Raw genomic sequence first — 112,152 nt, forward strand, 5'->3', positions numbered from 1 at the left:
GATCCACGTCGTCGGCCCGAACCGCACCCGGGGCGAGACCGACCGGGGCCTCCTGACCTCCTGCTACCGGCGTGCCCTGGAGGTCGCCGACGAGCTCGGCGCGCGCTCGGTCGCCTTTCCCGTCATCAGTGCCGGCGCCTACGGCTGGCCGCTGGACGACGCGATCGATGCAGCCGTCGAGACGCTCCGCGGCACCCTGACCGAGGTGCGGACGGCCCGGCTCGTGGCCTTCGGCCCGACCACCTACGAACGGGTGGTCGCGCGCCTCGCCCGGTGACCCGGCGGCGACCGTGGCGCACGACACGGACCTTCACTGCTATTTCACCTGCGATCGCACGGTGTTTGGTCCTATCGTCTGCTCGGAGGTGTGCATGTCAGACGAAGCCGTGCGCCCCAGCTCCGGGGTGCTCGACGTGATGGTCCATGTGGTCGGCATGGCCGTCTACCTGGTCGGGCTGTGGCTCTACATCCAGGTCTTCGGCCTGCCGAAGCAGGCGATCGAGGTCGTCATCTGCATCTGGCTCGGCACGGTCGCCTGGGACGTCCGGCGCCCGGTCCGCGAGCACCTGCTCTTCCTCAAGGACTGGTGGCCGCCGTTCGTGGTCTTCCTCGCCTACCTCTACAGCCGCGGACTCTCCGACGACCTCGGCGTCTTCAGCGTCCACGTCACCGAGCCGATCAAGTTCGACAAGTGGCTCTTCGGGGGCACCCTCCCCACCGAGTGGCTGCAGCACCACCTCTGCGGCAACCCGTGCGAGCGGTCGATGGCGCCGCGGTGGTACGACGTCGTGCTCACCACGGTCTACTACTCGCACTTCTTCGCCGCACTGGCCGTGGCGGCCTTCCTGTGGAAGCGCAACCGGCCGCAGTGGGTGCGCTACATGCGGCGCTACCTCACGGTCATCTCGCTCGCGGTGGTCTGCTTCGTCGTCTACCCGATGGCCCCGCCGTGGATGGCCTCGCGCGACGGCTACATCGGGGAGGTCCACCGGATCACCGGGCGCGGCTGGTTCGACCTCGGCTCGTCCCACGGGAGCGGGGGCACGACCCAGCAGCACGTCTCCGCGGTCGGCAACCAGGTGGCGGCGATGCCCTCGCTGCACGCGGGGCTCGCCATCCTCGTGGCCCTCTGGGGGATCACCCAGCTGCGGAGCCGCTGGCGCTGGGCGCTGCTGCTCTACCCGGCGGCGATGATGCTCATGCTCGTCTACTACGCCGAGCACTACGTGCTCGACGAGATCGCCGGCGCCGCGCTCGTGGCGGGCACGATGGTCGGCTGGTCCGCGTGGGAACGCCGGAGGGCGGCCGCCGCTGCCGCCGAGCCGGGGGCCCCCGACGCCGAGCCCGAGCTCGACGCGGCCGGAGCCGGTTAGACCCGGTTCAGCTGTTCTCGACGACGTGGTCGATGCACCGGGTGAGCGCCTCGACGTCGGCCGGGTCGATCGCGGGGTACATCGCGATCCGCAGCTGGTTGCGGCCGAGCTTGCGGTAGGGCTCGGTGTCGACGATGCCGTTGGCGCGCAGCGTCTTGGCGATCGCGGCGGCGTCGATCGCGTCGTCGAAGTCGATCGTCCCGATCACCAGGGAACGGTGGGCCGGGTCGGTGACGTAGGGAGTCGTGTACGACGTCCGCTCTGCCCAGCCGTAGAGGTGGTTGCTCGACTCGGTGGTGCGCTCGACCATGCCCTTGATGCCGCCGAGGCTGTTCATCCAGTCCAGCTGCTCGGCCATCAGGAAGAGGGTGGCGACCGACGGGGTGTTGTAGGTCTGGTCGAGCCGGCTGTTGTCGATGGCGGTCTTGAGGTCGAAGAACGCCGGGACGTGCCGGTCGCTCGCCGCGATCCGCTCGGCGCGCTCGATCGCGGCCGGCGACATGATCGCGATCCAGAGGCCGCCGTCGGAGGCGAAGCACTTCTGCGGGGCGAAGTAGTAGGTGTCGACCTGGTCGAGGTCCACCGGCAGGCCGCCGGCGCCCGACGTGGCGTCGATCAGCACCAGGGAGCCCTCGTCGGCGCCCTCGGGCCGCACGATCGGGGCCATGACGGCGGTCGACGTCTCGTTGTGGGCCCAGCCGTAGACGTCGACGCCGGCCTCGGCGACCGCGGCGGGGAGGCTGCCCGGGTCGGACTTGATCACCGACGGCGCGTCGAGCCAGGGCGCGTCCGCGGCCGCCTTGGCGAACTTGCTCGAGAACTCCCCGAAGGAGAGGTGCTGGCTCTTCCTCTCGATGAGCCCGAAGGTCGCGATGTCCCAGAACGCGGTCGCGCCGCCGTTGCCCAGGACGACCTCGTACCCCTCCGGGAGCCCGAAGAGCTCGGCGAGGCCCTCGCGCACCCGGCCGACCGTCCTCTTCACCGGCGCCTGCCGGTGGGAGGTGCCCATGAGCGCGTCGCCGGTCGCGGCGAGCGCGTCGAGGTGGCTGGTCTGGATCTTCGACGGGCCGGCGCCGAAGCGGCCGTCGGCCGGCTTGAGCTCGGCGGGGATCTGCACCAGGGACTGCGGGGCGTCGGTCATGCGGCAACCTTCTCAAAGCGGTGGGTGTGCTGACGACGCTGTCAGGCTGCTCCCAGTAGTCTGACAGCCCGCTCGGGCCGGTGCCGAACCGGTCCAGATGTGCTCTCGGGAGGGCAACCGTGGCAGAGACCCCTGGCCTCGCCCAGCAGCGTGGCGTCCGGCTGGCCCTGCAGATCGTCGGCCCCGTCGTCATGGTCGTGGGCATCGCGATCTTCGTCCAGGGTGTCCGCGCGGTGTTCGGTGCGCGGGACGACTTCGACGGACCGGCCGGCGCCGACATCGCTCGTTTCCTCGGCGGGTTCCTCGCGTTCGGCATCGGTCTCGGCATCACCCGCGCCGGCTTCCTCGGCGCGACGTCGCGCTACGTCGCGGGCGAGGTCTCGCCCGTGATCCGTGACGCCTACGCGCAGATCGCCGAGAAGAAGGCGCGCTCGGGCCCCTTCTGCAGCAAGTGTGGTGTGCAGCAGGACGCCGAGGCCCGGTTCTGCGACGCCTGCGGGAGTCCGATTGGCTGACCGGCCCGGCGTCGAGCTGCGCGCCGTCGGCTACGGGCACCCCGACGCGACGGCGCTGATCGCCCGCGTGCAGGAGGAGTACGTCGAGCGCTACGGCTCGCCCGACGAGACCCCGGTGGATCCGGCGATGTTCGTCCCGCCGGGCGGCCTCTTCCTCGTGGCCTACCTCGACGGGGTCCCGGTGGGCACCGGCGCCTGGCGGCGCTCCCCGGTCCTCGCGCTCGGTGGCTCCCGCAGTGTCGAGATCAAGCGCATGTACGTCGCTCGGGAGGCTCGCGGCCGCGGCCTGGCCCGGCGCATCCTCGCCGAGCTCGAGTCGACCGCCGTCGCCGCGGGCTACGACCTGGTCGTCCTGGAGACCGGGCTGCGGCAGCCCGAGGCGATCAGCCTCTACGAGTCGTCCGGCTACGTGCCGGTGCCCGTCTTCGGCCACTACCGCGACAGCCCGCTCAACCGATGCTTCGGCAAGCGGATCTGAGGCGCCCCGGGTTTGCTCCCGTCAGGTTCGGTTACCGCTCCTGATCGAGAGGGAGGACATCATGGACACCTGGATCTGGATCGTCATCGTCGTCGTGGTGCTGCTGGTCGTCGCTGCGATCGTGGCGATGGGCATGAAGAAGAGGCACGAGGCGGGCCGCGAGAAGGCCGCCACGATCCGCACCGAGGTCGCGCAGCAGGCGCCGGAGCTCCGCAAGCGGGAGGCCGAGACGCAGGGCGCCGAGGCCGAGGCCGCGCGGATGCGTGCGGAGGCCGAGCAGCTCGAGCTCGCGGCCCAGGAGGAACGGGCTCGTCTCCAGGAGGAGCAGAGCGAGCTCGACGACCGGCTGCGGAAGGCGGACCGGCTCGACCCGGACTCCACGTCGCGTTCGACCGAGGGCTGACGGGCCGGAGGCCGGGCGGGCTGGGTCCCGCTAGGCCGGCTGCTCGGCGCCGATGACCACCGGACGCCCGGCGCGGTAGCCGGCCGCGACCTGGAGCGCCCCGATCGCCACGAGCAGCGCGCACGGGAGGCTCCAGCCGCCCGTCGCGTGGTGCAGCATGCCGACGACGAACGGCCCGCCGGCCGCGATGAGGTAGCCGACGCTCTGGCCCATGGTCGAGAGCGCGGCGGTGTCGGCCGCCGTACGCGTGCGCAGGGCGAAGCAGAGCAGGACGACCGGGAAGACCGCGCCGCCGGCGCCGAGCAGGGCCGCCCAGACCCAGGCGCCGCCCTCCGGGGCCAGCCACAGGCCCGCCCAGCCGGCGGCCGTGAGTGCCGTCAGGCCCGCGATGAGGTGGCCCTGGTGGCGGACCCGGCCCGCGATGCTCGGGGCGAGGAAGAAGAACGGCACGCCGATCACGATGCTGACGGCGAGCAGCACGCCTGCCGCCTCGTGGCTGAAGCCGGCGTCGGCGTAGATGCTCGGCAGCCAGCTCATCATCACATAGGCGAAGGTCGACTGCGTGCCGAAGAGCAGCGTGACGGCCCAGGCGGTGGGGTTGCGCCACAGCGACGCGCCCTTCACCGTCGCGCGGCGGACGGCGCGTCCGCGGGCGAAGGGAGCCCAGGTGAGCAGCGCGGCCACGGCCACGATCGCCCAGAGGCCCAGGCCCAGGCGCCAGCTGCCGGTCGCGTCGGCCAGCGGCACGGTCAGCGCGGCGCCGGCGGCCGAGCCGAGCGACAGCACCGCGGTGTAGGCGCCGGTCAGCGCGCCGACCCGCCCGGGGAAGTGCTCCTTGACGATCGCCGGGATCAGCACGTTGGCCAGCGCGATGCCCGCGCAGGCGACGAACGTGCCGGCCAGCAGGGCAGGGGTGCCGTCGAGGACGCGCAGCACCAGCCCGGCGGTGAGGATCACAAGGGACAGGGCCAGTCCGCGATCGACCCCGATCCGCCGGGTGACGGCCATCGAGGTCGCGCCGACGAGCGCGAAGCAGAGGACCGGCAGGGACGTGAGCAGCCCCTGGGTGGTCGGCGAGACGCCGAGGTCGCCCAGCCGGTCGAGCAGGGCGCCGAGGCTGGTGACGGCGATCCGCAGGTTGAGGGCCACGAGCAGGACGGCGACGACCAGGCCGGCGCCCGCACGTCGTCGCGACTGCGAGGATGGTGCGGTCGCGTCCGGCGCGGGCGTGTCGACGATCGTGGCCATGTGTCGTAGTATGGCAGACATCGGATGATTGGATGAAAATGCCGTTAGCACCCGCTGCCCCCGCCTCGCTCGTCGACCAGGCGATCGACGGCATGCGCGACCTGCTCGCCAGCGGTGAGTGGACGGTGGGCACCCGCATCCCGCCCGAGCCGGAGCTCGCGGCCGCCCTGGGCGTCAGCCGCAACACCGTCCGCGAGGCAGTGAAGGCACTCGCGCACGTCGGCGTGCTCGAGGTCCGCCGCGGCGACGGCACCTATGTCGCCGCCACCACCGAGGTCCAGGCGCTCATGCGCCGCCAGTGCGAGCGCGTCGACATCGCGCACCTGCTGGAGGTGCGCCACGCGATCGAGGTGCAGGCGGCCGCGCTGGCCGCCCGGCGTCGTACGGACGCGGACCTGGCGGTCCTCGACGCGACCATCGCGCGTCGCCGTGCGGCCGTCGACTCGGGGGACGCGGCGGCCTTCGTCGACGCCGACGTGGAGTTCCACGTCGCGGTGGTCGCGGCCGCCCACAACCCGCTGCTGGCCGAGCTCTACGACGGCCTCGTGGAGACCCTGCGCGCCAGCATCGACGGCCCCGGCGACGCCGACGACCTCGCGCGCGAGCACGACGCCGTGCTCGCCGCGATCCGGGCGGGCGACGCCGCCCGGGCCGCCGAGGCCGGCGCCGTGCTCCTCGACCACGTGCCCCGCTGACGACTCAGCCGACGTCGCGCCGCCGTACGACGACCACGCTCACCGCCGCGGCCACCACGATGTAGCAGGCGACCGTGATCGCCCCGCGGGTGCCGGACACGGTGTCGAGGACGCCCGGGGTGGGGTCCTCGCCGCCGACACCGACGATCGAGCCGATCAGCGACCCGGCCGCGGTCCCGGGGAGCACCGTCGTCAGCGCGTCGATCCACGACAGCAGCTGGCCGACGCCGCGCAGCAGGTTCTCGATCACCAGCGCCCACACCAGGCCGAGCCCGACCGACAGCGCAGGCCCGCGGGCGACGGTGCCCAGCGCGTAGCCGACGACCGCCCACATCTCGAGCACGAGGAAGCCGGCCCCGAGCGCCTCCAGCACCGCCGACAGCGAAGGCAGGACCACGTCCTGCGACTCCGTGACCGCGATCAGCAGGGAGATGCCGAGGTCGAGGGCGAGGGTGACGGCGAGGATGCCGACGACGTACGCCGTCAGCGCGACCAGCGATCCCAGGACCGTCGCGGACCGGTCGACCCCCTGGGAGAAGACGGTCTTCCAGGTGCCCCAGCCATAGCCGTTGCCGGCCACGATGGCGCCGAGCACCATCATCAGCGCGCCGCCGAACATCGGCATGCCCTGCACCAGCACGTCGGGCACGCTCGCGGGCAGCATCTCGGCCAGCAGCGTCGCCTTGGTGGCGCCCTCGTTGGAGAAGGAGCTGTCGCCGCTGCGGTAGGACAGGTAGTTGAAGAGGTAGCCGAACATCAGGCTCAGGGCGAGCCAGCTGCCGACGGTGATCCAGACGGCCGGCCACTTGCGCAGCCGCAGCAGCTCCGCGCGGGTCGCCCGGGTCGTCGCGGTGGAGGCAGGGACGGTGGTCGTGCTCATGAGACGTGCTCCTCGTGGTGGGTGGAGGTCATCTCGAAGAAGACCTCCTCGAGCGTCCGCTCGACGGTGGTGAGCTCGTGGATGTCGATGCCGGCCGCGACGAGCTCGCGCGCCAGGTGCGGCGCCGCGTCGGCAGGCAGGTCCAGGGCGAGGCCGGTGGCGGTCCGTCGTACGGCGTCGTCGCCGGCCAGGCGCATCGCGACCGCGAGCGCCTCCGGCTCCGGCGTGGCCCGGACCCGCAGTGACGTGCCACCGCGCAGCTCGGCCACGGTGGACTCGCGGAGCAGCCGCCCGTCGTGGATGACGCCCACCCGGTCGCAGATCTCCTGCACCTCGGCGAGCAGGTGGCTCGAGAGCAGCACGGTCTGGCCGCCACGGGCGAGGTCCACGACCAGCTCGCGCATGTCGGCCATGCCGGCCGGGTCGAGGCCGTTGGTCGGCTCGTCGAGGACGATCAGCTCGGGGTCACCCATCAACGCCGCCGCGACGCCGAGCCGCTGCTTCATGCCGAGCGAGTAGCCCTTGTAGCGGTCGTCCGCCCGGTTGCTGAGGTCGACGCGCTCGAGCGCGCGGGCGACCTCGGTCCCGGCGAGGCCGCGGGCCCGCGCGAGCACGCGGAGGTTGTCGCGCCCGGACAGGTACGGGTGGAAGCCGGGACCCTCGATGAGGGCGCCGACCCGGTCGGTGGCGACCGTCGCGGTGCCGGACGAGGGCCGGACGAGGCCGAGCAGCATCCGCAGGGTGGTGGTCTTGCCCGCGCCGTTGGGGCCGAGGAAGCCGTACACCTCACCGCGCCGCACGGTCATGCTCACGTGGTCGACGGCGGTGCGGTCGCCGTACCTCTTGGTCAACGCGTCGGTGGTGACGACGAGGCTGTGGTTGTCGGTCATGGCTCCACCGTGCTCGCACCGCGGCCCGAGCGCGTCCGCCGTCACGCGGCTGCGGCATACGCGGTCCTGCGTACGCCGCCACCGCCCGTCGTTGTACGCCGAGGGCCGGTGCGACCCCTAGGTTCGGGGCATGGACGTCCGTCGCGCCGCGCGCCGCTGGTGGCTGGTGCCGTTGACCTTCGTGGTCACCGGCGGCTCGATCGCGGTCAACGCCGGCCATCCGCTGCCGATGGTGCTCGGCGCGCTGTCCGCCCTGGTCCTCTTCTGGCTGTGGCGGACGCCGGAGCTGGTGGTGCTCAACGGCCTGCTGGTGGGTGGCTACTTCCTCGCCGGCGGCGACAACGGACCGGTGTTCCTCACGATCCCGGTCGCCACCCTGATCGCCGCGCTGACCGCGGACGTACGGCGCTGGCTGCCCTTCACGGTCGTCGGCGCGGTCGCGGTCTGGGCCGGCCTGCTGGTGCGCGGGGTGCGCGACGACGTGGTCGACATCAGCTCCTGGCAGTCCCTCGGCATCGGTGCGCTCGTCGCCGCGGCGGCCGCGATCGGCACCGAGGTGCGCACCCGGCGCCGCGCGACGCGGGACCGTCGCGACCGCGCCGTCGCCGACGAGAAGCTGCGGATGGCGCAGGAGCTGCACGACGGCGTCGGCCACGGTCTCGCCGTCATCGCCATGCAGGCCGGCGTCGCGCTGCACGTGCTCGACCAGGACCCGGTCAAGGCCCGGGCCAGCCTCGAGGCGATCCGCGACACCAGCCGCGCCTCCCTCGACGCCCTGCGCTCGGAGCTGGCCGCGATCTCCGGCACCGCCCCCCGCCGCCCGGCCGCCGGGCTCGCCGACCTGCCGGCGCTCCTCGACCGGGTCCGGGCCGCGGGCCTGCGCGTGGACGCCACTCCCGACGTCGCTTCCCCGACCCCCGAGGTCGCAGCCGGCGTCGGCGAGGTCGCGTACCTCGTCGTCCAGGAGGCACTGACCAACGTGCTCCGCCACGCGCACGCCACCCGGGCGAGCGTCACCTGCGAGCAGCGCGCGGACCGGTGGGTGGTCACCGTCCGCGACGACGGCCGCGGCAGTGCGGTGCAGGATGAGGGCATGGGCATCAGCGGCATGCGCGCCCGGGTCGCGCGGGTCGGGGGCACGCTGCGCGTCGGGCCGTACGACGGCGGCGGGTTCGAGGTCGTCGCGGAGCTGCCGTCGTGACGATCCGGGTGGCCCTGGTCGACGACCAGCCTCTGGTGCGGATGGGGCTGGCGACCCTGATCGGCGCCGAGCCCGATCTCGAGCTGGTCGGTGAGGCGGGCGATGGCCGTGAGGCGCTGGGGATGCTGCGTCGGGTCCGTCCCGACGTGGTGCTCTGCGACATCCGGATGCCGGTGCGCGACGGCCTCGAGCTGCTGACCGACGTGACCGCCGACCCCGGGCTCGCTGCGGTCCGGATGGTGATGCTGACGACCTTCGAGCTCGACGACTACGTCTTCGAGGCCCTGCGCAACGGCGCCAGCGGCTTCCTGCTCAAGGACGCCGAGCCCGCCGCCCTGCTCGACGCGATCCGGGTCGTCGCGGACGGTGGCTCGTTGCTCGCCCCGTCGGTGACCCGCACCGTGATCGAGCACTTCGGCGCGCGGCCGGCCACCCGTCCACACCCGCGCCTCGGCGACCTCACCGACCGCGAGCGGGAGATCCTCGGGTGGGTCGCCACCGGGCGGTCCAACGCCGAGATCGCCGCCGAGCTCGTCGTCAGCCCCGACACCGTGCGGACCCACGTGAGCCGGGCCATGGTCAAGCTCGGCGCCCGGGATCGTGCCCAGCTCGTCGTGTGGGCGATCGAGTCGGGTGTGGGGAGGTCGTGAGCGGGGTGGTTCGCCCTACGAGATCCAGCCCGGGTCCCAGCCCTCGACCTCGTCGGCCTGCCGGGCGGCGGGGCCGGTGTAGATCGCGGACGGGCGGATCAGGCGACCGGTGGTCTTCTGCTCGAGGATGTGCGCGGACCAGCCGCCCGTGCGCGCGCAGGTGAACATCGAGGTGAACATGTGCGCCGGCACCTCGGCGAAGTCGAGCACGATCGCGGCCCAGAACTCCACGTTGGTCTCGAGCACGCGGTCGGGGCGCCGCTCGCGCAGCTCGGCGAGGGCGGCCTTCTCGAGCGCCTCGGCGACCTCGTAGCGCGGGGCGCCGAGCTCGCGGGCCGTGCGGCGCAGCACCCGGGCACGGGGGTCCTCGGCGCGGTAGACGCGGTGGCCGAAGCCCATCAGCCGCTCACCGGAGTCGAGCAGGCCCTTGACGTAGGCCTGTGCGTCGCCGGACTTCTCGACGTCCTCGATCATGCCGAGCACGCGGGAGGGCGCGCCACCGTGCAGCGGGCCGCTCATCGCGCCGATCGCACCCGAGAGCGCGGCCGCGACGTCGGCACCGGTCGAGGTGATCACCCGGGCGGTGAAGGTCGAGGCGTTCATGCCGTGCTCGGCCGCGGAGGACCAGTAGGCGTCGATCGCGTGCGCGTGCTTGGGGTCGGCCTCGCCGCGCCAGCGGATGAGGAACTTCTCGGCGAGCGTCTTGCCCTCGTCGACGAGACGCTGCGGGACGACGGGCTCGTGGAGGTCGCGGGCCGACTGGCCGGCGTACGCCAGCACCATCACGGCCGCCCGGGCGAGGTCCTCGCGGACCTTCTCGGGCGTGGAGTCGTAGGTGTAGCGGATGCCGAAGGCCGGCGCGAGCATCGCGATCGCGGCCTGCAGGTCGACGCGCACGTCGCCGGTGTGCACCGGGAGCGAGAACGGCTCGGCCGGCGGCAGGCCGGGGGTGTAGGAGCCGTCGATGAGCAGGCCCCACACGTTCTCGAAGGGCACGCGGCCCACCAAGTCCTCGATGTCGACACCGCGGTAGCGGAGCGCAGAGCCTTCCTTGTCGGGCTCGGCGATCTGCGTCTCGAACGCGACGACGCCTTCCAGTCCGTGGTGTACCTCAGGCATCCGCAGTCTCCTTCGACTAGAGAGAATCACCGGCATTCTGCCCCACCCACTACCGTCGGCCTATGCCTGGTGGTGAGGAGCCCGATCTGGCCGCGCTGCGGAGGGAGTACGGCGAAGCGGGGCTGACCGAGTCCGACGCCGACCCCGACCCGTTCGTGATGTTCCGGCGGTGGTTCGCCGACGCGCAGGACGCCCACCTCCACGAGCCCAACGCGATGGTCGTCGCCACCGTGTCGCCCGACGGCCAGCCGGCTGCCCGGATGGTGCTGCTCAAGGGGCTCAGCGACGAGGGCTTCGCCTTCTACACCAACACCGCCTCGCGCAAGGGGCACGACCTCGCCCACCAGCCGCGCTGCGCGCTGCTCTTCCCCTGGCACCCGCTCGAGCGCCAGGTGCGGGTCGAGGGCGTGGCGGTGCGGCTGAGCGAGGCCGAGGTCGCGGCGTACTTCTCCGCCCGCCCGCGCGGCAGCCAGCTCGGCGCGCACGCCTCGCCGCAGTCGCAGGTCGTCGACGGTCGCGACGAGCTCGACCGGCGCTACGCGGCCGCGTCGCAGGAGTACGGCGGCCCGGCCGGTGGTCCGATCCCGGTACCCGAGCACTGGGGCGGCTACCGCGTGCGCCCGGAGGCGTTCGAGTTCTGGCAGGGCAGGCCGGGTCGGATGCACGACCGGCTGCGCTACCGGCGTGCGGGCACGGGGTGGCAGATCGAGCGTCTCGCTCCCTGACCTCAGATCCGTGGGGAGTGGCGCGCCGGCTTGAAGGCTCCCTCGCACAGGTAGCGCAGCGGCGCCGTGGCGACGACGCCGGCGGGGCTCACCACCGCGCGCACGTTGCCGACGATCCGGCGACGTCCGGTGAGGTCGAGGTCGAACGACGTGCGGACCACCCGTTCGCCCGACTCCGCCATCAGCGACTGGGTCTGGGCGAGAGTGCCGTCGGGCAGCCGCCACCGCACCTGCAGCGGACCCTCGCCGCCGTCGGTGAGGATCGTGGCCGCCAGGTGGAGCGCGGCGCGGGGGCAGGTGACCTGGGGCGGCGTGATCGACAGGGCGACCCGCTGCACCTGGACCGGCGGCGCCGCGTCCCCCGCGGTCGGCGCCGGGGTGAAGAGCATCCAGGCGCCGGCGCCGCCGCCGCCGACGACGGTGAGCAGGCCGAGCACGATGGTGATCGCCGACACGATCCGACGCCACAGCGGCCGCTGGGGGTGGACGCGCTCGGTGGTGGCCGACAGGCCCGGTGCGCCCTCCGGCGGCGGGGGCGCGCTCTCGACCGGCGGGGGTGCGCTCTCGACGGGCGGCGGGGGTGCGGCCTCGACGGGCGGCGGGGGTGCGGCCTCGACGGGCGGGAGGGCCCTCTCGACAGGGCGTAGCTGGTTGGAGGGCCACTGGTCGGCCGGGATGTCCTCGAGCGCACCGACCAGCTCGAGCGGCAGCGGACGCTGGGCGGGCGCGGCGGTCAGCGCGTGCGCGAGCACCCCCGCGGCCGCCGGCGGGAGCTCCCCCAGCGTCGCGACCATGGCCGCGACGTCGGTCGGATCGAGCGGGTGGATGGCGGTGAGCAGCTCGAAGGCGAGCACGGCGAACCCGTGGGAGTCGGCCCGCGCCGCCGTCGTCCGGTCGGTGCCGCGCGCCGCGGGGGAGCTGTCGCACCGGGCGAGGGCGGCGCGCCCGTCGGGCAGGACCAACACCCCGGACGGGCGGAGGTCGCCGTGGACCAGACCGCACTCGTGCATCGCGTGGAGGGTGGCGGCCACGTCGCGGAGCGCGTGCAGCGCCGCCGCGGCGGGGAGGGGAGAGACGCCGACGAGGTCGTCCAGGGTGACGTCGGGCAGCAGCTCGGTCAGCAGCGTGGCCGTCGGGGCACGCGGATCGAGCTCGTAGGCGGGGGCGAGGCCGGGCTGGACCGCGGGTTCGAGGATCCGAGCCTCGAGCCGGCGCCGCCGCAGCGTGTTGCGACCGTAGGTCGCGATCTCGAGGACTGTCACGGGCGTGCCTTCTCCAACGGCCCTCCCGTGGGAAAACGGTAGGTCCTGTCCGCCCGTGACGGCACCCGTTTCGAGGTTTCTTTTCGGTCTCAGACCTGCGAATCATCCGATCGGATAACCCCGGCACAGCCCGCGTCGTTGCGCCTGCGGACCCTCGTGCTCAGGAGGCACCATGACCGCAGGTCGCAACGTCCGGATGCTCGGGGCGGTGACGTCGGCGGTGGCCCTCATCGCTGCGTTCCTCCACGCCTCGCCCGAGGCCCGGGCCGACGACACGGCGCCGGTCGTGGTGCAGCAGGACTTCACGACCTCCGACGGGGTCGCGCTGCGCACCACGCTCACCAGCCCCGGACCGGTGGCCGCCCGTCCGACGGTCGTGGAGTTCTCGCCGTACGGCAACAACAGCCAGACCTTCTCCTTCGATGCCGACTACAACTACCTGCTCGTGCAGATCCGCGGCACCGGCTCGAGCCGCGGCCAGTTCGACGCGCTCGGTCCGCGCACCCAGCAGGACGTCGTCGAGGTGCTCGACTGGGCGTGCACGCAGCCGTTCAGCGACGGTCGGCTCGCGCTGGCGGGCTTCTCCGCGAGCGCGATCATGCTGTTCAACAGCTGGCACCTGCACCTGCCGTGCGTGAAGGCCGCGGTCACGCGCTCGGGCACCCACGAGCTCTACCGCGACCTGCTGGTGCCCGGCGGGATCCAGAACCTGGTGCCCGGCGCCGGCGTGCTCGGCCTCATCGGCGCACCGATCGTGCTGCAGGGCGGCGACCGGGTGACGGACCCGAAGGCGGCGTACGACGCCTTCGCCGGCATGTTCACCGCCGGCGTCAACGCCGGGCTCGCCCACCCGAGCCTCGACCAGTGGTGGCGCGACCGCGGCTGGCGCGGCGACGCCAACGACATCCCGGTCCTGCTCCTCGACGGGTTCTTCGACGTGGAGTCGCGCGGGGCGTTCGAGGCCTACCAGGCGCTGAAGGGCGACGGCGCCCACCTGCTCCTGGCCGGTGGCCACGACGGCACACCCGCCGGCACCGACGGCGGTGCCGCCGAGGCGCAGGCGTGGCTCGACCACTACGTGCTCGGCACCGCGAACGGCGTTGAGTCCCACCCGCGGGTGCAGCTGCTGATGTCGCAGGGCGACCGGCTGCGCTACCTCCAGGGCGACTTCGTGCGGCGCGACGGCGCCGACTGGCCGCTGCCCGGCACCTCCTGGGTGCCGCTCCACCTCGGCGCGAGGACGCTGTCGCTCACCAAGCCGCTGCTGGCCCGCACGCAGAGCTACGCCACCGTGCCGTCGATCCCGACGATGACCGACGTCCCCAACGCCGCGATCGTCGGCGCCGCCGGCCTCGACATGATCACCGGCGCGCTGCCGCTCCTCACCCAGACCCTGCTCGCCGACCTCACCGGCCTGACGTACACGACCCGGGCCCTGTCCTCCTCGGTCGACCTGGCCGGCCCGGTCACCCTCGAGCTGCCGCTGAAGACCTCCACCCCCAACAGCGGCATCTGGGCCGTGCTCTCCGACGTCGCTCCCGACGGGTCCTCGCACCCGTTGACCGTGGGCCGGCTGTCGACGTCGTACCCCGGCCTCGTCCCCGGCCGGTCACTCGTCCAGGGCGGCGACGTGGTGCAGCCGTACGGCGACTACTCGACCAAGCAGGCCGCCAAGCCCGGCCAGTGGCGGACCTACCAGGTCGAGCTGTGGCCGGTCGGCAACCGGTTCCAGGCCGGCCACAGGATCCGGCTCTCCCTGGTCGGCTCCTCGCTCGCGTCCCTGCCGTCCGGGCAGCCCGCCGTCCACACCGTGCGGGTCGGTGGCCCGAACGGCGCCCGCATCCTCGTGCCCGTCCTCCCCGGCGGCGACCTCGCCGCGGCGCTCGGCGGCTGAATTCGGGATAGTCCCCCACGAAGGGCACCCGAGATGAGTGAATTCAGGTGCCCTCCGTGGGGGACTATCGCGCGTCAGCGGGGGCGGCGCAGGCGGTACATGCCGCCGGTCACCCGGTAGCCGAGCTCGGCGTTGACGCGGCGGATGCCGGCGTTGGCCTCCTCGTTCATGGTGTGGCAGACGGTCGCCCCGGCGTCGGCGGCGAGCCGGTGCGCGTACTGCTTGAGGGCGACGGCGATGCCGCGCCCTCGGAAGGCGCGGCCCACGCCGGTGTAGGCGATGCCGAGGATGCCGTCCTCGACCTCGCCGACGATGATCGCCGCGGGAGCGCCGTCGACCCGGGCGAGCGCGGCGATCTCGACGTCGACCTTGGCCGCGATCCTGCGGTAGTCCTCCAGGCCGCTGACGAAGCCCTCGGCGGCCTCGGGATTGGTCTGGCTGTCGCGCAGCATCGCCTCGACCGCCTCCTCGTCGGCGAACTCCAGTGAGGAGACGTCCTCCAGCGTCACGCCGTCGGGCACCACGGGCTCCGGGAGGTCGGTCAGCTCGAGCTCGGACTCGATCCCGTGCTGGTTCACCCGGAACCCCCACCCACGAGCGATCTCGAGCGAGGTGGTCTCGGCGTCGTCGACGGCCGTGCCGAGGGTCTCGATCCCGTCGGGGAGGGTCTCCAGCAACGTCCTGTAGAGCGCGCCTCCGACCCCGGTGCCCTCGTGGGCCGCCGCGACGGTGAGGTTGATCAACGCGATGCCCGGAGGGAACCACGACCACCGTGCGATGTTGGCCCAGCCGAGCAGCGTGTCGCCGTCGTACGCCGCGTGGAACGTGCAGACCTCCATCGCGTCGCGGTGGACGAACGGCCACTCCGCCTGCTTGCGCACCAAGCGCGGGAGGCGGTCCATCCGCAACCGCACCAACGGCTCGTACGACGACAGGTCGGGCTCCCGGATCTCGACTCTCATGGCTTGATCGTCGGGCGCTCTGTGGTCGCTGTTCAACCGGTTAACCGCTCGCGGGAGCGCCGGCGCTCAGCGCTCGCGCCGGATCCGGTAGTCGCCCGTGACGATCTGGTAGCCGAGCTTGGCGTTGACGTGGCGGATGCCGGCGTTGGCAGCCTCGTTGGTCGTGTAGCTCCGGGTCGCACCGGCCGCGGCGGCGCGCAGGTGGGCGTCCTGCTTGAGCAGGAGGGCCAGGCCTCGCCCGCGGTGGGCCCGGCCCACGCCGGTGTAGTGGATGAGGAGGATCCCGTCCTTGATCTCGCCGGTGATGATGGCCGCGGGTGCCCCGGCGACCCGGGCGAGGACGGCGAACGGCCGGCCGACCTCGGAGAGCTCCGTGCGCACGTCGGCCAGCCGCGAGACGATGCCGTCCTGCACGGCCTCCGGGTTGGTCTGGCTGTCGACGAGCATGGCGTCGACCGCGTCCTCGTCGGCGAAGTCCAGCGGTGCGACGTCCTCGATCGTGACGTCCGGCGGTAGGTCGGGCTCGGGAAGATCCACGAGCGGCAGCTCGGAGACGATGCCGTGCTGCTCGACGCGGTAGCCCCAGTGCTTGGCCACCGCCAGCGACCTCTCCTCGAGGTCGTCGACCCGGGAGGCCAGCACGCGCGCGGCGTCGGGGAGGGTGGCGGTCAGCTCCGCGCGGAGCGCGGTGCCGACACCCCGGCCCTCGTGCGCGGCCGCGACGATCAGGTGGAGGATCGCCCAGTCGGGCGGGAAGAAGATCGGCCGAGCGGTGAAGCCCCAGGCCGCGAGCTCGTCACCGACGAGCACGGTGCGGAAGTGGCGGTACTCCCACATCTGCGACGCCTCGAAGAGCCAGGCCGACGCTGCCCGCTCGGTGCGCGGCAGGCGCGTGACCTCGAGGTCGAGAAGGGCGGAGTACGTCGCAGGGTCGGGCGTCGTGATCTGCACGTGCGCATCGTGCCTCAACCCGGCGCGCACGTCTCTGCTTCGCGTCAGGAGGGCGGCGCGGCGAAATCGTTTGTGAGTGAGCGCTCACTCACTTACGCTGGTCGGATGCAGGACCAGCAGCGAAGGGGGCGGGCGGCGCCCCTGTCGCCCGAGGAGCGGCGCGACGCCCTCATCGTGGCGACGGTGCCGCTGCTGCACGAGCACGGCCGCGCCGTCACCACCCGGCTGATCGCCGAGGCGGCCGGTGTCGCGGAGGGCACGATCTTCCGGGTCTTCTCCTCCAAGGACGAGCTCGTCGACGCCGCCGTCCTCAAGGCCTTCGAGCCGGGCCGGATGCTCGCCGACCTGCGCCGGATCCCGCTCGACCAGCCGCTGCGCGACCGGGCGGTCGCGCTGACCCGGCTCATGCAGAAGCGGTTCGCAGGTGTCTTCGTGCTGATGCGCAAGCTCGGCATGCCGGGGCCTCCCGAGCCGCCGCCCGATGACGCCGAGCGGGCCCGGCTCATCGAGGAGACCCAGCACGCGATGGAGGACCTCTTTGCCCCCGACCGGGCCGACCTGCGGATGCCGGTCGCCGACGTCGTACGCCTGCTGCGGCTCCTCACCTTCTCCGGCACCCACCCCAAGTTCACCGGCGGCGACACCCTCACCGCCGAGCAGATCGTCGACACCGTGCTCTACGGCGCGGTGACGCGGAAGGAATCCTGATGCTGCTGCGCCTCCTGCGGGAGTACCTGTCGCCGTACCGCGGGTGGCTGGGCGCGCTCGTCGTGCTCCAGTTCACCTCGACCGCCGCGATGCTCTACCTGCCCCACCTCAACGCCGACATCATCGACAAGGGCGTCGCGACCGGTGACACCCACTACATCGTGAAGATCGGCGGCGTCATGCTCGCCGTGGCGCTGGTGCAGGCCGCCTGCTCGATGACCTCCGCCTGGTTCGGCAGCCAGGCCGCGATGGCGCTGGGTCGCGACCTGCGGGCAGCGGTCTTCGGACGGGTCGGGAGCTTCTCCAGCCGCGAGGTGTCGACGTACGGCGCCCCCTCGCTCATCACCCGCGCCACCAACGACGTCCAGCAGGTCCAGATGCTCGCGATGATGACCTGCCTGATGGCCGTCACGATCCCGATCATGATGGTCGGCGGCGTCGTGATGGCGATGCGGGAGGACTTCGGGCTCTCCTGGCTGGTCGTGGCCGTGGTGCCGGTGCTCTTCGTCTGCATCGGCATCGTGGTCTCGCAGATGATCCCGGCGTTCCGGCAGGTCCAGGTGCGGCTCGACGACGTCAACCGGGTGCTGCGCGAGCAGATCACCGGCATCCGGGTGGTGCGCGCGTTCGTGCGCGAACCGCAGGAGACCGCGCGGTTCGCGCGGTCCAACGACGACCTCACCGCGATGTCGGTGCGGGCCGGTCGCTGGATGGCGACCCTCTTCCCGCTCGTGATGGCGGTGTCCAACATCGCGAGCGTCGGCGTGATCTGGTTCGGCGGGCACCGCGTCGACAACGGGCAGATGGAGGTCGGTGCGCTCACCGCGTTCCTGTCCTACCTGATGCAGATCCTGATGTCGGTGATGATGGGCACGTTCATGCTGATGATGGTGCCGCGCGCGTCCGTGAGCGCCGACCGCATCGCCGAGGTGCTCGACACCCGCTCCTCGATCGTGCCGCCCGCGGCGCCGGTCACCGACGTCGAGCTGGCCGGCCACCTCGACCTCGAGGACGTCGGCTTCACCTACCCCGGCGCCGAGTCGCCCGTGCTCGACGGGATCTCGCTGTCCGTGCGCGCCGGGCGGACGGTCGCTGTGATCGGGTCGACCGGCGCCGGGAAGACCACGCTGGTCAACCTGGTGCCGCGGCTCCTGGACGCCACGGCGGGCCGGGTGCTCGTCGACGGGGTCGACGTGCGCGACCTCGAGCCCGAGCTGCTGTGGTCGCGCATCGGGCTGGTGCCCCAGCGCGGCTTCCTCTTCAGCGGCACCGTCGCCTCCAACCTGCGCTACGGCGATCCCGACGCGACCGACGAGGACCTGTGGCGCGCGCTCGAGATCGCCCAGGGAGCGGATTTCGTCCGTGAGATGCCCGAGCAGCTCGACGCGCCGATCACCCAGGGCGGCACCAACGTGTCGGGCGGGCAGCGCCAGCGCCTGGCCATCGCCCGGGCGTTGGTACGACGACCGGAGATCTACCTCTTCGACGATGCGTTCTCCGCACTCGACGTGGCGACGGACGCGCGGCTGCGCACGGCGCTGCAGGCCGAGCTGATCGCGACGGGCGAGGCCGCGGTCGTCATCGTCGCCCAGCGCATCGCCACCATCCGCGACGCCGACGAGATCATCGTGCTCGAGGACGGGCGCGTGGTCGGGCGGGGCACCCACGACGAGCTCGTGGCCGGCAACCCGACCTACCAGGAGATCGCGGCCAGCCAGGGCATCATCGAAGGAGCAGCGGCATGAGTGAGGCGAACGCTGGTCGAGGAGGTCGCTCCGGCGACCGTCACGAGACCCGCAAGCCGGCCACCATGAAGCAGACCGAGCGCGTCGTGCAGGGTCCGGGCTTCGGTCGCGGGCCGATGGGCGGCGGCATGGTCGGCCAGAAGGCGCACGACTTCCGCGCCTCCGGGCTGAGGCTGCTCGGGCTGCTGCGTCCCGCGCGGGTCCAGGCGGTCGCCGTACTCCTCCTCGCCGCGGGGAGCGTCGCGTCCGTCGTCGTCGGGCCCTACCTCCTCGGCAAGGCCACCGACCTGGTGTTCAACGGGTTCGTGAGCGACCGGTTGCCGGCCGGCATGACCAAGGCGCAGGCGGTGGCCGCGGCCGAGGCGAGCGGCGACCACCAGAAGGCGGACTTCCTACGTGGCCTGGACCTGACACCCGGTCAGGGCGTCGACTTCGGCGCCGTGGGCCACGTGCTGCTCATCGTGCTCGCGATCTACGTGCTCGGGCAGTTCCTCGGCTGGCTGCAGGGCTGGCTCGTCAACGACGTCGTGCAGGGCACCGTGCAGCGGATGCGCTCGGACGTGGAGGACAAGATCCACCGCCTGCCGCTGTCGTACTTCGACCAACAGCCGCGCGGCGAGCTCCTCAGCCGGGTCACCAACGACATCGACAACATTGCGCAGAACCTCCAGCAGACGATGAGCCAGCTGCTCACGTCGCTCCTCATGGTGGTCGGCGTGCTCGGGATGATGTTCTGGGTCTCGCCGCTGCTCGCGGCGATCGCCCTGGTTTCGGTGCCCCTGGCGATGGTCGCGACCGCGCAGATCATGAAGCGCTCGCAGTCCCAGTTCATCAACCAGTGGCGCCAGACGGGTCGCCTCAACGGGCAGATCGAGGAGGCCATCTCCGGGCACGCCCTGGTGACGGTCTTCGGCCGCCGCCGGGCGGTGGAGGCGGAGTTCTCCGAGGCGAACGAGGGCCTCTACCAGTCCTCCTACCGCGCGCAGTTCGTGAGCGGCCTGGTGATGCCGGTGATGATGCTGATCGGCAACCTCAACTACGTCGTCATCGCGGTCGTCGGTGGCCTGCGCGTGGCCAACGGATCGCTGTCGCTCGGCGAGGTGCAGGCCTTCATCCAGTACTCCCGGATGTACACCCAGCCGATCACCCAGATCGCGTCGATGGCCAACCTGCTCCAGTCGGGCGTGGCCTCGGCCGAGCGGGTCTTCGAGCTGCTCGATGCCGAGGAGGAGGTCGGGTCGGTGCTCGCCGCTGGTCGAGGAGGTCGCCCTGGCGACCGTCACGAGACCGAGGCCGCGCAGACGCGCGGCGAGGTCGCGTTCGAGCACGTGTCCTTCTCCTACGACCCCGAGGAGCCGCTGATCGAGGACCTCTCGCTGGTCGCGCGGCCGGGGGAGACGGTCGCGATCGTCGGACCGACGGGTGCGGGGAAGACCACGCTGGTCAACCTCATCATGCGGTTCTACGAGCTCGGCGGCGGTCGGATCACCCTCGACGGCGTCGACATCACCGAGATGCCCCGGGCCGACCTCCGCGCGAGGATCGGGATGGTGCTGCAGGACACCTGGCTGTTCGAGGGCACGATCCGCGACAACATCGCCTACGGGCGGCCGGACGCGACCGACGAGGAGATCAAGGAGGCGGCCCGGGCGACGTACGTCGACCGGTTCGTCCACTCGTTGCCGGAGGGCTACGAGACCCGCGTCGACGACGAGGGGTCCAACCTCTCGGCGGGGGAGCGGCAGCTCATCACGATCGCGCGGGCCTTCCTCGCGCGACCGGCGCTGCTGATCCTCGACGAGGCGACCTCCTCGGTCGACACCCGCACCGAGCTGCTGCTGCAGCACGCGATGGCCGCGCTGCGGACCGACCGCACGTCGTTCGTCATCGCGCACCGGCTCTCCACGATCCGCGACGCGGACCTGATCCTGGTGATGGAGCACGGCCGGATCGTCGAGCAGGGCTCGCACGCCGAGCTGCTCGAGCGGGGTGGTCCGTTCGCCCGGCTGCACGCTGCGCAGTTCGCTGCGGCGGCGGTGTGAAAACCACTTTGCTTTCGGCCGCGGGCGACCTACCTTTTCCGTACACGAGAAAGGAGGTGATCCGAGGAATGAGTTCCTATAGGACGCGTGAGGTGGTTGCCGGTTAGGCAACCCCAGCGAACCGGGGTGGGATCACCCCGTTCTCTGAGGCCGGGCTGCCGGCCAATCCAACGCAGCCACCCGACCCGCAGGCGAACCGGGCACGTCCCCCGGGCGGTCCTTCCGGACCACGCCTGCGGGTCGCTCCTTTTTTCACGCCCCCTCGACCGAGGTCGCGAGGTCGAAGGTCGGGGCGCTGCGCGCGCGCTGGATGTAACTCAGAGTTAGGTCCGCTCCCGCGGCGTACCGTCCGCTTCCTCGGTGCTGTGACCGGTCCTGGCGCCGAGGGAGCGGATCGAACGCCGTGGGAGCGCACCGGACACTGAGTTACAGCCGGCCGCCGCGAGGCGCCGCCCGCTGTGGCGCGCCCCGCCCGAGCCGGGCCCGGGCGGGCAGTAACTCAGTGTTCGATCCGCTCCCGCGGCGTACCGCTCGCTCCCTCGGTGCTGTGACCGGTCCTAACGCCGAGGGAGTGGATCGAACGCCGTGGGAGCGCATCGGACACTGAGTTACACCTGGCCGCCACCAGCACCCCACCCGCCCCGACAAGTTGACATCTGCAACCATCGCCGAATAAGGTTGACGACATCAACCAAACGTACGACGAGTGAAGATCGAGGCGCCCCACCGATGTCGCAGTCAGCCACCGCTGAGCAGACCGGCCAGATGTCCCACCGCGAGGTGATGGAGGCCCTGACCGGGCTCCTCCTCGCGATGTTCGTCGCGATGTTGTCGAGCACGGTCGTGAGCAACGCCCTGCCCGCCATCGTCAACGACCTCCACGGCAACCAGACCGGCTATACCTGGGTCGTCGTCGCGACCCTCCTGACCATGACGGCGACCACCCCGATCTGGGGCAAGCTCGCCGACCTGATGAGCAAGAAGCTGCTCGTGCAGAGCGCGCTCGTCATCTACTCCGCCGGCTCGTTGATCGCGGCGTTCGCCCCCAGCATGGGCGTGCTCATCGGTGCCCGCGCGGTGCAGGGCCTCGGCGTGGGCGGCCTGACCGCACTGGTCCAGGTCGTCATCGCCTCGATGGTCTCCCCGCGCGAACGCGGTCGCTACAGCGGCTACATCGGTGCGGTCTTCGCGACCGCCACGGTGAGCGGCCCGCTGCTCGGCGGCCTGATCGTCGACAGCCCGCTCGGCTGGCGCGGATGCTTCTTCGTCGGGTTGCCGATCGCGGCGCTCGCCTTCGTCGTGCTCCAGAAGACACTGCACCTGCCCACGATCAAGCGCGAGGTCTCCATCGACTACGTCGGCGCGACCCTCATCATGGCCGGCGTCAGCCTCATCCTCGTCTGGGTGTCCCTGGCCGGCACCGACTTCGACTGGATCTCGGGCATCTCCGCCCTCATGGTCGGTGGCGGTGTGCTGCTCATCGCCGCCGCGCTGTACGTCGAGGCGCGGGTCGCCAAGGAGCCGGTCATCCCGCTCCACCTGTTCAAGGACCGCACGATCGCCCTCGCCACGCTCGCGTCGGTGATGGTCGGTGTCGCCATGTTCGGCGCGACGGTCTACCTGAGCCAGTACTTCCAGCTCGCCCGCGGCATGAGCCCGACCGAGGCCGGCCTGATGTCGATCGCCATGGTCGGCGGCCTCCTGGTGTCGAGCACGTTGACCGGTCGCATCATCACCAACACCGGCTACTGGAAGAGGTTCCTGGTCGGGGGGATGCTCTTGGTGATCGTCGGGATGACGCTGCTCTCCACCATCGACGCCGAGACGCCGCTGCCCGTCGTGGGGGGCTTCATGCTCCTCGTCGGCCTCGGCCTGGGCGCGACCATGCAGAACCTCGTGCTGGCCGTCCAGAACACCGCCGACCCGCGCGACCTCGGCGCGGCCAGCTCGGTCGTGGCGTTCTTCCGCTCGATGGGCGGCTCGATCGGCGTCAGCGCGCTCGGCGCGGTGCTCGCCCACCAGGTGAGCGGCAGCGTGAAGGGCGGCATCGCCCAGCTGATCGCCGGCGGCAGGCTCACCCCGGGACAGATCTCGGAGCTGAAGCACTCCACGGGCGACATCCCCGACCTCGACGCCCTGCCCGGCCCGGTGCGGTCGGTCTACGAGGCCGCGATGGGCGACGCGACCGGACACCTGTTCATGATCGCCGTCCCGTTCGTCGTCGCCGCCTTCGTCTGCGTGCTCTTCATCAAGGAGACGCCGTTGCGCACCAACACCGGCCCGGCCGAGGCGGCCGCCCCGGAGGCGACCGGAGAGCTCGAGGTCGAGGAGGCGAAGGCCCGATGAACGCCACCGTCGACGGCGAGCGCACCGACACCCTGCGCCAGCTCGAGCAGGAGGTCGGGATCCTGGTGCGCCGCGTGCGCCGCATCATCGGGGTCCGCGCCCGCGCGGTGCACCCCGACCTGCAGGGCGTTTCCTACCTGATGCTCGGCTACCTCGCCCAGCACGGTCCGCTGCGGGCGTCCGCGCTCTGCACGGTCTTCGACATGGACAAGGGTGCGGTCAGCCGGCAGGTGCAGCACCTGCTCGACCTGCACCTGGTCGACCGCACCCCCGACCCGGCCGACGGCCGCGCCACGTTGATCTCGGTGAGCGAGGAGGGGGTACGCCGACTCGCCGATGTCGCCGACCACCGCCGTCGGCTGCTCGCGGAGCGCCTGGGCGACTGGAGCGCCGGCGACCTCGACCAGCTCGGCATCCTGCTCAGCCGCTACAACGCGGCTCTGGCCGACGACTGACGGCTAACGCAGCCACACGGCGGTGTCGGGCGGCAGCACGTCGTCGACCGGCGCACTGCTGATGACCACCTCGCCGGCGGGCAGGGCCACCGGCTGCCGGCCGGCGTTGAGCAGCACGGTGAGGTCTGCCCGGCGTACGACCAGGAGGTCGCCGTCGGCCTTCGCGACGCACGTCTCGTCGGCGCCCAGCACCGCCGCGCGCCGGGCGGCGAGCGCGCGCCGGTAGAACGCCAGGGTCGAGCCGTCGTCGGTCTCCTGCGCCTCGACCGTGAGGCCGGCCCAGTCGACCGGCTGCGGGATCCAGGGTTGTCCGGCCTGCGGCCCGAAGCCGTACGGCGGCGCCTCGCCCGACCACGGGAGCGGCACCCGGCAGCCGTCCCGTCCCGGCTCGCCGGTGCGGAACCACGACGGGTCCTGGCGCGCCTCCGGCGGCACGTCGACCTGCTCCAGGCCCAGCTCCTCGCCCTGGTAGAGGTAGGCCGATCCCGGCAGCGCGAGCATCACGAGCGTCGCGGCGCGGGCCCGGGCGAGCCCGATGGGTCCGCCGCCGTACCTCGTCGGGTGCCGTACGACGTCGTGGTTGCTCAGCACCCAGGTCGGTGGCGACGCGTGCGCGCTCGCGAGCGCGGCGATGGAGCTGTTGACCACCTCGGCGAAGCCGCGCGCTGACCACGGTGTCGTGAGCCACGCGAAGTTGAACGCCTGGTGCAGCTCGTCGGCGCGGACGAACTCGGCCATCGACGCCGGCGTCTGCGTCCAGGCCTCGGCGACGGCCATCCGGTCTCCGCGCTCGTCGGCGTACTCGTCGAGCACGCGCCGCCAGCGCCGGTAGACCTCGTGGGTCTCCGGCTGCTCCCACATCGGCTCGTCCCGCACGACGCGCTCGACCATCGACCGGGGCGGCCCGTCCGGGTCGTCGGCCGGGATGACGTTGGGCGGCGGGGGAGGGGCGTCCGTCGAGCGCTCCTGGTCGCGCAGGCTCGCCTCCTTGTAGAGGCCGTGGGCGACGTCGATCCGGAACCCGTCGGCGCCCCGGTCGAGCCAGAACCGCAGCACGCCCTCGAACATGTCGCCCACCTCGGGGTTGCGCCAGTCGAGGTCGGGCTGGGTGGTGTCGAAAAGGTGGAGGTACCACTGGCCGTCGGGGACGCGCGTCCAGGCGGGGCCGCCGAAGACGGAGTGCCAGTTGTTCGGCGGCTCGTCGCCGCCGGGGCCGCGGCCGTCGCGGAACAGGTAGCGCGCCCGCTCGGGCGAACCCGGCGGGGAGGCCAGCGCCGCGCGGAACCACACGTGCTCGTCGGAGGTGTGGTTGGGCACCAGGTCGACGATCACCCGCAGCCCGAGCTCGTGCGCGCGGGCGAGCAGCGCGTCGGCGTCGGCGAGCGTGCCGAAGAGCGGGTCGACATCGCGGTAGTCGGCGACGTCGTACCCGTGGTCGTGCTGCGGCGAGGTGTAGAACGGCGTGATCCAGAGGGCGTCGACGCCCAGCTCGCGCAGGTAGGGCAGCCGGGAGGTGATGCCCGGCAGGTCGCCGACGCCGTCGCCGTCGCTGTCGGCGAAGCTGCGCACGTAGACCTGGTAGACGACCGCCTCCCGCCACCAGTGCGGCCCGGCGAGGTCGGCCGTCACGAGAAGTCGTCCGGGTTGATGGTGATCCACACCTGCTCGGCGGTCGCGAGCAGCTCGCCGTCGGCGGTGTAGAGGGAGGAGGCCGTCCGTGCCTTGCGGCCCTCGACACCGAGGAGGGTGCCGACGCTGACGTGCGGTTGCCCGCTCAGCGGCAGCCGGAGGACCTGCGCGGTCATGGTGCCGAGCACCATCGGGCGCTCCTCGACGCCCGCCGCCCAGCCGCTGGTGCAGTCCAGGGCGGCCCAGGTGATGGGCACGGTGACGTCGTACGGCGTCCACACGGTCGCGACCCGCAACGGATCGTCGGCGAGCCGGCCCGGGAAGACGTGCAGCCCGTCGCCCTCGGCGCGCTCCGGGCCGCAGGCGAAGCAGGTCGGGAACGGATGGCCGCGGAAGCCCGCGTAGCGGGTCTGCGCGTCGGTGGCGACCTCGACGGTGGTGGCCTCGACGGGCGTCGGCGTGGCGCTGTCGACGCGGGCCTCGGCGACCGTGCGGCCGTCGTCGGTGGCGACGATGCCGGCCTCCCCCTCGGCGATCGGCAGTGGTCGGTCGAGCGGCGGCGGCAGCCGCAGGGCGACGGTCACCGGGGTGTCGGCGCGGGCGGAGAGTCGCTCGGCGAGGGCCCCGGCGGTCCAGCCGCCGTTGCCCGACCGCGGCGGGCCGTGGAAGCGCTGCGGCACGATCAGAGGCTCTGTCGTCGGCTGGGCGTTCGGCTGCATGCCCCGAGCCTGCCAAACGGCCGCGGGGGCACGCACGGTGGGCGGAGCGACGCGAGCGGGCGCGATGGGTGAGAATGGCGGGGTGAGTGACCTGATCGACACCACGGAGATGTACCTCCGCACCATCTACGAGCTCGTGGAGGAGGGCATCGTCCCGCTCCGCGCGCGGATCGCGGAGCGCCTGCACCAGAGCGGGCCGACCGTGTCGCAGACGGTCGCGCGCATGGAGCGCGACGGGCTCCTCACCGTCGAGGGCGACCGCCACCTCGAGCTCACCGAGGACGGCGAGCGCCTCGCCACCCGCGTGATGCGCAAGCACCGGCTGGCCGAGCGCCTGCTGACCGACGTGATCGGCCTCGACTGGGAGCTCGTCCACGAGGAGGCGTGCCGCTGGGAGCACGTCATCTCCGAGACCGTCGAGCGCCGCCTGCTCGAGCTGCTCGACCACCCGACCGAGTCGCCCTACGGCAACCCGATCCCGGGGCTCGCCGAGCTCGGCGAGGAGCACCACGGCCAGGAGTTCATGACCGATGTCGAGCCGCTCTCCAAGGCCGCCGTCGAGGAGCCCGGCCGGGCCCTGGTGCGCCGCATCTCCGAGGAGATGCAGAAGGACGAGGCGCTGATGAGCGCCATGCGCCGCGTCGGCGCTCTGCCCGACAAGACGATCACCATCCAGGCCACCGCCGACGGCGTGCTCGTCGGGTCCGGCGGGGAGACGGCCGAGATCTTCCCCGAGGCCGCCGACCACATCTTCGTCAAGCGCCTGTAGGCGCGGGGGAGACGGACCTCGTCCGCAGCCCGGCCAGCGCCGGCAGCCAGTCCGACGTCCCGGCGTCGACCTTGTACGACGCCAGGTCGTCGCCGCGGGTGGACCCGCGGTTCACGATGACCACGGGCACGCCGAGCTTGGCTGCCCGCTTCACGAAGCGCAGGCCGCTCATCACGGTGAGGCTCGAGCCGGCGACGAGCAGCACGCCGTCGGTGGCGGCGAGCCGGTCGACGGCGGCGTAGCAGCGCTCGACGCGCGCCGCGGGGACGTTCTCCCCGAAGAACACCACGTCTGGCTTGAGGGCTCCGCCGCACGCGCACGCCGGCACCACGAAGCCGGCCGTGTCGTCGAGGTCGACGTCGCCGTCGGGGCGGTCGGCGACGGCCGCGTGCCGCTCCACCCAGCCCGGGTTGAGTTCGGCCAGCCGCTGCTGGAGGGCCGAGCGGGCCGTCGTACTCCTGCAGGAGAGGCAGACCACGTCGGCGATGCGGCCGTGGAGCGCGACCAGGTCGGGGGTGCCGACGGCCTCGTGGAGGCCGTCGACGTTCTGGGTGATGACCAGGTCGGCGCCGAGGGTCGCGACCGCCGCGTGGCCGGCGTTGGGCTCGGCGCGCCGCATCCGTGACCAGCCGAGGTGCGAGCGGGCCCAGTAGCGCTGCTGGGCCTGCGGACCGGACACGAACTCCTGGTAGGTCATCGGCATCCGTGCCGGCGCCCCGGGGCCGCGATAGTCGGGGATGCCCGAGTCGGTGGACAGTCCCGCTCCCGTCAGCACGACCAGCGGGCGCTCCGCGCAGAGGGCCAGCGCCGCGGTGGTCGCGGTGGTGGTGGGCGCGGAGGTCACGGCTGCAAGAGTACGGCGGCCCGTGCAACCCGCGACCGGGTCCGATCCGTTGAAGAGTCATGAGGGTCGTGACGTGAGCAGCCGGGACCGGGACCGCGAGTTCGCCGACTTCGTGCGCGCCCAGCGCAGCGGGCTCGTGGCGACCGCCCGCCTGCTCGCCGGAGGGGACCCGCACCTGGCGGAGGACCTCGTCCAGACCGCCCTGGTGCGCGTCTACCTCGCCTGGCGGCGGGCCCGCTCGGGCAACCCGGTGGCCTACGCCCGCCGCACCCTGGTCAACTGCGCCACCGACCACCACCGCCGGGCGTTCACCCGCCGCGAGCACACCGCGGACACGATGCCCGACCGTGCGGTCCACGACGACGACTCCGGCGGCACCGACCCGGCGCTCCTCGCCGCCCTCGCCACCCTGCCGCCACGGATGCGGGCGGCCGTGGTGCTCCGCCACGTGCACGACCTCTCGGTCGACGACACCGCCGACGCGCTCGGCTGCACGGCCGGCACCGTCAAGAGCCAGACCTCGCGCGGCCTCGAGAAGCTGCGCGCCGCCCTCGTCGTACCCACCCTCGAAGGAGAATCCCGATGAACGACCTGATCGACCGCCTCGCCCGTCTCGACACCACCGCGACCGACCCGGCCGACCACGAGGTCGCCGCCGACCTCTCCCGCGGACACGCCGCGCTCGGCCGGCGGCGCCGCACCCGCGCCGCCGTCGCGGGCGCCGGCCTCACCCTCGGTGTCGGCGCCGTGTTCGGAGTGGTGGCGGTCGTCGGTCACGACGACGCCGTACCGCCCGCGGCCGCGCCGCGGCACGCCGACCGCTCCCACGGGGCCGGCCTGCAGCTGGTCGACTACGCCGGCGCGCAGCCAGTGGGCTTCGAGCTCGCGAAGGTGCCGCAGGGCTACGTCGTGCAGGGCTCGGACAGCTTCGTGCTGACGCTGGCGAAGCCCGGCGACGACAGCCACTACCTCGCCTTCGACCACAAGGTGGTCGTGATGCTGCAGTCCAAGGACGCCGCGCAGAAGCTCGGCAGCGGCACCGACGTCACGGTCGGCGGCGAGCCGGGTGTGATCGAGGGCAGCGCGGGGGAGACCCGCAACCTGCGCTACTTCGACGGGCCCAACCTCGTCGACATCCAGGTCTGGCAGGACATCGACCTCACCGACGACCAGCTGGTCGAGCTCGCCGAGGCCATCACGGTGACCCACGACGTCGAGGCGGGCGTGGGCTGAGCCCCCGCGATCAGCCGTAGCGGAGGCGCGCCTTCTCGCGCGCCTTCGCTGCCTCGACCTCGCGGTCCTTGGGCGGCGCGGTCGTGACGAGGTCCTCCAGCAGGTGCTGGGTGATGTGCGCGATCTCGGCGACCGCGCGGTCGAAAGCCGCCTGGTTGGCCTGCGACGGCTTCGTCGCACCGCTGACCTTGCGCACGTACTGCAGCGCGGCGGCCGTCACCTCGTCGGTCGTGGCCGGCGGCTCGAAGTTGTGGAGGACCCGGATGTTGCGGCACATGCTCCGAGCGTACGACGGCGCGCCGACGGCTACGACCTGTCGTGCAGGTCGAAGAACTCCACGTCCTCGCCGGTGACCAGCACGACCCGCCCGTCGGGCAGGGGCACGGCGCGCACCTGGTCGACGTCGTCGCCGTACTCCACCTGCACCATCCGGTTGTGCAGCCGGCCGTCCTCGATGTGCACGACCGACAGGTAGCCGACGCGCGTGCGGCGGTAGTCCTGGATCACGGTGAGGAACGTGCGGGCGGAGTTGATGAACGTGAACGACCGGGGGTCCGTGCCGGCGAGCGGGTCGGTGCCGTTGGCGTAGTGCAGCACGTCCATCCGGTGCACCCGCTCGAGGTGCGCGACGTTGAAGAGGCCGGCTTGGGCGCCCCAGCCGTGGCCGGTGGGTCCCTGTCCGATGCCGACGAGCCGCTTGGGCCCGAGCGGGTGGAGGTAGGAGGAGAAGCCGGGGATCTTCAGCTTCGCGATGAGGCGCGGTCGCTTCACGTCGGTGAGGTCGACGGCGAGCAGCGGGTCGACCTGGCGGTAGGTCACCAGCACCGCGAGTCCGTCGGACCAGCGCACCGACGTGAGGTCCTCGTGGCGGCCGAGCCCGTCGAGGCGCCCGACCTCGACGAGGTCCTGGCCGTCCTGCTCGAGCGTCACCACCGAGTTGAAGTCGCCGGTCTCCGACGTCGGCGTCACCGCGACGCGCAGCACGTCGTCGGCCTCGTCCATCGCCCATCGGTCGTCGATCGCGCCCTCGACCTCGCCCGAGGCGACGTGCGTCGCCCGGGTGCCGTCGAGCGCGAAGTCGAACAGGTAGGTGCTGCCGCCGCGCACGCTCGGCACGCTGCGGGTGTAGGGGCACTCCTCCCAGCAGCCGATGCCGTCGCCCCACGCGGGCGTGGCCGCGAGGTAGAGGTGGTCGGTCGACTCGTAGGCGATGTCGGTCGCCCCGGCCAGGCCGATCGCGTCCACGGAGGTCGCGTCGCCGGCGTCGAAGCCGACGATGCTGACGGTGTCGAGGGTGAGCTCGTCGTCCGGGACCGCCACGTCGGTGCAGTCGAGCAGCTGGTCCGGGTCGCCGCCGTCGGCCGCGATGGTGGGCAGCCAGTCCTCGATGGTCGACCGCTTGATCCTCTGCCGGTTGCGGTCGAGCGCCTCCCGGCGGTTGAGGCCGCGGTGCGGGTGCGCGAAGCCGAGGTCCGGCAGCCCGCTCGACAGCACCAGGCGTACGTCGGCGCCGTGCTGCCGTGCGGAGAGCAACCGCGCGTCGTAGGCCACGTCGTCGACGACCTCCGGCCGGCGCGGGTCGGTGAGCGACACCGTGAGGACCCGGGTGCCGACCCTGGCGCTCTCGCCGTAGGTCGAGGAGGTCCGGGGCGCCTCGTCGTCGGTGCCCACAGCGACGACCGTGTCGCCGGTGAGCATGATCTCGGTGCCCTCGATGCCGTCGAGGCGCAGGGACGAGAGCCGCTCGGTGTGCGGCCCGGTCACGTCGTAGACGACCAGCTCGTCGTCGCGGACCCGGGCGAGGAGCGAGCCGTCGGTCTTGACGACGTCGGGCTCGTCGACCCCGATCTCCTGGACGTTGGTGCCGGTGTCGCTGTCCTGCTGGCGCACCGTGTGCGGCGCGTCGTCGTCGGTCGACCGTGCGTTGTAGCTCAGCGCCCCGGTGTCCGCCCAGGGAGCGCTCGCCTGCGGGACGTAGCCGTCGTCGGCCAGACCGTTCAGGTTCCCGTGCAGCTCGGTGGTCATCGACTTGGCGCTGACCAGTAGGTCGCGCCCGTAGTAGCCGCGGTAGGGGTCCTCCCAACCCCACGCCGTGACGCGCCCCAGACCGCGGTCGACGTAGGCCTCGAGCAGCTCGTCGCAGGACTCCGCGGGCTCGAGATCGGCCTGGAACGCGACGTTGGTGGACTCGGCGAACGGCGCACTGTCCGCCGAGTCGTCGCTGCCGCCCCCGCCGCTGCCGCCGTTGACCAGCGCCCCGGCGATGAACGCACCGACGACGCCGGTGACGACGCCGGCGGTGAGCAGCGGCCGCACGAGGAAGCGCCGCCGTCGACCGGAGCCGCTCGCCGCGCCGGCGGCCTTGCGACCCGCCCGCAGGATGTCGTGGGTGGGGGCCTTGCCGACGGGCAGGTCGTCCCAGAGCTCTTCGAGGTCGGTCATCGCGAAGCGCCTCCGCTCAGGTCGAGTAGGTGGTCGTTCGCAGCCAGCTGGGCCAGCGAGCGCGACAGCCGGCTCTTGACCGTGCCGGCGGGGATGCCGAGCACATCGGCCGTCTGCCGCTCGGTCAGCTGCACGAAGTAGCGCAGCACGACGACGTCGCGGTTGGGCTTGGTCAGGCACGACAGGGCGCGGTGGACGGCATCGGCCACGGCGACGGAGTCGGTGCTGTCGGCGGCGGCGAGGAAGCGGCCGTCGTCCTCGAGCGCGCCGGTGGCGGCGCGGTCCTTCCACCACCTGCTCCGCCGGGTGTCCCGCAGGCAGTTGAGGAGCATGCGGTAGACGTAGGCGTCGCGGTTGTCGGCGTTGCTGACCTTGTCCCAGCCGGTGTAGCACCGCACGAGCGTGGTCTGGGCGAGGTCCTCGGCCTCGTGGGGCAGGGCGCCGAGGAACACCGCTGCGCGCACGAGCGTGCGCCACGCCTGCTCGACGTACTCCGCGTACGCCGCCTCGCTCTCTCGGTTCACGAGCTCACTTCCTGCTGGGCTGCTGACCGTACGACGGAACGACGACCCAGGGAGGTTCCATCGTTCTCGGGACGTTCGCTGCGCGACCTCCTCGACCGGCGCTCGTCGCTGGTGGGAGGATCGTCGGCATGGCTGCGACCCCCGCCTCCCGGACCTACGACGTCGTCCTCCTGGGAGCCACCGGCTTCACCGGAGGGCTGACCGCCGACTACCTCGCCGAGCACGCGCCCGACGGGGTGCGCTGGGCGATCGCCGGTCGCAGCAAGGAGAAGCTCGAGAAGGTCCGCGACCGGCTCGGCGCCGGCGGGGAGGGCGTCGACCTGGTGGTCGTCGACTCCACCGACGAGGCCGCGCTGCGCGACATGGCCGCGCAGACCAAGGTGGTCGCGACCACGGTCGGCCCCTACCTGGAGCACGGCGGTCCGCTGGTCGCCGCCTGCGCGCAGGAGGGCACCGACTACGTCGACCTGACGGGCGAGCCGGAGTTCGTGGACCGCATGTACGTCGAGCACCAGGCGACCGCCGAGAGGTCGGGCGCCCGGCTCGTGCACGCGTGCGGGTTCGACTCGATCCCGCACGACCTCGGTGCCTACTTCACCGTGCAGGAGCTGGCGGGTGCCGTCGGCGGGGAGATCACCGCGCCGGTGACCCTGCGTGGCGTGGTGCGCTCCAACGGCACGTTCTCCGGCGGCACCTTCCACTCCGCGCTCAACGCCTTCGCCCGCGCCAAGCAGATGCGCGAGGCGATGCAGGCGCGCAAGCGGGTCGAGCCCCGCCCCAAGGACCGCAGGTCCCGGGCCGTCGCGGGCAAGCCCGGTCGCGACAAGACGCTGGGCTACTGGCTCCTCCCGCTGCCGACCATCGACCCGTTCGTGGTGGCCCGGAGCGGCGCCGCGCTGGCGTCGTACGGCCCGGACTTTCGCTACTCCCACTTCGCCGGCACCAAGACCCTGCGCTATGCGGCGGGCGGCATGGCGGGCGCCGGCGGGATCGCGGTCGCCTCCCAGGTGCCTCCCCTGCGCAACGCGCTGAAGAAGCGGGTGCCCCAGGGCTCCGGCCCGTCCGAGGGGCGCCGGAGCAAGTCGTGGTTCAGCGTGGAGTTCGTCGGGGAGAGCGACGGGACGACCGTGCGCACGAAGGTCTCCGGCGGCGACCCGGGCTACACCGAGACGGCCAAGATGCTCGCCGAGTCGGCCCTGTGCCTCGCCCTCGACGACAACCCGACCACCTCGGGCCAGGTGACGACCGCCCAAGCCATGGGCGACGCGTTGCTGACGCGGCTGCGGGCCGCGGGCCTCTCGTTCGATCGCGTCTCCTAGGACGACGTCCCGGCGCCCGGCCCGCCGCGGCCGGCGCCACGCCCGGACAGTGGTCAATCTGCGGGTGGGGCGGCGCCGCAACCCTTACGGTTCGACTACCCGTGATCGCGTAGGAAAGGTTCAAGAGGTGGCGGAACCGCTCCCCGCGGGGCCGGGCCGGTACAGCCGGCCGGTCCGCGCTGCAGCCATCACCGCGCTGGTGGGCGTGGTGCTCACCGTGCTCGGCACGTGGGCGGCACACCGGGCTGACGAGGCGACCGAGGACCGGCTCCTCGAGACCCAGTCGAAGCAGGCGGCCGCCGTGCTCTCGACGGCGATCCTCGTGATCCAGCAACCGCTGACGACCGCGCTCCAGGTGCAGGCTGCCTCCGGGCGCGACGGTGCCCCGACCGTGTTCCGCCACGAGTTCGCCGCCAACGTCGGCAAGGACGGCCCCTTCGTGGCGGCCTCGCTGTGGCGCCGGGAGGGGCAGACCTACACCCGGCTCGCCGCGGTGGGCGGCACCCCGGGGATCGACCCGCGGGGGCCCGAGATCCAGCAGCTGCTCGGACGGGCGATGCGGGCGAAGACGTCGGTGGTGGAGCTGGTCGACATGGGCGACCAGAGCCGGATCGCCTACGCCATGGCCGACCCGGCCACCGGGCTCGTGGTGAAGGTGGAGCGCGCGATCCCGGCTGATCGCCGGGCACCGGTCGACCGCGACTCGGCCTTCTCCGAGCTCGACTACGCCATCTACGTCGGTGACGATGTGGACGAGGGTGAGCTGACGACGACCGATGTCGATCCGGCCAGCCTCCCCCTCGACGGGCGCACCCACACCGAGAAGGTCCCCTTCGGCGACACCTACCTCATCCTGGTGGCCCGCCCGGTCGACCACCTCGGCAGCCCGCTCAGCCAGCAGCTGCCGCTGATCCTGCTGCTCGGTGGGCTTCTTCTCACCGCGGCCGTCGCCCTGGTGGCGCGCCAGGTCGTGTCCTCGCGGATCCGGGACGAGACCGACGCGGCCACCATCAGTCAGCTCTACGAGACCAACAACGCGCTCTACGAGGCCCAGGGCGAGGTCTTCGTCCGCATGCAGCGCGCCCTGCTGCCCCAGGTCATCCCCGCGATCTCGCAGGTCGAGGTCGCATCCGAGTACGTCGCCGGCACCGAGGGCGTCGAGATCGGCGGCGACTTCTACGTCATCGTCCCGGTCGGGGAGGACCGCTTCGGCTTCGTCGTCGGCGACGTGTCGGGCCACGGCGTCGACGCGGTCGCCGAGATGGCGCGCGCCCGCTACACGCTGCGCGCCTACCTCCAGGACGGCGACGGTCCCGACGAGGCCCTCGCGAAGTGCTCGCGCCAGTTCGACATCGCGGTCGACGACCACATCGTCACCGCGGTCGTCGGTGTCGGGACGTGGGCCACGGGCGAGGTGGTCCTGGCCAACGCCGGGCACCCGCTGCCCCTCGTGCTCTCCGACGGGAGCGGGGAGTACGTCCAGATGCCGATCGGTCCTCCGCTCGGCGTCGGCCCGTCGTCGTACGACGTCGTGACGATCGACCTGCCCGTCGGTGCGACGATCCTGGGCTTCACCGACGGCCTGGTCGAGCGCCGGGGCGAGGACATCGACGTCGGGATGGAGCGCCTCCGCGAGGAGGCCGGCCGCCACGCCCACGAGGACCTGTCCGAGCTGCTCGCCTCGTTGCTCGAGCGGCTGCGCGGCGACGACGCGGCCGACGACATCGCCCTCCTGGCGCTGCGGCGCACCGCGCCGGGCGTCTGACCGGCGTCAGCGGCCGATCGGCTTGTGGACCAACCCGTCGTCGATCATCTGCTGGAACTGGTCGGCGATCGTGTCCGACGGCTTGCGGTAGGTCAGACCGAGCTCGTCGATCGAGCGCGAGTTGTCGAACTCGAGCTTGTAGCCGACGTTCTTCTCGACGAACTCACGCGAGTAGCCGGCGGCCGGCGCCACCAGCTTGAAGACCGACTTGGGCACCTTGGCGACCGGGAACGGGTAGCTGTGACCGAACCGCTTGCGCAGGATCCGCCCCATCTTCAGCATGCTCATGCTGCTGGCGTTGGTGATGTAGCGCCCGTGGGCGGTCGCGGTGAAGCCGGCCAGCACGTGGGCGCGCGCGACGTCGCGCACGTCGACCAGACCGAACCGCAGGTCGGGCGCGCCCCCGGCGAGGCTGCCGTTGACGAACGTCCTCATCGTCGTCATCGAGCCCGACTTGCTGGCCGTCGTGAGCGCGGGCCCGAGGACGAGGCCGGGGTGGATCGTCACCATGTCCCAGCGGTCCTGCGCCGCGCAGATCTCCCAGGCGGCCTTCTCGGCGACGGTCTTGGAATAGGGGTAGGGCTGGTGGTCGACGCTGCTGGTGGTGTTCCAGTCGTCCTCGGTGAACGGACCGCGGCCCACCATGTCGACGTTGTCGCCGTGGATCGCGACCACACTGCTCGTGAGGACCACCCGCTTGACCGACTCCGTCGCGTCGACGCTGCCGAGCACGTTGCGGGTGCCCTCGAGCGCGGGTGTCACGAGCTGCGCCATCGGGTCGCGGACCTTGCCGAGCAGGAAGGGCGACGCGGTGTGGATGACCAGCTCGCAGCCGTCCATCGCCTCGGCGAACGAGCCGTCGTCGAGGAGGTCGGCGGCGTGCAGCGTCAACCGGCCCTCGTGCTCGGCCGCCAGGGCGTGGAGGTGCTCCAGCCCGCTCGACTTGTCGGGGTTGCGCACCGTGCCGCGGACGGTGTGGCCGTCCTCGAGCAGGTAGCGGACGATCCAGCTCGCGACATATCCGGTCGCGCCGGTGACCAGCACAGGCTTGGTCGGGTCGATCTCGGTCACTGCGCAGCTTCCTCTCGGCGGCCCCTCCCCGCGGCGTCAATGTAGCGCCTCGTAGTCGGACGGGAGGTGGGGGACCGGCGGGGCCGGTGTGACTCAGGAGGTGCCCGATCGGCGCGTTCCGCCCGGATGCTCCCGTCCGAATACGGTCCGGACGCGATCAGCTGTCGAGTCGGGTCAGCGGCTCGGCCGCCAGTCGGGGTGGCCCCGGTAGACCCCGCGCTGCTGAGGGATCACGTTCTTGTTGTGCGTGCCGTCCTTCCGCACGATCTGCAGGCTGTCGGACCGGCCGCTGGCGAAGACGATGCGCCTGCCGTCGGGTGACCACGCGGGGTCGGGCTTCGCGCAGTGCTTCTGCACGTCCACCGAGCCCGCGCTGCCGTCGAGGCGGAACGACTTCACCCAGCTGGCGCAGTAGCCGCGTGGCTCCTCGCCCCAGTAGAGGAGCTGGTTGCCGTTGGGCGACCAGTCGGAGATCGCCCAGTTGCTCGCATACCTGGGCAGCCGGGTCAGCTCTGTGCCGTCGAGCCGCACCGTGAAGACCGAGCTGAAGAAGTAGCCGTAGCCGTAGTCGTCGTCGTAGCGCGACAACATGATGGCCAGGTGCTCACCGTCGGGGGACAGCACCGGGCTGCCCGCACCGTCCCACTCGCTGTAGTCGTCGTAGGGCGGTTCCAGGGGTCCCGGCACCAGCGGGAGGTCGATCGGAAGCTGCTCCTCCGTGCCGGTGCCTGTGCTGTGCAGCAGGAAGGCGGGGTCCTCGCCGTGCCCGCCCGGCCACCGCACCACGAGGACCCGGCCGCCGGTGGGCATCCAGCCGACGAGCTCGCCGTCCGTCAGCACCCGCTTGTGGGAGCCGTCGGAGTTCATCAGCCACACGCTGCCCGGACGCTCGAAGGCGATGCGGCTGCCGGAGGGGGACCACATCGCGTTGGACGCGTCGTGAGAGGTGGTCAGCCGCTTGTCGCCGGTGCCGTCGGGCCTGACCGAGAAGATGTCCGTGCCCTGCTTGCCGTCCACGGGCCACGACTTGGTGTAGGCGATCCTGCCGTTGGTGACCACGGCCCGCGAGGCGGAGGTGGCCACGGTGCCGGTCGCGGAGCCGGCTGCTGGACCGGCCACGCTGGCGGAGAGCGCTCCGGCCGCGACGGCCATCACACAGAGGGTCGAGATCGTTCGCGTCTTCATGGTGACTCCCTGGGCCTCGGACGGTCGCGGCTGTCTCAGGGAGAGTGCATCAAAGATCGGTGGACGGCATCGGCCGAACGACGGATCCTGTCCGTGCGGTGCCCCCGGCCAGAGTCGAACTGGCGACCTTTCGCTTAGGAGGCGGCTGCTCTATCCACTGAGCTACGGGGGCGCGACGTGCGGAGCTGCCGGAGGCATCCCGCACGAGCGGTACGAAGCCTAGCGATCGGGGGCGCAGGCACAGAAGCCGACGCATCCTCGTGGCCCGGTCGGCGTCCATCGCCGACCGCCCCTCAGCGCGTGACGATCGAGGTGAAGGCTGCCGCGAGCGAAGCGGCGACCCCTGCCGGCTCACCCAGGTAGCCGTTGACCATCCCGCCGTCGCGGACGAGCATCAGCTGCCGCGCGGCCGAGTCCACGTCGTCGCAGCCGGCCTCGGCGGCGATGTCGGCGAGCTCGCTCAGCATCCACTGTCGGTGTGCATCGACGACACGTCGCACAGGGTCCGCGGGATCCGGGAACTCGGCGGCGGCGTTGATGAACGCGCACCCTCGGAACCCTGGGCTGCAGCTCGCAGCGCCGATGTCGGTGGCGAGCCTCTGCAGCGATCCCATCGGATCTCCCTCCCGGTGGACGCTCTCGACCCAGGCGCGTTCACCGGCTGCCTGGTGCTCGAGGTAGGCCACGACCAGGTCGCTCTTGGTGCGGAAGTGCCGGTAGAAGGTCACCTTCGTGATGCCGACCCGCTCGATGACGCGGTCGGCGCTCGTGGCCCGGATGCCGTCGGCGTAGAACAGCTCGTTGGCCACCGCGACGATGCGCGCTCGCGTCGCGGCGCCCGAACGGGCGCCTGCCACGGCAGCGCTCCTCGTGTTCATCCCGTCCTCCATCACGGCTCCGGCCAGTTGCGTCGATCGCGGGGGACAGTCTATCGTCTCGATGTAGACGTACTAGTAACTCTACATGGGCTGCGGACGATCGCGCCCACCATTTCCGCCACCAGCCAGAGGAGAACCCATGTCCACGATCGAGTCCGCGTCACCCCGTGAGGTCGCTCCGCGGCCCTACCGCGCATCCCTGCGGCGGCTCTACCTCGCCCGGTCCGCCTTCGCGGTCGTGTGGGCCGCGTTGCTGCTGGCCCACGGCCCGACGACCGGACCGTGGCTGACGGTCCTGCTGGTCGGGTACCCGCTGTTCGACGCGGGCGCGGTGCTCTGGCAGATCCGTGCCCGGGCCGACGCCCACGGTCGGCCGATGGCCCAAGGGATCAACGTGGTGGTGAGCGCCGTCGTCGCGATCGCTCTCGGCGTGGCATCGGCCGGGTCGATCGGGGCGGTCCTCGGTATGTGGGGGGCGTGGGCGATCGGTGCCGGGATCCCTCAGCTCGTCGTCGCGGTCCGCGACCGCGGGCTCGGCGGCCAGGTGCCTCAGATGCTCAGCGGGGGCATCTCGGTCCTCGCGGGAGCATCGTTCCTCGGCCAAGGCCTGACAGGCGCCGACAGCGTCGCGGGCATCGGCGGGTACGCGCTGGTCGGCGCCCTCTTCTTCCTGCTCTCGGCCCTCCGGCTCGGCTCGGTCCTGCGGCGCACGGATGCTGACGGAGACCGTGGTGTGCGCGCCGCGGCGGACACGCCGGATTCGTGATCGAAGGGTTCGCCGTTCACAATGGAGGGAACGACCGGTAGGGGTTCCGGCTTGGGCGGCCCTCCTACCGTGATAGGCGCCCCGCAGCGCCGACCGTGCCGCGACAGCCCAGCCAGGTGAGACCTTGACGAACACCCCTGCCGACGACGACACCTCTGCAGGTGACCCCGCCGGCCGACGCAAGGCGCAGGCGAGGCGCGTCACCGCGTCGGTGACGAACCGCAAGGTCGCGGGCAAGCGCCGGATGCGCAAGCGGCACACGGTCGCGAAGGTGATCGCGGCGGCGCTCGCGCTCCTTGCGATCGGCACCGCCTCCGCGGTCGTGGTGATCTACAACCACTGGAACTCCAACCTCAACCACGTCGACCTCACCGCTCAGCTCGGCGACGACCGGCCGACCAAGGAGGACGCGGAGGGGCCCCAGGAGCCGCTCAACATCCTGGTCATGGGGTCCGACACCCGCGACTGCGACGGCTGCAACATCGACGGGCTCACGGGTGACGGCCAGCGGTCGGACACCACGATCCTGCTCCACCTCTCCGCGGACCGGAAGTACGCCTACGGCGTCAGCATCCCGCGCGACACCCTCGTCGACCGTCCGGTCTGCTACAACGAGGACGGCAGCGAGATCCCCGCCGCCTCGCAGGTGATGTGGAACGACGCCTTCTCCGTCGGTGGCGCCGCCTGCACCATCCGCCAGTTCGAGCACATCTCCCACGTGCGCGTCGACAACTACGTCGTCATCGACTTCCAGGGCTTCAAGGACATGGTCAACGCCCTCGACGGCGTCGAGGTGTGCATCCCCGAGGACATCGACGACACCGAGCACGGCATCACGCTCAAGGCCGGCACCCGTGAGATCAAGGGCGACGAGGCACTGAGCTACGTCCGGGTCCGCCACGTCGGCGACGGCACCGACCCCAACCGGATCCGCCGGCAGCAGGCCTTCATGGCCGCCATGATCAACAAGGCGATCTCGGGGGGCATGCTCGTGCGGCCCGACCGCCTCGTGAAGTTCCTCAACGCGGTCACCGGCTCGATCCAGACCGACTACGACAACATCGCGCAGCTCGCCGACCTCGGCCGGGGCTTTGCCGGCATCGGGCTCGACAACATCAAGTTCGTGACGACGCCCTGGGTCTACTCCACGACCCAGGAGGGCCGGGTCGAGTGGACCGACCGCGTCACCGAGCTGTGGAAGCTGCTCCGCGACGACCAGCCGTTGACGAAGGAGTTCAGCGAGCAGTCGATCAGCGCGGCCGACGACCCGGACGGGACGACGAGCCCGCCGGCCGAGGGCCAGACCGGCTCCACGGACGGCCCGAAGAAGAACAAGGACGACCAGGGCCTCTCCGACGAGCAGCGCCAGAACGCGGGTCTGTGCACGTGAGTGACGAGCAGGACGCCGTACGACGCCCGCGCCGGGAGACCGAGTGGGAGCGCCGCCGGCGGCTCGCGGAGGTCTTCGGGGACGGCCTCCCCGACGTCACGAGCGACGAGCGCGACCCGGGTGAGCGCTCCGAGGAGGGCGAGTCGGCCAGCGAGCGCTGGCTGAAATCACAGGTGCCGCCCCACCACGGCGGGTGAGACGGCACTCTGCGTCGTTGCGATCGTCGGCGCGACCGCCTGCGGATCAGGCCTCGCGGCTGGTCAGCGCGTTGCGGATGTCGGTGAGCAGCTCGATCTCGGTCGGGCCGCCGGCCTCGACGGGGAAGAACTTGTCCTTGGCCTTGGTGTAGGGCAGGACCACCAGGAAGTAGACGACCGCGCCCAGGATCACGAAGGCGATGACGGCGTTCATGAACGCGCCGAACGAGTTCTTGTCGTTGCTGAAGACGTCGCTGACACCGTCCGGCAGCTGAGCCGTGAGCCAGGCGACGAAGGTCGACACGACCGCAGCGAAGGACGCGGCCATGATGAAGGCGACGGCGACCTCGACGAGGTTGCCGCGCAGGAGGAAGTTCTTGAACCCGGACATCTGTGTTTCTCCTCTTTCCGAGACTATTTCCCTACACCCCCGGCAGGGACCGCTCACGAAACTAGCGGTTGGGCCACGCGAAAGTCACGAAGGCGGTCACCGCTGCGGCGGTGACCTCGGCCACCGCGGTCTCCGAGATCCCCAGCACCACCAGGCGTCCGCTGAGCGCGTCGGCGCCGTCGGCCGGAGGCGGCACGGCGAGCACGATCGCGCCGGCCGCGATGGTCGAGGTGGTGCTGTGCTCGGGGTCGGTCGCCATCAGGTCGATCACGTCGCCGGCGGTCAGGAGCGCGGCCTGGGCGGCGTCCGAGAGCCGCACCGGTACGGCGACGCGCCCATCCGCGGCGTCCGCCAGTCCCGGCCCGACGACCCGGACGTCGGTGACGGGTTCGCCCGCGCGCAGCGGTGAGGCGAGGACGGCCCCGGCGACGCCGTTCTCCTCCGTCACCGCCCCGCCCGGGAGGGCGTCGGGAGGGACGTCGGCGACGGCGAGGTCGCCGGTCCCGAGCACCTGACCCGCGGGCAGGTCGCGGGCGGCGACGACGAGCTCGACCGTGGGTGCCGCCGGCGGCGCCGTCGCCCGCAGCCCGGCCGCGACCGCCCCGGCGACGCACAGGACGGCGAGCAGGCGGCGGCGTCGGAGCACCGCTCGCCGGACCGTGGTCAGCCGGTCGCGGAGGTGGTCACGAGGGGAGCGCGGTGCGGGAGAGTCCATGGGCCGACGCTAGGCGCGCGGGCACCGCGGCCGCGCCCCTCGCGCGGCCTGTCCACAGACGGCTCAGGCGGAGGCGGGAGCCGGGGTGCTCGAGCCCGACGACGTCGACGAGCCCGACGACCCCGAGGAAGAGGTGGAGCCCGTGGAGGACGACGAGGAGGAGCTCGACTCGGACGACCCGGAGGTCGTCGTGCCGGCGCTGGTGGAGCTCTCGCTCGAGGAGCTCTTGCCGCGGCTGTCGGTGCGGTAGAAGCCCGAGCCCTTGAAGACGACGCCGACGGCGTTGAAGAGCTTGCGCAGCCGGCCCGAGCACTCGGGGCAGACGGTCAGCGCGTCGTCGGAGAAGCTCTGGAACTGCTCGAAGGCGTGGTCGCACTCGGTGCAGGCGTACTGGTAGGTCGGCATCGGCACTCCGCGTGGGTTAGCACTCTCGTGTTTCGACTGCCAATGATAGGCGACGCGACCAGGAGTCGGCACAATGACGACACCATGACCGCTGCCACTCGCCGCTTCGCCAGCTGGCCGGCCCCCTTCCGGTGGACCACCTACGTCGCCGCCGGGCTCGTCCTGCTCCTGGTGCTCCTGACGATCGTCTCGGTCGTCGTCGTACGCCGCTCGTGGCCGCAGCTGGACGGCGAGATCGAGATCCAGGGCCTGCAGGGCGACGTGCAGGTGCTGCGCGACGACCACGGCATCCCGCAGATCTACGCCGACTCGATGCACGACCTCATGCTCGCCCAGGGCTACGTGCACGCGCAGGACCGCTTCTTCGAGATGGACGTACGGCGGCACGCGACCGCCGGGCGGCTGAGCGAGATGTTCGGCGAGGACGCCCTCGAGACCGACGAGGTCGTGCGCACGCTGGGATGGCGGCAGGTCGCGGAGAAGGAGCTGACCCTCCTGGAGCCGGCCACCCGCGACCTCCTCGACGCCTACGCGGAAGGGGTCAACGACTACCTCGCGGACCGGTCGCTGTCGGAGATCTCCCTGGAGTACTCCCTGCTCGACCTCTCCGGGCTCGACTACCACCCCGAGGCGTGGACCGCGGTCGACTCGATCGCCTGGCTGAAGGCGATGGCCTGGGACCTCAAGGGCAACCTCGACGACGAGATCGCCCGGGCCCTGTCGGTGGCCGCGGTGGGGCCCGCACGGGCGCAACAGCTCTTCCCGCCGTACCCCTACGACGAGCACCCGCCGATCGTCCAGCAGGGCGGCGTCGTCGGCGGGGTCTTCGAGCAGGACGTCGACGGCAGCGGCGAGAGGCTGCCGCGGCCGCCGGTCGGGCCGGACGTGCAGCGCGAGCTGAAGGGCGTGCAGCAGGTCGTCGACGCGATGCCGGCCCTGATCGGCAAGGGCGACGGGATCGGCAGCAATGCCTGGGCCGTGAGCGGCGACCTCACGGCGAGCGGTGCGCCGATCCTCGCCAACGATCCTCACCTCGGCATCTCGCTGCCCGGCGTGTGGACCCAGGTCGGCCTGCACTGCCGTGAGATCACCGCCGCCTGTCCGCTCGACGTCGCGGGCTTCAGCTTCTCAGGGGTGCCCGGCGTCGTGATCGGGCACAACGACCACATCGCCTGGGGCTTCACGAACCTCGGGCCCGACACCACCGACCTCTACGTCGAGCGGGTGCGGGGCGACCGGTGGCAGCACGACAGCCACCTGGGTCCGATGACCGTGCGCGAGGAGACGATCAAGGTGCGCGGCGGCGACGACGTCACGCTGCGGGTCCGGGCGACCGCGCACGGCCCGATCCTGTCCGACCTCGACGACGACTTCGGCGACCTCGCCGCAGACGCGGGCGACGGGATCGCCGACGACGACGGCGACCGGTGGGACCACGCCGTCGCCCTGGCCTGGACGGCGCTGCAGCCACGCCCGACCGCCGATGCCCTCTATGCGCTCAACCTCGCGACCGACTGGCGCTCCTTCCGGGCGGCGCTGTCGGACTTCGCCGCACCCGGGCAGAACGTCGTCTACGCCGACACCGAGGGCCACATCGGCTACCAGGCGACTGGACGGGTGCCGATCCGCAGGCCCGGCAACGACGGCCGGATGCCGGCCGCGGGCTGGAGGTCCGCCAACGACTGGTCCGGCAAGTACGTCCCCTACGACGCCCTCCCGCACGTGCTCGACCCTGCCTCCGGCATGGTGGTCACCGCCAACCAGGCGGTCGTCGACGACAGCAGCGGCTACCCCTACTTCCTCACCGACGACTGGGACCGCGGCTACCGGTCCGCCCGGATCCAGGCACTGCTGGAGCGGCACGACGACCTCACCGTGGGCGACATGTCGGCGATCCAGTACGACGACCGCAACCCGATGGCAGAGGTGCTGACGCCGTACCTCCTCGGCATCGACCTGCCGGCCGGCTACTACTCCGACGGCCAGCGGCTGCTGGACCACTGGGACTTCCACCAGGGCGCGGGCAGTGCAGCGGCGGCGTACTACAACGTCGTGTGGCGCGAGCTGCTGCAGCGGACGTTCGACGACGAGCTGCCCGAGGACGTCCAGCCCGACGGCGGCGACCGGTGGTTCGAGGTCGTCACCGACCTGCTGACCCGGCCCGGCGACCCGTGGTGGGACGACGTCGAGACCGACGACGTGGTGGAGACCCGCGACGACGTCCTCGAGGCGTCGCTGCGGGCTGCGCGCGACGACCTCACCGCCCGGCAGTCGCCCGACGCCGACGAGTGGAGCTGGGGCAAGCTGCACCGGCTCGAGCTGCGCTCCTCGACGCTGGGGGAGTCGGGCATCGGGCCGATCGAGGCGCTCTTCAACCGCGGGCCGTGGGACGCCAGCGGCGGTGGCGCGATCCCCAACGCCACGGGGTGGGACGCGACGGAGGGGTACGACGTCGTCACGGCGCCCTCGATGCGGATGGTGATCCCGCTCGACGACCTCGACGGCGCCCGCTGGATCAACCTCACCGGCGAGTCCGGCCACGCCTTCCACGACAACTACACCGACCAGACCGACCTCTATGTCCGCGGCGACACGTTGCCGTGGGTCTTCTCCCCCGACGCCGTCGACGAGGCCGCCGAGCACCGCCTCACCCTCGTGCCGGACGCCGGCTGACGCGGAGCTCAGCCCGTGGTGAAGCGGGTGACGCCGTCGGGGGTGGCGGCTGCGCTCACGCGGCGGTCGTGGGGCTCGGCCGGCACGTCCTGGCCGAGCTCGTCGGCGTAGAGCAGGACACAGGTGAAGGTGCCGACCGGGACCCGCGCGAGAGCGCGGTCGTAGGAGCCGCCGCCTCTGCCGAGGCGCATCCCGTCGGGGGAGACGGCCATCCCGGGCAGCAGGACGACGTCGGCCGTGGCGATCGCGTCGGGCCCCAGTCGCTCGCCCGCGGGCTCGAGCAGGCCCCGGCCGGCGGGGGCGAGCGAGGACGGCCCGCGGTACACCGACCAGTCGAGGTCGTTGTCGGGCAGCAGCACGGGGAGGACCACCCGCTTGCCCGCTCCGACCAGCCGGTCGAGGAGCTCCGACGTGCCGGGCTCGGTGCCGACGGACACGTAGCAGGCGACGGTGGCGGACCGTCGTACCTCGGTCGCGGCGAGCACGTGCCCGGCGATCGAGCGGGCGTCCGCGCCCACGTCGGTGAGGGGGCGGCGACGGCGGGCGGTCAGCAGCTGGTCGCGCAGTGCGAGCTTGGCCAGACCGGTGTTACCGCCCGGTTCTGGGCATGATTGCGGACTCGGCACCCGGCCAGCCTACGATCGGAGCATGGGTAGCGCCGGTTTGGAGATGGCACGCGCGAAGATGGCCGAGGCCGGGGTCGACCCGGTGGCCATCGAGACGTTCGCGCACTACTACCGACTGCTGGAGCACGGCGAGACGGGCCTGATCCCGGAGTCGAGCATCGAGCCGGTCGACATCGAGGCGCTCGCCGACGTCGAGGTGCCCGACGACGTCGCCGCCGAGGCGCTGCGCCGCACCGCGATCATCAAGCTCAACGGCGGCCTCGGCACCTCGATGGGCATGGACCGCGCCAAGTCGCTGCTGTGCGTGCGCCGCGGCCTGTCCTTCCTCGACATCATCGCGCGCCAGGTGCTCCACCTCCGGCAGACGTACGACGCCCCGCTGCCGCTGCTCTTCATGAACAGCTTCCGCACGTCGGCCGACACCCTCGAGGCGCTCGCCCGTTACGAGGACCTCCCGGTCGCGGGCCTGCCGCTGGACTTCCTGCAGAACAAGGAGCCCAAGCTCCTGGCGAGCGACCTCACCCCGGCGGAGTTCCCCCGCGACCCCGACCTCGAGTGGTGCCCGCCCGGCCACGGCGACGTCTACACGGCGCTGCGCGGCAGCGGCGTCCTCACGCAGCTGCTCGACCAGGGCTTCCACTACGTCTTCATCTCCAACTCCGACAACCTCGGCGCGGTCGCCTCGCCGGAGGTCGCCGGGTGGTTCGCACAGAGCGGTGCGCCGTTCGCGATCGAGGCGGTCCGTCGTACTCCCTCGGACAAGAAGGGCGGGCACTTCGCCCGCCGCAAGGCCGACAAGCGGCTGGTGCTGCGCGAGACCGCGCAGACGGCGAAGGAGGACCTCGAGGCGCTCGCCGACCTCGAGCGGCACCGCTACACCTCGACCAACAACCTCTGGATCGACCTCCGCGTCCTCGCGCAGACGCTCGACCAGCGCGACGGCGTGCTCGGCCTGCCGCTGATCCGCAACGAGAAGACGCTCGACCCCGCCGACCCCAGCACGCCGAAGGTGATCCAGATCGAGACCGCCATGGGTGCGGCGATCGAGGTCTTCGAGGGTGCGAGGCTGGTCGAGGTCACGCGCGCCCGGTTCGTGCCGGTCAAGACGACCAACGACCTGCTGGTGCTGCGCTCCGACGTCTACGAGATCGGCAAGGACTTCGTGCTCGACATGGTCGCGGCGGACCTGCCCTACGTCGACCTCGACCCCGACCACTACAAGCTCGTGGGCGAGTTCGACAAGCGCTTCCCCGAGGGCGCGCCCTCGATGGCGAAGGCGACCTCGCTGAAGGTCGGCGGTGACTGGACCTTCGGGCACGGCGTCCAGATCGTCGGCGACGTCGAGCTCGACACCACATCGGCGCAGCGGGTCGCCGCGGGCGAGGTCCTCTCCTCGGATGGCTGAACCCGGGGTCCCGGTCGCGGCCCACCTCGACCGGATCCTGGCGCTGGTCGCGCCGCTCCCGCCCGTCGTGGTGCCGCTCGCCGAGGCCCTCGGCCTCGTCAGCGCGGCCGACGTCGCGGCGCCGGCCGACCTCCCGCGATTCGACCACGCCGCCATGGACGGGTACGCCGTCCGTGCCGCCGACGTCTCCGCTCCGGTCGAGCTCCCGGTGCTGGGGGTGGTCGCGGCCGGCGACGTCACGCGCCCCGTGCTCGCTCCGGGGACGGCACTGCGCATCATGACCGGGGCACCCGTGCCGGCGGGCGCCGACGCGGTGGTGCCCTTCGAGTGGACCGACCGCGGCGTGGACCGGGTCGTCGTCTCGCGCCCGGTGACCGCCGGCCGGCACGTCCGGCGCTCGGGCGAGGACGTCGCCGCCGGCGACGTCGTGGTGACCGCGGGCGCCGCGCTCGCCGCTGCCCACCTGGCTCTCCTGGCCGGTGTCGGCATCGACTCGCTGGCCGTCCGTCCTGCGCCTCGGGTCGCGGTGGTCGCGACGGGCGCGGAGCTGGCCGTCGCCGGTCGTGCGGCCGAGCCGGGCCAGGTGGCCGACAGCAACACCGTCGCGATCTGCGCTGCAGCGCAGGCTGCGGGGGCGCGGGCGACCATCTTCGGTCCGGTGCCCGACGACCCCGCGGTCCTGGTCGGGCGGTTGACCGCAGCCGCGGAGGACGCCGACCTCGTGGTCACGACCGGCGGGGTCTCGGCCGGCGACCACGACGTGGTGAAGGCGGCGTTGCGCGATCGTGAGGGGTTCTGGTTCGGAGGGGTCGCGGTCAAGCCGGGCCGGCCGCAGGGGTGCGGCACCGTCGTCGCCTCCGACGGACGGCGGGTGCCGGTCGTCTGCCTGCCCGGCACGCCGGTCGCGGCCTACTGCTCCTTCCGGCTCTTCGCCGAGCCCGCGCTCCACGCCCTCGCCGGTCGCCCGGCGCGCTCCCGCCGGGCCGTCCTCGACGCGCCGGTGGAGGTCGCGGCCGACCGGGCCACCGTGCTCCCCGCGGCCTTCGTCGCCCCCGGTCGCGTCGCGCAGCTGCCCGGCCATGTGGGCCACTCCCAGCGCCTGCTCGCCGCCGCCGACGTACTCCTTGTCGTGCCGCCGGGCGGTGCGCCGCTGCCGGCGGGCAGCGAGGTCGAGATCCTCTCGCTCGGAGAGCGCGCGTAGTTGTGAGAGTGACCTCAGGGTCACTCTCACAACTACGGGACCCATGGGTGGTGGAAGTATGGGTGCATGACTGACCCAGCGCCGGGCCTGACCCACGTCGACGAGTCCGGGGCCGCCCGGATGGTCGACGTCTCGGAGAAGGCGGTCACGGCGCGGACGGCTTCGGCCTCGGGACGCGTGCTCGTCTCGCCGGCGGTGGTGGCGCTGCTCCGCGGGGAGGGCGTGCCGAAGGGCGACGCGCTCGCGGTGGCCCGGATCGCCGGCATCATGGGCGCCAAGCGCACGCCGGACCTGGTCCCGCTGTGCCATCCGCTCGCGGTCTCGGGGGTCACCGTCGACCTCGCCGTTGCCGACGACGCCGTCGAGATCGTCGCGACGGTGCGGACCACGGACCGCACGGGGGTGGAGATGGAGGCGCTGACGGCGGTGTCCGTCGCCGCGCTGACGGTGGTCGACATGGTCAAGGCCGTCGACAAGGGAGCGGTCATCACCGACGTGCGGGTCGAGACCAAGACGGGCGGGAAGTCGGGGGACTGGTCGCGATGACCCCCGGCCTGAAGGCGGTCGTCGTGGTCGCGTCCAACCGGGCGGCGGCGGGTGTCTACGAGGACACGACCGGTCCGCTCATCGTCGACTCGCTGCGCTCACTGGGGTTCGCGGTGGAGGACCCGGTCGTGTGCCCGGACGGCGAACCCGTCGGCGCCGCGATCGCCGCGGCGGCGGCGGACGGAGCGCGCGTCGTGCTCACCACCGGCGGCACCGGGCTGACCCCGACGGACCGCACGCCCGAGGTGACCCGCTCCCTGCTCGACCGCGAGGTGCCCGGCCTGGCCGAGGCGATCCGCGCGGCGGGCGTCGCGAAGGGGGTACCGACCGCTGCGCTCTCGCGCGGCCTCGCGGGCGTGGCGGGGCAGGCCCTCGTCGTCAACCTCCCGGGCTCGCGGGGCGGCGTGAAGGACGCGCTCGCCGTGCTGGAACCGGTCCTCGTGCACGCGGTGGAGCAGATCGTGGGGAGCGACCATTGAGCGCCGAAGACCGGCTGCGCCGGCTCGCTCGTGAGCGGATGATCGTCTCGAGCGAGGGCCGGGCCTGGCCCAACCAGCTCATGTCGGGCACCGACCCCGTCGTCGTGCTCCGACCGATCCGTCGCTCCGATGCGCGCGCATGGCGCGAGACCCGGCGCCGCAACCTGGCGTGGCTCTCGCAGTGGGACGCCACTGTCCCTCCCGGCGGCGAGGCGCGGCCGACCACGTTCCCGTCTCTCGTGCGGCGGCTGTCACGGGCCGCCCGCCGCGGGACGACCTTCCCCTTCGTCGTGGAGGTCGACGGGGAGTTCGCCGGCCAGGTCAGCGTCAACAACATCGTGCGCGGCTCGGCGCAGTTCGCCTCGATCGGGTACTGGATCGACCAGAAGCACGCCGGCCGTGGCGTGATGCCGCGCGCCGTCGCCATGGCCGTCGACCACTGCTTCTTCAACGCCAGGCTGCACCGGCTCGAGATCTGCATCCGCCCCGAGAACTCCAACTCGCTGCGCGTCGTGGAGAAGCTCGGCATCCACGAGGTCGGCTACGCCCCGCGCTTCCTGCACATCGACGGCGCCTGGCGCGACCACCGGATCTTCGCGATCACGCGCGAGGACGCCCCCAAGGGACTGCTGGCCCGGCTCGAGGAGTCGGGCGGGGACGCCTCCGCGCCGCACTGATCCTCAGCCAGCGGGGCGGAGCACCGCGACGATCATCCAGCTCTCGGCGTGCAGGTAGACCTTCTTTCCGACCTGGCTGACGTGGCGCACGGCCAGCAGCCGGTCCAGCAACGGCGGCTCGCAGTTCGCGCCGCTGGAGTCCGTGCAGCCGACGAGCGTGGTGCCGAGCTTGTCGGGCAAGAACACCAGGTCCTCGCCGTCGGCGCCCCCCTGCTCGTAGCGGCCGAAGATGCTGTTGACGCCCGTGTCGCCCGTGACGTGGCCGTTCTCGAGCTTCAGCCACACCTGACCGCGCCAGCGGTCGTCCAGCACCGGCTTGCCGCCCGGCCCGATGAGCGCCTCGACGATCCACCGTCCTTCGACGATGGGCAGCGGTGCGGCCGGGGTGGTCGTCGTGCTGGTCGCCGTGGGGCTGTCGCTGGCGACCGGCACCGGGTCGCGCCCCCTTGAGGCGTCCGAGCCAGACATCAGGATCGCGGTGACGATCCCGATGACGGCGAGCGAGCCGGCGCCGCCAGCGATCCAGCGCGTGCGCCGGCGCTGCCGGGTGCGGACGCCTTCGCGCACCAGGTCGGCCACCGGCGCGCCCGCGACCGGGATCCTGTCGATGAGCGCGATCACCCGCTGCTCCGTGTCGTCGGTCATTGTCGTCCTCCACGCATCTCGATCACGGTCGGTTCGGTGGCGAGCCTGCTGAGCGCGCGGGACAGCCGGCTCTTCACCGTCCCCGGCGGCACGCCCAGGACGGCCGCCGCCTCGCGCTCAGGCAGCTGCAGGTGGACGCGCAGCACGACGGCCTCACGCTGCTCGGGCGTGAGACAGAGGAGCGCACGCCGTACTCCCTCCAGGTCGTCGACCGCGGCGGCGTCGCTCTCCACCAACCGTTCCGGAGGGGCCTCGCTCGGGACCTCGTCGCGCCAGCGCCGGCGCCGTCCCTGGCGGTGGAGGTTGACGAGGACTCGGGCGACGTACGCGTCGCGGTCGTGCGCCCGTTCGACCTGGCTCCACTTCACGAAGCAGCGGACGAGGGTCGCCTGCGCCAGGTCCTCGGCGGCGTGGTGGTCGCAGCCCAGCACCACACCGGCCCGCACCAACGCGCCCCAGCGCGCGGTCGCGAACTCGGCGTAGGCCGCGCGCGCGGTCTCGTCCATGTCGCCTCGCTCCTGTTCTGTCGCCCTCACCCTGGACGATGACCGAGCGCAGACGTTCGGTTCCCGCCGCCAGGAATCCGGCGGATGACGGGCCGATGAATCACATGAGTCACATGAGTCGTTCTGTGACACACCGATAGACATACGTCCCGAAGTGCGGTAGCGGTCATAGCCTCTGCCGTGTGGACCTGAGCGGACTGATCTTCGTCGCCCTGGCGGTCGCCTGGGCCGTCTACCTCGTGCCCAAGGCGCTCAAGCACCACGAGATCGACCGGGCGAGCCGATCGGTGGAGAGCTTCTCCGACCGGGTGCGCGTGCTGGCTCGTCGGGAGCCGGTGTCGGGCGACGAGGCCAAGCTCGTGATCGGACGTACGACGCGCGCCACCGCTCCCTCCGCGCGCGACGCCGCGCCGGCTGGAGCTCGTGAGGAGGTCGCCGCCCCGACGGCAGCTCTCAGCCCCGTGCAGCTCCGCGCCCGCAAGGCCGCCGCGGCGCGGGCCGCCCAGCGACGGCGCCGCGTGCTCGGCACGATCGTGGCCCTCAACGTCATCGTCGCGGCGTTGGCTGCCCTGGGCACCGTCGGCTGGACGCTGCTCGCCGCACCCGCCGCGCTGCTCGTCGCGTGGCTGGTCGCCTGCCGCCTGATGGTCAAGCAGGAGCGCGCCGCACGGGTCAGCGCGACGCCGGTCCGCAAGCGTCGCACCACGCTCGCCGACGAGGCGATCGCGGAGGAGGACGCCGGCGACCACACCGAGGAGATCGAGGCCGTCCGCGACGACGTCGCCGAGGCCCCCGTGGCTCCGGTCGACCCCGATGGCTGGGACCCCGTCCCGGTCACCCTGCCGACGTACGTCGCCAAGGCGCAGGCCGGTCGCACCGTCCGCACCATCGACCTCGACTCCACCGGCGTGTGGAGCTCGGGCCGCAACGCCGCCGACTCCGCACTCGCCCGCGAGGCCGTCGGGCAGCGCGCCGAGGAGGCTTCCCCGGAGCAGCGTCGGGTGTCCGGCGCCTGACCCCTGGATTCGGGAGCACGCATCGCCTGGTGCTACCGTTTCCCCTCGCTTGGGGCTGTGGCGCAGTTGGTAGCGCGTCTCGTTCGCAATGAGAAGGTCAGGGGTTCGAATCCCCTCAGCTCCACCATGTGATCTCTCGGAGAGAGACCCGACGGACCGGACCCTCAGGGGTCCGGTCTTCTGCTTTGGAAGGGCCCGGTGGGCCGCCGTGGCCTGCGCTGCGCTCCCATCCGGTGGGACCCTAGCGCGGGAGAGCCGATTCTCGTGCCCGTGAGGTCGGTCGGTTCCACCGAACCAGCGTCGATGTCGGCTCGTCCTCCAATACCGTGCATCTCATGAGCACGCGTAGCCAAGGGGTGGACGACCCGTGGTTGCCCCTCGGGTTGGGAATGATCCTCGCGATCGTCGGTGCCGTGGTTGCTGCGGTCGGCGAACTGCGCGAATCACCCCGTTGATGGTCGGGTGGGCGCCTGTGTCACTGCTCAGGCATATCTGCGGCGACCTCGACGAGGTACTGGAGCTGGGCGCTCTGATGCTTCGACACGTCGTGGATCCCGGCGAGCTTTCCGACGATCATCGCCAGGAAGATGCCGATTCCGATGAACCAGCTGTGGGGGTCGTCCGACATCAAGATCAGGCCGGCTGCCAGGAGCCCGACGAGGACGGTGAAGAGCACGGCGAGGAAGTCGAGGAGGCGGTCCATCGGCGCACCGTAGCGTGATCAGACCTGGCCGTCCTGCGCCTAGCCGACCCAGCACGGTGCAGTCGTAGGACGACATGGACGCCATCCCCGGCGTCCCTCCCACTCGGACCGCTAGGCTCCCCGGACGAGTTCAGCACATCTGCGTGGGGGAGATCGTGGACCAGCCAGACCGGCCTCGACGCCGCCTGTTGCGGCGGTTCGTGCAGTTCGTCGTGCTGCCCTTCGTGATCATCGCGGTGCTGGGCGGGGCGTTCGCGGGTGTGTGGGTGCTCAACGAGCGCTCGGACCGGCCGCGGGCTATGTACCACGACACCCAGCTCATGGCGGCGATGCAGTACGACCTCCTGAGGAGCGGGCTGCCCGGCATCGAGATGTCCGTGGACTCCGACACCGGGCCGGTCCGGGTGGGCAACGCGGTGTTCTTCACGTTGCCCGGGGTCCGCGTCGACGTCGAGCAGCGGGGCGACGAGTACTGCGTGCAGGGGCACGACCAGTACGGCGACGAGACCGAATGGGTGTGCGTCGACGGGACCGGGGAGCGGCCCAGCCTCGGTGCGGTCGAGGGCGAGTTCAGCGACGCGGCGTCGGACGTGGGGACGGCCACCACGGAGTAGCGGCCGGGCGCGGCGGCGTCAGTCCGGCTTGACCTGGGACGCGGCGACCGCGGCGCCGATCCGGTCGGGCAGGTGCGTGGCGACCTCGGCCGCGACCTTGTTCAGGATGTTGCCGGCGCGCACGTGCGGCTTTCCCGCCATCATCGCGTCGAAGCCGTCGCGGGCGACCCGGTCCGGACCGTCCTTGGGCTCCTGCCCGATGACCGTGTCCTCCATGTCGGCCCGCTCGAAAATCTCGGTGTCGGTCGGGCCCGGCATCAGGGAGGTGACCGTGATCTCGGTGTCCTTCAGCTCGTAGCCGACCGCCTCCGCGAAGGAGTGGACGAACGCCTTCGACGCGGCGTACGTCGACTGGAACGGGCCCGGCGTCGCGGCCGCGATGGAGGCCGTCATCAGGATGCGGCCACGTCCCCACAGCACCATGTGGTCCACGACGAGCTTGGCCAGGTGGACGGTCGAGCGCACGTTGAGGTCGACCAACCCGAGGTGCTCGGCGAGGTCGGTGTCGGCGAAGGGCCCGCTGACGACCACGCCGGCGTTGAGCGCCGCCGCCGCCAACGGTCGCCCGGTCGCCTCGACGGCGCGCCACAGCTCCTCGACGCCGGCGGCCGTCGAGAGGTCGGCCCGCACCGGCAGGACCTCCCGGCCCGAGGCCCGCAGCTCGGCCGCCGCCTCCTCGACCCCCTCGCTCTGGCCGACGACCACGACGTCGTACCCCTCGTCGACGAAGACCTGGGCCAGGGACCGCCCGATGCCGCTGGAGGCACCGGTGATGAGGGCGAGCTCGGTGTCGGATGTCATGGCATGGCGAGTACCCATCCCGGTCGGCGCAAGCCCGGGCCACCCAGGTTTCGCGCTTTTCGCCCCCGCGCCCGCCGCGCGGGTTCACCATGAGCGGGTGTCGACCATCGAGGGCGGCCCCGTCGAGCTCCGCGCAGGGTCGTGGCGCGAGACGGCGAGCCGGATCGCAGCGGAGCTCCACCACGGGCAGCGCACCGAGCGGATGGCGAAGGTGTCCTCGCTCCTCCACGCGTTCCGGAGCCAGGGTGGCCATTGCGACATCCACGACATGGTGCAGGCGCTGCGCGACGAGGGCGTGGCGGTGCGCTGCGACCCGGACACGATCTCGCGGCGCGACGTGCTGGACCTGCACGTCGGCGACGGTGGTGCGGTGGCACCGGGGGGCGCTCGTGGCGTCCGGGTGAGCCACTGGCGTGCCGGCGTCCCGGGCACGATGGTGCCGCTCGACGACGCGGCCGAGGCGGCGGAGGCCGACCAGCCGCCGGGCGTGGTGCGGTGGTTCGAGGTCGACCCGGACGCCGGCGACCCCGCCGTGCAGGCCGCGGACCTCCTCGAGCGCCTCCGGCCGTGGTGCCCCGAGCTCAACCTCGCGATGCTGACCGACCTGCTGACCCCGGACGTCCAACCCAAGTCGGAGACGTACGGCGACGAGCGCACCGGCGTCCGCAAGGTGTCCGTGCCCGCGCTGGTCACCCGGGAGCAGGAGAACAAGGACGACCGCTTCGACGGGCAGGACGAGCAGCTGGTCATCCAGCTGGTCGAGCTCGTGGTCGGGCCCGACTGGATGGTCACCTGCTGGCACCCGAGCAGGATCCTGAGGAGTGGCCGTCCCCCGGAGGCGGGCGCGCCGCTGCTCCGCGAGCCGTTCACCAGCCACGTGGCGCACCGCTGGGTCCAGGACCCGGTCGACGCCGCCCGACCGGACCGTCCCAAGGAGGCCGGCGACCTCGCGGTCTACCTGGCCCGCTCGCTCGTCGCGACGTACGGGGCCTCGCTGCGGATGCTGCAGCGCTGGGTCTCGGAGTGGGAGGTGCTCTTCTACACGACGCTGGGTGACCATGACGACCAGGGCGACGAGGAGCCGAAGTCGCTGAAGGACGCGGCGGTGGAGATCAGCACCTTCCTCGCCATCGTGGGCGAGTTCTCCCGCAGCGTGACGGCCTTCCGCCTCGCCGGCGACGAGATGCCCAACGACACCTGGTTCGCCGACCCCGACCGCGACAGCGAGCAGGACGACGGGGCCGAGACCTCCAACGAGCAGGCGAAGGCGTTGAGCGCGGCAGTGGACGCCGCGTCGGAGAAGCTCGAGCACCTCTACAACGAGATCCGCGCCGACATGGACCTGCTGACGATCCAGAGCCAGGCCCGCCAGCAGGAGGCCTCCGAGCGGCTCCAGGGCTACCTCGGCAAGGTCACCGGGCTGATCCTGGTGCCGACGTTCGTCGCCGGCCTGTTCGGTGCCAACACCGCCCTGCCGGGGCAGGGCAGCTGGGCGGGGTTCGACCTGATGCTGGTGCTGATGATCGTGTCGGGGGCGGTGTCCTACTGGGTGATCCGCCGCATCATGAGCTAGAGGTTGCGGGCGAAGAGGTCGACCAGCGCGGCCCAGTGGCGGGCGTCGGCGCTCGCGTCGTAGCGGTCGGTGTCGGCCATCGTGTAGCCGTGCTGCGCGCCGTCGTACACCTCGGTCGTGTGACGTACGCCGGCGGCGTCGAGCGCCTCGTCGAGTCGCTCGATCTGCTCCGGTGGCATCGACGGGTCGCCGTCGGCGTGGCCGAGGTAGAGCTCGGCGGTCATCGCCTCGACGAAGAGGTGCGGGCTGTCGGGTGCTTCCGAGCCGAGGCGCGCCCCGTGGAAGCCGGCCGCCGCGGTGACGTGGTCGGGGTGGTAGGCGGCGGTGAGGAGCGCGAGCCGGGCGCCCATGCAGTAGCCCGTCGCGCCGATGGTGTCGCCGACCTCGGGGCGGGCGGAGAGCCAGTCCACGAAGGCCTCCGCGTCCCGGATGACGGCCTCGTTGGTGAGGTCGGCCATCAGCGGCTTGAGCTGGTCGAACAACCCGGCGCGACCGTCGCCGCCGATGAAGGCCGGCAGCTCCACCAGCGGTGCGGCGCCGCGGCGGTAGAAGACGTTGGGCACGAGCACGGCGTAGCCCTCCCCGGCGAGCCGGTCGGCCATCGACTCCAGCTGGGGCCGCAGGCCGAAGGCGTCCATGTAGAGAAGCACTCCGGGACGGGTGCTGTCGTCGTCGGGTGCCACGAAGTAGGCGTCAGCCGTGCCGTCGGTGGTGGGCACGGAGACGACGGTGCTGCGCAGACCAGTCATGCCAGCGACCGTACGCCTCACCGGTATGGAGCCTGCCGCGATGGGCACCTGGAGGACATGTACATCGGACTAGGCATCGTCCTGATCATCGCCGGGCTCATCCTCGTGATGAACGTGATCACGGTCGACCTCAACTTCGTGAACGACGACGCGCTCGGCACGATCCTGCTGATCGCGGGCATCCTGGCGATCGTGATCTCCCTGCTCTACGCGCCGCCGTGGCGCCGCGACCGGGTCGTCACCTACCGCGACGACAGCCGCATCGGGTGAGCGAGGCGCTGGCCTCCCTGCCACCGGTTCACGATCACGAGTGGCAGCTGGTCAGTGTCGAGAGTGAGTACGGCGTCGAGGTGCGCGAGAGCGTGTGCGCCCTCTGCGCGGCGGTGACCTTCGGTCCCTGAGGCCGTCACTAGGGTGCGGGCATGAACCTGCCCGACCCGACGTCCACGTTGGGGTGGCTGCTCCTCGCGCTGGAGATCGTGCTCCGACTGGTCGCCCTCGGGGTGATCCCCGGCAACCGCAAGCCCTCCACCGGGATGGCCTGGCTGCTGCTCATCCTGGTCGAGCCGATCATCGGCTTCATCGTCTTCCAGCTCTTCGGCCGGACCCGGCTCGAGGGTCGGCGGGTGGCCCGCCAGAAGCGCGCGATCGAGGCGGTCCTCGGCCCCTCGGAGGCGCTCCACCTGGAGTACGACGAGAGCGCGATCCCGCCGGAGCTGCGCACCGTCGCGGAGCTCAACCGCCGGCTGGGTGCGCTGCCGATGTCCGGCGGCAACGAGGTCGAGCTGTGGCCGGACTACGCCGGCGTGATCGCCGAGATGGCTGCGGAGGTCGACCGCGCCCGGTCCTTCGTCCACGTCGAGTTCTACATCACCGCGTGGGACGACGTGACCGACCCGCTCTTCCAGGCCCTGGTGCGCGCGACGGAGCGCGGCGTCGTCGTACGCATGCTGTTCGACCACCTCGGCTCCCGTCGCGTCGACGGCTACCGCGGCATGCTGCGCCGGCTCCGGCGGACCGAGATCCGCTGGCGACCGATGCTGCCGATCCAGCCGCTGCGCGGCCGGTTCCGGCGGCCGGACCTGCGCAACCACCGCAAGATCCTGGTCGTCGACGGCAGTGTCGGCTTCACCGGCTCGCTCAACCTCACCGAGCCGGGCTACAACAGCCGCAAGAACCACCGGCTCGGCCGGGAGTGGGTCGAGCTGATGGTGCGGCTCGAGGGCCCGGTGGTGGGCGCGCTCAACGCGGTCTTCGCCACCGACTGGTACGTCGAGACGGCCGAGGCGGTCGACCTCGTGCCGGTCCACGGCGCCCCCGACCGGCGCGCCGACGAGGTCTTCGACGTGCCCTGCCAGGTGGTGCCGAGCGGACCGGGCATCGTCGCGGAGAACAACCTGCGGATGTTCACCGCGCTGATCTACTCCGCCACCGAGCGGATCTCGCTGACCTCGCCCTACTTCGTGCCGGACGAGTCGCTCCTCTACGCCGTGACGACGGCGGCGCAGCGGGGGGTCGCGGTGGAGCTCTTCGTGAGCGAGGTGTCCGACCAGTTCATGGTCGGGCACGCCCAGGCGTCGTACTACCGCGCGCTGCTCGCCGCGGGCGTGCGGATCTTCCGCTACCCGGCGCCGTACGTCCTGCACGCCAAGCACTTCACCGTCGACGACAAGGTCGCCGTGGTCGGCTCGAGCAACATGGACATGCGCTCGTTCGGCCTCAACTTCGAGGTCTCCCTCATGCTGCCGAGCCCCGAGGTGGTGGCGAAGCTGCGCGAGGTCGAGGACTCCTACCGCACGCTCTCGCGCGAGCTCACCCGCGAGGCCTGGCAGGAGCGTCCCGCGCGCACCAGGTACGTCGACAACGTCATGCGTCTCACCGCGGCGCTGCAGTAGGCGCGGCGCTCACCACACGACGCCGCGGTCGACCACCAGGTTGGCGCCGGTGACCGAGCGCGCGGCGTCCGAGGCGAGGTGGAGCAGCTGCTCGGCGACCTCCTCGGGCGGCATGAAGCCGGGCATGACGGACTGGCTCTTCGCGATCAGGTTCCAGTCGGTGTCGGCGGGGAGGCCGTGGGCGGCAGCCTGGATCATCGGGGTGTCGATGCCGCCGGGGGAGACGCAGTTGACCCGCACGCCCTTGGTCCCGAGCTCCACCGCGAGGGAGCGCATGCCGAGGAGCAGTGCGGCCTTCGACGCGCAGTACTGCGCGTTGTAGGGCTGGCCCATCACCGACGAGATCGACGCGACCGAGACCACGTTGCCCTTGCTCTCCACGAGCGCCGGGGCGAACGCCTGGGCGAGCAGGATCGGCGCGAGGGCGTTGACGTCGAAGTGCTTCCGCAGGCCGGCCGCGGTGAGCTTGCCGAGCTCCGCGAACTGCTGGATGCCGGCCACGTTGCACAGCACGTCGAGCCCGTCGAGCTCGGCGAGCGCGTGCTGGACGAACGCGTCGCGGGCGTCGTCGTCGGCCAGGTCGCACGCCGCGATGCCGTCGCCGGCGACCACGTCGGTGGCGACGACCCGAGCGCCCTCCGCGCGGAAGAGGTCGACGACGGTGCGGCCGAGGCCGCCGCTGGCGCCGGTCACGACGACCCGCTTGTCCGTGAAGCGCTGCGCGCGTTCGGTGTGCATGGCCGGAATACTAGAACATGTTCTATTTCTGCGGGAAGCGTGACAGAGTGCCCGCGTGCAGGTCGGCATGACGCTCCCCGTGATGGAGCCGGATCTCCCCTCGGATCTGGCGGGCATCCTCGAGGCCTGGTCGCGCACGATCGACGCCGGCCCCTTCTCCTCGCTCTGCTTCGGCGAGCGGATGGCCTTCGACAACCCCGACGCGTCGACCCTGCTCGGCGCCGTCGCCGCCTGGACCTCGCGGGTGCGGGTCACCACGACGGTCGTCGTGCCGCAGCTGCACCACCCGGTGCTCCTGGCCAAGAGCCTCGCCACCGCCGACCAGCTGTGCCGGGGGCGGCTCAGCGTCGGGGTCGGGGTGGGTGGCCGCGACGAGGACTACCGCGTCGTCGACGCCGATCTCGGCACGAAGCGGATGGGCGTGATGGCCGACGCCGTGGCGACCATGCGCGCGGTGTGGGCGGGCGAGCGGGTCGCGGACGCCGTACGACCGGTGGGGCCGCCGCCGGTGCGCGACGGTGGTCCCGAGATCCTCGTCGGGACGATGGGCGAGCGGACGATCCGGCACGCCGCGGGCTGGGCGGACGGGCTCGCGGGCGTCACGCTCGCGGCCGACGCAGCGGAGGTCGAGGCGCTCTTCCGGCTCGCCCGCGACGCCTGGGCGGAGGTCGGGCGGGCGGAGCCGCGGCTCACGACCTCGTTCTGGTTCGCGGTCGGCGACGACCCGCGCGGGCAGGTCCACCGGCACCTGCGCCACTACATGAACTGGCTGCCGCCGGACCTGGTCGACGCCCTGGCCGCGACCGCCGGCTTCGCGGGCACCCCGGCCGAGCTGCGCGACCACCTGAAGCGGTTCGAGGACACCGGGTGCGACGAGGTCCACCTCATCCCCACCAGCTCCGACCTGAGCCAGGTCGAGCGCATCGCCGAGATCCTCTGAGAAGGAGCACGCCGTGGAGAAGATCGACCTGCTGGTCTGGGACGACGAGGCCGCCGGGCGCGCGCCCGGCCTCGACGTCGCCGGGCTCCGGTCCCTGCAGGTGTCGGTCGCGGCCGACCTGCCCGGCGCGACGTTGCTGATGGGTCGGGGCGCCGAGCTCCGTGCCGTCGTCGAGCTCTGGGTCGACTCGGTCGACGTCTGGCGCGACGTCGTACGCCAGGTGCCGGGGGACGCCTACCTCGTCACCGAGTCGGTGCCGCAGCCCGTCGCCGAGGGTGACTGGCTCACGCACTTCACCTGGTTCCCCAAGCCCGAGCGGCTGGGAGAGGAGGAGTTCTTCCACGGCTGGCACGAGGTGCACACGCCGTCGTCGGCGAAGCTCCACCCGTTGCGCCAGGGCTACGTGCGCGACGCGGTCGCCCGCACGCTCACTCCGGGATCACCACCGGTGCGCGCCATCGTCAGCGAGTACTTCGACGAGGCCGTCTACCTCGACCCGGCACGCCTCTTCGGCGGCCCGGAGACGCTCACCGCCACGATCGAGGAGCTGCCGCTCTACGCCGACCAGGCCGACATCTCCAGCTGCCCCGTCAGGCGTCGGTCGCGGCCCTGAGGATCAGGTCGACCATCGCCCGGTTGCCGTCGCTGGTGAGGTGCACGCCGTCGCCGGCGAAGTAGCCGGGGTGGCCGTCGGCCGCGTGGTGGAAGTCGACGACGCGGACGTTGGGGTAGTCGCGGGCGACGGCCTCGATCGCGTCGACGCTCGTGCTCTCCCAGGTGCGGTTGACGTGGGGGGTGATGAGGAAGATCCGCGACCACGGATGGTCCTCGCAGAAGTCCGCCAGCGAGTCGACGTCGATCCCGCCGTTGGTGCCGATGCCGAGGATGTAGTTGCCCCCGAGCCGGTTGTACTGCGCGTAGGAGCGGGCGATGTCGAGCCCGGTCCAGGGCTGGCGGCCGACCTCGGCGTTGATCGTGACGTGCGGCAGTTCGGAGCCCAGCAGCGGGGCGATGTCGATCATGATCGAGTCGCCGATCGCCACCGTGTCGCGCCCGATCAGCGGAGCGGCCGGGTCGGGCCGGTGCTTCGGCTCGTGCTGGTGGGCCGCCATCGGGACGGACCGACCGGTGTCGCTGCCGACGGGCGCCGAGCCCGTCACGACCGTGGTCGGACCGTGGTCCTTCGGTGCCGGGGTGTTCACCCCGGCGAGCGCGAGGCAGGCGAGGAGCGCGGGCGACACGGCGAAGACGAAGGCCGGTCGCCGCCAGCGCCGCGGCAGCCCGCGGATCCCGCTCGTGACGGTGCGGACGACACGGCGCAGGCCGTGGCGTCGTACGGGACCCTCGACGAGCCGGTAGGAGACCTCGGACAGCGCGAGCGTCACGAGCACGATGGCCAGCGCGCGGCCGCCGGAGAAGTGCCCGATGTTCTGCGCTGTCGAGAGCGCCACCAGCACCGGGTAGTGCCAGAGGTAGACCGAGTAGGAGCGTCGTCCGAGCGCCCCGACCGGTCCGTTGTCGACGTGCACCGCCACCCGTGAGACGGCGGTCGCCTGCAGCGACAGGATCATGCCGGCGGAGGCGAGCGCCGCGAGCAGGATGCCGCCGCGGTAGGCGAGGGCGGAGGTGTCGGGCAGCGCCATCGCGAGCAGCGCGAACGCCCCCGCCGAGCAGGCGAGCGCGAGCCAGGCCCGCCTTCCCTCGAGTACGACGGCCAGCCGGTCGGGCACCCGGGCGACGTCGTCCTCGGTCAGGTGCAGGGCGAGCGCGAGGAAGGCGCCGATCAGCAGCTCGCCCATCCGGGTGTCGGTGCCCATGTAGCTGCGGTTGGGGTCGAGCGGGTCGTAGAGCACCGCCATCAGGATCGAGGAGGCGAGGATCGCCGCGCCGACGGTGGCGAGGATCCGGTCGCGGCGCCGGATCAGCAGGAGCATCGCGATCAGCACCACCGGCCAGACGACGTAGAACTGCTCCTCGATGGCGAGCGTCCAGAGGTGGGCGAGCGGCGAGGGCAGGCCGAAGGAGTCGAAGTAGGAGACGTCGTGGAAGATCATCCACCAGTTGCTGGCGTAGCCGAGCGCTGCGAACCCGTCACCGCGGACCTTCGTGAGCAGGTCGGGGGCGAAGATCATCGCGCCGGCCAGGCAGACCACGACCACCGTGTAGGCGGCGGGCAGGAGGCGGCGGAGCCGGCGCACCCAGAACGCGCGGAGGTCGGCCGTGCCGGTGAGGTCGATCTCGGCGAGCAGCAGCCGGGTGATCAGGTAACCCGACAGGACGAAGAAGAGCGTCACGCCCAGGAAGCCGCCACCGAGGTGCGGCGCCCCGAGGTGGTAGCCCACGACGGTCGCGACGCCGAGCGCGCGCAACGTGTCGAGGCCCGGCACCCGGTCGGTCTGCCGCCCCGAGCGGCCCCGGACGTCCGAGGGCATGACTGATCCCGTCCTTCCTCAAGCTCCTTCAGGGGTGGCCACAAGAGCGTGAACGCCCCGTCCCCACAGGGCATTGTGACTCCGTCGACCATGGTCCATGGGCCGAACCGCCGCATTGAAGTCGGGAAGAGCGATCGCGGACGTGTTCCTGCTCACCCCGACGGGAGCGATACCTTGCGAGCGTGCTCGACCGGCTCGCCGACCTCACCTGGCGCCACCCCCGCAAGATCCTGCTCGCCGCCCTCCTGTTCGCGGCGGTGGCGGTCTTCTTCGGACACGACGTCGAGCACCACCTGAAGGCGGCCGGCTTCACCGATCCCGCCTCGGAGAGCGAGCGGGCGGGCGAGGTGCTCGCCGACTCCCTGGGCTACGACGCCGAGCCGGGACTCGTGGTCCTCCTGCGCGACCCCGACGGCGCAGCCATCGACACCAGCGATCCTGCGGTCGTCGCCGAGGTGGGCCGGCTGGTGGAGGAGGTCCGGGGCGCCGACTACGTCGGGCACGTGACGAACCCGCTCGACCCGGCGACGCCCGCGCCGGACCTGGTCGCCGCCGACGGCCGTTCGATCGTGCTGCCGGCCAGCCTGTCGACGACCGACCTCGAGGACAAGGGCGGCCTGGCCGACGAGTCCGTGCGCGCCCGGGTCCGCTCCGAGATGTTCGACGTGAGCTACGGCGGGTTCGCGCCGTCCTTCAACGAGGTCAACGACCAGACCCGCAAGGACCTCACCAACGCCGAGCTGATCGCGTTCCCGCTGCTGGCGATCCTGCTGCTCCTCGTGTTCCGCAGCGTGGTCGCCGCCGCCGTCCCCCTGGTCCTCGGCATCCTCTCGATCGTCGGCACCCTCCTCGCGCTGCGCGTGATGGCCTCGTTCGTCGACACCTCACTCTTCGCCCTCAACATCGCCACCGCGCTGAGCCTGGGGCTCGCGGTGGACTACGCGCTGCTGCTCGTCTCGCGTCACCGCGAGGAGGTGGCGGCGCACGGCCGCACCTTCGAGGCGCACCGCCGGGCCGTGCGTACGGCGGGCCGCGCCGCCCTCTTCTCCGGGCTGACCGTGGCCGGCGCGATGGCGGCGCTGGTGCTGATGCCGCAACGGTTCCTCTACTCGATCGGGGTGGCGGGAGCGACCGTCGGTGCCCTGTCGGCCGTGCTGGCGGTCGTGGTGGTGCCGGCGATCCTCGTGGCGCTCGGCCCGTGGATCGACCGGTGGTCGATCCGGCGCGGGGCATCGGTGTCGGCCGCCTCGGACGGCTGGTTCCGGATCGCCCGCGCCGTGATGCGTCGCCCCGTCGTGACCGCCCTCCTCACGACCTCGGCGCTCCTCGCGCTCGCCGCGCCGCTGCTCGGCACGACCCTGACCGGCCCGAGCGCGCAGGCGGTGCCGCCCGGGCAGCAGTCCTACGCGGTGAACGCCTACGTCGCCGACCACTTCGGCCGCGGGCTGGTCGAGGGGGTCTCGCTCACCGTGACCGGCGGGGCCGACGCGACCACCCTGGCCGGGCTCGCGTCCCGGATCGGCGAGGTCGACGGCGTCGCCGCCGTCGCGCCCTTCACCGAGGCCCCGGACGGCGTGGCCTTCACGACGGCCACGCTCGCGCAGCCGGCCCTGTCGGAGCGGTCGCGCGACGCCGTACGCGACATCCGCGACCTCCCCACCGCCGACGGCACCCGTCTCCTCGTCTCCGGCAACACCGCGCGGTTCATCGACGAGGAGGACAGCCTGGTCTCCAACGCACCGCCGGTCATCGCCCTCATCGTGCTGCTGACGGTCGTGCTGCTCTTCCTGCTGACCGGGTCCGTCCTGCTGCCGCTGAAGACCTTGCTGATGAACACCCTCACCCTCTCGGCGGTGGTCGGGCTCCTCGTGCTCGTCTTCGAGAAGGGGTTCGCGCTCGGCCTCCTGGGCTACCACGGCCCCCACGCGGTCGAGGTCACCAGCCTGGTCTTCATCTTCGCCGTCACGTTCGCCCTCGCGACCGACTACGCGGTGCTGGTCATGGCGCGCATCAAGGAGCTGCGCGACGAGGGGCTGTCGAACGCCGACGCTGTCGCGGGTGGAGTGGCGCGCACCGGGCGGATCATCTCGGCCGCCGCGTTGATGATCGCCGTCGTCTTCCTGGCCTTCGCCGTCAGTCCGGTCTTCTTCATGAAGCAGATCGCGGTCGCGATGGCGGTCGGCGTGATCATCGACGCCACGGTCGTCCGCGCCCTCCTCGTGCCGTCGCTGATGCGTCTGCTCGGGCAGGCCAACTGGTGGGCGCCGCGGCCCCTCCGGGCGCTGCACGACCGCTTCGGGATCCGCGAGGAGTAGTAGTCCGTTAGCACCTGTCAACGATCCCTGTATCCTCAGCGCCATGACCGCCGAGGTGCTCATCGATCCGCCTGATCGGCGCAGCCGCATCCTGCGCGCGGCGGCGCAGCACTTCGCCAGCCAGCCCTACGAGAAGGTCTCCACGGTGGCGATCGCCGCAGACGCGGAGTGCAACCGGGGCTGGATCTACCACGAGTTCGGCTCGAAGCGGGACCTCTACCTGGCGGTGCTGCAGAAGACGGCGAAGGTCCCGTCCCTCCCGCCGCTGACCGGCCTGGTGAGCGGCACCGAGAACTTCGACGCGGCCGTGGCCCAGGTCATCGACCGCTGGCTCGACGGGGTCGGGGCGACGCGGGAGTCGTTCCTCGCGCTGCGGCGCGTGCACAGCGGGTCGCACAGCGACCCGGTCGTCAGCGGCGTGCTCCGCGAGATCGACGAGGGCACGATCGACAACGTCCTGGCCACGGTCATGGACGACCCGGCCCAGGCGTCACCGGCGGCGCGCGCCCTGGTCGCGTGCTTCGGCGAGCTCGCCTGGCAAGCACTGTGGGAGTGGCTGGAGTCCGAGCGGCTCGACCGGGAGCAGGTCCACGCCGTGCTCACCAAGTCGCTGGTCTCCCTGCTCGAGCTGGTGCCACGGGTGCTCGGATGAGGCGGTGGGCGACCCTCCTGCCCGTCGCAGCGCTGCTCCTCCCGGGGCTCACCGCGTGCAGCGCCGACGACCCGGCGCAGGCCGGACCGCCGCGGCCGCAGGACGCCGAGAAGGGCGAGAAGGTCGATGTCGAGGCGTTCCTCGACGAGCTCGAGGGGAGCTTCGACGACGGCGCGACCGCACACGTCACCTTCGCGGTGTCGGGACAGGTGAAGCTGCACGGCCGCGGCTCGGTGGAGTACGGCGACGACGGCATGGACGTCGACCTGCGGCTCGCCGACTGGCAGCCCGGGGGCGGCACGGTCGACCTGCGCACGGTCGGCGACGCCACCTACATGCGGGTCCCGGAGTCGCGGGGCCTGTGGGTCGCGATCGGGGCCGACGACCTCGGCCTGACCGACTCGGTCCTGCAGGACGCCGACCCCCGTGCCCAGCTCGACGGCGCGCGCGACGAGATCACCGAGGTGCGCTACAGCGGGGAGGACACCCTTGCCGGCGCCACCGTCCGCCGCTACCAGGTCGTCGCGAAGGTCGCCGCGAGCGCGGCGCCGGGGGCGAGCGGCCCCGCGGTGACCGACTACTGGTTCGACACCGACGGTCGCGTCGTACGACGGTCGGTCGACCTCGGCGCGTCGGGGTCCGCCTCGTTCACCTGGGCCGACTGGGACACGCCGGTCGACATCGTGGCGCCGCCCGAGACCCGCACCATCACGGTGCGCGAGCTGGAGAAGCTGCGCCGCCGGCAATCTGCCGGTTGATGCGAACGAGGCCCCACAGCCCGTGACTTTTCGGCTAGGGTGCCGTTTGTTTCGACAGGATTAGCACCTGTTAAGAATCTGTCCCGAGCCTTCCGCACCACCCGAGACCAGGGGGTCCAGAGACGTGGCGAACGCGATGGTGGGCGCACGCGGCGCCGTCGACTTCGTCGTCGACCACGCACGGACCGGGGTCGTCACCGCGGGGGAGATGGTGCTCCTCGCGTGGGACTCCGCTCTCGCGGCGGCCGTCGACATCGTGCGTGGGCGGTTCTCCTGGGACGAGTTCTTCGAGCAGGCCTGGTTCATGACCCGGGTCTCGCTGTTGCCGACCATCCTCGTCTCGATCCCGTTCGGAGTGATCGTCTCGGTGCAGGTCGGCGGCGTGGCCGGGCAGATCGGCGCGCAGTCCTTCATCGGCGCGGTCAACGCGATCGGCGTGATGCGGCAGGCTGCGCCGCTGGTCGCGGCCGTGATGATCGCCGGCGTGGTGGGAGCGGCGGTCACCGCCGACCTCGGTGCCCGCACGGTGCGCGAGGAGATCGACGCCCTGAAGGTCATGGGGATCTCCCCGATCCAGCGCCTCGTCGCGCCGCGCCTCGTCGCGGCCGTGATCGTCGGGGTCTGCCTCAGCGCCGTGGTGGCGACCACGGCGATCCTGACCGGCTACGTGCTGGTGGTCGGCTCGGGCTCGGTGAGCTCCGGCACCTACCTCGGCGCCTTCATCTCCTTCGGGCAGACCCTCGACCTGGTGATGGCGGTGCTGAAGTCGGCGATCTTCGGCTTCCTCGCGGTGATCGTGGCCGCGCACAAGGGCCTCCACGCCAAGGGTGGCCCGAAGGGCGTCTCCGACGCGGTCAACCAGTCGGTCGTGCTCAGCGTGATCCTGCTCGCCCTGGTCAACGTCGGGATCACCCAGCTCTACGTGATGCTCGTGCCGCAGAGGCTCGTCTGATGGCGTCGACGCGGCTGGGGGACAGCATCGTCGGGCTCGCCGACGGCGTGATGGACACGCTCGCCAAGATGGGCTCGTTCGGACGGTTCGCGGTCCGTGCCGTCGGCGCCGTCCCGCTGACGCTCAAGCGCTACCCGGGCGAGTACATGCGCCAGCTGACCGACATCGCCTGGGGCACCGGCGCGTTGCTCATCGGCGGCGGCACGATCGGCATCATGGTGCTGCTCTCGGTGGCGGCCGGCACCTCGCTCGGCATCGAGGGCTTCAGCGGCCTCGAGCTGCTCAGCCTCGGGCCGCTGACCGGCGCCATCAACGCCGGAGTCAGCACCCGTGAGCTCGCCCCCCTCATCGCCTCCCTCGCGCTGGCCTCGCAGGTCGGCTGCCGCTTCACCTCGCAGCTGGGCTCGATGCGGCTGCACGAGGAGATCGACGCCCTCAGCGTGATGGCGGTGCCGCCGATGCACTACCTCGTCACCACGCGCGTGGCCGCGACGATGACGGCGATCCTGCCGCTCTACTACCTCGGCCTGATCGGCTCGTGGGTCGCCTCCAAGGGCGTGGTCACCGTCGTCTTCGGGCAGTCGGGCGGCACCTACGAGCACTACTTCAGCCAGTTCCTGTCCGGGCGCGACATCCTGATCTCCACCTTCAAGATCCTCGTCTTCACCCTGATCGTCGCCCTGCTGCACTGCTGGTACGGCTTCAACGCCTCCGGCGGCCCGGCCGGCGTGGGGGAGGCGACCGGTCGCGCGATCCGGGCGAGCATCGTCTCGGTGATCCTGCTCGACATGCTCTTCACCCTGTTCTTCTACGGCACCGATCCGGGCGTCAGGATCTCGGGCTAGCGCATGGGCATCCTCCGCTCCGCGCACCGGGACCCGACCCGCAGCGAGCTCGCCGTCCAGGGGGTCGCCGTGTTCGTCGTGATCCTCCTGCTCCTGGGCGTCCTCGTGGTGAAGCTCCGCGGCGGCTTCTCCGACACCGTGCCGGTCACGGCGGAGATGGAGTCGGTCGGCGGCGCGCTGCGCACCGGTGTCGACGTGAAGATGCGCGGCATGGTCGTCGGCAAGGTGGCCGCCATCGACGGGGACGCCCGACGGGTGCGGCTGTCGATGGAGATCGACAAGGACCAGCTCGGCGAGATCCCCAGGGGCGTCGAGGCACGGGTGCTCCCGGCGTCGGTGTTCGGGACGTCGTACGTCGACCTGACCCTGCCGGCCGGAGCAGACGCCTCGCCCGTGCTCGCTGCGCACGACGTGATCCAACAGGACCAGTCGCAGGGCACCCTCGAGCTGCAGACCGCGCTCGACAGCATCGACTCCCTCGTGGACGCGCTCGGGCCGGCCGAGCTCGCGACGGCGCTGCACACGCTGTCCACGGTGCTGGAGGGGCGCGGCGACGACCTCGGCGTCGCGATCGACACGCTCAACCGCTACACCGAGCGGTTCGCTCCGGTGATCCCGCGCGTGCAGAGCGACCTGCGTCTGCTGGCGACCAACCTCGAGGCCGTCGCGCGCAACGCCCCCGACCTCCTCGACGCCACGGACGACGCGCTCGTCACGCTGCACCACCTGGTCCAGCGGCGCGAGCAGCTCGGGCAGCTGCTGGACGGGGGGCTGCTGCTCGTCCAGGACACCGACGACTTCCTGACCGAGCACGAGACCGACTACCTGCACGCCCTGTCGCTCTCGCAGACGATCGTCGGCGCGGTCTACGACGAGCGGGCCGGCGTGAGCCAGACGCTCCTGGAGACGGGCAACCTGTCCCACCAGCTGCTCTCCACCCTCGAGGACGGCTACGCGCGCGTCGAGGGCTACATCTACCTCCGCGGCCCGGACGACTACACCCGTGCCGACTGCCCCCGCTACGGGTCCGACGCGGGAGGCAACTGTGGCTAGCGCCGTGCGCTTCCGGGTCAAGCCGGTGCACGTGAAGGTGATCGCGTTCTTCACGATCTCCGCCATGCTCCTGCTGCTGCTCGCGAACACCATGGCCGACCGGGTCGACGGCGAGACGCACACCTACAGCGCGGAGTTCGCGGACGTGAGCGGCCTGCGCACGGGCGACGACGTCCGGGTGGCCGGCGTGCAGGTCGGGAAGGTCACCTCCATCGAGGTCGACCAGGGCGAGGACGCCACCGCGAAGGTGGCCTTCACCCTGCAGGCGGACCAGCCGCTCCTGGCCAACACCGAGCTCGTGATGCGCTACCAGAACCTGCTCGGACAGCGCTACCTCTCGCTCGTCCAGCCGGAGAAGCGGGGGCCCGCGCTCGACCCCGGCGCGACCGTGCCGATCGACCGCACCAGCCCCGGGTTCGACCTGACGGCCCTCCTCAACGGCTTCCGGCCGCTCTTCGACGTGCTCCAGCCCGACGACGTCAACAAGCTGGCCGAGTCGGTGATCAAGGTGCTGCAAGGGGAGGGCGGCACCGTGGCGGACCTGCTCGACCAGACGGCGCAGCTGACCAACTACCTGGCCGATCGCGACGACCTCTTCGCCGCCGTCTTCGACAACCTGACGCCGGTGCTGGTCGACCTCGCCGGCCAGGGCAACGAGCTGCGCGGCACCGTGCGCCAGCTGACGGGGTTCATGTCCGGGCTCGCGCGCAACCGCAAGGTCTTCGGCCAGACCATCGACGACATCGCCCACGTCATCGACACCAGCGAGACGTTCCTGCGCAACGTGCGGGCGCCGCTGTCGGCCGACGTACGCAAGGCGGCGGACCTGCTGCACATGTACGCCGCCGAGGAGCCGCGCTTCGCCGACGCGATCGACGGGTTCGGCACGCTGATGGGCACGTTGTCGCGGGTCTTCTCCTACCGCAACGCGCTGACCTTCTACTTCTGCGACCTCGACCTCGACCTCGGGCCGGTCACGGTGCGGACCTCCACGCTGCCCGGCTCCTACTCGGAGGTCTGCCGATGAGGCTGATCAGCCGCGACCAGCCGTTCCGGATCGGCATCGCCGCGTTCGTCGCGCTCGGCGTCTTCGGCCTCGTCGTGCTCGCCATCAGCGTGATCCCGTTCGGCGCGCACACCTACCGGGCCGAGCTGGTGCACACCGCGGGGCTGCGGGCCTCCGAGGGGGTGCAGATCGCCGGCGTCGAGGTCGGCGAGGTGCGCAGCGTGAAGGTGGTCGACGACCACGTGCTCGTGACCTTCACCGTCGACAAGGACATCCACCTCGGCGCGCAGACCGAGGCGTCGGTCAAGGTCGGCACCCTGCTGGGCACGCACTACCTCTCCATCGCGCCGAAGGGCGAAGGGGAGCTGGCCGACGACACCATCCCGCTCGCGCACACCTCGGTGCCCTTCAACCTGCAGGACGTCATCGACGAGGGCACCCACGCGGTCGACCAGATCGACGGCAAGCTCATCGCCAAGTCGCTCAGCGTCGTGGCCGACACCCTGCGGGTGGCGGGTCCCAGGCTCGCGCCGGCGTTCAACGGCATCCAGCGGATCTCGAAGGTGATCACCCAGCGCGAGGGCCAGGTGGCCGACCTGCTGGAGGCCTCGCGGCAGATCTCCGACCAGCTCTCGAACAGCACCGGCGACCTGGTGCAGCTCATGCAGCAGTCCAACCTGGTCATCGACGAGCTCGTCCGCCGGCGCGAGGCCATCCGCAACCTGCTCCAGGACATCGGGTCGATCACGACCTCGATCAACCAGATCATGGACGACAACGAGGCGAGGCTGCGCCCGATGCTGCACGACCTCGACACCGTGGTGGGCGTGCTCACCTCGCGCGACAAGCAGCTCAAGGCGGCGCTGCACAGCCTGGCCGTCACCGCGCGCTACATCGCCAACGCCACCGGGGACGGACCGTTCGTCAACCTGTACTTCCCCGAGGTGCTGCCCGACCACGTCCGCTGCGGCCCGACAGGGGGGTGCTGAGATGCGGCGGATGATCGTCGGCCTGCTCAGCCTGGTGCTGCTCGGCTCGGCCGGGGGCTGCCAGCCGATCGTCGGCGGAAACGACCTGGAGATCACCGCGGTCTTCCAGGAGACGTCCGGCCTCTACGTCGGCAACGACGTCGGCGTGCTGGGAGTGCCGGTCGGCAAGATCACCAGGATCGAGCCGAAGGGCGGCGCTGTCGAGGTGACCATGGAGATCACCGACGACGACATCAAGATCCCCGCCGACGCCGCGGCCGTGGTCGTCTCGCGGTCGGTGGCGACCGACCGCTACGTCGAGCTCACCCCGGTCTACAAGGGCGGCAAGGAGATCGCCGAGGGCGCGACCATCCCGATCGAGCGCACCCGCACGCCCGTCGACTTCGACCGCGTGCTCGGCTCCATCTCCGACCTGGCCGCGTCGCTCACCAAGTCACCCGGCGTGACCAACAGCCTCCGGGAGGTGCTGCAGGTGACGGCCGCGGCCTTCAGCGGCAACGGCGACGACCTGCGCGGAGCCGTGAGCGGGCTGGCGGACCTCGTCGACACGGTGCACGGCCAGCGCTCCAACATCTTCGCCACCATGGCTTCGCTCGACCACCTGGCGGGTGGCCTGGTGAAGAACCAGAAGCTGGTGCGCACCTTCGTCCAGAACCTCGGCGGTGCCATCGACCTGCTCAACAGCGAACGTGGCGACATCGCCCACGTGCTGACCTCGGCGTCGGCGACCATCGACCGGATCACGGCGTTCAGCAAGCAGAACCGCGGCACGATCAAGGCCAGCCTGGCCGACGTGCAGTCCCTGATGCGCAGCCTGCTCGACAGCCGGCAGGACCTCGGCGAGACGCTCGAGACGCTGCCCCTGGCCGCGGAGAACATCGCCAACGCGCACACGCCCGAGAACCACATCTGGGTGCGCGGCAACCCGGGCCAGCTGCTCGGCCTGGGCCCGCTGTTCGAGCGGCTCTGCCAGCTCATCGGGCCGGTCTGCAACCTGGCCACCTTCCCCGACCTGGGCGGGATCCTCGGGGGGATCCTGGGCGGGCTCGGCGGCACCGGGGGAGGGCGGACCCCATGAGGCGCTGGCTCACCGGATGCCTGGCCGGGCTGCTCGCCGCCGGCCTCTCCGCCTGCAGCACCGGCTACAAGGACCTCCCGCTCCCGGGGTCCGGGGTCGGGGGCGACACCTACGAGGTCACCGCGGTCTTCGACCAGGCACTCAACCTGGCGCAGGGTGCGCAGGTGAAGGTCAACGGCGTCTCCGTGGGCCGGGTGCAGGACGTGACCGCCGAGGACTTCCAGGCCCACGTGACGATGGACATCAAGGAGTCCACGAAGATCCCCGACGACTCCACCGTCCGGCTGCGCTACGACACCCCGCTCGGTGAGCTGATCGTCCAGGTGACGCCCGGGAGGTCCGCGCACGACCTCGGCGACGGCGACAGCTTCGCCGAGCGTCGTACGACGACGGCGCCCTCGGTCGAGGACGCCCTCGCCTCCGCGTCGATGCTCATCAACGGCGGCCGCCTGGGCGAGCTGCAGACGATCGCCGAGGAGCTCAACACCACCTTCGGCGGCCGGGAGTCGGAGATCCGGGCGAGCCTGGAGCGGGTGACGAGCTTCCTCCACGAGGCCAACGCCAGCAGGGAGGACATCTCGCGCACGCTCGAGGCGCTGCACGCCGTCTCGGCGGTGCTCGCGCAGCGGCGCGGCACGATCCGCAGGGCCCTGCACCAGGTCGGACCGGCGGTCGAGACCCTCGGCAAGGACACCGACAAGGTCGTCGCCCTGCTGACCGGCGCCGAGGGCCTCGCGCGTACGGCGAAGAGGATCGCGCTGCGGGTGGACGACCCGCTGCTGACGATCCTCCACCAGCTCGGGCCGATCGCCGACCAGGTGCTGTCGACGCGGTCGAAGCTGCGGGCCGGGCTCGACGACCTCGTCGCGGTGGCCGATCAGCTGACGCGCACGGTTCCCAGCGACACCCTGCCCCTGCGGGCGCTGCTCCACATCGACGAGACCCAGGTCAACATCCTCGGCGGCGCGCCTCGGCTGCCCGAACCGCCGGTCCGTCCGAAGAAGGGGCAGCTCTACCTGCCCGGCCTCGACCTGCTCCTCGGAGGCCACCGATGATGCGCAAGAACGTCCTCAGCGTCGTCGGCATCGTGTCGGCGTTCGCCTTCTGCCTGCTCTACCTCTTCGGCGTGGCCCTCAGGACGCCGATCACCGAGCCGCGCGTCTACGTGACCGTGAGCCTCCCGCGCAGCGGTGGCCTCTACGAGGGCTCCGAGGTGACCTACCGAGGGGTCCGGGTCGGACGGGTCACCGACCTCCGGCTGACCGACGACGGCGTCGCTGCGAAGGTGCGCCTCGACGGGTCGGCGAAGGTCCCGGCCGACGCGCGGCCGAAGGTGCGCAGCCTGTCGCCGGTGGGTGAGCAGTACATCGACTTCCAGCCGAAGGACGACGAGGGGCCCTACCTCGAGGACGGCGACACCGTCGAGGGGACCGCCGACGACCTGCCGACCAGCCTGGCCACCGCGGCGATCAACCTCAACGCGCTGATCGAGCAGATCGACCCGAAGGCCCTCAAGACCGTGCTGCGGGAGACCGCCTCCGGGCTCGAGGGCACCGCCGACGACCTCCAGCGCATGGTGGTGCAGGGATCGGTGCTCCTCAACGACTTCGACAAGCACTGGGCGATGACCCAGCGGCTGCTCGACAACGGCGACACCCTGCTGCGGATGGGGGAGGACCTCATCCCTACGTTCGACTCGATCACGCGCAACGCCAAGGTCTTCACCGCCTGGCTGCGGACCATCGACCCGGTCCTCGTGCGCCTCCTCGAGAAGGCGCCCGGCCAGATCGAGGAGCTGCGCCGGCTCGTCCACGACGTCGACGGGATCATCGGCGACTACCTCGATCCCTACGTCACGCTGGCCGACTTCGTCGCGGCGCGCGACCCCCACCTGCGCGCGCTGCTGCGCGACTACCCCCGTGGTTTCAAGGCCCTGGCCAGTGCCGTCTACGGCGGCGCGGTCCACCTCAACGGCTTCTTCGAGCACTTCGACTACTGCGGCTACGGCCAGGACGAGCACCCGCCGCGCGACACCGAGCGGCACCCCGCCCAGGACGACGGACACTGCCCGACCAGCTATCCGGCCTCCCAGCGCGGCGCGCAGTGGGCGCCCCCGCCGCTGCGATGAGCACACCCGTGGACACCGACGACAGGACGACGATGACCGACAACCGCTGGCGGGTCGCCGCTGCTGCGCTGGCCGTGCTGCTGGTCGCGGCGATCGCGGGCCTGGTGCTGCTCTGGGGAGACCGGTCCGACGCCCAGGAGCTGAAGGACCACGCGTCGGACGAGGCGGCGGCGACCAAGGCGGCCGAGGAGGTCGTCTACTCGTGGTTGACCTACGACTACCGCACCTACGACGAGGACATGGCGTGGGTGACCGAGGACGGCACCGACTCCTTCCAGGAGCAGTACTCGCCCGAGGCGCTCACCGGGCTGCGCAAGAAGATGATCGGGCCGCGGAAGCTCATCAGCCAGGGCCGGGTCGTGAAGTCGGCGGCCACGTGGGAGAAGGACGGCAAGGTCGAGGTGCTCGTCTTCACCGACCAGACGCTGACGGACAAGGACATCCGCAGCAAGGACGGCCAGGCCCTGCACGCCCGCAGCGGCGTCGAGCTGACGATGGTGCGCGAGCACGGGAAGTGGCTCGTCGACGAGCTCGTGCAGCTGCAGTTCGAGTGAGGCGCCCGGGTCGCCCGGTACGGTGACCCACCATGGAGCACACGCCGCGGATCTGGGGCGGCACGACACTGGCCGAGCGCCAGAAGGACCGTCGCGCGCGCCTGCTCCAGGCGGGTGTGCGGCTGATCGCCGCCGGCGGCGGACAGGCCGTCAGCGTGCGGGCGGTGTGCCGCGAGGCCGGCCTGACGTCGCGGTACTTCTACGAGCACTTCCAGGACCGTGACGAGCTCACCGTCGCGGTCTTCCAGACGCTGGCGGAGGAGGGCCGCGAGGCGATCCTCGCGGCCGTCGCCGAGGCCGCGTCGTCCCGCGACCCGCGTGCGGTCGCGGCCGCGGCCGTCGACGCGGTCGTCGGCCTGGCGCTCGACGACCCGGACCGCGGCCAGGTGATGTTCGTGGCGCCGACCACCGACCCGCTGCTCTTCGAGGCGCGCGACCGGTTCTTCCCGGTGATCGCGGAGATGATCGCCGACCAGATCCCCAAGCGCGACAGCCCCGCCCAGCGCCGGCTGAAGTCGGCCAGCCTGGTGGGCGCCCTGAGCCACGACTTCTTCCTCTACGTCAGCGGCCGTCTCGACGTACCCCGCGAGGTCTTCGTGCAGCACTGCGTCGACCTGCTGCTCACCGTTGCATCGATGCGCGCGAGCCGCCGCTAGCACCGTGACAGCGGGACTGTTACAGTTCTGCTGTCAATGTGAGTACGGAGGTTGTCAGATGGATTTCGAGCTTCCCGATTCGGCCCTCGCCGTTCGTGACGGCGTGGCCGCGGTCGCCGCGAAGTACGACCACGCCTACTGGTCCCGCTGCGAGGAGGAGCACCGCTTCCCGCAGGAGGCGTACGACGACCTGGCGGCCGGCGGCTGGTTCGGCCTCGCGGTCCCGGAGGAGTACGGCGGCGGGGGGCAGGGCCTGCTCGAGCTGGCCGTCGCCAACGAGACCCTCTGCGCCTCCGGCGGTACCGCCGGCTCGTTCTTCTACATCACGACCCCGGGCTTCGGCGGCATGACCATCACCCGCCACGGCACCGAGGAGCAGAAGCAGCGGATCCTGCCCGGCCTCGCGACCGGCCGGTCGCAGTTCTGCCTCGCGCTCACCGAGCCCGACGCGGGGAGCAACGCGCTGGAGATCACCACCTCCGCGCGTCCCGACGGCGACGCCGGCTCCGACCCGGACTGGTTGATCAAGGGTCAGAAGGTCTGGATCTCCAACGTCGAGAACGCCGAGTGGATGGTGGCGGTCACCCGCACCATCCCGGCCGCTGAGGCGCGGCCCCGCACCGCGGGGTTCACGCTCTTCCTCATCGACGTGAAGCAGGCCCTCGCCGACGGCACGCTCACCTTCCAGCCGATCCCGAAGATGGGGTCGAACATCCTCTACTCGAGCCAGGTCTTCCTCGACGACGTACGCGTGCCGGCGGAGAACGTCATCGGCGAGGTCGACCAGGGCTTCGCGGTGCTCTGGGACGTGCTCAACCCCGAGCGCATCCTCGCGGCGGCCGGCGGCATCGGCGCCGCCGACGCCGCGTTGCAGGTGGCCTGCGACTATGCCCGCGAGCGCGTGGTCTTCGGGCGGCCGATCGGTGCCAACCAGGCGTTGCAGTTCCCGCTCGCGCAGATCAAGGCGAAGGCCGAGCTCGGCCGGCTGATGACCTACAAGGCCGCCTGGCTCTTCGACCGGCACCAGCCCTGCGGGTCGGAGGCCAACATCGCCAAGCTGACCGGGGCGCAGGTCGCGTGGGAGGCCGCCAACCAGGCCTTCCAGACGCTGGGTGGGATGGCCTACAGCAAGGAGTACCCGGTCGAGCGGATGTTCCGCGACGCCCGGATCGGCAAGAACATCCCGGTGGCCGAGGAGCTGGTGCTGGCGCACATCGGCACCCAGGCGCTCGGCCTCCCGAAGAGCTACTGAGGCGCGACATGGCCATGGACACCGACGCGCGGACGACCGCCGAGGACATCGACGCGCTCCGCAAGTACATCGACGGCATCACCGCGCTCTACGCGGGCGGCGCCAACGTCATCATGCAGCTGGGCTGGCCCGAGGTCGGTCGCGGTGTGCTCGAGTCGAAGGTCGAGGACGGCCGGACCGACCGGCACCCGGTCAAGCGGGCCCGGACCACCTTCACCTACCTGTCCGTGGCGCTCCTCGGCTCCGACGACGAGCGCGCGGCCTACCGGCGCGAGGTCAACCGGCAGCACGCCCAGGTGCGCTCGCCGGGCGGCACCGCCGAGAGCCCGGTGAAGTACAACGCCATGGATCCCGGGCTGCAGCTCTGGGTCGCCGCCTGCCTCTACTGGGGCATGGAGGACATGGTGCAGCGGCTGCACGGACCGCTGGACGAGGCCACGCTCGACCTGCTCTACCGTCACGGGGCGCGCCTCGGCACCACGCTGCAGGTCCGGGAGGAGATGTGGCCGGCCGACCGCGCCGCGTTCGAGGTCTATTGGCAGCAGGGCCTGAGCCGGGTCTCCTTCGACCCCGAGGTGCGGCGCTACCTGCTCGACGTGGTGCTCGGCTTCCACGCCTTCCCCAAGGTCCTGCAGGTGACGCTCGGCCGCTTCGCGACCTTCATGAACATCGGCTTCCTGCCCGCGCCGGTGCGCGCCGCGATGGACCTGCCGTGGGACCGCCGCCAGCAGCGGCGCCACGACAGCGTCGTGCGCGTGACGCGGGTGGTGAGCCGCTTCCTGCCGTCGTTCGTCCGCAGCCAGCCCTTCCCGCTGCTGCTGTGGGACCTCCGCCTGCGACGGCGGTTCGGCCGCAAGCTGATCTGACCCCGTGGCGGTGTGGTTGGGTGGGCCACCGTGAGCGAGATCGAGAGCGCTGGGACGCCTGCGGGCCCGATCGCGTACGTCCGCCGTGGCGCGGGTGAGCCGCTGCTGCTGATCCACGGCGTGTCCGGCCACCACGGCATGTGGGGCGAGTCCTTCCTCGCCGCGGTGGCCGAACGCTTCGACGTGGTGGCCTTCGACCACCGCGGGATCGGCCGGTCGTGGCGGGTCGCCGAGGAGTTCACGGTGGCCGACCTCGCCGGTGACGCGGTCGCCCTCCTCGACCACCTCGGCTGGGAGAGCGCGCACGTGCTGGGCGCGTCGATGGGCGGCGCGGTCGCGCAGGAGCTGGCGCTGGCGCATCCTTCGCGGGTCCGGCGGCTGGTGCTCGGCTGCACCTGGGCCGGCGCGGACGCGCTGGAGGAGACCTTCGGCGAGCACGCCCCGAACTTCATGGCGTCGGCGACCTGCGGACAGCGCCGGCTCGCGCTCGACCTGATGGTCGAGGCCAACCTCTCGCCCGGCTTCAGCGCCGGGCCCGGACGCTACGAGGAGTTCGCCGCTGCCGCGGTCTCGGTGCGCGTCCCCGGCCCGGTGACGGTGTGGCAGATGCAGGCGGCCCAGGCCCATGACGCCCGCGACCGGCTGGGAGCACTCACCGCGCCGACGCTGGTCCTGCACGGCACCGGCGACACCGTCGTACGGCCGGGCGCGGGGGAGCGGCTCGCCTCGCTGCTCCCCGACGCGAGCCTCGAGCGGTACGACGGCGCGGGACACCTCTTCTTCTGGGAGCAGCCCGAGCGTGCCGCCGCTGCGGTCGTCGCGCACCTCCTGGGGCGCCCGTCACAGATCTGAGCCTCGGCCGGTCACTGACGTGATCGGTCCTTGACGGTCAGATCACATTGACACCGGGACTGTGACAGTCCTACTGTCAGCGTTATGCGCGACATCTTCGAGGCAGAGCACGAGGACTTCCGGCAGACGGTGCGGACCTTCTTCGAGAAGGAGGTCGTCCCCCACCACGACCAGTGGGAGCGCGACGGCATCGTCCCGCGCGAGCTCTGGCTGAAGGCGGGCGAGGCGGGGCTGCTCTGCTTCGACGTGCCGGAGGAGTACGGCGGTCCCGGCATCGACGACTTCCGCTTCAACGTGATCGTCTCGGAGGAGCAGACCCGGTCCGGCGCCAACGGCCCCGGCTTCTCGGTGCACACCGACATCATCGTCCCCTACCTCACCAGCCTCGCGACCGACGAGCAGAAGCAGCGCTGGCTCCCGGGCTGTGTCAGCGGCGAGCTCATCACCGCCATCGCGATGACCGAGCCGGGTGCCGGCTCCGACCTCCAGGGCATCCGCACCACCGCCGTCGACCAGGGCGACCACTACCTGCTCAACGGCTCGAAGACGTTCATCTCCAACGGCATCAACGCCGACCTGGTGATCGTGGTCGCGCGGACCGATCCCGAGGCCGGCCACAAGGGCATCAGCCTGCTCGTGGTCGAGCGCGACATGCCCGGCTTCGAGCGGGGCCGCAACCTCGAGAAGGTCGGCCTGCACGCGCAGGACACCTCCGAGCTCTCCTTCACCGACGTCCGCGTGCCGAAGGAGAACCTGCTCGGCGCGGAGGGCTCCGGCTTCATCTCCCTGATGATGAACCTCCCGCAGGAGCGGCTGATCATCGCCTGCCAGGCGGCCGCGGCGTGCGACGGCATCGTGGAGATGTGCCTCGACTACGCCAAGACCCGGCAGGCGTTCGGCAAGCCGATCGGCAAGTTCCAGCACAACCGCTTCCTCATCGCCGAGATGCACACCGAGGCGACCATCACCCGCACGTTCATCGACGACTGCGTGCGCAAGCACGTGAAGGGCGAGCTCGACGCGGTGGGCGCCTCCCAGGCGAAGTACTGGGCCACCGAGCTGCAGAACAAGCTCGTCAACCAGGCCGTCCAGCTGCACGGTGGCTACGGCTACATGCTGGAGTACCCCATCGCCCGTGCGTACCTCGACAGCCGCATCTCGACGATCTACGGCGGCACCACCGAGGTGCAGAAGGAGATCATCGGCCGCAGCCTGGGGCTCTAGCCGGTCCGAGCCCTCGCTGCGTCGTTGTCAGCGTGACCCCAGGGTCACTCTGACAACGACGCGCCGGGTCGGTCAGCTCTTCAGGGCCGGGAGCACCTTGTCGCCGTACGCCTGGATCATCGCTTTGTAGTGCGGGCCCATGTTGGCGACGTAGACCTCGTCGAAGCCGGCCTCGAGGTAGGGACGGAAGGCCGCGACGTGGCGGTCGACGTCGGGACCGCAGACCGTGCTCTCGCGGATCGACTCCTCGGTGACGAGGGTGCTCGCCTGCGCGAAGTGCTGGGGCGAGGGGAGCACCTGTGCGAGCTCGCCCGGCAGGCCGGCGTTGGGCCAGAGGCGGTGGGCGTGCCCGGCGCCCTCGTCCTCGGAGTCGGCCCAGGCCACCTTGAAGCCGGCGGCGAGCGGCTTGCCGGCGCCGTCGCGGCGGAAGGCGTCGACGACCTCGCCCTCGGGGCTCATCGTGATCAGGCCGTCGCCGATGCGGCAGGCGACCTCCGCGGCCCTGGGGCCGAAGGCGGAGACGTAGACGGGCGGCGGGTCGTCGCGGCGCGTGTAGATCCGTGCGTTCTCGACCGTGTAGTGGGTGCCGTGGTGCTGGACGGCCTCGCCCTTCCAGAGCTCGCGCATCACCTCGACCGCCTCCTCGAGCATCTCCAGGCGCACCTTCTCGGGTGGCCAGGCGTCGCCGAGGATGTGCTCGTTCAGCGCCTCGCCGGTGCCGATGCCGAGTCGGAACCGTCCCTCGAGGAGCACGTGGGAGGTGGCCGCGGCCTGGGCGATGACCGCCGGGTGGATGCGGACGGTCGGGCAGGTGACGGCGGTGGTCACCGGCAGCCGGGTGACGCGGGACAGGGCGCCGATCATCGACCAGACGAAGGCGCTCTCGCCCTGCTCGTCGTTCCAGGGGTGGTAGTGGTCGCTGATCCAGAGCGCCTCGAAGCCGGCCTCCTCGGCGAGGACGGCCTGCTCGAGGAGCTCGTCGACGCCGTACTCCTCGCACGAGAGGAAGTAGCCGATCAGGGGTGCGGACATGGGCGGGCTCCTTCGCGAGGGGACCCTGTCGACGTACCCGATCGGCCCGCGGGCATCCGTGCCCCGGCCCTCGGTCGGGTCAGCGACTCTCGAGCGCCCGCACGATCGCCTGGTTGGAGGCGCGCTGGAAGGAGGCCACGAGAGCCTCGAGGGTGAGCTGGCGCAGCTTGCCGAGGCTGTACTCGAACCGGTCGCGCTCGGCGTCGGTGTGCTCCTGCGCGCGGAACGGCGCGAGCACCTGCGCGCGGAACAGCTCGGTGAGCTCGTCGGAGAGCGCGTCCATGTGGCGGCCGATCAGGTCGTCCGCAGCGAGCACGGCGTCCCGGGGGATGTCGAGGTCGAGCAGCTGGCTGGTGATCGGGAAGGTCATCTGCAGCTCGAAGCCCTCGTCGGTCTCGCGGACGGCGCGCATCTTCGTCAGCCAGGTGACCTCGGCCTTGGTCAGCTTGCGGCCGGCGCGCTTGTCGAGCTCGCTGCGGGTGACGGTCTCCGTCCGGGCGTTGGCCCACGGGGTCAGCATCACGCGCTGGATCACGAGGTCGTCGGCGCTGGCGCCCTCGGGCACCCGCTCCAGGTACTCCTGGATGTCGGCCAGCGAGAAGCCGTGCTCCTGGAGCGCCCGGACCAGCTGCAGGGCGGCGAGGTGGCGCTCGTCGTAGAACGCCAGGCGGCCGCGGCGCTCGGGCGGGGGGAGCAGGCCGAGGCTGGCGTAGTAGCGCGCCGTGCGGACCGACGTCGATGCCGCGCTCGCGAGCTCGTCGATCGTCAGCAGGCCTTCGTCGGTGTTGCCAGCCTCACTCACGCTTGCATGCTAACAGTCAAACTGTCACAGTAGAACTGTCAACGTTTGGAGGAAGGGGTACGGCGGGCGATGCAGCTGCCACTCGACCGGGTCGCGGCCTGGATGGACGCCCGTGGTCTCCGAGCCGGCCCGATCACCGCCGTCCGTCCGCTCGCCGGCGGCACCCAGAACATCATGCTGCGCTTCACCCGCGACGGCCGCGATTTCGTGCTCCGGCGCGGCCCCGAGCACCTCCGTCCGGGCAGCAACAAGGTCATCACCCGCGAGACGCGGGTGCTCGGCGCACTCGCCGGCACCGACGTGCCGCACCCCGAGCTCATCGCCGCCTGCGAGGACGCCTCGGTGCTGGGCGATGCCGTCTTCTACCTGATGGAGCCGATCGAGGGCTTCAACGCCGGCGCGGAGCTGCCCGACCCGGCCGCCGGGACCGCCGACCGCCGGCGGCAGCTGGCCTTCTCGATGGTCGACGCACTGGCCGCGCTCGGAGCCGTCGACCACGTCGCCGTCGGCCTCGCCGACTACGGCCGACCCGAGGGCTTCCTCGAACGACAGGTCGGCCGGTGGCTCTCCGAGCTCGCGTCGTACGACGGCCTGGCGGGCTATCCGGGGCCGGACATCGGCGACGTGGCCGGCGTTGCCCGCTGGCTGGAGGAACGGGTCCCGCGGCAGTGGCAGCCCGGGGTCCTGCACGGCGACTACCACGCGTGCAACGTGATGTTCCGGCGCGACGAGCCCGCGGTCGCGGCGATCGTGGACTGGGAGATGTCGACGATCGGTGACCCGCTGCTCGACGTCGGCTGGATGGTCGCGACGTGGGACCTGCCCGGGGCGCCCGACGAGTTCGCGGGGCTGCTGGCCCGCGCCGGGGGACTGCCGAGCGGCGCCGAGCTGGTCGAGCGCTACGCGACCCGCACGTCCCGCGACCTCACCCACCTGACCTGGTACGTCGTCCTCGCCTGCTTCAAGCTCGGGATCATCCTCGAGGGCAGCAACGCGCGGGCCGACGCGGGACTGGCGCCGCGCGAGATCGGCGACCGACTGCACACCACCACGGTGCGGCTCTTCGAGCGCGCCCACGAGCTCATGGACGGAGCAGCATGATCGACTTCGAGGTCCCCGCGGAGACCGCAGCGCTGGCGGAGCGGATCCGCGCGTTCGTCACCGACGAGGTGGTGCCCTACGAGAAGGACCCGCGACTGACGCAGCACGGCCCCACCGAGGACCTGCGGCGCGAGCTCGTCGAGAAGGCCCGCACGGCCGGGCTGCTCACCTTCCAGGCGCCCGCGGAGATGGGCGGCATCGCGCCGAGCCACCTCGAGCAGGCGGTGCTCTTCGAGGCGGCCGGCTGGTCGACGCTCGGGCCGATCGCCCTCAACTGCGCGGCTCCCGACGAGGGCAACATGTTCCTGCTGTCGAAGATCGCCAACCCGGCTCAGGTCGCGGAGTACCTCAAGCCGATCGTCGACGGGCGGCAGCGCTCGGTCTTCGCGATGACCGAGCCCGGCGGTGCGGGCTCCGACCCCGGCCAGCTGACGACGGCGGCCGTCCGCGACGGCGCCGACTACGTGATCAACGGTCGCAAGTGGCTGATCACCGGCGCCAACGGCGCGGGCACCTGGATCATCATGGCCGACCTCGAGGGCGTCGGTCCGACGCTCTTCCTCTGCCACGGCGACGCGCCGGGCATCGTGATCGAGCGGACCATGGACACGATGGACCGCAACTACGTCGAGGGCCACGGCGTGGTGCGCTTCGACGACCTCCGCCTGCCGGCGAGCGCGCTGCTCGGCGAGGAGGGCCAGGCCTTCCGCTACGCCCAGATGCGGCTCGCGCCGGCCCGGCTCACGCACTGCATGCGCTGGCTCGGTGCGGCCTCGAGGGCCCAGGAGATCGCCCTCGACCACGCCCGCACCCGCACCGCCTTCGGCAAGCCGATCGGGCAGCACCAGGGCGTCGGCTTCATGCTCGCCGACAACGAGATCGCGCTGCAGCAGTGCCGCCTGATGATCTGGTGGGCGTGCTGGCAGCTCGACCAGGGTGCCCGTGGTCGTCACGAGAGCTCCATGGTGAAGGCCGCCGTCTCGGAGCAGCTCTTCCAGGTCGCCGACCGGTGCGTCCAGGTGCTCGGCGGCATGGGCATCAGCGACGAGACCCCGGTCGCCATGATCTTCCGCGACATCCGCGCCTTCCGCCTCTACGACGGCCCCACCGAGGTCCACAAGTACGCCATCGCCCGCCAGGTGCTCGGTCGCTGACCCGCGCGGGTCAGGTGAGGCGGGCGGCGAGGCGCTGGGCGTTCATGTAGGCGATCGACTCGATGGAGATCATCGGGTTGACGCCGGAGGCGGTGGGGAAGCAGGAGCCGTCGGCGACGACGAGGCCGCGGAGGTCCCAGGTCTCACCGTCGGGGTTGGTCGCCGACATCTCCGGTGAGCCGCCCATCCGCGCGGTGCCCATGATGTGGAGAGCGGCCATCGTCATCCGGCCGGGTGCGTAGCCCTCCGCCAGCGCCGCGGCGGCGAACTGCTCGACGGAGCCGCTGCGGCCGGGCCGGTAGCCCACCGGGCGGGCGTGACCGGTGAAGACCTCGGTGGCGCCGGCCGCCTGGGAGATCTCGGCGGCGCCGACGATCCCGCGGTGCATGTGGGCCGCATCGTGAGGGGAGAGCCGGTAGTGGGCGACCGGCTCACCCTGCTTGTCGACCTTGACCTCGCCCGGGTCACGGTCGCGGACGATCACCGCCACGGGCGCGAGGTGGGCGAGGTCGGTCATCAGGGCGGCGTGCTCCGCCGCGCCGTGCCAGGGCAGGAAGCCGGCGCCGAACGCCGCCGTGATCGGCGCGGTCTCGTAGATGACCCCGTAGCCCTCGCCGTCGAGGTCCCGGTGCTCCTTCGAGTAGCGGCTCTGCGGCGGCCCGGTCCACGGCAGCACGTCCTCTTCGTAGCGCGCCCAGACGGCGGTCGCCGGGTGCAGCCGCAGGTTCTTGCCGATGTTGCGGTTGCCGAGTCCGCTGCGTCGGAGCAAGGCCGGGGTCTGGAGGGAGCCGGCGGCGACCACCACGGCACGCGCACGTACGACGACCCGCGCCCCGCTCGCGGACCGGCCCTCGACCCCCGTGGCCCGGCCCTGCGCGCTGAGCACCCGTTGCGCCCGGGTGCCGACGAGGATCCGCGCGCCTGCCTCCTGCGCGTCGACCAGCCAGGTCTTCGCGGTCGACTGCTTGGCGCCGAGGCGGCAGCCCAGGCCACACCGACCGCACTCCACGTCCTGCTCGCAGCCGATCACGTTGCGAGGCATCGCGTCGACGTGCCAGCCGAGCTTCTCCAGCCCTCGCTGCAGCAGCGCGTCGCGGATGCCGGCACGGTCGTGGTCGGTGTTGACGCCGAGTCGTGCGCAGACGGCATCGAGCGCGTCGCCGTACTCCTGCTCGGTGAACTGCCGCGCCCCCAGCGACGCCCATTGCTCACGCACGTCGTCCGGCGTCCGGAACGACGTCGTGTAGTTCACGACGGTGCCACCGCCGACCCCGGAGCCCTGCATGAAGGCGATCTGGCCCTCCGCCGTCATGGTGGGGGCCGGCGCGTACAGCTGCGTGAACGCCGTCAGCTCGGCACCGTCGATGTCGGCGTCGTCGTGGTACTGCCCGGCCTCCAGCACGACGACGTCGAGGCCGGACGCCGCCAGGACGCCGGCCGCGGCGCCGCCGCCCGCGCCGGACCCCACGACGACCACGTCGCAGGTCAGCTCGGTGTCCGCCGTGACGTGGGTGGGCTGGAGGAGGCGTGGGGGCGCGTCGGGGCGGACGCCGAACGGCGGCGCGTAGCCGGTGCGCTCCCAGAGCGGTGATCGCCCGGTCGGGCCGGGGCTGGCGTAGGAGGCCACGAGCAGCCCGAACCGCAACCCCGCGAAGATCGCCCGCTTCTGGGGCATCCGTGACCGGGCGAGGGCCAGCAGGAACCTCTCGCGTCCGGCTTGGTCGAGGTCGCCGAACCGCACCGGTCGGCCGGTGACGAGCGCGCCGAGACTGCGCGAGGTCCACAGCCGCAGCAGCATCTCGAGCTGACGGCGGTCGGCCAGCCGCGGGTTGTTGGCGGTCATGTCGAACATCACGTCGACCCCGCCCACCTCGGAGGCCGACGGCATCCCGTCCGCCGCGGGGAGGAAGGTGTCGGCGATGAGGGTGGCGGCTGCGCGCAGGCGCTCGGCGTCGGCCATGGCGTGAACCTACGCGCAACCGGTCGAGCCAACAACGGGTCGGGAAAGTCAATCCCTGACATCTGAAGACGGCTGTGGTCAACTGGGGTCGTGAGCGCGCCGTACGACGTCGCCGGCCACGTGCCGTCCCGTCAGAGCTGGGTCCTCAATGCCGTCATGCGGCCCACCTTCAAGCAGGTCAGCCGGGTGCTGCCAGGCTCGGCCGTGGGGCTGCGCGTCACCCGCGTGGCCATCGAGGCCGCGTGTGTCGCCGCGGGCTTCGACAAGGTGCCGCACACCCCGGTGCGCGCGCGCACCGACGCCGGGCAGGTCCGCGGCGAGTGGGTCGGGCCGGCGGCCGAACGGGGGGACAAGGTGCTGCTCTACGCGCATGGCAGTGCGTACGCCGTCTGCTCGCCCCGGACCCACCGGCGGTTCGTCGCGGCGCTGGCCCGGCGCACCGGTCGTCGTGCGTTCAGCCTGGACTACCGGCTCGGCCCCGAGCACAGCTTCCCGGCCGCCCACGAGGACATGGTGCGTGCCTACCTGTGGCTGCTGGGGCAGGGCCACCGGCCGGCCGACATCGTCGTCGGCGGCGACTCCGCCGGCGGCCACCTGTCGTTGAGCCTCTGCGGGGAGCTGCGCCGTCGCGGGGTGGCGATGCCCGCCGCGCTGGTGCTCCTCTCGCCCCTGGTCGATGGCAGCTTCGACACGGCCGCGGCCGCCTACCGGAGCAGCCGCGACGCCGTCGTGGTGCCGCGCTACGCCCGGCGGGTCATCCGGCACTACTTCCGGACCGCCACCCCCAGCGACCCGCGCTTCGACGTGTCGGCCGAGGCGGGCCGTGACCTCCCGCCGACCCTGGTCATCACCGGCGGCGGCGAGATGATGCGCGGTGACTCCGAGCTGTGGAGCCAGGTGCAGTCCGAGGCCGGCGGGCACTGCGAGCTGCAGGTCTGGCCGGGCCAGGTGCACGTCTTCGCCGTGTTCGGGATCGTGCCGGAGGCGCGGCTCGCGATCGCCGAGGTCGAGCGCTTCGTCGCCGAGCTCGACGAGGCGGGCCTGGGCTCGGAGGTGGGCTGACGTGCCGCCGGTCGCCCGCACGTCCTACGTCACCTGCCCGCTGTGCGAGGCGACCTGCGGGCTGGAGGTGGTCGTCAGCGGACCCGAGATCAAGGTCCGCGGCGACAAGGAGGACGTCTTCAGCGCTGGCTACACCTGTCCCAAGGGCGTCTCGATCGGCGCTCTGCACACCGACCCGGACCGGCTGCGCGCGCCGCTGGTGAAGCGCAACGGCCGGTTCGTGGAGGTGGGCTGGGACGAGGCGTTCGCCGAGGTGGAGGCGCGGCTGCTGCCGATCATCGACGCGCACGGCCCGCAGGCCGTCGCGGCGTACTTCGGCAACCCGACGGCCCACTCGCTCGCGGGCGCGCTCTACCTCCGCGCGCTCATCAAGGCGCTCGGCACCACCAACGTGTTCAGCGCCGGCAGCGTCGACCAGATCCCCAAGGTGTTCGCCTCCGGCTATCTGTACGGCGACCCGGCAACCGTCGCGATCCCCGACCTCGACCACACCGACCACCTCCTGGTGATCGGCGGCAACCCGCTGGTCTCCAACGGCAGCCTGATGACCGCGCCCGACGTGCGTCGCCGGCTCCGGGAGATCCGCGAGCGCGGCAAGGTCGTCGTGGTGGACCCCGTGCGCACGCGGACCGCCGAGGCGGCGACCGAGCACGTCGCCGTACGACCGGGCAGCGACGCGCTGCTGCTGTTCGCAATGGTGCACACGATCTTCGAGGAAGGTCTCGACACCCTCGCGGACGCCGCGGAGCACGTCGCGGGCGTCGAGGAGGTGCGTGGCCTGGCCAAGGGCTTCGCGCCCGAGGACGTCGCCGCGGCGACCGGCGTCGACGCCGCGACGATCCGACGGCTCGCGCGCGAGCTCGCGCAGGCCGAGCGAGCGGCCGTCTACGGCCGCATGGGTACGACGACGCAGCGGTTCGGCACCATCGCGAGCTGGCTCGTCGACGTGCTCAACGTCATCACCGGCAACCTCGACCGTCCGGGCGGCGTGCTCTTCCCGACAGCCGCCGCCGGCCAGCCCAACACCCGCCCCGGGCCGCGCAAGCCGTTCCGGCACGGGCGTTGGCACAGTCGCGTCCAGGGCCTGCCGGAGGTGATGGGGGAGCTCCCGATGGCGGCCTTCGCCGATGAGCTGCTCACTCCTGGCGAGGGGAGGCCGCGCGCATTGCTGACGGTCTGCGGCAACCCGTGCGTGAGTGCGCCCAACGCCGCGCGCATCGACGAGGCGCTCGCCGGGCTCGACTTCATGGTCAGCCTCGACGTCTACCTCAACGAGACGACCCGGCACGCCGACGTCATCCTCCCCGGTCCGACGCCGTTGGAGCGGCCGCACTACGACCTGCTTCTCTACCAGTACTCCGTGCGCAACATCGCGCGGTGGTCGGAGGCGCCGCTGCCGACCGACATGCCGCAGGAGTGGGAGACCATGCTCCGGCTCACCGGCATCCTGATGCGGCTCGGTCCCGATGCCGACGTCGCCGCGCTCGACGACGGGCTCGCCGCCCAGGTCGCGGCCATCAACGGCACCGCCCCGGAGCCTGGCCTCACCGGACCGCCGCGGCTGCTCGACATCTTGCTGAAGGCCGGCCCCTACGACCTCACCTTCGCCGACGTCGCCGCCGCGCCGCACGGCCTCGACCTCGGCCCGCTCCGGCCCCGGCTCCCCGACGTGCTTGCCACGGCGAGCGGCAAGGTCGAGCTCGCACCGACCGAGATCACCGGTGACGTGGCCCGTCTGGAGGCCGAGCTCGCCGCGCCGCCTCCCGACGGCCTGGTGCTCATCGGCCGCCGCCACCTGCGCTCCAACAACTCCTGGATGCACAACGTCGCCGCCCTCAACAGCGGCTCCAACGCCTGCACCCTGCAGGTGCACCCCGAGGACGCGGCGCGGCTGGACCTCGTCGACGGGGCGGACGCCCGGCTCACCACCCGCACCGGCTCCGTGGTCGCGCCCGTGGAGGTCACCGACGCGATCCGTCCCGGCGTGGTGAGCCTGCCCCACGGGTGGGGCCACGCCGTCGACGGCGCCCGCGCCGCCGTCGCCGGTGAGCGGCCGGGCGTCAACAGCAACCTGCTCGCCGACGACCGGCTGGTCGACGTACCGACCGGGACCGCCGTCGTCAACGGCATCCCGGTCGAGGTCGCGCCCGCCTGACCCGTCGCCCCTGACCTACGGGTCGTTATTTTCGGAATTCACGACCCGTACGTCAGGGGGATGCGGATCAGGTGCGCGCGTAGAGCGCGTCGATCTCGGCGGCGTACTTCTCCGCGATCGGCTTGCGCTTCAGCTTCATCGTGGGCGTGAGCTCGTCGCCGCCCGGCTCCCAGGTGGTGGGGATGATCGCGAACTTCTTGATCTGCTCGACGCGCGCCAGCTTCTCGTTGGCCTGGTCGATGCCGGCCTGCACGAGGGCGTGCGTCGCCGGGTCGGCGGCGACGGCGGCGGGGGAGGGGTCGGCGAGGCCGGCCTTCTCGGCATAGGCCGCGCACGCGTCGGGGTCGAGGGTCAGCAGCGCCGTGACGAACGGCTTGTCGTCGCCGATCGCGACCGCGCTCATCACCAGCGGGCAGGCGACCTTGATCGCGCCCTCGATGTTCTGCGGCGACATGTTCTTGCCGGCCGCGTTGATGATGAGCTCCTTCTTGCGGTCGACGATGCGCACGTAGCCGTCGTCGTCGATGGTCGCGATGTCGCCGGTGTGCATCCAACCGTCGCTGTCGATCGCCTCGGCGGTGCGGTCGGGGTCGTTGCGGTAGCCCTTCATCAGGAGCGGGCCGCTCACCAGGAGCTCGCCGTCGTCGGCCAGCTTGATCCTGGTGCCGCCCGGCACCACCTTGCCGACCGTGCCGATGCGGATGCCGTCGGGCGGGTTCATCGTGACCACGGCCGAGGTCTCCGACATGCCCCACACCTCGAGCACCGGGATGCCGAGCCCCAGCATGAAGGCGAGCGCGTCGGGCGCGATCGCCGAGGCGCCGGTCGCCGCGACCTTCACGCGGTCCAGCCCCATGCGCTCACGCAGCTTGCTGAGCACCAGCCGGTCGGCCAGCGCGTGCTGCACCTTGAGCAGGGGCGGGACCGGCTTCCCGTCCGACCGCAGCCAGGCGACCTTCGTGCCGGTGCTGATCGCCCAGCCCGCGATCTTCCGCTTGCGCTCGTCGGGCTCGGCGGCGAGGGCCGCCTCGATGCCTGCCTTGACCTTGTACCAGACCGCCGGCACGGCGCCGAAGAACGTCGGCCGCACGCTGGAGAGCGCGGGGATCATCTGCTTCGGGTCGTCGACCGTGGTGATCTGGATGCCGAACCGCAGGTTGTTGTAGTGCGCGCCCCACCGGTTGGCGATGTGCGCGTCGGGCAGGTAGGACACGAGCGAGTCGTCGTGCGTGAGCGGGTAGTAGTCCTCGAGCGCGTCCATCTCCGCCATCAGGTTGGCGTGCGTCAGCTCGACGCCCTTGGGCGGTCCGGTGGTGCCGGAGGTGTAGATGAGGGTCAGCACGTCGGAGGGCTGCACCTGCTGCCACCCCGCGTCGAAGTCGTACGACGGGTCGCCGCTCGCCTCGAGGTCCGCCAGCGTCCGCGCGCCCTCCACGCCCTCGGCCGGGCCGTCGACCACGAAGAAGTGCTCGATCCGGCCGTCGGTGTCGGCGAGCCGCAGCTTCTCGAGGAACTGCAGCTCGGTGATGACGACCTTGTTGCCCGCGTTGGAGAACAGGTAGGCGATCTGCTCGACGGCGAGCGTGTTGTAGATCGAGAAGGGCGTCGCGCCGGTGTGGAGGACACCGGTGTCGGCGACGTGGAACTCGGGCCGGTTGGTGAGCATCAGTGCGACGGTGTCGCCGTGGCCCACGCCGAGAGCGGCGAGGCCGGCGGCGACCTTGCGGACCCGCTCGTCGTACTCGCGCCACGTGAGGGAGACGCTGTCGTCGGGCGTGCGGACGGCGACCGCGTCGGGCCGGACCTTGGCGGTGCGCTGGAAGGCGGCGCAGAGGGTGTTCGGGGAGGTCACCGGGTCACACTACTTTCGTCGATACTGAACTGACAACAGACGTTTCCAGTCATCGGGCGGCGTGCTCGCGACGCCAGGCTCTCCGGGCCTGCGGCACCAGGCGGGCCTGCACGGGCAGCCGGCCGAAGGTGTGCTGGATCCCCGCTCCGATCCTGCGGAGCCGGCGCTCGTCGGCCTCGCTCCAGTCCAGGTCCATCCGCTCGCGCAGCTGGATCGGCAGGGTGCCGCGCAGCACCCACGCCATCGCGTCGAACTGCGTGTCGGACAGCGGCCGCCACAGCACCTCAGGAAGGTACCGCGTCGGGGACGGCCCGAAGATGCCCTTCTTCGTGCGGTTGAACGTCGACCGCGCGATCGCGTTGGGCACGAGGACGTCCTCCACCATGTGGTCCCAGTAGTCGACGAACTCGGCGTAGGTCGTCGGCGTCCCCGCGGCGGAGACGCCGTAGAGGGAGTACCACTGGCGCGACTCCTGGAAGAGCAGCTCCTTCTGGTCCTCCGACAGCGGCGTGCCGAAGAAGTCGCGCAGGGCGACCTGGAGCTCGAAGAAGGTGGCGTGCGTCCAGTAGAAGACCTCGGGGGTGAGCGCGCTGTAGCGCGTGCCGTCCGCGAGCGTGCCCTTGAGGTGGCGGTGGTAGTCGCGGACCCGCGCCGCGGTGGCCGGTGCGTCGGCGTCGTACACGACGCCGAGGATCTGCGGCAGCGACCGGAGGATCCGCTTCATCGGCCCCTGGAAGTACGTCGAGTCGTGGTCGCGCAGTGCCTGGTCGACCGCCGGGTGCATCGTCTGCAGCAGGCCCGCGCGCATGCCCACGAGCAGCATCCGCTGGTCGCCGAACAGTCGCCAGGTGAGGGAGTCGGCCCCGAGCGCCTCGCCCGGGCGGGCGACGTACACCTTGGTCATCGAGCTCAAGCGAGCCGCCTCAGGGTCACGGGGAAGTTGTCGGTGGGGACCACCAGCGAGGTGTTGTCCCACTCGATGACGTAGTCGGGGTCGATCTCGAGCTCGAAGGTGGTGAGCATCTTGTGCATCAGCGCCTTCACCTCGTTGGTGCCGAACGCCATGCCGATGCACTTGTGCGCGCCGCCGCCGAAGGGCACGTAGCCGTAGCGGTGGGCCTTGTGCTCGTTGCGGGGCTCCACGTGGCGCGTCGGGTCGAAGTCGTCGACCGCGACCCAGTGGTCGCCGATCGTGTGCAACGCCCCCGGCACGACGATGACCAGCGTCCCCTTGGCCACGTAGCGGCCGTCGAGGCTGGTGTCGGCGGTGGTGCGCCGGACCAGGGCGGGCACCGGCGCCACCAGCCGCATCGCCTCCTTGAAGACCATGTCCAGGGTGGTCAGCGAGTCGAGCTCGTCGATGGTGGGCGTGGACGTCCCGAGGGCGAGCGACTCGGCGCGTGCCTTGTCCTGCCACTCGGGGTGCTTGGCGAAGTAGTAGGACATGGCGGTCGCGGTGATGGTGGAGGTGTCGTGGGCGGCCATCATCAGGAAGATCATGTGGCTGACGATGTCGTCGTCGGTGAACCGCATGCCGTCCTCGGTCTCGACGTGGCACAGCGCGGCGAAGAGGTCGTCGTCCTGAGAGGCGCGCTTGGCGGGGATCTGGGAGCGGAAGTACGCGTCGAGCACCTTGCGGCCCGCGAGGCCCTTGTTCCAGCGGGTCGGCAGCAACGGCAGCGGGGTGCGGACGAGACCGGTGCCCGCGCGTACGGCGTCGATGAACGCCTGCGTCAGCGCGTGCGTCTCGTCGTCGGGCTCGGTGCCCATGAAGATCTCGGTCGCGACGTCGAGCGACAGCGCCTTCACCGCCGGGTACATCAGCATCGGCTCGTCGGTCGGCCAGGCCGGTACGGCCCGGTCGATGATCGCGTCGATCCGGTCCTGGTAGGCCTCCAGGCGTGGACGGGTGAACGCCTCCTGCATGATCCGCCGGTGGAGCAGGTGCTCCTGGCCGTCGAGGAGCATCAGGCCGCGCGTGAAGAACGGGCCGATGAAGTACTCCCAGCCCGACTGCGAGTAGACCTTGTCCTTGTTCTGCAGCACCTCCTGGACCGGGTCGGCGCCCATTGCCCACACCACGTCGGTCCCGAACGCGCGCGCCCAGAAGACGGTGCCGTACTTGGCGTGCATCTCGCGCGAGGAGACGAACCCCTCGCGGATCATCTGCAGCGACTTGCCCACGACGGGGAGGCCGCGCTCGCCCATGACCGGGCGGAGCCCGCTCCCGGCGGGCGGCTCCGCCAGCGGCTCCGGCTTGGTGCCGAAGCGGTGGCCCGCCGCCGTGAGGAGCCGGTCGCCCGGGAAGTGCAGCAGGGTCGGCTTCTTGAGTGCGGTCACAGCTCGCCGCCCTTGGCGCGGGACTCGTACGACGCCCGCTCGGGCCGGTCGAGCGCGTCCATGAAGACGTGGTCGACGCCCATCCGCTTCGCCATCCACTGGCCGGCCCCGAAGGGGAGGATCCGGGTCACGTTCATCAGCGTCCGCGCCGACCTCGGCACGTAGACCTCGAAGCGTGGCTTGATGACCGCCGCCGTGATCGCCTCGGCCACCGACTCCGGCGTGATCGCGCGGAACCCCGGCAGGTCCTCGACCCCGTCGGTCAGCTCGGTGCGGGTGATGCCGGGCATCACGACGGAGAACTCGAGGCCCTGGTCGTGCAGCTCGGCGTAGGCGCCCTCGGTGTACTGCACCACCGCGGCCTTCGACGCGCAGTAGGTCGCGCTGCCCGCGACGCCTGCCTTGCCGGCGGTCGAGGCGACGTTGACGATGTGGCCGCGACCGCGCGGCAGCATCCGCCGGGCCGCCTCGCGGGTGCCGTGGATCATCGCGCGCGTGTTGATCGCGAAGATCCGGTCGATGACGGCGTCCTCCTCGTCGAGCAGGGTCGAGAGCGGCATCACGCCGGCGTTGTTGATGTAGACGTCGATCGGGCCGAGGGTCGCCTCGACGGTGTCCATGAAGTCGCGGACGCTGTCGACCGACGTGACGTCGAGCGGGAGGGCGAGGGTGTCGCCCCCGATCCGCTCGGCGGTCGCCTTCGCGACGTCGAGGTCGATGTCGCCGATGGCGACGCGTGCTCCTTCGGCCGTGAGGGCCGTCGCGGTCGCGGCGCCGATGCCCCGCCCCGCACCGGTGATGGCGATGACGCGTCCGGTCAGCTTGCTCATGAGAACTCCTCGTGGGTCAGTAGACGAAGCGGGCGACGCGTTCCTTGAACGCGGTGTACGGCGCCTTGGTCAGTGCGTTCTCGGCGAAGAAGCCCGGCCGCCGGTAGACCGCCCGCCGGTGGCTGAAGGTCTCGAAGCCCCACTTGCCGTGGTAGGCGCCGTAACCGCTCTCGCCGACGCCGCCGAACGGCAGGCCGGGCGGGAAGATCTGGAGCATCGTGTCGTTGACGCACGCGCCGCCCGACGTGGTGCCGTCGAGCACGCGGTCGGCGTTGCTGCGCGAGAAGACGTAGAGCGCGAGCGGGTGGTCGCCGCGGTTGATGTGGCCGAGCGGCTCGTCCAGGTCGTCGAAGCCGAGGACCGGCAGCACGGGACCGAAGATCTCCTCGCCCATCAGCGGCGCGTCGGGCTTCACGCCGGTGACGATCGTCGGAGCGACGTACTTGGCCTCCACGTCGACCTGGCCGCCGGCCGCGACCTCGTCGTAGCCGCCGCCGTCGAGGAGGCTCTTGATCCGCGCCGTGTGCCGCTCGTTGACCACGCGGCCGAAGTCGGCGCTCTGCCGCGGGTCGGCGCCGTAGCGCTGCGCGAGCTCGGTCCGGAGCCGGTCGACGAGCTCGTCGTGCACGTCGTGGTGGACCCACACGTGGTCGACGGCGATGCAGGTCTGGCCGGCGTTGGACCACTTGGCGAAGGCGATCCGGCTCGCCGCCTGCTTGAGGTTGGCGTCCTTGTCGACGATCGCCGGGCACTTGCCGCCGAGCTCCAGGGTGGTCGGCGTCAGGTGCCGGGCCGCGGCCTCGGCGACGATGCGCCCGACCGTGCCGTTGCCGGTGTAGAGGATGTGGTCGAAGCGCTCCTGCAGGAGCTCCGTGGTCTCCTCGACACCCCCCTCGACGAAGGCGATCGCGTCGGTGTCGAGGTAGTCGGTCGCCAGTTTCGTGACGAGCGCGGAGGTGGCCGGCGCGAGCTCCGAGGGCTTGCAGACGACCGCGTTGCCCGCGGCGAGCGCCGCGGCGAGCGGCGTGGCCAGGAGGTAGACCGGGTAGTTCCAGGGCGCGACCACGAGGACGACGCCGCGCGGCTGGTACGTGATCGAGGCGCGGGCCGGGAGGAAGGCCACGGGAACGCGGACGGACACGTCCTTCGCCCAGCCGCCGAGGTGCTTGCGGAGGTGGTCGGCCTCGGAGGCCGACGCGGCGATGTCGCCCGCCCAGGCCTCCCAGCGCGGCTTGCCGAGGTCGTCGGCGAGCGCGGCGAGGAGGGCGTCCTCGTTGTCGCGCAACATCGCGGCCAGGGCCGAGAGCTGGGCCCGCCGCCAGTCCAGGTCGCGGGTGCGGCCGGACTCGAAGGTGGTGCGGAGCCGGGAGACGAGGGTTGCTGCGGACGTGGTCACGGGAGGACCTCCACGCTGGGGCGAGAACCGGGTTGATAGAAACTTGGTCGGAATCTATCACCGACTGCTAGCGGTCGCTAGGGTGACTTCGTGAGCATCGACACCACCATCGAGCGGATCCTCGATGCCGCGCTCGTGGAGCTCGCGCAGGGGGGTGCCCGCCGTACGACCATGAACCAGATCGCCGACGCCGCGGGCCTGGGCGTCGCGACCGTCTACCGACGGTTCCCGCGCAAGGCGCAGCTCGTCGAGGCCGTCCTGGTGCGCGAGGCGCAGCGCATCATCGCCGAGGTCGACGCCGCGATCGAGCGCGAGGACACCGTCGAGGACCAGTCGGCGGCCGGCTTCACCGTCTTCGCCCACGCCGTCTCCGACCGCCCGTTCCTCGTGCGGCTGATGCGCGGCGACGACGACAACGGCGGCGAGACGTTCCGCGCCGGCGAGCTCGCCGACCAGGTGATGGTCCTGGTCCGCGACTACCTCGCCCGGTTCGTCCGCGACCTGCAGTCCGAGGGCCGCTACCTCGGCGTGGACGCCGACATCGTGGCCGAGATCCAGGCCCGCCTCGCGCTCAGCCTGATCCTCGCCCCCGAGGGCCGCATCCCCATGCACGACGACGCCGCGACGAGAGCGTTCGCCACGAAGTACCTCGTCCCCCTCCTCGGCGCCCCCGCCGCCGAGTAGCCGCGAGCCCCAGTGTGGGCGGTCGAGCGCGCGCCCTCGTAGTCGGACGGGAGCAGACTCCGCCAGGCGCTGAACTCGCCGCCTCGTGAGTCACATCCGAACCAGGGCTCCCACCACTCCCGTTCGGCTACGTCCGTTCTGGGGTCAGCTCTTCTTGACGGCGCGCACGAAGGCGGCGAGGAGGCCGCTGGCGACGCCCTTGAGGGCGGCCTTCTCCGCGTAGGGGACGCGCTGGTCGGCGCTGAGGGTCCAGTCGATGCGGGTGCCGTCGCCCTCGGGGGTGAGCAGGACCTCGCCGCGGTAGTTCTTGAACGGGACCCCGCCGAGCGCCTTGTAGCCCAGGGCGTGACCGGGCTCGAAGCGGGTGATCTCCTCGACGATCGCCGGCGCGGGGCCGGGCGCGCTGATCCTGCGGACCGCGCCGACGCCGTTGCGCTCGGCCGTACCGGGGGTGGTCACCTCGGCCTTCATGCCGGGACCCCAGGAGGACATGCCCTCGTGGTCGGCGAGCACCGCCCAGACCTGGTCGGGGGAGGAGGGTACGACGGCAGTGGAGGTGGCACGCATGGCGACGACGTTAGCGACCGACCGGGTCGGCGGGCGTCGAGCGTTCGAGGAGCGAACGGCGCAGGTCGACCTGGCCGGTGCCGAGGGAGAGCAGCTGGACCGCGGCGATCCGTTCCGTCGCCTGGGTCACCGAGCTCCGCGTCGCACCTGCGAGGGCGAGGCGCCGAACCACCGGCGGCATGCTCGGGACAGCGCGCTCTGCTCGCTGAGCCCCAGCATGCCGGAGAGCTGGCCCAGGGGCATCGTCGTGTCCCTGAGGTAGCGCTCCGCCTCGTCCCGCCGCACCTGGTCGACCAGCTCGGCGAACGACGTGTCCGCCGCGGCGAGCCGACGCTGCAGTGTGCGCCGGTGCTGGGCGAGCTGGTGGGCGACGAGGTCGAGGTCGAGGCCACCGGTCGGCAGCATCCGGCGGATCAGCCTCGTGACGGCGTCGACCTCGGTCGAGCCGTGCGGCACCGCCACCGTCCCGAGGTAGTCCTGGACCACCGCGTGGACGGCGCTGTCGGCCTGCAGCGTCAGGTCGAGGACGGCGCTGGGGAAACGGAACCCGTAGGTCGACGCGGAGAAGTCGATCGGGCAACCGAAGTAACGGAGGTAGTCCGCCCGCTCGACCAGTGCCTCGTGCCGGAGCTGCACCGAGGTGGGGAGGAAGTCCGGGCCGGCGAGCAGCCGGAAGACGCGCAGGGCGACCCCGAGGGCGAGCTCCGCCGCCTGCCGGTGCGACGGTGGCCGCGGCACGACGATCTGCCACTCGAAGGCGGCGAGCGTCGAGTCGGGCACGGCCTTCACCCCGACGGCGAGCGCCGGGCTGTAGACGGCGAGGTACTGCTCGACGGCCTGGAGAGCGGCACCGACGGTGGGTGCTGTCCGGGCGGCGATGCCCAGCGGCCCGAGGATCTCCAGACCCTGCCGTTGCGCGAGCCGCCTGCCGAAGTCACCGGCTCCGGTCGACCGCGCCGCGGACTCGAGCACGGCGATCACGCTGCGGTAGTCGATGAAGCTGTCGTGGTCGCCGATCGCGCGCGGTGACAGGTGGGCCTGCTCCAGGAGAGGCGGGGCTTCCGCGCCGAGCTCCGCCACCAGCTCGGTGAATCCCTGGAGCGACGTGCCCCGGATCAGCGACATGTCGTCCAGGGTCAAGAAGATGTCGCGCTTCGTCAAGGTCCGACGCCCTGCTTCCGGCAGGTTGAGCAGCGCGCCCCATCCGCACCCACGAGGAGCCCGTCATGACCCGGTTCGACATCACCCGCACCAACATCGCCGTCGAGCGTCTGCTCGAGTCGACCGAGAACCCGCGGCACCGCTGGATGCTGCAGGCCTACAACCGGCACCGCTACCTGGAGATGGCCGGCCGGTGGAAGGAGATCTTCGCGCCGGAGATGACGGTTGACCACCCCGTCTACCACTTCAACGTGTTCGGCATCTGCACCGTGCTCGACGGCGCCGAGGCCGTGCAGGCGGTCTACGACGAGTGGTCGCGCACGGCCCAGTGCATCTTCTACGCCGAGGACGAGAAGCTCGCCGTCGGCGACAACATGATCGTCTCGACCGCGACGATCTACCAGCAGACACCGGGTGCTCTCCTGGCCGAGGCGGGAGCGCCGGTCGACCCCGAGGCCCACTACCTGGTCGGCAACGTCGAGCACATGATCTGGCCCTACGACGACGAGGGCCGGCTGATCGGTGAGGACGTCTGGGAGATCGACGAGTCGAAGCGGCAGGTCATCCCGCTGGAGTCCCGCGAGGTGCTCACGGTCGAGATGTCCGCCCGCCTGCTGGAACCGCTGATCAAGCCGCTCCCCGCGCGGCCCTTCTGAGGGCGTGCCGGTCAGCGCGACGAGGACACCGAGTCGATCCGGACCAGCTTGCCGTCGGAGACCACCTTCACGACGAGCGCGCCCGTGGCGACAGCGAAGGGCGGAAGGGTGAGGAGGCGGCGCTGCGTGCTCGGGGCGGACAGGTCGATCCTCCCCACCTCGGTGCCGCCGACGAGGACCGCGACCGCGCCGCACGTGGGGCAGGTCAGGGCCGTCAGCGCGACGCGCCGAGTGGTGGCGCGCCTGAACACGCTGGCACCGCGCTCGGTGGTCTCGAGGGCGGTGTCGTCGAGCCACCCGGGCGCCGCGACCTCGCTCCAGCCCGCCGACCGGCTCAGGGAGCGGTCGTCGACCGGGATCGCCGTGCACCGCCGGGCCCACGAACCGACGTTGGTCGCACGGTCGGTCGCCCGCACCTCGAAGCAGTAGGTGGCACCCTCGGCCAGGTCGTCGTACGTGCGGCTGAGCGCCAGCGTGGAGACGGGCGTCGTCCAGTCGCTGATGGCCCCGACGAGGGGCGTACGGCGTCGCCGCAGGTCGTAGCCGCGGATCCCGGTCGTCGCGTCGGCGCCGGTCCAGGCGACGGCGACGGAGCGGGTGGGCGGGAAGATCGGCGGCGCGGACATGGTCACCGTCGGTGCGACGGTGTCCACCGTGACCGTCGCCTCGGCCACGACCGACCGGCGCCCGTCGCTGGTCTCGGCCCACACCCGGATGGTGTGGGCACCGTCGGCGAGGCCGGACCCGGTGATGGGCGAGGTGCAGGGGTGGGGGAGCCTCCCCGTCCCGGGGTGGAAGGTCTGGCAGACGGTGCCGAGCGAGTAGCCGCCGGCCGCCGCGGGATCGGTGGCGGAGAAGCTCCACGACAGCGACGGCTGGTTCGTGTAGCCGGCGGACCCCGAGAGGGAGATGGTCGGCAGGGCGGCCGGGACGCAGGCGACGACCGTGAGCATGGAGCCGGTGCTCAGGGACAGCGTCGTCGAGGCCCAGCCGGTGCCGGTCGGGTGCGCGAGGACGGTGATGGCACCCCGGTCGCCACCGACGTGGGCCGTGCCGCCGTAGAGCGGCTGCAGCCCGGTCGGGCAGTCGGCCGTGGCTCCTGCGCCCCAACCGACGCCGTCGTAGTTGCTGGCGCCCACGATGCCCGGGAGCCGGGTCTTCTGGATGCAGTTCACCTCGACCGTCATGACCTCCGTCGGGTCGTCGGGGTCGCCCACCCATGCGCGGGCCGTCCAGCCGGAGAGGTCGGCCGTCGGGCTCGACGTGAGCAGGGTCCGGTCGGGACTGTGCGGCTCGGTGACCGAGGCGCTGATCGGGATCCATCCGTCGCTGCAGGAGACGGTGCCTTCGGCGACGTGGTCGGACGCCGCGTCGAACGTGCCCGACGCGGTCAGGACGGTCCCGAGCTGGCCCGTGGTGACGCAGCGCACCACCGCCTGGACGGTCCGGGTCTGGGCACCGAAGTTGACGATGCTGGTCTGGAAGTTGCCGCCGTCGACCACGTGGAAGGTCTCGAAGAGGCGGCGCAGGTCGTCGACGGCCGACGACGTGACGTAGCCCGAGAGCGGCGTCATGCCGGTCGGGCAGGAGGCCTGGAGGAACTGGGTGCCCCCGTTGGGCACGACGTCGAGGCCGACGCCGGTGAACTCGGTGACCTGGAGGACCGGCGCGCCGTCGGCGCGGGCGGGCGCAGGGCTCGCCGCGAGCGAGGTGAGCGCGACGACCGCGGCGACGAGCAGGGTGACCAGGCGGGACCTCATCCCCGCAGTATCCGCTCGCGGTGCGCCGGCCACATCGGCCGTCGTGCTGATTCTCAGGCGGTCACGATGTCGAGCCCGAACGTCGGGTCCGTGGCGTAGGGGATCGACAGGATCACGCGGGAGGCGAGGCCCTCGAAGCGAGCGCGTACGGCGGCGCCCGCGTCCGGCATCTCGGCGACGACCGCGAGCGTGCCGAGCACCTCGTCGTCGATCAGGCCGCCGAGCTCGGACCACCGGCCCTGCTTGGTGAGGGCGTGTGCCTCGGCGTGGAGGTCGCCCCAGCCGTGGTGGTCCAGGACCGGCTTGTACGCCGGCGTGCTGGCGTAGAAGCCGATCTGCCGCTTGGTCCCGGCGACGGCGGTGGCGAGCTCCTCCTCGGTGCGACCGGTCGCGACCATCGCCATCGCGGTGACGATGAAGTCGCGATCGGAGTCGGCGGTCGCGCGGCCGGCATCGAGCCCGGGGCGGATCATGTCGCGGAGGTAGTTCTGCGAGAGCAGCGGATGGCACATGAAGCCGTCGGCGACCGCGCCCGCGGCCTCGATCATCCGCGGACCGACCCCGGCCAGCCAGATGGGTGGAGGCGCACTGACCGGGCCGGGGTTCAGGAGCGGCGGCATGAGCGTGTGGGTGTAGAAGTCGCCCCGGAAGTCGAGGGGCTCGCCGGTCTGCCAGGTGTGGAAGATGGCGCGGAGGGCGGCGACGTACTCCCTCATGCGGTCCGCCGGCCGGGACCACGGCATGGAGTAGCGCCGCTCGATGTGCGGCTTGATCTGCGACCCGATGCCGAGCACGAAGCGACCGCGGGAGAGCCGCTGCAGGTCCCACGCCGGGTAGGCCATGGCCATGGGGGAGCGGGCGAAGGCCAGCGCGATCGACGTACCGAGCTGGATCCTCGACGTGCCGTCCGCCGCCAGCGCCATGTAGACGAAGGCGTCGTGCGCGCCCTCGGGGACGTAGAGCGCCGAGCCCGGCGCGCGCTCCTCGACCGAGCGGGCGACGGCGGCGATCCCCGCCGGCTCGCCGTGGTAGGTCAGGTCGATCTCGACGGTCACGTCCGCATTGTGCCGGGCGAGGGGCTGTGCAGGTCGGGGCCCGCCCCCTAAGTTCTCCCTGCGACAGCGTGACGCAGGACACATCGCCGTCGTTCGCACAGCGGGGCCGGCTGCTCCCGTCGCCGCCCCCTCCTCGAAGGAGAGCCTCCCGATGGTCAATGTCCCGAACCCGCTGAACCTGCAGTGGTACGAGCACCCCTCGCTGCTGCTCCAGCTCGCCGCCCTGTCGAAGGCGCGCGACGACCTGCGGGAGCACAACCTGCACGAGCAGGACGGGATGCGACCCGATCCGCCCGTGGGCGACCCGCCCAGCGGCATCGAGCGTGCGCGCACCGCGGACGGCACCTACAACGACCTGGGCTGCCCGATGATGGGCTCGAAGGACTCCGGGTTCGGCCGCAACGTGCCGATCGAGAAGACGGTCATCGACCGCAAGCGGCTGCTGACCCCGGACCCCCGCGAGATCAGCCGACGGCTGATGGCCCGCGACACGTTCAAGCCCGCGGGGATCCTCAACGCGCTGGGGGCCGCCTGGCTGCAGTTCGAGAACCACAACTGGTTCTTCCACGGCGACGGCCTCGCCGACCGGGTCATCGAGGTCCCGATCGCGGCCGACGACGACTTCCCCGAGCGCCCGATGCGGATCCGCGAGACGATCCCGATGCGCGGCGACATCGTCGACGGCGAGCCGGCGCCGGTCTTCGGCAACGCCGAGACGCACTGGTGGGACGGGTCGCAGGTCTACGGCAGCGGCGCCGAGAAGCAGGGCAGGATCCGCACCGGCACCGACGGCAAGGTGCGCGTCGACGACAACGGGCGGCTGCCGGCCAGCGACATCCCCGGCATCGACCTGACCGGCATGCAGGAGAACTACTGGTTCGGACCGGGCCTCCTGCACACGCTCTTCGCCCGCGAGCACAACAGCGTGTGCGACGCGCTCAAGAAGGCGCACCCCGAGCTCGAGGACCAGCGGCTCTTCGAGCTCGGTGTGCTCGTCGTGTCCGCGCTGATCGCCAAGATCCACACGGTGGAGTGGACCCCGTGCGTCCTGCGCCACCCCGCGCTGCAGATCGGCATGGCCGCCAACTGGTACGGCGCCCTCGGCGAGGCATTCCGCGACAAGATCGGCCGTGTCGGCGACAGCGAGGCGCTGTCCGGCATCATCGGGTCCGCGACCGACCACCACTCGGCGCCGTTCTCCCTCACCGAGGAGTTCGTGTCGGTCTACCGGATGCACCCGCTCATCCCGGACGACTGGTCGTTCTACTCGCTCGCCAGCGGCGAGCACCTCAAGGACGCCTACTTCACCGACATCCAGGGCCGCTTCACCCGCGACTTCATGCACAGCCTGGAGATGGGCGACATGTGGTACTCCATCGGCAGGGCCAGCGCCGGTGCCGTGTGCCTCCACAACTACCCCAACGCGCTGCGCAACCTGACCCGGGTCGACGGACAGATCACCGACCTCGCGACCCTCGACATCGTGCGCGACCGCGAGCGGGGCGTGCCGCGCTACAACGACTTCCGCGAGGCGCTGCGGATGCCGCGGCGCAAGCGGATCGACGACATCACGCCCAACCAGCAGTGGGCGCGCGAGATCAACGAGATCTACAACGGTGACGTCGACGCGGTCGACCTGCAGATCGGCATGCAGGCCGAGCAGCCGCCGAAGGGGTTCGGCTTCTCCGACACCGCCTTCCGGATCTTCATCCTGATGGCGTCGCGGCGGCTCAAGAGCGACCGCTTCTTCACCGCCGACTTCCGCCCGGAGGTCTACACGAAGACCGGCTACGACTGGGTCAACGACAACTCGATGAAGGACGTGCTGCTGCGCCACTACCCCGAGCTGGAGCCGGTGATCGGCGACGTGGAGCGGGTGTTCGCGCCCTGGCACGAGCTCGGGGCCGCCGAGCCCGGCAAGAAGCCGAGGATCCTGCGCGCGGCCGACACCGTGAAGTCCTACCTGCCGTTCTGATCCTGATCTCCGGCACTGCTGAAAGGTTCGGACCGTGGCACTCGACTTCAAGCACGCCTCGCTCGTCGAGGGGGTGCGCTTCACCGCCCAGGTGGGCGTGCCCAACATCGTGCAGGGACTGTTCCGGAAGCGGGAGGTGGTCGTCAGTGCGGTCGGCAGGCTGCCCGCCGACCACCTGGCCTACCGGCTCGTGGAGGGGCTGGAGAAGAAGTACGGCCCCGATCCCTTCTGGGTGCGGGTCGGCAGCGAGGAGGCACTCCTCGTCACGCATCCCGACGACCTGAGGGTGGTGCTGGGCGGGTCGCCGTCGCCGTTCGCGTCCGACCCCGACGCCAAGCGGAAGGGCATGGCGGCCTTCCAGCCGACCGCGCTCACGATCTCGCGCGGCGACCTGTGGGCAGACCGGCGGGCCTTCGCGGAGGCGGTGCTCGACACCGGTGCGCCGACCCACCGGCTCGCGGGCGGCTTCGCGGCGCACGCGGTCGCCGCGGCCGACGGGCTGATGACCCTCGACCGCCCGATCACGTTCGACGACGTCAACACGGCCTTCCAGCGGCTGACGCGGATCGTGGTGCTCGGCGCCGACGCGGCCGAGGACACCTCGCTCACCGACCTGCTCGGCGACCTGATGTCGGCAGGCAACAAGATGCCGGGCAAGCCGGCCGACGGCTACGAGGAGCTCCACGCCCGCCTCCAGGAGTACGTCGACGACCCCGATCCCGGCGCCCTGACCGGACTCGTCGCGGGAGCTCCGCAGAGCGCCGGCACCGACGTGCCCGGACAGCTGATCCACTGGCTCTTCGCCATGGGCGACACCCTGCCCGCGAACCTGATGCGCGCGCTCGCCGTACTCCCGACGCACTCGAAGGTGCTCGGCGTCGCTCGTTCGGAGGTGGCCGGCAAGGACCTGACCGACGTCGAGACGGTGGCCGGGTCGACGTACATCGCCGGCTGCATCCTCGAGGCGATGCGGTTGTGGCCGACGACGTCGCTCTTCGGCCGGGTCCAGGTGGAGGACGTGCGCTGGGCCAACGGCCAGAAGACACCGGCCGGCACCCAGGTGCTGATCCACAACCTCTTCAACCACCGCAACCGGGCGCGCGTGCCCTTCGCCGACCGGTTCGCGCCCGAGGAGTGGGTGAGCGGCGGCGCGGCCGACGACTGGCGCTTCAACTTCTTCAGCCACGGCCCCCAGGGCTGCCCCGGCGCCGGGCTGTCGATCTTCCTCGGGCAGGCCTTCCTCGGCCGGCTGATCAGCAGGGCCGAGCCCCGGCTCGCCGCCGGTCCCCGCCTCCGGCCCGAGCGCCTCCCCTACGCCCTCGACATCTACGGGGTAGAGGTCCGCCTGTAGGTGGCAGGGCGCCGTCGATCTGCACACAACCTTCACGAGTCGTCCCCGCCTCCCGACCTCCCGCGCTCCTACGCTCGGAGCATGAGCAGTCTGCGGCGTCACCGCGTCCTCGTCGTGGAGGACGAGCCCGTCATCAACGGGGCCGTGACCGACCGCCTGACGGCGGAGGGGTACGACGTCACGCAGGCCGTCGACGGCCCGGGTGCCGTGCGCGCCTTCGAGGAGCACGCGCCCGACCTGGTCGTGCTCGACGTGATGCTGCCCGGCTTCGACGGGCACGAGGTGTGCCGCCGCATCCAGGCGGTGCGGCCGGTGCCGGTGCTGATGCTCACGGCGCGCGACGACGAGACCGACGTGCTGGTGGGGCTCGGGGTCGGGGCCGACGACTACATGACCAAGCCGTTCCGGATGCGGGAGCTGGTGGCCCGGGTGGCCGCGCTGCTGCGTCGCGTCGATCGCGCGGCGGAGCTCGCCGAGGCCGCCTCCGGCGGTGTGACCGAGCTCGGCGACCTGCGCATCGACGCCGGCGCGCGGCGGGTGTGGGCCGCGGACGCCGAGGTGCACCTGACCCCGACGGAGTTCGACCTGCTGGTGTGCCTGGCCGGCGCCCCGGGCTCGGTCCTGTCGCGCGACCGCCTGCTCGCCGACGTCTGGGGCTGGCCGGGTGCGTCGGGCACCCGGACGGTCGACAGCCACGTCAAGGCGCTGCGCGCCAAGATCGGCGCCGACCGCGTGCGGACCGTGCACGGCGTGGGCTACGCGCTGGAGCCTGGCCGGTGAGCCTGCTCGACCCGGTCCGATCGGTCAAGGTCAAGCTGGGGCTGCTCGTCGCCGCCAGCGTGCTGGTCGCGGTGGTCGTCACGTCGATCGGAAAAGCGGCAGGAGTGCCGGTCTGGCTGGGGATTCCCGTCACCGTCGCCCTCGCGCTCGGGGTCACCCAGCTGCTCGCGGTCGGCATGACCTCGCCCTTGCGCGAGATGACGGCAGCCGCGCAGCGGATGGCCGGCGGCGACCACGACGTGCGGGTCACCTCCGCCTCGCGCGACGAGATCGGCGAGCTGGCCACGGCGTTCAACCGGATGGCCGAGGAGCTCGGCGCCGTGGACCGGCAGCGCCGCGAGCTGGTGGCCAACGTCAGCCACGAGCTGCGCACCCCCCTGGCCGCGCTCAACGCCCTGCTCGAGAACCTCGCCGACGGCGTCGGCGAGCCCGACCCGGCCGCGCTCCGGGTCGCGCTCGGGCAGGGGGAGCGGATGGCCGGGCTCGTCGGTGACCTGCTCGAGCTGTCCCGCGTCGAGGCCGGTCGCGCCCCGCTCGCTCGCCAGGACGTCGTCGTACGCACCCTGCTGGAGGCGGTCGTCGCCGAGGCGCGCGCCGCCGGCCGCCCCGTGGAGTACGACGTCCGCGTGACCCCGCCCGACCTGACCGTGGCCGGGGACCCGGCACGGTTGCACCAGCTGGTGGCCAACCTGCTCGACAACGCCGCGCGGCACAGTCCACCGGGTGGCGTGGTCACCGTCGGTGCCGAGCGCGCCGGCCAGCGGTGGCGGCTCGACGTCGCCGACCAGGGCCCGGGCGTGGCGCCGGCGCACCGCGAGCGGGCGTTCGAGCGGTTCGGCACCCTCAGCGACGTCGGCGCCGACGGCGGCGGCACCGGGCTCGGCCTGGCCATCGCGCGGTGGGTGACCGACCTGCACGGCGGCGCCATCGGCTTCGTCGACCCCGCACCGGGGAGCGCGGGGGCGCACGTGCGCGCCGAGCTCCCCGTCGTACCTCCTGTTCGCACCGTCCCCGAGGAGACCCCCGTGCCCGACCCCACCGTCCCTTCCGTCCAGTCGGCCCCGGCCGACGCCCGACGACCCGTCCCGCCCGCCGCCCCCGAGTCGCTCACCGACCAGTTGTTCGGCGACTACTGGCCCGAGCGGTCCCTGCCCGGCAACCTCCGCGTGCTCCTCGGGGCGCTCGCGGTCGGGGTGCTGACCTCGATCGTGGTGCCGGACCGCGACCTCGGCATCGGCACTGCCGTCGTGCTGCTCGCGGCCGGAGGCGTCCTGCTCGCCTCGAGCCGCAACCGCCGCGACCCGTTCACCCTCACGTGTGCGGCACTGTGCGCGGTGCTGGCCTCCGTCAGCGCCGTCCGCGACGCGGAGTGGATCGCGGTGCTCTGCGGCCTCGCGGGCGGCGGCCTCTGCGCGGTCGGACTGGTGCGCGGGCGGACCGTGCCCGCCTTCCTGCTCTCCCTGGCCGCCTGGCCGCTCGCGGGGCTGCGCGGCCTGCCGTGGCTGGGCCGGACGCTCCGGGTGGTGACCGGCATCGGCAACAAGGCGGCGCTGTTGCGCACGACCGTGCTGTCCCTGATCGGCCTGGTCGTCTTCGCGGTGCTCTTCGCGTCGGCCGATGCGCTCTTCGCGGAGTGGGTCGGCGCCGTCGTACCCGACCTGGGGTCGGCCGAGCTCGGCCTGCGGGTCTTCATCGCGCTCTTCGTGGGTGGCATCGTGGTCGCCGGCGGCTACCTCGCGCTGAACCCGCCGGTCGTCAGCGCCGGCGAGCGGACCCCCCGGCCGGTCGGCCACCGGTTCGAGTGGCTCGCCCCGGTGCTCGTGGTCGACGCGGTCTTCGTGCTCTTCCTGGTCGCGCAGGCGGCGGTGATCTTCGGCGGGCACGACTACCTGGAGCGCACCACCGGCATCACCTACGCCGACTACGTCCACCAGGGCTTCGGCCAGCTCACCGTCGCGACCGCGCTCACGCTGCTCGTGGTGTGGGCGGCGAGCCGGAAGGCGCCGCGGGCGACCGTGGCCGACCGCGCCTGGCTGCGGGGCTCGCTCGGCGTGCTGTGCGCGGCGACGCTCGTCGTCGTCGCGTCCGCGCTCTACCGGATGGACGTCTACCAGGACGCCTACGGCTTCACCCGGCTGCGGCTCCTCGTCGACGTGTTCGAGGGCTGGCTGGGCCTGCTGGTCGTCGCGGCGATGGTGGGCGGCGTCGTCCTGCGGGCGCCGTGGCTGCCGCGGTTCGGGCTCCTCAGTGGGGTGGCCCTGCTCCTCGGGCTGGCCGCGCTCAACCCGGACGCGTGGATCGCGCGCCACAACATCGACCGCTACGAGGAGACCGGCAAGGTCGACTGGGACTACCTCACCGGCCTCTCCGACGACGCGATCCCCGAGCTGGAGAAGCTGCCGGCCGAGCTCCAGCCGTGCGCGATCGGCCTCGCCGACAACAAGGCCGACGACTGGCTGGAGTGGAACCTCGGCCGCGCCCGGACGTCGGACTTCGTCGACGACCACCAGGGCTGGGTCGTGCCGGCGGACTGCCCCGGCCAGACGACGCACTAGGACGACGAAACTGTCGCTGGGACGATGCAATTGCGTCGTCCCAGCGACAGTTTCACCGTCCGGACGGTGAATCTGTCGCGCGTCAGTCTTGAATGATTCAAGAAAACCCGATAGGACTGGATCCGTGACCCCGGCCCCCGACTTCGAGCAGCTGCTCCGGGGTGCCGAGCTGCGGGTGACCCGACCCCGGGTCGCCGTGCTCGCGGCGGTGCACGCGCAGCCGCACGCCGACACCGACGCCCTGATCGCGGCGGTGCGTGCCGACACCACCCAAGGTGGCGACGTCTCGCACCAGGCCGTGTACGACGTCCTGCGCGCCCTGACCACGGCCGGACTGATCCGTCGGATCCAGCCGTCAGGATCGGTGGCGCGCTACGAGACGCGCGTCGGTGACAACCACCACCACGTCGTGTGCCGCCGCTGCGGCGCGATCGGCGACGTCGACTGCGCCGTCGGCGAGGTCCCCTGCTTGACCGCCTCCGCCGACAACGGCTTCGTGATCGACGAGGCCGAGGTCATCTACTGGGGCACCTGCCCCGACTGCTCCACCGCACGACTCTGAAGTCCAGCAACCCCCTTCGAAAGGTGTCGTCCTCATGACCGACCAGTGTCCCGTCGACCACGGCGTGACCAGCCAGGGCAGCGAGAGCGAGAACCCGGCTCTCGACTCCCCGACGCCCAAGACGTCCTCGCCGCGCACCATCCAGGACTGGTGGCCCAACGCGCTGGACCTGACCGTGCTGCACAAGCAGGCGCCCGCGACCAACCCGCTCGGCGAGGACTTCGACTACGCGGCGGAGTTCGCGAAGCTCGACGTCGAGGCGCTCAAGGCCGACGTCGCCGCGGTGCTGCACGACTCGCAGGACTGGTGGCCGGCTGACTTCGGTCACTACGGCGGCCTGATGATCCGGCTGAGCTGGCACGCCGCCGGCACCTACCGCACCTTCGACGGTCGCGGCGGCGCCGGTGCGGGCGAGCAGCGGTTCGCGCCGCTCAACAGCTGGCCCGACAACGGCAACCTCGACAAGGCTCGCCGCCTGCTGTGGCCGGTGAAGAAGAAGTACGGCCAGAAGATCTCGTGGGCCGACCTGCTCGTGCTCGCCGGCAACGTGGCGCTCGAGGACATGGGCTTCGAGACGTTCGGCTTCGGCTTCGGTCGCGAGGACGTGTGGGAGCCGGAGGAGAACGACTGGGGCTTCGAGGACACCTGGCTGGGCGACGACCGCTACAGCGGCGAGCGCGACCTGGCCGAGCCCTACGGCGCCGTCCAGATGGGCCTGATCTACGTCAACCCCGAGGGCCCCAACGGCAACCCCGACCCGGTCGCCGCCGGCCGTGACATCCGGGAGACCTTCGGCCGGATGGCGATGAACGACGAGGAGACCGTCGCGCTCATCGCGGGCGGCCACACCTTCGGCAAGACCCACGGCGCGGGCGACCCCGACCTCGTCGGCGCGGAGCCCGAGGGCGCCTCGCTCGAGGAGCAGGGCCTCGGCTGGAAGAGTGCCTACGCCAGCGGCAAGGGTGCCGACGCGATCACCAGCGGCCTCGAGGTCACCTGGACCGACAAGCCCACCCAGTGGAGCAACCGGTTCTTCGAGATCCTCTTCGGCTACGAGTGGGAGCTGTCGAAGAGCCCCGCCGGCGCCCACCAGTGGGTGGCGAAGGACGCCGAGGCGATCATCCCCGGCCCCGCCGCCGACTCGCCGAAGCGGCTGCCCACGATGCTCACGACCGACCTCGCGCTGCGTTTCGACCCGATCTACGGTCCGATCTCGCAGCGGTTCCTCGAGAACCCCGAGGAGTTCCGGCTCGCCTTCGCCAAGGCCTGGTACAAGCTGCTCCACCGCGACATGGGCCCGATCGAGCGCTACCTCGGCCCGTGGGTGGCCGAGCCCCAGATCTGGCAGGACCCCGTGCCGGCCGTCTCCGGCGAGCTCGTGGCCGACGCCGACGTGGCGGCGCTGAAGGCCAAGGTGCTCGAGAGCGGGCTCAGCGTGCCGCAGCTGGTGTCCGCGGCATGGGCCTCGGCCTCGACCTACCGCAACACCGACAAGCGCGGCGGCGCCAACGGTGCCCGTGTCCGGCTGGCTCCGCAGAAGGACTGGGACGTCAACAACCCGGCCGACCTCGCGACGGTGCTGTCGACGCTCGAGGAGATCCAGGCAGAGTTCAACGGCGCCGGTGGCGCCCAGGTCTCGCTGGCCGACCTCATCGTGATCGCCGGCAACGCCGCGATCGAGAAGGCCGCCAAGGACGGCGGGGTCGACGTCGCCGTACCCTTCCGTCCCGGTCGGACCGATGCGACCCAGGAGCAGACCGACGTCGAGTCGTTCGAGGTCCTCGAGCCCCGGGCCGACGCGTTCCGCAACTACGCGCGGACCGGCGAGAAGACCCCGCTGGAGCGGCTGCTGGTCGAGCGGGCCTACATGCTCGACCTGTCCGCACCGGAGATGACCGTGCTCCTCGGCGGCATGCGGGTGCTCGGCGCCAACCACGGCCAGTCGAAGCACGGTGTCTTCACCGACCGCGTCGGCGTGCTCACCGCGGACTTCTTCACCAACCTGCTCGACATGGGGGTGGAGTGGAAGGTCGCCGAGTCCGGCGACCAGGTCTACGAGGGTCGCGACCGGGCCTCCGGCGAGGTCGTCCGTACGGCGACCGCGGCCGACCTCGTCTTCGGGTCGAACTCGCAGCTCCGTGCGCTGGCGGAGGTCTACGCCAGCGACGACGCGCGGGAGAAGTTCGTCGCGGACTTCGTGGCGGCCTGGACCAAGGTCATGGAGGCCGACCGCTTCGACGCCTGAGGCGACAGCTGCGCCACATCCGGGAAACCGTCAGTCACCCAGTGACTGGCGGTTTCCCGCATTTGCGGAGCGCACGGCGAGAACTTTTCCGGGAGGACTAGTCCTTCTAGTCATTTAGGACTATGGTCACCTAGTACCCCCCGCGGAGCCGGCCGTTCGAGCCGGCACCGCACCAGTGGCCGAGCCAACCGCCACGTCAGCTCTCGATAACGGGAGTAACCGAACATGCCGTACAAGACTGTCCCGTCGGACGAACGCAAGCAACGCACTGCAGCACTGTTGGCCGAAGCGGTCGATGCTGAGCCCGCTCGTCGCGCCATGCTGCTGGACGAGGTCATCGTCATCAACATCCCGGTCGCGCACGCTCTCGCGTCGCGCTACCGCAACCGTGGCCAACCGCGTGAGGAGCTCGAGCAGGTCGCCTGCCTCGCGCTCACCAAGGCCGTGCAGAACTTCGACCCCGCGCGGGGCGACGACCTGCTGGTCTTCGCGGTGCCGAGCATCCTGGGTGAGCTGAAGCGCTACTTCCGCGACGCCACCTGGACGGTGCGTCCGCCGCGGCGCATCCAGGAGCTGCGACCGCGCATCGCAGCGACCGAGGAGCTGCTGACCCAGAAGCTCGGTCGGCCGCCGCGGCCCAGCGAGGTCGCTGCCGAGGTCGGTTGTGCCACCGAGGACGTGCTCGAGGCCTACGAGTGCGCGACCCTGTCGACGCCCGACTCGCTGCACGAGACCGCGCCGGGCGGTGACTCGGACTACGCCTGGATCGATCGGCTGCCCACCGAGGACATGGGGTTCCAGCACTCCGAGGCCGTCGCGGTCCTCGCCCCGGCCTGCCGCCGGTTGAAGATGCGCGACCGCGAGATCCTGCGGATGCGCTTCTACGAGCAGAAGACCCAGCAGCAGATCGCCGACGAGCTCGGCGTGACGCAGGTCCAGGTCTCCCGCCTGCTCCAGCGGATCCTCACCGATCTCCGCAAGGAGATCTCCGGTCGTCGCCGGCGCACGACGACGAAGAAGGCTGCCTGATTCCCCCGTCGGGCACGCTTTCCTGCCACGGGATGGCCGAGGTCTTCACCTCGGCCATCCCGTTCTTCGTCTCAGCTCGGCGTCACCGGCCTCAGGAGCCGGCGGACCGCCGAGGGGTCTTGTGCGAGCTGTCGCACCACGGCGGGCTCTCGGTGCGGTAGCACCGGCACAACGCCACCACGGGTCGTACGACGGGGTGCACCTGCCCGTCCTCGTCCTCGATCTCGGTGGCGCCCCGCAGGAGGAGCGGGCCGCCCTTGCAGGGCGTCACGCTCACCCGGGTCCCAGCGCTGTCGTCGCTCATGAGGCGATCTCCTCCTCAGGTGCGGACCCCTCGCGCCAGGCGGCCAGCATGACGTCACTCGCGACGGTGTGGACCGCGAGGCAGATCGAGGCGCCCAGGAGCACGTCGGGCCCGAGCGTCGGGTCCGCGGCGACCAGTTCTCCGCAGAGCGCGTTGATCGCGACCTGCTCGTGCACCGAGTCGGCCTCGACGTGCTCGGTGTAGTAGGTCGCGACCTCCGGCGGCAGGCCCAGGCGGTCGGCTCCGGCCGCGATCAGCTTGCACGGCACCGAGCTCGTGGCCTCGAACGCCGCGAAGTGACCTGCCGCGGCGCCGCGGAGCCGGCGGTGGAGGTTGAGCATCGTGCCCGCGTTGACGGTCGCCAGGGTCGTGGCGTCGGCCCCGTCGACGTACGTCGTGATGTCGGTCGGCATGTCGAGGCTCTCCAGCGCCCGGGCGAAGAGGTCGGCGTGCAGCCGGT

The 112,152-nt window shown here is 71.7% G+C and carries 109 protein-coding genes and 2 tRNA genes (2 of these 111 only partly in view); 68 read left to right on the forward strand and 43 right to left on the reverse strand.

The window, feature by feature from the left end; translation table 11 throughout:
- On the forward strand, positions 1-277 hold the 3' portion of the coding sequence (locus ACAX67_RS04445; RefSeq protein ID WP_370702602.1) for a macro domain-containing protein. It extends 221 nt beyond the left edge of the window; 277 of the gene's 498 nt are visible here — the last part of the coding sequence; the start codon falls outside the window, past its left edge; its stop codon occupies positions 275-277.
- Positions 278-371: 94 nt separating this feature from the next.
- Positions 372-1,373 (forward strand): phosphatase PAP2 family protein, encoded by a 1,002-nt coding sequence (locus ACAX67_RS04450; protein WP_370702603.1) that lies wholly within the window; start codon positions 372-374, stop codon positions 1,371-1,373.
- Between the two features lie 7 nt (positions 1,374-1,380).
- On the opposite strand, the gene serC is transcribed toward ACAX67_RS04450, so the two are convergent.
- Positions 1,381-2,514 (reverse strand): phosphoserine transaminase, encoded by a 1,134-nt coding sequence (serC, locus tag ACAX67_RS04455; protein WP_370702604.1) that lies wholly within the window; start codon positions 2,512-2,514, stop codon positions 1,381-1,383.
- Between the two features lie 119 nt (positions 2,515-2,633).
- On the opposite strand from serC, the gene ACAX67_RS04460 reads away from it, so the two are divergent.
- From ACAX67_RS04460 to ACAX67_RS04470, 3 genes are all read left to right on the forward strand, one after another.
- Positions 2,634-3,029, forward strand: a complete 396-nt coding sequence (locus ACAX67_RS04460; RefSeq protein WP_370702605.1) for a zinc-ribbon domain-containing protein — start codon at positions 2,634-2,636, stop codon at positions 3,027-3,029.
- Positions 3,022-3,507: a GNAT family N-acetyltransferase gene (locus ACAX67_RS04465; RefSeq protein WP_370702606.1), complete on the forward strand. Its 486-nt coding sequence runs from the start codon at positions 3,022-3,024 to the stop codon at positions 3,505-3,507. Before ACAX67_RS04460 ends, ACAX67_RS04465 begins: the two co-directional genes overlap by 8 nt.
- Before the next feature lie 61 nt (positions 3,508-3,568).
- Positions 3,569-3,910 (forward strand): hypothetical protein, encoded by a 342-nt coding sequence (locus tag ACAX67_RS04470; RefSeq protein WP_370702607.1) that lies wholly within the window; start codon positions 3,569-3,571, stop codon positions 3,908-3,910.
- A 30-nt stretch (positions 3,911-3,940) separates the two neighbouring features.
- On the opposite strand, the gene ACAX67_RS04475 is transcribed toward ACAX67_RS04470, so the two are convergent.
- Positions 3,941-5,158, reverse strand: a complete 1,218-nt coding sequence (locus ACAX67_RS04475) for a CynX/NimT family MFS transporter (RefSeq protein WP_370702608.1) — start codon at positions 5,156-5,158, stop codon at positions 3,941-3,943.
- A 38-nt stretch (positions 5,159-5,196) separates the two neighbouring features.
- Here ACAX67_RS04475 and ACAX67_RS04480 point away from each other — a divergent pair, with 38 nt between their 5' ends.
- On the forward strand, positions 5,197-5,853 hold the full coding sequence (locus ACAX67_RS04480; RefSeq protein ID WP_370702609.1) for a FadR/GntR family transcriptional regulator: 657 nt from the start codon (positions 5,197-5,199) through the stop codon (positions 5,851-5,853).
- Between the two features lie 4 nt (positions 5,854-5,857).
- Here the strand turns inward: ACAX67_RS04480 and ACAX67_RS04485 are convergent, their stop codons facing one another.
- Positions 5,858-6,733, reverse strand: coding sequence for an ABC transporter permease (locus tag ACAX67_RS04485; RefSeq protein ID WP_370702610.1), 876 nt, complete (start codon positions 6,731-6,733; stop codon positions 5,858-5,860).
- A complete protein-coding gene (locus ACAX67_RS04490; RefSeq protein WP_370702611.1) occupies positions 6,730-7,623 on the reverse strand; it encodes an ATP-binding cassette domain-containing protein in 894 nt (297 codons plus the stop codon). Before ACAX67_RS04490 ends, ACAX67_RS04485 begins: the two co-directional genes overlap by 4 nt.
- A 130-nt stretch (positions 7,624-7,753) precedes the next feature.
- Between ACAX67_RS04490 and ACAX67_RS04495 the strand changes: the two genes are divergently transcribed.
- Together ACAX67_RS04495 and ACAX67_RS04500 are read left to right on the forward strand one after the other, a co-directional pair.
- A complete protein-coding gene (locus tag ACAX67_RS04495) occupies positions 7,754-8,824 on the forward strand; it encodes a sensor histidine kinase (protein ID WP_370702612.1) in 1,071 nt (356 codons plus the stop codon).
- Positions 8,821-9,474, forward strand: coding sequence for a response regulator (locus ACAX67_RS04500; RefSeq protein ID WP_370702613.1), 654 nt, complete (start codon positions 8,821-8,823; stop codon positions 9,472-9,474). Before ACAX67_RS04495 ends, ACAX67_RS04500 begins: the two co-directional genes overlap by 4 nt.
- Before the next feature lie 15 nt (positions 9,475-9,489).
- On the opposite strand, the gene ACAX67_RS04505 is transcribed toward ACAX67_RS04500, so the two are convergent.
- Positions 9,490-10,593 carry a citrate synthase 2 gene (locus ACAX67_RS04505; RefSeq protein WP_370702614.1) on the reverse strand — a complete coding sequence of 368 codons (1,104 nt, stop codon included), beginning with the start codon at positions 10,591-10,593 and terminating at the stop codon, positions 9,490-9,492.
- A gap of 62 nt (positions 10,594-10,655) precedes the next feature.
- Here ACAX67_RS04505 and pdxH point away from each other — a divergent pair, with 62 nt between their 5' ends.
- Positions 10,656-11,318 (forward strand): pyridoxamine 5'-phosphate oxidase, encoded by a 663-nt coding sequence (pdxH, locus tag ACAX67_RS04510; RefSeq protein ID WP_370702615.1) that lies wholly within the window; start codon positions 10,656-10,658, stop codon positions 11,316-11,318.
- 2 nt (positions 11,319-11,320) lie between these two features.
- Here pdxH and ACAX67_RS04515 read toward each other — a convergent pair whose 3' ends face one another.
- Complete coding sequence (locus ACAX67_RS04515) at positions 11,321-12,580, reverse strand: serine/threonine-protein kinase (RefSeq protein WP_370702616.1); 1,260 nt, start codon at positions 12,578-12,580, stop codon at positions 11,321-11,323.
- 172 nt (positions 12,581-12,752) lie between these two features.
- Between ACAX67_RS04515 and ACAX67_RS04520 the strand changes: the two genes are divergently transcribed.
- Positions 12,753-14,474, forward strand: coding sequence for a CocE/NonD family hydrolase (locus tag ACAX67_RS04520; RefSeq protein ID WP_370702617.1), 1,722 nt, complete (start codon positions 12,753-12,755; stop codon positions 14,472-14,474).
- A gap of 74 nt (positions 14,475-14,548) precedes the next feature.
- Here the strand turns inward: ACAX67_RS04520 and ACAX67_RS04525 are convergent, their stop codons facing one another.
- Both ACAX67_RS04525 and ACAX67_RS04530 read right to left on the reverse strand, forming a co-directional pair.
- The gene (locus ACAX67_RS04525; RefSeq protein ID WP_370702618.1) at positions 14,549-15,436 is read right to left on the reverse strand and encodes a GNAT family N-acetyltransferase; all 888 of its coding nucleotides are present in this window, start codon (positions 15,434-15,436) and stop codon (positions 14,549-14,551) included.
- A gap of 66 nt (positions 15,437-15,502) precedes the next feature.
- The gene (locus ACAX67_RS04530; protein ID WP_370702619.1) at positions 15,503-16,387 is read right to left on the reverse strand and encodes a GNAT family protein; all 885 of its coding nucleotides are present in this window, start codon (positions 16,385-16,387) and stop codon (positions 15,503-15,505) included.
- Positions 16,388-16,492: 105 nt separating this feature from the next.
- Between ACAX67_RS04530 and ACAX67_RS04535 the strand changes: the two genes are divergently transcribed.
- The 5 genes from ACAX67_RS04535 to ACAX67_RS04555 all read left to right on the forward strand — a co-directional run bounded on the left by ACAX67_RS04535 (position 16,493) and on the right by ACAX67_RS04555 (position 23,683).
- Positions 16,493-17,095 (forward strand): TetR/AcrR family transcriptional regulator, encoded by a 603-nt coding sequence (locus ACAX67_RS04535; RefSeq protein WP_370702620.1) that lies wholly within the window; start codon positions 16,493-16,495, stop codon positions 17,093-17,095.
- Positions 17,095-18,840 carry an ABC transporter ATP-binding protein gene (locus tag ACAX67_RS04540; protein WP_370702621.1) on the forward strand — a complete coding sequence of 582 codons (1,746 nt, stop codon included), beginning with the start codon at positions 17,095-17,097 and terminating at the stop codon, positions 18,838-18,840. The genes ACAX67_RS04535 and ACAX67_RS04540 overlap by 1 nt, the downstream gene beginning before the upstream one ends.
- Positions 18,837-20,882 carry an ABC transporter ATP-binding protein gene (locus tag ACAX67_RS04545; RefSeq protein ID WP_370702622.1) on the forward strand — a complete coding sequence of 682 codons (2,046 nt, stop codon included), beginning with the start codon at positions 18,837-18,839 and terminating at the stop codon, positions 20,880-20,882. Before ACAX67_RS04540 ends, ACAX67_RS04545 begins: the two co-directional genes overlap by 4 nt.
- A gap of 729 nt (positions 20,883-21,611) precedes the next feature.
- Positions 21,612-23,228, forward strand: coding sequence for an MDR family MFS transporter (locus tag ACAX67_RS04550; protein WP_370702623.1), 1,617 nt, complete (start codon positions 21,612-21,614; stop codon positions 23,226-23,228).
- Positions 23,225-23,683: a MarR family winged helix-turn-helix transcriptional regulator gene (locus tag ACAX67_RS04555; protein WP_370702624.1), complete on the forward strand. Its 459-nt coding sequence runs from the start codon at positions 23,225-23,227 to the stop codon at positions 23,681-23,683. The genes ACAX67_RS04550 and ACAX67_RS04555 overlap by 4 nt, the downstream gene beginning before the upstream one ends.
- Before the next feature lie 3 nt (positions 23,684-23,686).
- Here the strand turns inward: ACAX67_RS04555 and ACAX67_RS04560 are convergent, their stop codons facing one another.
- Together ACAX67_RS04560 and ACAX67_RS04565 are read right to left on the reverse strand one after the other, a co-directional pair.
- Positions 23,687-25,312: a glycoside hydrolase family 13 protein gene (locus ACAX67_RS04560; RefSeq protein ID WP_370702625.1), complete on the reverse strand. Its 1,626-nt coding sequence runs from the start codon at positions 25,310-25,312 to the stop codon at positions 23,687-23,689.
- The gene (locus tag ACAX67_RS04565; RefSeq protein ID WP_370702626.1) at positions 25,309-26,031 is read right to left on the reverse strand and encodes a hotdog fold domain-containing protein; all 723 of its coding nucleotides are present in this window, start codon (positions 26,029-26,031) and stop codon (positions 25,309-25,311) included. Before ACAX67_RS04565 ends, ACAX67_RS04560 begins: the two co-directional genes overlap by 4 nt.
- A gap of 82 nt (positions 26,032-26,113) precedes the next feature.
- Here ACAX67_RS04565 and ACAX67_RS04570 point away from each other — a divergent pair, with 82 nt between their 5' ends.
- A complete protein-coding gene (locus tag ACAX67_RS04570) occupies positions 26,114-26,800 on the forward strand; it encodes an iron-dependent transcriptional repressor DtxR (protein ID WP_370702627.1) in 687 nt (228 codons plus the stop codon).
- On the opposite strand, the gene ACAX67_RS04575 is transcribed toward ACAX67_RS04570, so the two are convergent.
- Positions 26,787-27,644: a Sir2 family NAD-dependent protein deacetylase gene (locus ACAX67_RS04575; RefSeq protein ID WP_370702628.1), complete on the reverse strand. Its 858-nt coding sequence runs from the start codon at positions 27,642-27,644 to the stop codon at positions 26,787-26,789. The genes ACAX67_RS04570 and ACAX67_RS04575 overlap by 14 nt on opposite strands.
- 73 nt (positions 27,645-27,717) lie before the next feature.
- Here ACAX67_RS04575 and ACAX67_RS04580 point away from each other — a divergent pair, with 73 nt between their 5' ends.
- Positions 27,718-28,230 (forward strand): SigE family RNA polymerase sigma factor, encoded by a 513-nt coding sequence (locus ACAX67_RS04580; protein WP_370702629.1) that lies wholly within the window; start codon positions 27,718-27,720, stop codon positions 28,228-28,230.
- The gene (locus ACAX67_RS04585) at positions 28,227-28,877 is read left to right on the forward strand and encodes a hypothetical protein (RefSeq protein ID WP_370702630.1); all 651 of its coding nucleotides are present in this window, start codon (positions 28,227-28,229) and stop codon (positions 28,875-28,877) included. Before ACAX67_RS04580 ends, ACAX67_RS04585 begins: the two co-directional genes overlap by 4 nt.
- A gap of 10 nt (positions 28,878-28,887) precedes the next feature.
- On the opposite strand, the gene ACAX67_RS04590 is transcribed toward ACAX67_RS04585, so the two are convergent.
- Genes ACAX67_RS04590 through ACAX67_RS04600 form a run of 3 tightly spaced genes read right to left on the reverse strand, consistent with a single transcriptional unit; the run spans position 28,888 to position 31,843 of the window.
- Positions 28,888-29,154: a DUF2277 domain-containing protein gene (locus ACAX67_RS04590; protein WP_370702631.1), complete on the reverse strand. Its 267-nt coding sequence runs from the start codon at positions 29,152-29,154 to the stop codon at positions 28,888-28,890.
- A gap of 29 nt (positions 29,155-29,183) precedes the next feature.
- Entirely contained in the window at positions 29,184-31,319 is a 2,136-nt protein-coding gene (locus tag ACAX67_RS04595; RefSeq protein ID WP_370702632.1) for a beta-propeller domain-containing protein, read from the reverse strand.
- Positions 31,316-31,843, reverse strand: coding sequence for a sigma-70 family RNA polymerase sigma factor (locus ACAX67_RS04600; RefSeq protein ID WP_370702633.1), 528 nt, complete (start codon positions 31,841-31,843; stop codon positions 31,316-31,318). The genes ACAX67_RS04595 and ACAX67_RS04600 overlap by 4 nt, the downstream gene beginning before the upstream one ends.
- Positions 31,844-31,971: 128 nt before the next feature.
- Here ACAX67_RS04600 and ACAX67_RS04605 point away from each other — a divergent pair, with 128 nt between their 5' ends.
- On the forward strand, positions 31,972-33,162 hold the full coding sequence (locus ACAX67_RS04605) for a saccharopine dehydrogenase family protein (RefSeq protein ID WP_370702634.1): 1,191 nt from the start codon (positions 31,972-31,974) through the stop codon (positions 33,160-33,162).
- Between the two features lie 127 nt (positions 33,163-33,289).
- Positions 33,290-34,927, forward strand: coding sequence for a PP2C family protein-serine/threonine phosphatase (locus ACAX67_RS04610; RefSeq protein WP_370702635.1), 1,638 nt, complete (start codon positions 33,290-33,292; stop codon positions 34,925-34,927).
- 6 nt (positions 34,928-34,933) lie between these two features.
- On the opposite strand, the gene ACAX67_RS04615 is transcribed toward ACAX67_RS04610, so the two are convergent.
- The 4 genes from ACAX67_RS04615 to ACAX67_RS04630 form a co-directional block, all read right to left on the reverse strand.
- Positions 34,934-35,998, reverse strand: coding sequence for an SDR family oxidoreductase (locus ACAX67_RS04615; protein ID WP_370702636.1), 1,065 nt, complete (start codon positions 35,996-35,998; stop codon positions 34,934-34,936).
- Positions 35,999-36,172: 174 nt separating this feature from the next.
- On the reverse strand, positions 36,173-37,183 hold the full coding sequence (locus tag ACAX67_RS04620) for a TolB family protein (protein ID WP_370702637.1): 1,011 nt from the start codon (positions 37,181-37,183) through the stop codon (positions 36,173-36,175).
- Positions 37,184-37,282: 99 nt separating this feature from the next.
- Positions 37,283-37,355: transfer RNA gene (locus ACAX67_RS04625), tRNA-Arg, on the reverse strand.
- Between the two features lie 121 nt (positions 37,356-37,476).
- Positions 37,477-38,040 (reverse strand): TetR/AcrR family transcriptional regulator, encoded by a 564-nt coding sequence (locus ACAX67_RS04630; protein WP_370702638.1) that lies wholly within the window; start codon positions 38,038-38,040, stop codon positions 37,477-37,479.
- Between the two features lie 160 nt (positions 38,041-38,200).
- Here ACAX67_RS04630 and ACAX67_RS04635 point away from each other — a divergent pair, with 160 nt between their 5' ends.
- The 3 genes from ACAX67_RS04635 (at position 38,201) to ACAX67_RS04645 (ending at position 40,414) form a co-directional block, all read left to right on the forward strand.
- Positions 38,201-38,827 carry a hypothetical protein gene (locus tag ACAX67_RS04635; RefSeq protein WP_370702639.1) on the forward strand — a complete coding sequence of 209 codons (627 nt, stop codon included), beginning with the start codon at positions 38,201-38,203 and terminating at the stop codon, positions 38,825-38,827.
- A 124-nt stretch (positions 38,828-38,951) separates the two neighbouring features.
- Entirely contained in the window at positions 38,952-40,217 is a 1,266-nt protein-coding gene (locus ACAX67_RS04640; protein ID WP_370702640.1) for an LCP family protein, read from the forward strand.
- Positions 40,214-40,414 (forward strand): hypothetical protein, encoded by a 201-nt coding sequence (locus ACAX67_RS04645; RefSeq protein ID WP_370702641.1) that lies wholly within the window; start codon positions 40,214-40,216, stop codon positions 40,412-40,414. Before ACAX67_RS04640 ends, ACAX67_RS04645 begins: the two co-directional genes overlap by 4 nt.
- A 46-nt stretch (positions 40,415-40,460) precedes the next feature.
- On the opposite strand, the gene ACAX67_RS04650 is transcribed toward ACAX67_RS04645, so the two are convergent.
- The 3 genes from ACAX67_RS04650 to ACAX67_RS04660 all read right to left on the reverse strand — a co-directional run bounded on the left by ACAX67_RS04650 (position 40,461) and on the right by ACAX67_RS04660 (position 41,925).
- Positions 40,461-40,805 carry an MscL family protein gene (locus tag ACAX67_RS04650; RefSeq protein ID WP_370702642.1) on the reverse strand — a complete coding sequence of 115 codons (345 nt, stop codon included), beginning with the start codon at positions 40,803-40,805 and terminating at the stop codon, positions 40,461-40,463.
- 61 nt (positions 40,806-40,866) lie between these two features.
- On the reverse strand, positions 40,867-41,520 hold the full coding sequence (locus tag ACAX67_RS04655; protein WP_370702643.1) for an SAF domain-containing protein: 654 nt from the start codon (positions 41,518-41,520) through the stop codon (positions 40,867-40,869).
- 63 nt (positions 41,521-41,583) lie between these two features.
- On the reverse strand, positions 41,584-41,925 hold the full coding sequence (locus ACAX67_RS04660) for an FmdB family zinc ribbon protein (protein ID WP_370702644.1): 342 nt from the start codon (positions 41,923-41,925) through the stop codon (positions 41,584-41,586).
- An 84-nt stretch (positions 41,926-42,009) separates the two neighbouring features.
- Here ACAX67_RS04660 and ACAX67_RS04665 point away from each other — a divergent pair, with 84 nt between their 5' ends.
- The gene (locus ACAX67_RS04665; protein ID WP_370702645.1) at positions 42,010-44,598 is read left to right on the forward strand and encodes a penicillin acylase family protein; all 2,589 of its coding nucleotides are present in this window, start codon (positions 42,010-42,012) and stop codon (positions 44,596-44,598) included.
- Between the two features lie 8 nt (positions 44,599-44,606).
- On the opposite strand, the gene ACAX67_RS04670 is transcribed toward ACAX67_RS04665, so the two are convergent.
- Positions 44,607-45,224 carry a 5-formyltetrahydrofolate cyclo-ligase gene (locus ACAX67_RS04670; protein WP_370702646.1) on the reverse strand — a complete coding sequence of 206 codons (618 nt, stop codon included), beginning with the start codon at positions 45,222-45,224 and terminating at the stop codon, positions 44,607-44,609.
- Positions 45,225-45,246: 22 nt separating this feature from the next.
- Here ACAX67_RS04670 and ACAX67_RS04675 point away from each other — a divergent pair, with 22 nt between their 5' ends.
- The 5 genes from ACAX67_RS04675 (at position 45,247) to ACAX67_RS04695 (ending at position 49,532) form a co-directional block, all read left to right on the forward strand.
- Entirely contained in the window at positions 45,247-46,629 is a 1,383-nt protein-coding gene (locus tag ACAX67_RS04675; RefSeq protein WP_370702647.1) for a UTP--glucose-1-phosphate uridylyltransferase, read from the forward strand.
- Positions 46,622-47,830 (forward strand): molybdopterin molybdotransferase MoeA, encoded by a 1,209-nt coding sequence (locus ACAX67_RS04680; RefSeq protein ID WP_370702648.1) that lies wholly within the window; start codon positions 46,622-46,624, stop codon positions 47,828-47,830. The genes ACAX67_RS04675 and ACAX67_RS04680 overlap by 8 nt, the downstream gene beginning before the upstream one ends.
- 66 nt (positions 47,831-47,896) lie before the next feature.
- Entirely contained in the window at positions 47,897-48,376 is a 480-nt protein-coding gene (gene moaC, locus ACAX67_RS04685) for a cyclic pyranopterin monophosphate synthase MoaC (RefSeq protein ID WP_370702649.1), read from the forward strand.
- Positions 48,373-48,855, forward strand: a complete 483-nt coding sequence (locus tag ACAX67_RS04690; RefSeq protein WP_370702650.1) for a MogA/MoaB family molybdenum cofactor biosynthesis protein — start codon at positions 48,373-48,375, stop codon at positions 48,853-48,855. The genes moaC and ACAX67_RS04690 overlap by 4 nt, the downstream gene beginning before the upstream one ends.
- Complete coding sequence (locus ACAX67_RS04695; RefSeq protein WP_370702651.1) at positions 48,852-49,532, forward strand: GNAT family N-acetyltransferase; 681 nt, start codon at positions 48,852-48,854, stop codon at positions 49,530-49,532. The genes ACAX67_RS04690 and ACAX67_RS04695 overlap by 4 nt, the downstream gene beginning before the upstream one ends.
- Positions 49,533-49,535: 3 nt before the next feature.
- Here the strand turns inward: ACAX67_RS04695 and ACAX67_RS04700 are convergent, their stop codons facing one another.
- Both ACAX67_RS04700 and ACAX67_RS04705 read right to left on the reverse strand, forming a co-directional pair.
- Entirely contained in the window at positions 49,536-50,177 is a 642-nt protein-coding gene (locus ACAX67_RS04700) for an META domain-containing protein (RefSeq protein ID WP_370702652.1), read from the reverse strand.
- Positions 50,174-50,683, reverse strand: a complete 510-nt coding sequence (locus ACAX67_RS04705) for a SigE family RNA polymerase sigma factor (protein ID WP_370702653.1) — start codon at positions 50,681-50,683, stop codon at positions 50,174-50,176. Before ACAX67_RS04705 ends, ACAX67_RS04700 begins: the two co-directional genes overlap by 4 nt.
- Before the next feature lie 182 nt (positions 50,684-50,865).
- Between ACAX67_RS04705 and sepX the strand changes: the two genes are divergently transcribed.
- Entirely contained in the window at positions 50,866-51,699 is an 834-nt protein-coding gene (gene sepX, locus ACAX67_RS04710; protein WP_370702654.1) for a divisome protein SepX/GlpR, read from the forward strand.
- A 51-nt stretch (positions 51,700-51,750) separates the two neighbouring features.
- A tRNA-Ala gene (locus tag ACAX67_RS04715) sits at positions 51,751-51,826 on the forward strand.
- Between the two features lie 348 nt (positions 51,827-52,174).
- On the opposite strand, the gene ACAX67_RS04720 is transcribed toward ACAX67_RS04715, so the two are convergent.
- Positions 52,175-52,402 (reverse strand): hypothetical protein, encoded by a 228-nt coding sequence (locus ACAX67_RS04720; RefSeq protein ID WP_370702655.1) that lies wholly within the window; start codon positions 52,400-52,402, stop codon positions 52,175-52,177.
- Between the two features lie 155 nt (positions 52,403-52,557).
- On the opposite strand from ACAX67_RS04720, the gene ACAX67_RS04725 reads away from it, so the two are divergent.
- Complete coding sequence (locus ACAX67_RS04725; protein WP_370702656.1) at positions 52,558-53,016, forward strand: hypothetical protein; 459 nt, start codon at positions 52,558-52,560, stop codon at positions 53,014-53,016.
- An 18-nt stretch (positions 53,017-53,034) separates the two neighbouring features.
- On the opposite strand, the gene ACAX67_RS04730 is transcribed toward ACAX67_RS04725, so the two are convergent.
- On the reverse strand, positions 53,035-53,817 hold the full coding sequence (locus ACAX67_RS04730; protein ID WP_370702657.1) for an SDR family NAD(P)-dependent oxidoreductase: 783 nt from the start codon (positions 53,815-53,817) through the stop codon (positions 53,035-53,037).
- Between the two features lie 97 nt (positions 53,818-53,914).
- Between ACAX67_RS04730 and ACAX67_RS04735 the strand changes: the two genes are divergently transcribed.
- The gene (locus ACAX67_RS04735; protein WP_370702658.1) at positions 53,915-55,390 is read left to right on the forward strand and encodes a CorA family divalent cation transporter; all 1,476 of its coding nucleotides are present in this window, start codon (positions 53,915-53,917) and stop codon (positions 55,388-55,390) included.
- On the opposite strand, the gene ACAX67_RS04740 is transcribed toward ACAX67_RS04735, so the two are convergent.
- Positions 55,387-56,139, reverse strand: a complete 753-nt coding sequence (locus ACAX67_RS04740; RefSeq protein WP_370702659.1) for a dienelactone hydrolase family protein — start codon at positions 56,137-56,139, stop codon at positions 55,387-55,389. The two genes, ACAX67_RS04735 and ACAX67_RS04740, sit on opposite strands and share 4 nt — an antisense overlap.
- A gap of 57 nt (positions 56,140-56,196) precedes the next feature.
- On the opposite strand from ACAX67_RS04740, the gene ACAX67_RS04745 reads away from it, so the two are divergent.
- Genes ACAX67_RS04745 through cls form a run of 3 tightly spaced genes read left to right on the forward strand, consistent with a single transcriptional unit; the run spans position 56,197 to position 58,034 of the window.
- Positions 56,197-56,409 carry a hypothetical protein gene (locus ACAX67_RS04745; protein ID WP_370702660.1) on the forward strand — a complete coding sequence of 71 codons (213 nt, stop codon included), beginning with the start codon at positions 56,197-56,199 and terminating at the stop codon, positions 56,407-56,409.
- Complete coding sequence (locus ACAX67_RS04750; RefSeq protein ID WP_370702661.1) at positions 56,406-56,540, forward strand: hypothetical protein; 135 nt, start codon at positions 56,406-56,408, stop codon at positions 56,538-56,540. Before ACAX67_RS04745 ends, ACAX67_RS04750 begins: the two co-directional genes overlap by 4 nt.
- 21 nt (positions 56,541-56,561) lie before the next feature.
- Positions 56,562-58,034, forward strand: a complete 1,473-nt coding sequence (gene cls / locus ACAX67_RS04755) for a cardiolipin synthase (protein WP_370702662.1) — start codon at positions 56,562-56,564, stop codon at positions 58,032-58,034.
- A 9-nt stretch (positions 58,035-58,043) separates the two neighbouring features.
- Here cls and ACAX67_RS04760 read toward each other — a convergent pair whose 3' ends face one another.
- Positions 58,044-58,772, reverse strand: a complete 729-nt coding sequence (locus ACAX67_RS04760) for an SDR family NAD(P)-dependent oxidoreductase (protein WP_370702663.1) — start codon at positions 58,770-58,772, stop codon at positions 58,044-58,046.
- A 55-nt stretch (positions 58,773-58,827) separates the two neighbouring features.
- Between ACAX67_RS04760 and ACAX67_RS04765 the strand changes: the two genes are divergently transcribed.
- Together ACAX67_RS04765 and ACAX67_RS04770 are read left to right on the forward strand one after the other, a co-directional pair.
- A complete protein-coding gene (locus ACAX67_RS04765; protein WP_370702664.1) occupies positions 58,828-59,712 on the forward strand; it encodes an LLM class flavin-dependent oxidoreductase in 885 nt (294 codons plus the stop codon).
- A 13-nt stretch (positions 59,713-59,725) separates the two neighbouring features.
- Positions 59,726-60,325: a hypothetical protein gene (locus ACAX67_RS04770; RefSeq protein ID WP_370702665.1), complete on the forward strand. Its 600-nt coding sequence runs from the start codon at positions 59,726-59,728 to the stop codon at positions 60,323-60,325.
- On the opposite strand, the gene ACAX67_RS04775 is transcribed toward ACAX67_RS04770, so the two are convergent.
- Positions 60,303-62,144: an acyltransferase family protein gene (locus ACAX67_RS04775; RefSeq protein WP_370702666.1), complete on the reverse strand. Its 1,842-nt coding sequence runs from the start codon at positions 62,142-62,144 to the stop codon at positions 60,303-60,305. The two genes, ACAX67_RS04770 and ACAX67_RS04775, sit on opposite strands and share 23 nt — an antisense overlap.
- A gap of 182 nt (positions 62,145-62,326) precedes the next feature.
- On the opposite strand from ACAX67_RS04775, the gene ACAX67_RS04780 reads away from it, so the two are divergent.
- The 17 genes from ACAX67_RS04780 (at position 62,327) to ACAX67_RS04860 (ending at position 79,324) form a co-directional block, all read left to right on the forward strand.
- On the forward strand, positions 62,327-64,459 hold the full coding sequence (locus ACAX67_RS04780; RefSeq protein WP_370702667.1) for an MMPL family transporter: 2,133 nt from the start codon (positions 62,327-62,329) through the stop codon (positions 64,457-64,459).
- Between the two features lie 43 nt (positions 64,460-64,502).
- Positions 64,503-65,111 (forward strand): TetR/AcrR family transcriptional regulator, encoded by a 609-nt coding sequence (locus ACAX67_RS04785; protein ID WP_370702668.1) that lies wholly within the window; start codon positions 64,503-64,505, stop codon positions 65,109-65,111.
- Complete coding sequence (locus ACAX67_RS04790; protein ID WP_370702669.1) at positions 65,108-65,869, forward strand: hypothetical protein; 762 nt, start codon at positions 65,108-65,110, stop codon at positions 65,867-65,869. The genes ACAX67_RS04785 and ACAX67_RS04790 overlap by 4 nt, the downstream gene beginning before the upstream one ends.
- Positions 65,870-65,993: 124 nt before the next feature.
- Entirely contained in the window at positions 65,994-66,821 is an 828-nt protein-coding gene (locus ACAX67_RS04795) for an MlaE family ABC transporter permease (protein ID WP_370702670.1), read from the forward strand.
- Positions 66,821-67,666 carry an MlaE family ABC transporter permease gene (locus tag ACAX67_RS04800; RefSeq protein ID WP_370702671.1) on the forward strand — a complete coding sequence of 282 codons (846 nt, stop codon included), beginning with the start codon at positions 66,821-66,823 and terminating at the stop codon, positions 67,664-67,666. Before ACAX67_RS04795 ends, ACAX67_RS04800 begins: the two co-directional genes overlap by 1 nt.
- 3 nt (positions 67,667-67,669) lie before the next feature.
- Positions 67,670-68,719 carry an MCE family protein gene (locus ACAX67_RS04805; RefSeq protein ID WP_370702672.1) on the forward strand — a complete coding sequence of 350 codons (1,050 nt, stop codon included), beginning with the start codon at positions 67,670-67,672 and terminating at the stop codon, positions 68,717-68,719.
- A complete protein-coding gene (locus ACAX67_RS04810; RefSeq protein ID WP_370702673.1) occupies positions 68,712-69,746 on the forward strand; it encodes an MCE family protein in 1,035 nt (344 codons plus the stop codon). The genes ACAX67_RS04805 and ACAX67_RS04810 overlap by 8 nt, the downstream gene beginning before the upstream one ends.
- Positions 69,743-70,714 carry an MCE family protein gene (locus tag ACAX67_RS04815; RefSeq protein WP_370702674.1) on the forward strand — a complete coding sequence of 324 codons (972 nt, stop codon included), beginning with the start codon at positions 69,743-69,745 and terminating at the stop codon, positions 70,712-70,714. Before ACAX67_RS04810 ends, ACAX67_RS04815 begins: the two co-directional genes overlap by 4 nt.
- A 1-nt stretch (position 70,715) precedes the next feature.
- The gene (locus ACAX67_RS04820) at positions 70,716-71,792 is read left to right on the forward strand and encodes an MCE family protein (RefSeq protein WP_370702675.1); all 1,077 of its coding nucleotides are present in this window, start codon (positions 70,716-70,718) and stop codon (positions 71,790-71,792) included.
- On the forward strand, positions 71,789-72,847 hold the full coding sequence (locus tag ACAX67_RS04825; RefSeq protein WP_370702676.1) for an MCE family protein: 1,059 nt from the start codon (positions 71,789-71,791) through the stop codon (positions 72,845-72,847). Before ACAX67_RS04820 ends, ACAX67_RS04825 begins: the two co-directional genes overlap by 4 nt.
- Positions 72,844-73,920, forward strand: a complete 1,077-nt coding sequence (locus ACAX67_RS04830; RefSeq protein WP_370702677.1) for an MlaD family protein — start codon at positions 72,844-72,846, stop codon at positions 73,918-73,920. Before ACAX67_RS04825 ends, ACAX67_RS04830 begins: the two co-directional genes overlap by 4 nt.
- A gap of 8 nt (positions 73,921-73,928) precedes the next feature.
- Positions 73,929-74,474: a hypothetical protein gene (locus ACAX67_RS04835; RefSeq protein ID WP_370702678.1), complete on the forward strand. Its 546-nt coding sequence runs from the start codon at positions 73,929-73,931 to the stop codon at positions 74,472-74,474.
- 32 nt (positions 74,475-74,506) lie between these two features.
- On the forward strand, positions 74,507-75,130 hold the full coding sequence (locus tag ACAX67_RS04840; protein ID WP_370702679.1) for a TetR/AcrR family transcriptional regulator: 624 nt from the start codon (positions 74,507-74,509) through the stop codon (positions 75,128-75,130).
- 58 nt (positions 75,131-75,188) lie between these two features.
- Positions 75,189-76,382 carry an acyl-CoA dehydrogenase family protein gene (locus ACAX67_RS04845; protein ID WP_370702680.1) on the forward strand — a complete coding sequence of 398 codons (1,194 nt, stop codon included), beginning with the start codon at positions 75,189-75,191 and terminating at the stop codon, positions 76,380-76,382.
- Positions 76,383-76,390: 8 nt separating this feature from the next.
- The gene (locus tag ACAX67_RS04850; RefSeq protein WP_370702681.1) at positions 76,391-77,248 is read left to right on the forward strand and encodes an oxygenase MpaB family protein; all 858 of its coding nucleotides are present in this window, start codon (positions 76,391-76,393) and stop codon (positions 77,246-77,248) included.
- A gap of 30 nt (positions 77,249-77,278) precedes the next feature.
- Complete coding sequence (locus ACAX67_RS04855) at positions 77,279-78,100, forward strand: alpha/beta fold hydrolase (RefSeq protein WP_370702682.1); 822 nt, start codon at positions 77,279-77,281, stop codon at positions 78,098-78,100.
- An 84-nt stretch (positions 78,101-78,184) separates the two neighbouring features.
- Positions 78,185-79,324 carry an acyl-CoA dehydrogenase family protein gene (locus ACAX67_RS04860; RefSeq protein ID WP_370702683.1) on the forward strand — a complete coding sequence of 380 codons (1,140 nt, stop codon included), beginning with the start codon at positions 78,185-78,187 and terminating at the stop codon, positions 79,322-79,324.
- A gap of 72 nt (positions 79,325-79,396) precedes the next feature.
- Here ACAX67_RS04860 and ACAX67_RS04865 read toward each other — a convergent pair whose 3' ends face one another.
- Both ACAX67_RS04865 and ACAX67_RS04870 read right to left on the reverse strand, forming a co-directional pair.
- Positions 79,397-80,356 (reverse strand): TIGR03557 family F420-dependent LLM class oxidoreductase, encoded by a 960-nt coding sequence (locus ACAX67_RS04865; RefSeq protein WP_370702684.1) that lies wholly within the window; start codon positions 80,354-80,356, stop codon positions 79,397-79,399.
- 79 nt (positions 80,357-80,435) lie between these two features.
- Complete coding sequence (locus ACAX67_RS04870; protein ID WP_370702685.1) at positions 80,436-81,158, reverse strand: MerR family transcriptional regulator; 723 nt, start codon at positions 81,156-81,158, stop codon at positions 80,436-80,438.
- 69 nt (positions 81,159-81,227) lie between these two features.
- On the opposite strand from ACAX67_RS04870, the gene ACAX67_RS04875 reads away from it, so the two are divergent.
- Together ACAX67_RS04875 and ACAX67_RS04880 are read left to right on the forward strand one after the other, a co-directional pair.
- A complete protein-coding gene (locus tag ACAX67_RS04875; protein WP_370702686.1) occupies positions 81,228-82,259 on the forward strand; it encodes a phosphotransferase family protein in 1,032 nt (343 codons plus the stop codon).
- Positions 82,256-83,413 (forward strand): acyl-CoA dehydrogenase family protein, encoded by a 1,158-nt coding sequence (locus ACAX67_RS04880; RefSeq protein WP_370702687.1) that lies wholly within the window; start codon positions 82,256-82,258, stop codon positions 83,411-83,413. The genes ACAX67_RS04875 and ACAX67_RS04880 overlap by 4 nt, the downstream gene beginning before the upstream one ends.
- A gap of 10 nt (positions 83,414-83,423) precedes the next feature.
- Here ACAX67_RS04880 and ACAX67_RS04885 read toward each other — a convergent pair whose 3' ends face one another.
- Entirely contained in the window at positions 83,424-85,373 is a 1,950-nt protein-coding gene (locus ACAX67_RS04885; RefSeq protein ID WP_370702688.1) for a GMC family oxidoreductase N-terminal domain-containing protein, read from the reverse strand.
- Between the two features lie 90 nt (positions 85,374-85,463).
- On the opposite strand from ACAX67_RS04885, the gene ACAX67_RS04890 reads away from it, so the two are divergent.
- Together ACAX67_RS04890 and ACAX67_RS04895 are read left to right on the forward strand one after the other, a co-directional pair.
- Positions 85,464-86,435: an alpha/beta hydrolase gene (locus tag ACAX67_RS04890; protein WP_370702689.1), complete on the forward strand. Its 972-nt coding sequence runs from the start codon at positions 85,464-85,466 to the stop codon at positions 86,433-86,435.
- Position 86,436: 1 nt separating this feature from the next.
- Positions 86,437-88,590 (forward strand): molybdopterin-dependent oxidoreductase, encoded by a 2,154-nt coding sequence (locus ACAX67_RS04895; protein WP_370702690.1) that lies wholly within the window; start codon positions 86,437-86,439, stop codon positions 88,588-88,590.
- A 67-nt stretch (positions 88,591-88,657) separates the two neighbouring features.
- Here ACAX67_RS04895 and ACAX67_RS04900 read toward each other — a convergent pair whose 3' ends face one another.
- The 5 genes from ACAX67_RS04900 to ACAX67_RS04920 are packed head-to-tail and all read right to left on the reverse strand — an operon-like array spanning position 88,658 to position 95,008.
- A complete protein-coding gene (locus ACAX67_RS04900) occupies positions 88,658-90,442 on the reverse strand; it encodes an AMP-dependent synthetase/ligase (protein ID WP_370702691.1) in 1,785 nt (594 codons plus the stop codon).
- 49 nt (positions 90,443-90,491) lie between these two features.
- On the reverse strand, positions 90,492-91,346 hold the full coding sequence (locus tag ACAX67_RS04905; RefSeq protein WP_370703639.1) for an oxygenase MpaB family protein: 855 nt from the start codon (positions 91,344-91,346) through the stop codon (positions 90,492-90,494).
- A gap of 5 nt (positions 91,347-91,351) precedes the next feature.
- A complete protein-coding gene (locus ACAX67_RS04910; RefSeq protein WP_370702692.1) occupies positions 91,352-92,782 on the reverse strand; it encodes a cytochrome P450 in 1,431 nt (476 codons plus the stop codon).
- The gene (locus ACAX67_RS04915) at positions 92,779-93,612 is read right to left on the reverse strand and encodes an SDR family oxidoreductase (protein ID WP_370702693.1); all 834 of its coding nucleotides are present in this window, start codon (positions 93,610-93,612) and stop codon (positions 92,779-92,781) included. Before ACAX67_RS04915 ends, ACAX67_RS04910 begins: the two co-directional genes overlap by 4 nt.
- A gap of 16 nt (positions 93,613-93,628) precedes the next feature.
- Positions 93,629-95,008: an aldehyde dehydrogenase family protein gene (locus tag ACAX67_RS04920; RefSeq protein WP_370702694.1), complete on the reverse strand. Its 1,380-nt coding sequence runs from the start codon at positions 95,006-95,008 to the stop codon at positions 93,629-93,631.
- A gap of 90 nt (positions 95,009-95,098) precedes the next feature.
- Between ACAX67_RS04920 and ACAX67_RS04925 the strand changes: the two genes are divergently transcribed.
- Positions 95,099-95,692 (forward strand): TetR/AcrR family transcriptional regulator, encoded by a 594-nt coding sequence (locus ACAX67_RS04925; protein ID WP_370702695.1) that lies wholly within the window; start codon positions 95,099-95,101, stop codon positions 95,690-95,692.
- A 144-nt stretch (positions 95,693-95,836) separates the two neighbouring features.
- On the opposite strand, the gene ACAX67_RS04930 is transcribed toward ACAX67_RS04925, so the two are convergent.
- A complete protein-coding gene (locus tag ACAX67_RS04930; protein ID WP_370702696.1) occupies positions 95,837-96,259 on the reverse strand; it encodes an SRPBCC family protein in 423 nt (140 codons plus the stop codon).
- Positions 96,260-96,385: 126 nt separating this feature from the next.
- Positions 96,386-97,384 carry an AraC family transcriptional regulator gene (locus ACAX67_RS04935; RefSeq protein ID WP_370702697.1) on the reverse strand — a complete coding sequence of 333 codons (999 nt, stop codon included), beginning with the start codon at positions 97,382-97,384 and terminating at the stop codon, positions 96,386-96,388.
- 101 nt (positions 97,385-97,485) lie between these two features.
- Between ACAX67_RS04935 and ACAX67_RS04940 the strand changes: the two genes are divergently transcribed.
- Entirely contained in the window at positions 97,486-98,076 is a 591-nt protein-coding gene (locus tag ACAX67_RS04940; protein ID WP_370702698.1) for a hypothetical protein, read from the forward strand.
- A gap of 11 nt (positions 98,077-98,087) precedes the next feature.
- Here ACAX67_RS04940 and ACAX67_RS04945 read toward each other — a convergent pair whose 3' ends face one another.
- Together ACAX67_RS04945 and ACAX67_RS04950 are read right to left on the reverse strand one after the other, a co-directional pair.
- The gene (locus ACAX67_RS04945) at positions 98,088-99,836 is read right to left on the reverse strand and encodes a hypothetical protein (protein WP_370702699.1); all 1,749 of its coding nucleotides are present in this window, start codon (positions 99,834-99,836) and stop codon (positions 98,088-98,090) included.
- A gap of 53 nt (positions 99,837-99,889) precedes the next feature.
- Positions 99,890-100,891, reverse strand: a complete 1,002-nt coding sequence (locus tag ACAX67_RS04950) for a TIGR03617 family F420-dependent LLM class oxidoreductase (protein WP_370702700.1) — start codon at positions 100,889-100,891, stop codon at positions 99,890-99,892.
- Positions 100,892-101,042: 151 nt separating this feature from the next.
- Here ACAX67_RS04950 and ACAX67_RS04955 point away from each other — a divergent pair, with 151 nt between their 5' ends.
- The 7 genes from ACAX67_RS04955 to ACAX67_RS04985 all read left to right on the forward strand — a co-directional run bounded on the left by ACAX67_RS04955 (position 101,043) and on the right by ACAX67_RS04985 (position 111,388).
- A complete protein-coding gene (locus tag ACAX67_RS04955; protein ID WP_370702701.1) occupies positions 101,043-102,866 on the forward strand; it encodes a peroxidase family protein in 1,824 nt (607 codons plus the stop codon).
- 34 nt (positions 102,867-102,900) lie between these two features.
- Positions 102,901-104,217, forward strand: a complete 1,317-nt coding sequence (locus tag ACAX67_RS04960) for a cytochrome P450 (RefSeq protein WP_370702702.1) — start codon at positions 102,901-102,903, stop codon at positions 104,215-104,217.
- 81 nt (positions 104,218-104,298) lie between these two features.
- The gene (locus ACAX67_RS04965; RefSeq protein WP_370702703.1) at positions 104,299-104,997 is read left to right on the forward strand and encodes a response regulator; all 699 of its coding nucleotides are present in this window, start codon (positions 104,299-104,301) and stop codon (positions 104,995-104,997) included.
- On the forward strand, positions 104,994-107,552 hold the full coding sequence (locus ACAX67_RS04970) for a DUF4153 domain-containing protein (RefSeq protein ID WP_370702704.1): 2,559 nt from the start codon (positions 104,994-104,996) through the stop codon (positions 107,550-107,552). The genes ACAX67_RS04965 and ACAX67_RS04970 overlap by 4 nt, the downstream gene beginning before the upstream one ends.
- 124 nt (positions 107,553-107,676) lie before the next feature.
- Positions 107,677-108,114: a Fur family transcriptional regulator gene (locus ACAX67_RS04975; RefSeq protein ID WP_370702705.1), complete on the forward strand. Its 438-nt coding sequence runs from the start codon at positions 107,677-107,679 to the stop codon at positions 108,112-108,114.
- A gap of 34 nt (positions 108,115-108,148) precedes the next feature.
- Positions 108,149-110,359 carry a catalase/peroxidase HPI gene (gene katG / locus ACAX67_RS04980; RefSeq protein ID WP_370702706.1) on the forward strand — a complete coding sequence of 737 codons (2,211 nt, stop codon included), beginning with the start codon at positions 108,149-108,151 and terminating at the stop codon, positions 110,357-110,359.
- A 225-nt stretch (positions 110,360-110,584) separates the two neighbouring features.
- Positions 110,585-111,388, forward strand: a complete 804-nt coding sequence (locus ACAX67_RS04985; RefSeq protein ID WP_370702707.1) for a sigma-70 family RNA polymerase sigma factor — start codon at positions 110,585-110,587, stop codon at positions 111,386-111,388.
- 91 nt (positions 111,389-111,479) lie between these two features.
- On the opposite strand, the gene ACAX67_RS04990 is transcribed toward ACAX67_RS04985, so the two are convergent.
- The gene (locus ACAX67_RS04990; protein ID WP_370702708.1) at positions 111,480-111,692 is read right to left on the reverse strand and encodes a CDGSH iron-sulfur domain-containing protein; all 213 of its coding nucleotides are present in this window, start codon (positions 111,690-111,692) and stop codon (positions 111,480-111,482) included.
- On the reverse strand, positions 111,689-112,152 hold the end of the coding sequence (locus ACAX67_RS04995) for an iron-containing redox enzyme family protein (protein WP_370702709.1). It continues 595 nt past the right edge of the window; 464 of the gene's 1,059 nt are visible here — the last part of the coding sequence; its start codon lies off the right edge, out of view — the gene reads right to left on this strand; it ends in the stop codon at positions 111,689-111,691. The genes ACAX67_RS04990 and ACAX67_RS04995 overlap by 4 nt, the downstream gene beginning before the upstream one ends.

The sequence above is a fragment of the Nocardioides candidus genome, from assembly GCF_041321175.1.
Taxonomy (GTDB): domain Bacteria; phylum Actinomycetota; class Actinomycetes; order Propionibacteriales; family Nocardioidaceae; genus Nocardioides.

Bases quoted from the DNA above. Each gene is read 5' to 3' on its own strand.
- ACAX67_RS04450 (WP_370702603.1), top strand. From the start codon at position 372: ATGTCAGACGAAGCCGTGCGCCCCAGCTCCGGGGTGCTCGACGTGATG.
- serC (WP_370702604.1), bottom strand. From the start codon at position 2,514: ATGACCGACGCCCCGCAGTCCCTGGTGCAGATCCCCGCCGAGCTCAAG.
- ACAX67_RS04470 (WP_370702607.1), top strand. From the start codon at position 3,569: ATGGACACCTGGATCTGGATCGTCATCGTCGTCGTGGTGCTGCTGGTC.
- ACAX67_RS04475 (WP_370702608.1), bottom strand. From the start codon at position 5,158: ATGGCCACGATCGTCGACACGCCCGCGCCGGACGCGACCGCACCATCC.
- ACAX67_RS04480 (WP_370702609.1), top strand. From the start codon at position 5,197: ATGCCGTTAGCACCCGCTGCCCCCGCCTCGCTCGTCGACCAGGCGATC.
- ACAX67_RS04485 (WP_370702610.1), bottom strand. From the start codon at position 6,733: ATGAGCACGACCACCGTCCCTGCCTCCACCGCGACGACCCGGGCGACC.
- ACAX67_RS04490 (WP_370702611.1), bottom strand. From the start codon at position 7,623: ATGACCGACAACCACAGCCTCGTCGTCACCACCGACGCGTTGACCAAG.
- ACAX67_RS04495 (WP_370702612.1), top strand. From the start codon at position 7,754: ATGGACGTCCGTCGCGCCGCGCGCCGCTGGTGGCTGGTGCCGTTGACC.
- ACAX67_RS04505 (WP_370702614.1), bottom strand. From the start codon at position 10,593: ATGCCTGAGGTACACCACGGACTGGAAGGCGTCGTCGCGTTCGAGACG.
- pdxH (WP_370702615.1), top strand. From the start codon at position 10,656: ATGCCTGGTGGTGAGGAGCCCGATCTGGCCGCGCTGCGGAGGGAGTAC.
- ACAX67_RS04520 (WP_370702617.1), top strand. From the start codon at position 12,753: ATGACCGCAGGTCGCAACGTCCGGATGCTCGGGGCGGTGACGTCGGCG.
- ACAX67_RS04525 (WP_370702618.1), bottom strand. From the start codon at position 15,436: ATGAGAGTCGAGATCCGGGAGCCCGACCTGTCGTCGTACGAGCCGTTG.
- ACAX67_RS04535 (WP_370702620.1), top strand. From the start codon at position 16,493: ATGCAGGACCAGCAGCGAAGGGGGCGGGCGGCGCCCCTGTCGCCCGAG.
- ACAX67_RS04540 (WP_370702621.1), top strand. From the start codon at position 17,095: ATGCTGCTGCGCCTCCTGCGGGAGTACCTGTCGCCGTACCGCGGGTGG.
- ACAX67_RS04545 (WP_370702622.1), top strand. From the start codon at position 18,837: ATGAGTGAGGCGAACGCTGGTCGAGGAGGTCGCTCCGGCGACCGTCAC.
- ACAX67_RS04550 (WP_370702623.1), top strand. From the start codon at position 21,612: ATGTCGCAGTCAGCCACCGCTGAGCAGACCGGCCAGATGTCCCACCGC.
- ACAX67_RS04555 (WP_370702624.1), top strand. From the start codon at position 23,225: ATGAACGCCACCGTCGACGGCGAGCGCACCGACACCCTGCGCCAGCTC.
- ACAX67_RS04565 (WP_370702626.1), bottom strand. From the start codon at position 26,031: ATGCAGCCGAACGCCCAGCCGACGACAGAGCCTCTGATCGTGCCGCAG.
- ACAX67_RS04585 (WP_370702630.1), top strand. From the start codon at position 28,227: ATGAACGACCTGATCGACCGCCTCGCCCGTCTCGACACCACCGCGACC.
- ACAX67_RS04590 (WP_370702631.1), bottom strand. From the start codon at position 29,154: ATGTGCCGCAACATCCGGGTCCTCCACAACTTCGAGCCGCCGGCCACG.
- ACAX67_RS04595 (WP_370702632.1), bottom strand. From the start codon at position 31,319: ATGACCGACCTCGAAGAGCTCTGGGACGACCTGCCCGTCGGCAAGGCC.
- ACAX67_RS04605 (WP_370702634.1), top strand. From the start codon at position 31,972: ATGGCTGCGACCCCCGCCTCCCGGACCTACGACGTCGTCCTCCTGGGA.
- ACAX67_RS04620 (WP_370702637.1), bottom strand. From the start codon at position 37,183: ATGAAGACGCGAACGATCTCGACCCTCTGTGTGATGGCCGTCGCGGCC.
- ACAX67_RS04635 (WP_370702639.1), top strand. From the start codon at position 38,201: ATGTCCACGATCGAGTCCGCGTCACCCCGTGAGGTCGCTCCGCGGCCC.
- ACAX67_RS04650 (WP_370702642.1), bottom strand. From the start codon at position 40,805: ATGTCCGGGTTCAAGAACTTCCTCCTGCGCGGCAACCTCGTCGAGGTC.
- ACAX67_RS04655 (WP_370702643.1), bottom strand. From the start codon at position 41,520: ATGGACTCTCCCGCACCGCGCTCCCCTCGTGACCACCTCCGCGACCGG.
- ACAX67_RS04660 (WP_370702644.1), bottom strand. From the start codon at position 41,925: ATGCCGACCTACCAGTACGCCTGCACCGAGTGCGACCACGCCTTCGAG.
- ACAX67_RS04665 (WP_370702645.1), top strand. From the start codon at position 42,010: ATGACCGCTGCCACTCGCCGCTTCGCCAGCTGGCCGGCCCCCTTCCGG.
- ACAX67_RS04675 (WP_370702647.1), top strand. From the start codon at position 45,247: ATGGGTAGCGCCGGTTTGGAGATGGCACGCGCGAAGATGGCCGAGGCC.
- ACAX67_RS04680 (WP_370702648.1), top strand. From the start codon at position 46,622: ATGGCTGAACCCGGGGTCCCGGTCGCGGCCCACCTCGACCGGATCCTG.
- moaC (WP_370702649.1), top strand. From the start codon at position 47,897: ATGACTGACCCAGCGCCGGGCCTGACCCACGTCGACGAGTCCGGGGCC.
- ACAX67_RS04690 (WP_370702650.1), top strand. From the start codon at position 48,373: ATGACCCCCGGCCTGAAGGCGGTCGTCGTGGTCGCGTCCAACCGGGCG.
- ACAX67_RS04700 (WP_370702652.1), bottom strand. From the start codon at position 50,177: ATGACCGACGACACGGAGCAGCGGGTGATCGCGCTCATCGACAGGATC.
- ACAX67_RS04705 (WP_370702653.1), bottom strand. From the start codon at position 50,683: ATGGACGAGACCGCGCGCGCGGCCTACGCCGAGTTCGCGACCGCGCGC.
- ACAX67_RS04720 (WP_370702655.1), bottom strand. From the start codon at position 52,402: ATGGACCGCCTCCTCGACTTCCTCGCCGTGCTCTTCACCGTCCTCGTC.
- ACAX67_RS04730 (WP_370702657.1), bottom strand. From the start codon at position 53,817: ATGACATCCGACACCGAGCTCGCCCTCATCACCGGTGCCTCCAGCGGC.
- ACAX67_RS04740 (WP_370702659.1), bottom strand. From the start codon at position 56,139: ATGACTGGTCTGCGCAGCACCGTCGTCTCCGTGCCCACCACCGACGGC.
- ACAX67_RS04745 (WP_370702660.1), top strand. From the start codon at position 56,197: ATGTACATCGGACTAGGCATCGTCCTGATCATCGCCGGGCTCATCCTC.
- cls (WP_370702662.1), top strand. From the start codon at position 56,562: ATGAACCTGCCCGACCCGACGTCCACGTTGGGGTGGCTGCTCCTCGCG.
- ACAX67_RS04760 (WP_370702663.1), bottom strand. From the start codon at position 58,772: ATGCACACCGAACGCGCGCAGCGCTTCACGGACAAGCGGGTCGTCGTG.
- ACAX67_RS04775 (WP_370702666.1), bottom strand. From the start codon at position 62,144: ATGCCCTCGGACGTCCGGGGCCGCTCGGGGCGGCAGACCGACCGGGTG.
- ACAX67_RS04785 (WP_370702668.1), top strand. From the start codon at position 64,503: ATGACCGCCGAGGTGCTCATCGATCCGCCTGATCGGCGCAGCCGCATC.
- ACAX67_RS04790 (WP_370702669.1), top strand. From the start codon at position 65,108: ATGAGGCGGTGGGCGACCCTCCTGCCCGTCGCAGCGCTGCTCCTCCCG.
- ACAX67_RS04800 (WP_370702671.1), top strand. From the start codon at position 66,821: ATGGCGTCGACGCGGCTGGGGGACAGCATCGTCGGGCTCGCCGACGGC.
- ACAX67_RS04805 (WP_370702672.1), top strand. From the start codon at position 67,670: ATGGGCATCCTCCGCTCCGCGCACCGGGACCCGACCCGCAGCGAGCTC.
- ACAX67_RS04815 (WP_370702674.1), top strand. From the start codon at position 69,743: ATGAGGCTGATCAGCCGCGACCAGCCGTTCCGGATCGGCATCGCCGCG.
- ACAX67_RS04820 (WP_370702675.1), top strand. From the start codon at position 70,716: ATGCGGCGGATGATCGTCGGCCTGCTCAGCCTGGTGCTGCTCGGCTCG.
- ACAX67_RS04825 (WP_370702676.1), top strand. From the start codon at position 71,789: ATGAGGCGCTGGCTCACCGGATGCCTGGCCGGGCTGCTCGCCGCCGGC.
- ACAX67_RS04830 (WP_370702677.1), top strand. From the start codon at position 72,844: ATGATGCGCAAGAACGTCCTCAGCGTCGTCGGCATCGTGTCGGCGTTC.
- ACAX67_RS04840 (WP_370702679.1), top strand. From the start codon at position 74,507: ATGGAGCACACGCCGCGGATCTGGGGCGGCACGACACTGGCCGAGCGC.
- ACAX67_RS04845 (WP_370702680.1), top strand. From the start codon at position 75,189: ATGGATTTCGAGCTTCCCGATTCGGCCCTCGCCGTTCGTGACGGCGTG.
- ACAX67_RS04850 (WP_370702681.1), top strand. From the start codon at position 76,391: ATGGCCATGGACACCGACGCGCGGACGACCGCCGAGGACATCGACGCG.
- ACAX67_RS04860 (WP_370702683.1), top strand. From the start codon at position 78,185: ATGCGCGACATCTTCGAGGCAGAGCACGAGGACTTCCGGCAGACGGTG.
- ACAX67_RS04865 (WP_370702684.1), bottom strand. From the start codon at position 80,356: ATGTCCGCACCCCTGATCGGCTACTTCCTCTCGTGCGAGGAGTACGGC.
- ACAX67_RS04875 (WP_370702686.1), top strand. From the start codon at position 81,228: ATGCAGCTGCCACTCGACCGGGTCGCGGCCTGGATGGACGCCCGTGGT.
- ACAX67_RS04880 (WP_370702687.1), top strand. From the start codon at position 82,256: ATGATCGACTTCGAGGTCCCCGCGGAGACCGCAGCGCTGGCGGAGCGG.
- ACAX67_RS04885 (WP_370702688.1), bottom strand. From the start codon at position 85,373: ATGGCCGACGCCGAGCGCCTGCGCGCAGCCGCCACCCTCATCGCCGAC.
- ACAX67_RS04905 (WP_370703639.1), bottom strand. From the start codon at position 91,346: ATGACCAAGGTGTACGTCGCCCGCCCGGGCGAGGCGCTCGGGGCCGAC.
- ACAX67_RS04915 (WP_370702693.1), bottom strand. From the start codon at position 93,612: ATGAGCAAGCTGACCGGACGCGTCATCGCCATCACCGGTGCGGGGCGG.
- ACAX67_RS04930 (WP_370702696.1), bottom strand. From the start codon at position 96,259: ATGCGTGCCACCTCCACTGCCGTCGTACCCTCCTCCCCCGACCAGGTC.
- ACAX67_RS04935 (WP_370702697.1), bottom strand. From the start codon at position 97,384: ATGTCGCTGATCCGGGGCACGTCGCTCCAGGGATTCACCGAGCTGGTG.
- ACAX67_RS04940 (WP_370702698.1), top strand. From the start codon at position 97,486: ATGACCCGGTTCGACATCACCCGCACCAACATCGCCGTCGAGCGTCTG.
- ACAX67_RS04945 (WP_370702699.1), bottom strand. From the start codon at position 99,836: ATGAGGTCCCGCCTGGTCACCCTGCTCGTCGCCGCGGTCGTCGCGCTC.
- ACAX67_RS04955 (WP_370702701.1), top strand. From the start codon at position 101,043: ATGGTCAATGTCCCGAACCCGCTGAACCTGCAGTGGTACGAGCACCCC.
- ACAX67_RS04965 (WP_370702703.1), top strand. From the start codon at position 104,299: ATGAGCAGTCTGCGGCGTCACCGCGTCCTCGTCGTGGAGGACGAGCCC.
- katG (WP_370702706.1), top strand. From the start codon at position 108,149: ATGACCGACCAGTGTCCCGTCGACCACGGCGTGACCAGCCAGGGCAGC.
- ACAX67_RS04985 (WP_370702707.1), top strand. From the start codon at position 110,585: ATGCCGTACAAGACTGTCCCGTCGGACGAACGCAAGCAACGCACTGCA.
- ACAX67_RS04990 (WP_370702708.1), bottom strand. From the start codon at position 111,692: ATGAGCGACGACAGCGCTGGGACCCGGGTGAGCGTGACGCCCTGCAAG.